General features: G+C 65.5%; 109 protein-coding genes and 1 other RNA gene (2 of these 110 running past the window's edge). 64 read left to right on the top strand and 46 right to left on the bottom strand.

All coding sequences use genetic code 11. From position 1 onward, the window contains the following. On the bottom strand, positions 1 to 472 hold the 5' portion of the coding sequence (locus JQ617_RS12275) for an ABC transporter substrate-binding protein (RefSeq protein WP_212026520.1). Its footprint begins 737 nt before the window's first position; the window shows 472 of its 1,209 coding nt (coding positions 1–472); the start codon lies at positions 470 to 472; its stop codon lies beyond the left edge, outside the window. Between the two features lie 201 nt (positions 473 to 673). Between JQ617_RS12275 and JQ617_RS12270 the strand changes: the two genes are divergently transcribed. After that, positions 674 to 1,060, top strand: coding sequence for a MarR family winged helix-turn-helix transcriptional regulator (locus JQ617_RS12270; RefSeq protein WP_249156965.1), 387 nt, complete (start codon positions 674 to 676; stop codon positions 1,058 to 1,060). A gap of 54 nt (positions 1,061 to 1,114) precedes the next feature. Here JQ617_RS12270 and JQ617_RS12265 read toward each other — a convergent pair whose 3' ends face one another. Continuing rightward, positions 1,115 to 1,966 (bottom strand): alpha/beta fold hydrolase, encoded by an 852-nt coding sequence (locus JQ617_RS12265; RefSeq protein WP_212026518.1) that lies wholly within the window; start codon positions 1,964 to 1,966, stop codon positions 1,115 to 1,117. A 127-nt stretch (positions 1,967 to 2,093) separates the two neighbouring features. On the opposite strand from JQ617_RS12265, the gene JQ617_RS12260 reads away from it, so the two are divergent. Then, positions 2,094 to 2,714, top strand: a complete 621-nt coding sequence (locus tag JQ617_RS12260) for a CGNR zinc finger domain-containing protein (protein ID WP_212026517.1) — start codon at positions 2,094 to 2,096, stop codon at positions 2,712 to 2,714. 58 nt (positions 2,715 to 2,772) lie between these two features. Here the strand turns inward: JQ617_RS12260 and JQ617_RS12255 are convergent, their stop codons facing one another. From JQ617_RS12255 to JQ617_RS12240, 4 genes are all read right to left on the bottom strand, one after another. Continuing rightward, a complete protein-coding gene (locus JQ617_RS12255; RefSeq protein WP_212026516.1) occupies positions 2,773 to 3,879 on the bottom strand; it encodes an alkene reductase in 1,107 nt (368 codons plus the stop codon). Positions 3,880 to 3,973: 94 nt separating this feature from the next. Then, positions 3,974 to 4,735 (bottom strand): alpha/beta fold hydrolase, encoded by a 762-nt coding sequence (locus JQ617_RS12250; protein WP_502754880.1) that lies wholly within the window; start codon positions 4,733 to 4,735, stop codon positions 3,974 to 3,976. 75 nt (positions 4,736 to 4,810) lie between these two features. After that, positions 4,811 to 5,530: a hypothetical protein gene (locus JQ617_RS12245; RefSeq protein WP_212026514.1), complete on the bottom strand. Its 720-nt coding sequence runs from the start codon at positions 5,528 to 5,530 to the stop codon at positions 4,811 to 4,813. A 138-nt stretch (positions 5,531 to 5,668) separates the two neighbouring features. Continuing rightward, on the bottom strand, positions 5,669 to 6,577 hold the full coding sequence (locus JQ617_RS12240) for a LysR family transcriptional regulator (RefSeq protein ID WP_212026513.1): 909 nt from the start codon (positions 6,575 to 6,577) through the stop codon (positions 5,669 to 5,671). Positions 6,578 to 6,954: 377 nt separating this feature from the next. Here JQ617_RS12240 and JQ617_RS12235 point away from each other — a divergent pair, with 377 nt between their 5' ends. Together JQ617_RS12235 and JQ617_RS12230 are read left to right on the top strand one after the other, a co-directional pair. Continuing rightward, positions 6,955 to 7,764, top strand: a complete 810-nt coding sequence (locus tag JQ617_RS12235) for an outer membrane protein (protein ID WP_212026512.1) — start codon at positions 6,955 to 6,957, stop codon at positions 7,762 to 7,764. Between the two features lie 128 nt (positions 7,765 to 7,892). Next, the gene (locus JQ617_RS12230) at positions 7,893 to 8,831 is read left to right on the top strand and encodes a LysM peptidoglycan-binding domain-containing protein (RefSeq protein WP_212026511.1); all 939 of its coding nucleotides are present in this window, start codon (positions 7,893 to 7,895) and stop codon (positions 8,829 to 8,831) included. 55 nt (positions 8,832 to 8,886) lie between these two features. On the opposite strand, the gene JQ617_RS12225 is transcribed toward JQ617_RS12230, so the two are convergent. Beyond that, positions 8,887 to 13,569, bottom strand: a complete 4,683-nt coding sequence (locus JQ617_RS12225) for a VCBS domain-containing protein (protein WP_212026510.1) — start codon at positions 13,567 to 13,569, stop codon at positions 8,887 to 8,889. Between the two features lie 578 nt (positions 13,570 to 14,147). On the opposite strand from JQ617_RS12225, the gene JQ617_RS12220 reads away from it, so the two are divergent. Both JQ617_RS12220 and JQ617_RS12215 read left to right on the top strand, forming a co-directional pair. Continuing rightward, positions 14,148 to 14,777 carry a FecR family protein gene (locus tag JQ617_RS12220; RefSeq protein WP_249156964.1) on the top strand — a complete coding sequence of 210 codons (630 nt, stop codon included), beginning with the start codon at positions 14,148 to 14,150 and terminating at the stop codon, positions 14,775 to 14,777. Positions 14,778 to 14,789: 12 nt separating this feature from the next. After that, a complete protein-coding gene (locus tag JQ617_RS12215; protein WP_212026509.1) occupies positions 14,790 to 15,644 on the top strand; it encodes a tetratricopeptide repeat protein in 855 nt (284 codons plus the stop codon). A 30-nt stretch (positions 15,645 to 15,674) separates the two neighbouring features. Here the strand turns inward: JQ617_RS12215 and JQ617_RS12210 are convergent, their stop codons facing one another. Beyond that, a complete protein-coding gene (locus JQ617_RS12210) occupies positions 15,675 to 16,748 on the bottom strand; it encodes a tartrate dehydrogenase (RefSeq protein WP_212026508.1) in 1,074 nt (357 codons plus the stop codon). A gap of 21 nt (positions 16,749 to 16,769) precedes the next feature. Next, complete coding sequence (locus tag JQ617_RS12205) at positions 16,770 to 18,068, bottom strand: MFS transporter (protein WP_212026507.1); 1,299 nt, start codon at positions 18,066 to 18,068, stop codon at positions 16,770 to 16,772. Positions 18,069 to 18,356: 288 nt separating this feature from the next. On the opposite strand from JQ617_RS12205, the gene JQ617_RS12200 reads away from it, so the two are divergent. Together JQ617_RS12200 and JQ617_RS12195 are read left to right on the top strand one after the other, a co-directional pair. Beyond that, positions 18,357 to 19,274: a LysR family transcriptional regulator gene (locus tag JQ617_RS12200; protein WP_212026506.1), complete on the top strand. Its 918-nt coding sequence runs from the start codon at positions 18,357 to 18,359 to the stop codon at positions 19,272 to 19,274. A gap of 37 nt (positions 19,275 to 19,311) precedes the next feature. Further along, complete coding sequence (locus JQ617_RS12195) at positions 19,312 to 20,127, top strand: aspartate dehydrogenase (RefSeq protein ID WP_212026505.1); 816 nt, start codon at positions 19,312 to 19,314, stop codon at positions 20,125 to 20,127. A 200-nt stretch (positions 20,128 to 20,327) separates the two neighbouring features. On the opposite strand, the gene JQ617_RS12190 is transcribed toward JQ617_RS12195, so the two are convergent. The 8 genes from JQ617_RS12190 to JQ617_RS12155 form a co-directional block, all read right to left on the bottom strand. After that, entirely contained in the window at positions 20,328 to 21,632 is a 1,305-nt protein-coding gene (locus JQ617_RS12190) for a PQQ-dependent sugar dehydrogenase (protein WP_063689219.1), read from the bottom strand. Between the two features lie 120 nt (positions 21,633 to 21,752). Further along, positions 21,753 to 21,962 carry a hypothetical protein gene (locus tag JQ617_RS12185; protein ID WP_212026504.1) on the bottom strand — a complete coding sequence of 70 codons (210 nt, stop codon included), beginning with the start codon at positions 21,960 to 21,962 and terminating at the stop codon, positions 21,753 to 21,755. Between the two features lie 291 nt (positions 21,963 to 22,253). Further along, positions 22,254 to 22,880 (bottom strand): methyltransferase family protein, encoded by a 627-nt coding sequence (locus tag JQ617_RS12180; protein WP_212026503.1) that lies wholly within the window; start codon positions 22,878 to 22,880, stop codon positions 22,254 to 22,256. A 27-nt stretch (positions 22,881 to 22,907) separates the two neighbouring features. Beyond that, positions 22,908 to 23,939 carry an NAD-dependent epimerase/dehydratase family protein gene (locus JQ617_RS12175; RefSeq protein ID WP_212026502.1) on the bottom strand — a complete coding sequence of 344 codons (1,032 nt, stop codon included), beginning with the start codon at positions 23,937 to 23,939 and terminating at the stop codon, positions 22,908 to 22,910. Positions 23,940 to 23,968: 29 nt separating this feature from the next. Then, the gene (locus JQ617_RS12170; RefSeq protein ID WP_212026501.1) at positions 23,969 to 24,487 is read right to left on the bottom strand and encodes an Mpo1 family 2-hydroxy fatty acid dioxygenase; all 519 of its coding nucleotides are present in this window, start codon (positions 24,485 to 24,487) and stop codon (positions 23,969 to 23,971) included. A 174-nt stretch (positions 24,488 to 24,661) separates the two neighbouring features. Beyond that, positions 24,662 to 25,330 (bottom strand): OmpA family protein, encoded by a 669-nt coding sequence (locus JQ617_RS12165; protein WP_212026500.1) that lies wholly within the window; start codon positions 25,328 to 25,330, stop codon positions 24,662 to 24,664. Continuing rightward, positions 25,330 to 25,746, bottom strand: a complete 417-nt coding sequence (locus JQ617_RS12160) for a hypothetical protein (protein ID WP_063689208.1) — start codon at positions 25,744 to 25,746, stop codon at positions 25,330 to 25,332. Before JQ617_RS12160 ends, JQ617_RS12165 begins: the two co-directional genes overlap by 1 nt. Positions 25,747 to 25,834: 88 nt before the next feature. Beyond that, positions 25,835 to 26,125 (bottom strand): type II toxin-antitoxin system HicB family antitoxin, encoded by a 291-nt coding sequence (locus JQ617_RS12155; RefSeq protein ID WP_063689205.1) that lies wholly within the window; start codon positions 26,123 to 26,125, stop codon positions 25,835 to 25,837. A 76-nt stretch (positions 26,126 to 26,201) separates the two neighbouring features. Between JQ617_RS12155 and JQ617_RS12150 the strand changes: the two genes are divergently transcribed. Beyond that, positions 26,202 to 27,029, top strand: coding sequence for a hypothetical protein (locus JQ617_RS12150; protein WP_212026499.1), 828 nt, complete (start codon positions 26,202 to 26,204; stop codon positions 27,027 to 27,029). A 44-nt stretch (positions 27,030 to 27,073) separates the two neighbouring features. Here the strand turns inward: JQ617_RS12150 and JQ617_RS12145 are convergent, their stop codons facing one another. Beyond that, positions 27,074 to 29,638 (bottom strand): ATP-dependent helicase, encoded by a 2,565-nt coding sequence (locus JQ617_RS12145; RefSeq protein ID WP_212026498.1) that lies wholly within the window; start codon positions 29,636 to 29,638, stop codon positions 27,074 to 27,076. A gap of 232 nt (positions 29,639 to 29,870) precedes the next feature. Here JQ617_RS12145 and JQ617_RS12140 point away from each other — a divergent pair, with 232 nt between their 5' ends. Continuing rightward, positions 29,871 to 30,041 carry a DUF1328 domain-containing protein gene (locus JQ617_RS12140; RefSeq protein WP_014493008.1) on the top strand — a complete coding sequence of 57 codons (171 nt, stop codon included), beginning with the start codon at positions 29,871 to 29,873 and terminating at the stop codon, positions 30,039 to 30,041. 5 nt (positions 30,042 to 30,046) lie between these two features. Here the strand turns inward: JQ617_RS12140 and JQ617_RS12135 are convergent, their stop codons facing one another. Further along, positions 30,047 to 30,541, bottom strand: a complete 495-nt coding sequence (locus tag JQ617_RS12135) for a thioesterase family protein (protein WP_063689197.1) — start codon at positions 30,539 to 30,541, stop codon at positions 30,047 to 30,049. Between the two features lie 89 nt (positions 30,542 to 30,630). On the opposite strand from JQ617_RS12135, the gene JQ617_RS12130 reads away from it, so the two are divergent. From JQ617_RS12130 to JQ617_RS12120, 3 genes are all read left to right on the top strand, one after another. Beyond that, positions 30,631 to 32,055, top strand: a complete 1,425-nt coding sequence (locus tag JQ617_RS12130) for an FAD-binding oxidoreductase (protein ID WP_212026497.1) — start codon at positions 30,631 to 30,633, stop codon at positions 32,053 to 32,055. A 184-nt stretch (positions 32,056 to 32,239) separates the two neighbouring features. Then, entirely contained in the window at positions 32,240 to 33,562 is a 1,323-nt protein-coding gene (locus JQ617_RS12125) for a Spy/CpxP family protein refolding chaperone (protein ID WP_212026496.1), read from the top strand. A gap of 121 nt (positions 33,563 to 33,683) precedes the next feature. Beyond that, the gene (locus JQ617_RS12120) at positions 33,684 to 34,046 is read left to right on the top strand and encodes a hypothetical protein (RefSeq protein ID WP_212026495.1); all 363 of its coding nucleotides are present in this window, start codon (positions 33,684 to 33,686) and stop codon (positions 34,044 to 34,046) included. A 192-nt stretch (positions 34,047 to 34,238) separates the two neighbouring features. Here the strand turns inward: JQ617_RS12120 and JQ617_RS12115 are convergent, their stop codons facing one another. Further along, positions 34,239 to 35,924, bottom strand: coding sequence for a SulP family inorganic anion transporter (locus tag JQ617_RS12115; protein WP_212026494.1), 1,686 nt, complete (start codon positions 35,922 to 35,924; stop codon positions 34,239 to 34,241). 414 nt (positions 35,925 to 36,338) lie between these two features. Beyond that, complete coding sequence (locus tag JQ617_RS12110) at positions 36,339 to 37,826, bottom strand: caspase family protein (RefSeq protein ID WP_212026493.1); 1,488 nt, start codon at positions 37,824 to 37,826, stop codon at positions 36,339 to 36,341. A 420-nt stretch (positions 37,827 to 38,246) separates the two neighbouring features. Here JQ617_RS12110 and JQ617_RS12105 point away from each other — a divergent pair, with 420 nt between their 5' ends. From JQ617_RS12105 to JQ617_RS40230, 5 genes are all read left to right on the top strand, one after another. Continuing rightward, positions 38,247 to 39,278 (top strand): TRAP transporter substrate-binding protein, encoded by a 1,032-nt coding sequence (locus JQ617_RS12105; RefSeq protein WP_063689175.1) that lies wholly within the window; start codon positions 38,247 to 38,249, stop codon positions 39,276 to 39,278. Between the two features lie 7 nt (positions 39,279 to 39,285). Further along, entirely contained in the window at positions 39,286 to 41,139 is a 1,854-nt protein-coding gene (locus JQ617_RS12100) for a TRAP transporter large permease (protein ID WP_212026816.1), read from the top strand. Positions 41,140 to 41,151: 12 nt separating this feature from the next. Beyond that, positions 41,152 to 42,129, top strand: coding sequence for a hydroxyacid dehydrogenase (locus JQ617_RS12095; RefSeq protein ID WP_212026492.1), 978 nt, complete (start codon positions 41,152 to 41,154; stop codon positions 42,127 to 42,129). 187 nt (positions 42,130 to 42,316) lie between these two features. After that, positions 42,317 to 42,604: a hypothetical protein gene (locus tag JQ617_RS12090; RefSeq protein WP_212026491.1), complete on the top strand. Its 288-nt coding sequence runs from the start codon at positions 42,317 to 42,319 to the stop codon at positions 42,602 to 42,604. Positions 42,605 to 42,847: 243 nt separating this feature from the next. Then, positions 42,848 to 42,973 (top strand): hypothetical protein, encoded by a 126-nt coding sequence (locus JQ617_RS40230; protein WP_283842059.1) that lies wholly within the window; start codon positions 42,848 to 42,850, stop codon positions 42,971 to 42,973. Positions 42,974 to 42,999: 26 nt separating this feature from the next. On the opposite strand, the gene JQ617_RS12085 is transcribed toward JQ617_RS40230, so the two are convergent. After that, positions 43,000 to 44,166 carry an ABC transporter substrate-binding protein gene (locus tag JQ617_RS12085; RefSeq protein ID WP_212026490.1) on the bottom strand — a complete coding sequence of 389 codons (1,167 nt, stop codon included), beginning with the start codon at positions 44,164 to 44,166 and terminating at the stop codon, positions 43,000 to 43,002. Positions 44,167 to 44,454: 288 nt separating this feature from the next. On the opposite strand from JQ617_RS12085, the gene JQ617_RS12080 reads away from it, so the two are divergent. The 3 genes from JQ617_RS12080 to JQ617_RS12070 all read left to right on the top strand — a co-directional run bounded on the left by JQ617_RS12080 (position 44,455) and on the right by JQ617_RS12070 (position 51,141). Continuing rightward, the gene (locus tag JQ617_RS12080) at positions 44,455 to 46,884 is read left to right on the top strand and encodes a bifunctional diguanylate cyclase/phosphodiesterase (RefSeq protein ID WP_212026815.1); all 2,430 of its coding nucleotides are present in this window, start codon (positions 44,455 to 44,457) and stop codon (positions 46,882 to 46,884) included. A gap of 222 nt (positions 46,885 to 47,106) precedes the next feature. After that, entirely contained in the window at positions 47,107 to 48,405 is a 1,299-nt protein-coding gene (locus JQ617_RS12075) for an MFS transporter (protein WP_212026489.1), read from the top strand. A 150-nt stretch (positions 48,406 to 48,555) separates the two neighbouring features. Then, positions 48,556 to 51,141, top strand: coding sequence for an EAL domain-containing protein (locus tag JQ617_RS12070; protein WP_212026488.1), 2,586 nt, complete (start codon positions 48,556 to 48,558; stop codon positions 51,139 to 51,141). Between the two features lie 53 nt (positions 51,142 to 51,194). On the opposite strand, the gene JQ617_RS12065 is transcribed toward JQ617_RS12070, so the two are convergent. From JQ617_RS12065 to JQ617_RS12050, 4 genes are all read right to left on the bottom strand, one after another. Continuing rightward, entirely contained in the window at positions 51,195 to 51,830 is a 636-nt protein-coding gene (locus JQ617_RS12065; protein ID WP_212026487.1) for a response regulator transcription factor, read from the bottom strand. Between the two features lie 358 nt (positions 51,831 to 52,188). Next, the gene (locus JQ617_RS12060) at positions 52,189 to 53,868 is read right to left on the bottom strand and encodes a peptidoglycan-binding protein (protein ID WP_212026486.1); all 1,680 of its coding nucleotides are present in this window, start codon (positions 53,866 to 53,868) and stop codon (positions 52,189 to 52,191) included. Between the two features lie 152 nt (positions 53,869 to 54,020). Continuing rightward, positions 54,021 to 54,434 carry a hypothetical protein gene (locus tag JQ617_RS12055; RefSeq protein WP_212026485.1) on the bottom strand — a complete coding sequence of 138 codons (414 nt, stop codon included), beginning with the start codon at positions 54,432 to 54,434 and terminating at the stop codon, positions 54,021 to 54,023. Positions 54,435 to 54,699: 265 nt separating this feature from the next. Next, a complete protein-coding gene (locus tag JQ617_RS12050; protein ID WP_212026484.1) occupies positions 54,700 to 55,317 on the bottom strand; it encodes a TetR/AcrR family transcriptional regulator in 618 nt (205 codons plus the stop codon). A gap of 141 nt (positions 55,318 to 55,458) precedes the next feature. Between JQ617_RS12050 and JQ617_RS12045 the strand changes: the two genes are divergently transcribed. The 5 genes from JQ617_RS12045 to JQ617_RS12025 all read left to right on the top strand — a co-directional run bounded on the left by JQ617_RS12045 (position 55,459) and on the right by JQ617_RS12025 (position 63,995). Next, positions 55,459 to 56,691: a cytochrome P450 gene (locus JQ617_RS12045; RefSeq protein ID WP_063690733.1), complete on the top strand. Its 1,233-nt coding sequence runs from the start codon at positions 55,459 to 55,461 to the stop codon at positions 56,689 to 56,691. A gap of 262 nt (positions 56,692 to 56,953) precedes the next feature. Continuing rightward, a complete protein-coding gene (locus JQ617_RS12040) occupies positions 56,954 to 60,598 on the top strand; it encodes an AsmA family protein (protein ID WP_212026483.1) in 3,645 nt (1,214 codons plus the stop codon). Between the two features lie 341 nt (positions 60,599 to 60,939). Beyond that, entirely contained in the window at positions 60,940 to 62,064 is a 1,125-nt protein-coding gene (locus JQ617_RS12035) for a DUF2336 domain-containing protein (RefSeq protein ID WP_063689142.1), read from the top strand. A gap of 28 nt (positions 62,065 to 62,092) precedes the next feature. Then, positions 62,093 to 62,335, top strand: a complete 243-nt coding sequence (locus JQ617_RS12030; protein ID WP_063689140.1) for a hypothetical protein — start codon at positions 62,093 to 62,095, stop codon at positions 62,333 to 62,335. 469 nt (positions 62,336 to 62,804) lie between these two features. Continuing rightward, on the top strand, positions 62,805 to 63,995 hold the full coding sequence (locus JQ617_RS12025) for an MEDS domain-containing protein (RefSeq protein ID WP_212026482.1): 1,191 nt from the start codon (positions 62,805 to 62,807) through the stop codon (positions 63,993 to 63,995). An 82-nt stretch (positions 63,996 to 64,077) separates the two neighbouring features. On the opposite strand, the gene JQ617_RS12020 is transcribed toward JQ617_RS12025, so the two are convergent. Further along, the gene (locus JQ617_RS12020) at positions 64,078 to 64,311 is read right to left on the bottom strand and encodes a hypothetical protein (RefSeq protein ID WP_212026481.1); all 234 of its coding nucleotides are present in this window, start codon (positions 64,309 to 64,311) and stop codon (positions 64,078 to 64,080) included. A gap of 200 nt (positions 64,312 to 64,511) precedes the next feature. Next, positions 64,512 to 65,249 carry an SDR family oxidoreductase gene (locus tag JQ617_RS12015; RefSeq protein ID WP_212026480.1) on the bottom strand — a complete coding sequence of 246 codons (738 nt, stop codon included), beginning with the start codon at positions 65,247 to 65,249 and terminating at the stop codon, positions 64,512 to 64,514. A gap of 97 nt (positions 65,250 to 65,346) precedes the next feature. Between JQ617_RS12015 and JQ617_RS12010 the strand changes: the two genes are divergently transcribed. Both JQ617_RS12010 and JQ617_RS12005 read left to right on the top strand, forming a co-directional pair. Beyond that, positions 65,347 to 65,961, top strand: coding sequence for a TetR/AcrR family transcriptional regulator (locus JQ617_RS12010; protein ID WP_249156959.1), 615 nt, complete (start codon positions 65,347 to 65,349; stop codon positions 65,959 to 65,961). Between the two features lie 65 nt (positions 65,962 to 66,026). Continuing rightward, complete coding sequence (locus JQ617_RS12005; RefSeq protein ID WP_212026479.1) at positions 66,027 to 66,398, top strand: cupin domain-containing protein; 372 nt, start codon at positions 66,027 to 66,029, stop codon at positions 66,396 to 66,398. Between the two features lie 13 nt (positions 66,399 to 66,411). Here JQ617_RS12005 and JQ617_RS12000 read toward each other — a convergent pair whose 3' ends face one another. Both JQ617_RS12000 and JQ617_RS11995 read right to left on the bottom strand, forming a co-directional pair. After that, positions 66,412 to 66,909 (bottom strand): GNAT family N-acetyltransferase, encoded by a 498-nt coding sequence (locus tag JQ617_RS12000; protein ID WP_212026478.1) that lies wholly within the window; start codon positions 66,907 to 66,909, stop codon positions 66,412 to 66,414. Positions 66,910 to 66,989: 80 nt separating this feature from the next. Next, positions 66,990 to 67,925: an AraC family transcriptional regulator gene (locus JQ617_RS11995; RefSeq protein ID WP_212026477.1), complete on the bottom strand. Its 936-nt coding sequence runs from the start codon at positions 67,923 to 67,925 to the stop codon at positions 66,990 to 66,992. A 96-nt stretch (positions 67,926 to 68,021) separates the two neighbouring features. On the opposite strand from JQ617_RS11995, the gene JQ617_RS11990 reads away from it, so the two are divergent. The 6 genes from JQ617_RS11990 to JQ617_RS11965 all read left to right on the top strand — a co-directional run bounded on the left by JQ617_RS11990 (position 68,022) and on the right by JQ617_RS11965 (position 71,762). Then, positions 68,022 to 68,360 carry a carboxymuconolactone decarboxylase family protein gene (locus tag JQ617_RS11990; RefSeq protein ID WP_212026476.1) on the top strand — a complete coding sequence of 113 codons (339 nt, stop codon included), beginning with the start codon at positions 68,022 to 68,024 and terminating at the stop codon, positions 68,358 to 68,360. Positions 68,361 to 68,498: 138 nt separating this feature from the next. After that, positions 68,499 to 69,767 carry a sulfite dehydrogenase gene (gene soxC, locus JQ617_RS11985; protein ID WP_212026475.1) on the top strand — a complete coding sequence of 423 codons (1,269 nt, stop codon included), beginning with the start codon at positions 68,499 to 68,501 and terminating at the stop codon, positions 69,765 to 69,767. Next, complete coding sequence (locus tag JQ617_RS11980) at positions 69,754 to 70,302, top strand: c-type cytochrome (RefSeq protein ID WP_212026474.1); 549 nt, start codon at positions 69,754 to 69,756, stop codon at positions 70,300 to 70,302. Before soxC ends, JQ617_RS11980 begins: the two co-directional genes overlap by 14 nt. Positions 70,303 to 70,309: 7 nt before the next feature. Next, positions 70,310 to 70,780, top strand: a complete 471-nt coding sequence (locus tag JQ617_RS11975; protein ID WP_212026473.1) for a DUF302 domain-containing protein — start codon at positions 70,310 to 70,312, stop codon at positions 70,778 to 70,780. Between the two features lie 24 nt (positions 70,781 to 70,804). Then, positions 70,805 to 71,122 (top strand): hypothetical protein, encoded by a 318-nt coding sequence (locus tag JQ617_RS11970; protein WP_212026472.1) that lies wholly within the window; start codon positions 70,805 to 70,807, stop codon positions 71,120 to 71,122. A gap of 154 nt (positions 71,123 to 71,276) precedes the next feature. Continuing rightward, positions 71,277 to 71,762, top strand: a complete 486-nt coding sequence (locus JQ617_RS11965; protein WP_212026471.1) for a YkgB family protein — start codon at positions 71,277 to 71,279, stop codon at positions 71,760 to 71,762. A 137-nt stretch (positions 71,763 to 71,899) separates the two neighbouring features. Here the strand turns inward: JQ617_RS11965 and JQ617_RS11960 are convergent, their stop codons facing one another. Further along, entirely contained in the window at positions 71,900 to 72,187 is a 288-nt protein-coding gene (locus JQ617_RS11960) for a hypothetical protein (protein WP_212026470.1), read from the bottom strand. Positions 72,188 to 72,256: 69 nt separating this feature from the next. Between JQ617_RS11960 and JQ617_RS40455 the strand changes: the two genes are divergently transcribed. Further along, positions 72,257 to 72,718: a hypothetical protein gene (locus JQ617_RS40455; RefSeq protein WP_502754874.1), complete on the top strand. Its 462-nt coding sequence runs from the start codon at positions 72,257 to 72,259 to the stop codon at positions 72,716 to 72,718. Positions 72,719 to 72,878: 160 nt separating this feature from the next. Next, complete coding sequence (locus JQ617_RS11950) at positions 72,879 to 73,637, top strand: outer membrane protein (RefSeq protein WP_212026469.1); 759 nt, start codon at positions 72,879 to 72,881, stop codon at positions 73,635 to 73,637. Positions 73,638 to 73,735: 98 nt separating this feature from the next. Here the strand turns inward: JQ617_RS11950 and JQ617_RS11945 are convergent, their stop codons facing one another. Together JQ617_RS11945 and JQ617_RS11940 are read right to left on the bottom strand one after the other, a co-directional pair. After that, positions 73,736 to 74,419 carry a helix-turn-helix domain-containing protein gene (locus tag JQ617_RS11945; RefSeq protein WP_212026468.1) on the bottom strand — a complete coding sequence of 228 codons (684 nt, stop codon included), beginning with the start codon at positions 74,417 to 74,419 and terminating at the stop codon, positions 73,736 to 73,738. 184 nt (positions 74,420 to 74,603) lie between these two features. Further along, positions 74,604 to 75,284, bottom strand: a complete 681-nt coding sequence (locus JQ617_RS11940; RefSeq protein ID WP_249156958.1) for a potassium channel family protein — start codon at positions 75,282 to 75,284, stop codon at positions 74,604 to 74,606. Between the two features lie 218 nt (positions 75,285 to 75,502). Between JQ617_RS11940 and JQ617_RS11935 the strand changes: the two genes are divergently transcribed. Continuing rightward, positions 75,503 to 75,775 (top strand): hypothetical protein, encoded by a 273-nt coding sequence (locus tag JQ617_RS11935; protein WP_249156957.1) that lies wholly within the window; start codon positions 75,503 to 75,505, stop codon positions 75,773 to 75,775. A gap of 494 nt (positions 75,776 to 76,269) precedes the next feature. Here JQ617_RS11935 and JQ617_RS11930 read toward each other — a convergent pair whose 3' ends face one another. The 3 genes from JQ617_RS11930 to JQ617_RS11920 form a co-directional block, all read right to left on the bottom strand. Then, on the bottom strand, positions 76,270 to 76,716 hold the full coding sequence (locus JQ617_RS11930; protein ID WP_212026465.1) for a hypothetical protein: 447 nt from the start codon (positions 76,714 to 76,716) through the stop codon (positions 76,270 to 76,272). A gap of 289 nt (positions 76,717 to 77,005) precedes the next feature. Beyond that, the gene (locus tag JQ617_RS11925; protein ID WP_212026464.1) at positions 77,006 to 77,269 is read right to left on the bottom strand and encodes a hypothetical protein; all 264 of its coding nucleotides are present in this window, start codon (positions 77,267 to 77,269) and stop codon (positions 77,006 to 77,008) included. Positions 77,270 to 77,433: 164 nt separating this feature from the next. Then, positions 77,434 to 77,781, bottom strand: a complete 348-nt coding sequence (locus tag JQ617_RS11920) for a hypothetical protein (protein ID WP_212026463.1) — start codon at positions 77,779 to 77,781, stop codon at positions 77,434 to 77,436. Between the two features lie 164 nt (positions 77,782 to 77,945). On the opposite strand from JQ617_RS11920, the gene JQ617_RS11915 reads away from it, so the two are divergent. Together JQ617_RS11915 and JQ617_RS11910 are read left to right on the top strand one after the other, a co-directional pair. Continuing rightward, positions 77,946 to 78,884, top strand: coding sequence for a transporter (locus JQ617_RS11915; RefSeq protein WP_249156956.1), 939 nt, complete (start codon positions 77,946 to 77,948; stop codon positions 78,882 to 78,884). 91 nt (positions 78,885 to 78,975) lie between these two features. Beyond that, positions 78,976 to 79,263, top strand: a complete 288-nt coding sequence (locus tag JQ617_RS11910) for a DUF3551 domain-containing protein (protein WP_212026461.1) — start codon at positions 78,976 to 78,978, stop codon at positions 79,261 to 79,263. A gap of 39 nt (positions 79,264 to 79,302) precedes the next feature. Here JQ617_RS11910 and JQ617_RS11905 read toward each other — a convergent pair whose 3' ends face one another. Continuing rightward, a complete protein-coding gene (locus JQ617_RS11905; protein WP_212026460.1) occupies positions 79,303 to 79,692 on the bottom strand; it encodes a DoxX family protein in 390 nt (129 codons plus the stop codon). Positions 79,693 to 79,842: 150 nt separating this feature from the next. Here JQ617_RS11905 and JQ617_RS11900 point away from each other — a divergent pair, with 150 nt between their 5' ends. Further along, complete coding sequence (locus JQ617_RS11900) at positions 79,843 to 80,223, top strand: winged helix-turn-helix transcriptional regulator (protein ID WP_212026459.1); 381 nt, start codon at positions 79,843 to 79,845, stop codon at positions 80,221 to 80,223. A gap of 255 nt (positions 80,224 to 80,478) precedes the next feature. Here the strand turns inward: JQ617_RS11900 and feoB are convergent, their stop codons facing one another. The 7 genes from feoB to ssrA form a co-directional block, all read right to left on the bottom strand. Next, complete coding sequence (gene feoB / locus JQ617_RS11895) at positions 80,479 to 82,350, bottom strand: ferrous iron transporter B (RefSeq protein WP_212026458.1); 1,872 nt, start codon at positions 82,348 to 82,350, stop codon at positions 80,479 to 80,481. A gap of 36 nt (positions 82,351 to 82,386) precedes the next feature. Beyond that, entirely contained in the window at positions 82,387 to 82,662 is a 276-nt protein-coding gene (locus JQ617_RS11890) for a FeoA family protein (protein ID WP_145664354.1), read from the bottom strand. A gap of 115 nt (positions 82,663 to 82,777) precedes the next feature. Beyond that, positions 82,778 to 83,029 (bottom strand): ribbon-helix-helix domain-containing protein, encoded by a 252-nt coding sequence (locus JQ617_RS11885; protein ID WP_063689095.1) that lies wholly within the window; start codon positions 83,027 to 83,029, stop codon positions 82,778 to 82,780. Continuing rightward, positions 83,026 to 83,214 carry a DUF4169 family protein gene (locus JQ617_RS11880; protein ID WP_063689093.1) on the bottom strand — a complete coding sequence of 63 codons (189 nt, stop codon included), beginning with the start codon at positions 83,212 to 83,214 and terminating at the stop codon, positions 83,026 to 83,028. Before JQ617_RS11880 ends, JQ617_RS11885 begins: the two co-directional genes overlap by 4 nt. A gap of 277 nt (positions 83,215 to 83,491) precedes the next feature. Then, a complete protein-coding gene (gene fumC, locus JQ617_RS11875) occupies positions 83,492 to 84,940 on the bottom strand; it encodes a class II fumarate hydratase (protein ID WP_212026812.1) in 1,449 nt (482 codons plus the stop codon). 89 nt (positions 84,941 to 85,029) lie between these two features. Beyond that, positions 85,030 to 85,548 (bottom strand): SspB family protein, encoded by a 519-nt coding sequence (locus JQ617_RS11870; RefSeq protein WP_212026457.1) that lies wholly within the window; start codon positions 85,546 to 85,548, stop codon positions 85,030 to 85,032. A 115-nt stretch (positions 85,549 to 85,663) separates the two neighbouring features. Further along, positions 85,664 to 86,031: a transfer-messenger RNA gene (gene ssrA / locus JQ617_RS11865) on the bottom strand. A 95-nt stretch (positions 86,032 to 86,126) separates the two neighbouring features. Here ssrA and JQ617_RS11860 point away from each other — a divergent pair. From JQ617_RS11860 to JQ617_RS11805, 12 genes are all read left to right on the top strand, one after another. Then, a complete protein-coding gene (locus JQ617_RS11860; protein ID WP_212026456.1) occupies positions 86,127 to 86,732 on the top strand; it encodes a chromate transporter in 606 nt (201 codons plus the stop codon). Then, positions 86,729 to 87,259, top strand: a complete 531-nt coding sequence (locus JQ617_RS11855; RefSeq protein ID WP_212026455.1) for a chromate transporter — start codon at positions 86,729 to 86,731, stop codon at positions 87,257 to 87,259. The genes JQ617_RS11860 and JQ617_RS11855 overlap by 4 nt, the downstream gene beginning before the upstream one ends. A 96-nt stretch (positions 87,260 to 87,355) precedes the next feature. Further along, positions 87,356 to 88,117, top strand: a complete 762-nt coding sequence (locus tag JQ617_RS11850; RefSeq protein WP_212026454.1) for a tripartite tricarboxylate transporter TctB family protein — start codon at positions 87,356 to 87,358, stop codon at positions 88,115 to 88,117. Positions 88,118 to 88,124: 7 nt separating this feature from the next. Beyond that, positions 88,125 to 89,639: a tripartite tricarboxylate transporter permease gene (locus JQ617_RS11845; protein WP_063689081.1), complete on the top strand. Its 1,515-nt coding sequence runs from the start codon at positions 88,125 to 88,127 to the stop codon at positions 89,637 to 89,639. Positions 89,640 to 89,796: 157 nt separating this feature from the next. Further along, a complete protein-coding gene (locus tag JQ617_RS11840) occupies positions 89,797 to 90,780 on the top strand; it encodes a tripartite tricarboxylate transporter substrate binding protein BugD (protein WP_063689080.1) in 984 nt (327 codons plus the stop codon). 170 nt (positions 90,781 to 90,950) lie between these two features. Next, the gene (locus JQ617_RS11835) at positions 90,951 to 91,745 is read left to right on the top strand and encodes a thymidylate synthase (RefSeq protein ID WP_063689078.1); all 795 of its coding nucleotides are present in this window, start codon (positions 90,951 to 90,953) and stop codon (positions 91,743 to 91,745) included. 5 nt (positions 91,746 to 91,750) lie between these two features. After that, the gene (locus JQ617_RS11830; RefSeq protein WP_212026453.1) at positions 91,751 to 92,236 is read left to right on the top strand and encodes a GNAT family N-acetyltransferase; all 486 of its coding nucleotides are present in this window, start codon (positions 91,751 to 91,753) and stop codon (positions 92,234 to 92,236) included. Beyond that, on the top strand, positions 92,236 to 92,745 hold the full coding sequence (locus JQ617_RS11825) for a dihydrofolate reductase (RefSeq protein ID WP_212026452.1): 510 nt from the start codon (positions 92,236 to 92,238) through the stop codon (positions 92,743 to 92,745). Before JQ617_RS11830 ends, JQ617_RS11825 begins: the two co-directional genes overlap by 1 nt. Before the next feature lie 153 nt (positions 92,746 to 92,898). Continuing rightward, a complete protein-coding gene (hflK, locus tag JQ617_RS11820) occupies positions 92,899 to 94,041 on the top strand; it encodes an FtsH protease activity modulator HflK (protein ID WP_063689070.1) in 1,143 nt (380 codons plus the stop codon). Beyond that, complete coding sequence (gene hflC, locus JQ617_RS11815; protein ID WP_063689068.1) at positions 94,038 to 94,934, top strand: protease modulator HflC; 897 nt, start codon at positions 94,038 to 94,040, stop codon at positions 94,932 to 94,934. The genes hflK and hflC overlap by 4 nt, the downstream gene beginning before the upstream one ends. A gap of 70 nt (positions 94,935 to 95,004) precedes the next feature. Continuing rightward, the gene (locus JQ617_RS11810; protein WP_063689066.1) at positions 95,005 to 95,211 is read left to right on the top strand and encodes a DUF2065 domain-containing protein; all 207 of its coding nucleotides are present in this window, start codon (positions 95,005 to 95,007) and stop codon (positions 95,209 to 95,211) included. A gap of 143 nt (positions 95,212 to 95,354) precedes the next feature. Next, positions 95,355 to 96,863, top strand: coding sequence for a Do family serine endopeptidase (locus tag JQ617_RS11805; protein ID WP_212026451.1), 1,509 nt, complete (start codon positions 95,355 to 95,357; stop codon positions 96,861 to 96,863). Positions 96,864 to 97,012: 149 nt separating this feature from the next. Here the strand turns inward: JQ617_RS11805 and serB are convergent, their stop codons facing one another. Continuing rightward, the gene (gene serB / locus JQ617_RS11800) at positions 97,013 to 97,918 is read right to left on the bottom strand and encodes a phosphoserine phosphatase SerB (protein WP_212026450.1); all 906 of its coding nucleotides are present in this window, start codon (positions 97,916 to 97,918) and stop codon (positions 97,013 to 97,015) included. 11 nt (positions 97,919 to 97,929) lie between these two features. Here serB and miaA point away from each other — a divergent pair, with 11 nt between their 5' ends. The 9 genes from miaA to JQ617_RS11755 all read left to right on the top strand — a co-directional run bounded on the left by miaA (position 97,930) and on the right by JQ617_RS11755 (position 107,341). Next, positions 97,930 to 98,871: a tRNA (adenosine(37)-N6)-dimethylallyltransferase MiaA gene (miaA, locus tag JQ617_RS11795; protein ID WP_212026449.1), complete on the top strand. Its 942-nt coding sequence runs from the start codon at positions 97,930 to 97,932 to the stop codon at positions 98,869 to 98,871. 329 nt (positions 98,872 to 99,200) lie between these two features. Then, positions 99,201 to 100,976, top strand: a complete 1,776-nt coding sequence (locus tag JQ617_RS11790) for an acetolactate synthase 3 large subunit (RefSeq protein WP_063689055.1) — start codon at positions 99,201 to 99,203, stop codon at positions 100,974 to 100,976. Positions 100,977 to 100,980: 4 nt separating this feature from the next. Continuing rightward, the gene (locus tag JQ617_RS11785; protein WP_145664334.1) at positions 100,981 to 101,952 is read left to right on the top strand and encodes a threonine dehydratase; all 972 of its coding nucleotides are present in this window, start codon (positions 100,981 to 100,983) and stop codon (positions 101,950 to 101,952) included. A 23-nt stretch (positions 101,953 to 101,975) separates the two neighbouring features. After that, positions 101,976 to 102,518, top strand: coding sequence for an acetolactate synthase small subunit (gene ilvN / locus JQ617_RS11780; protein ID WP_063689049.1), 543 nt, complete (start codon positions 101,976 to 101,978; stop codon positions 102,516 to 102,518). A 3-nt stretch (positions 102,519 to 102,521) separates the two neighbouring features. Beyond that, complete coding sequence (locus JQ617_RS11775; RefSeq protein ID WP_063689046.1) at positions 102,522 to 103,211, top strand: class I SAM-dependent methyltransferase; 690 nt, start codon at positions 102,522 to 102,524, stop codon at positions 103,209 to 103,211. A 68-nt stretch (positions 103,212 to 103,279) separates the two neighbouring features. Further along, positions 103,280 to 104,155, top strand: coding sequence for an EamA family transporter (locus JQ617_RS11770; RefSeq protein ID WP_212026448.1), 876 nt, complete (start codon positions 103,280 to 103,282; stop codon positions 104,153 to 104,155). Between the two features lie 7 nt (positions 104,156 to 104,162). Continuing rightward, positions 104,163 to 104,765: a LysE family translocator gene (locus tag JQ617_RS11765; protein WP_212026447.1), complete on the top strand. Its 603-nt coding sequence runs from the start codon at positions 104,163 to 104,165 to the stop codon at positions 104,763 to 104,765. 133 nt (positions 104,766 to 104,898) lie between these two features. Then, positions 104,899 to 105,918, top strand: a complete 1,020-nt coding sequence (gene ilvC, locus JQ617_RS11760) for a ketol-acid reductoisomerase (RefSeq protein ID WP_014493068.1) — start codon at positions 104,899 to 104,901, stop codon at positions 105,916 to 105,918. Positions 105,919 to 106,489: 571 nt separating this feature from the next. Further along, positions 106,490 to 107,341: an SDR family oxidoreductase gene (locus JQ617_RS11755; RefSeq protein WP_212026446.1), complete on the top strand. Its 852-nt coding sequence runs from the start codon at positions 106,490 to 106,492 to the stop codon at positions 107,339 to 107,341. Between the two features lie 7 nt (positions 107,342 to 107,348). Here the strand turns inward: JQ617_RS11755 and JQ617_RS11750 are convergent, their stop codons facing one another. Continuing rightward, positions 107,349 to 107,969 (bottom strand): hypothetical protein, encoded by a 621-nt coding sequence (locus JQ617_RS11750; RefSeq protein WP_212026445.1) that lies wholly within the window; start codon positions 107,967 to 107,969, stop codon positions 107,349 to 107,351. Between the two features lie 106 nt (positions 107,970 to 108,075). Here JQ617_RS11750 and JQ617_RS11745 point away from each other — a divergent pair, with 106 nt between their 5' ends. From JQ617_RS11745 to JQ617_RS11735, 3 genes are all read left to right on the top strand, one after another. Further along, complete coding sequence (locus JQ617_RS11745; RefSeq protein WP_249156955.1) at positions 108,076 to 108,726, top strand: TetR/AcrR family transcriptional regulator; 651 nt, start codon at positions 108,076 to 108,078, stop codon at positions 108,724 to 108,726. A gap of 314 nt (positions 108,727 to 109,040) precedes the next feature. Further along, positions 109,041 to 110,753: a sulfatase-like hydrolase/transferase gene (locus tag JQ617_RS11740; RefSeq protein ID WP_212026443.1), complete on the top strand. Its 1,713-nt coding sequence runs from the start codon at positions 109,041 to 109,043 to the stop codon at positions 110,751 to 110,753. 137 nt (positions 110,754 to 110,890) lie between these two features. Continuing rightward, positions 110,891 to 111,087 carry the 5' portion of a rhodanese-like domain-containing protein gene (locus tag JQ617_RS11735; RefSeq protein WP_212026442.1) on the top strand. The gene runs 181 nt beyond the window's last position, so only the first 197 of its 378 coding nucleotides appear in the window; its start codon is at positions 110,891 to 110,893; its stop codon lies beyond the right edge, outside the window.

The raw sequence follows: 111,087 nt of genomic DNA, 5'->3' as shown, positions 1-111,087 counted from the left end.
CGATCGCCTTGCCGAGACCGCGACCGTAGGCATAGGTGTCGTAGGTCCAGTGCACCGTGTTCGGCGTGCACTTCTCGCCGGTCAGCAGCACCGTGCCGGCGCCCGATCCGACGAAGACCTTGTTCTTCTCGGCGCTCATGCCGGCCACCGCGAGCGCGATCGACGAGTTCGGAATGTCGAAGATCGCATCGACGTTCTCGTTCTCGTACCAGCGCCGGGCGATGCCGATCCCGATGTCGGTCTTGTTCTGGTGGTCTGCGGCGACGACCTCGACCGGCTTGCCGGCGGCCTTCCCGCCGTAATCCTCGACCGCCATCTTGGCGGCGACCACCGAGCCGATGCCCTGATAGCTCGCGAACGGGCCGGACTGGTCGTTGAGGATGCCGATCTTCACGACGTCCTGGGCGAATGCCGGCGCTGCGGCCAGCGTCGCGGCCAGAATGCATAATTTATGCAGGAATTTGCTGTTCATTGTGTCCCTCCCATGGGCGGTCTTGGTGCCGCTGAATAATAGTTATATTTTATAGCTATTTTTGAGAGTGTCAATTCGGCCGATTTCGGCCGCGCGCGGATGAGGATGATGAGCCCAAGACGAGTAAGTCCCGGAACAAAGTCCGCATCCCAGCCGGAAAGCTCGCTGGACCTGCGCGCACTGCAACGCACGCCCGGCTTCATGCTGCGCCTCGCGCAGCTCAAGTTCTTCGAAGGCTTTTACGAGGAGTTCGCCGCCCTGGGGCTAACCCCGGCGACCTATGCGATCTTCGTCGTCATTCGCGACAATCCCGGCGTGCCGCCGAGCAGCCTCGCCAGCCTGCTACGGCTGCGCCTGCCGAACCTGATCAAGATCCTCAACGAGCTCGAATCGTCGGGCTTCATCAAGCGCAGCCGTTCGAAGGCCGATCGCCGCGCGGTCGAACTCATGCTCACTCCGAAGGGCGCAAAGGTCATTGCCGAGGGAGCGCGGCTGACAGAGCCCTATAACCAGAAGATGCTGGCCCCGCTGAGCGAGGCCGAGCAGCGCACGCTGCTCGATCTCTTGAACCGGATGCTACCGTTTTAGAGCAAAGCTGCTTAGGCAAGGCTGCGGTGTGACCGCGCCTCTCGCCGCAGCCGGTCACTTCAGGAACGCGCGGATGCTGTCCGCGATCTCGGCCGCATGCGTCTCGAGCGCGAAATGGCCGGTGTCGAAGAACTGCACCACCGCGTTGGGATTGTCGCGCTTGAATGCTTCGGCGCCCGGCGGAATGAAGAACGGATCGTTCTTGCCCCAGACCGCCAGGAACGGCGGCTTGCGCGTGCGGAAGTAGCTCTGGAATAACGGATAGAGCGCGACATTGCTCTTGTAGTCGCCGAACAGGTCGAGCTGTATGTCGTCGGAGCCCGGGCGCGCGAGATAGAAATTGTCGAGGTTCTGTCCGTCGGGCGACACCATGGTCGGATCGGGGACGCCATGGGTGTATTGCCAGCGCGTCGCGTCCGGCGTGAGGAAGGCACGCAGCGCCTCGCGGTTGGCCGGCGAAGGATCCTGCCAATAGGCCTTGATCGGGGTCCAGCCATCGCTGAGGCCGTCCTCATAGGCATTGCCGTTCTGCGAGATGATGGCTGTGATCCGTTCGGGATGGCTGAGCGCTAGCCGAAAGCCCGTCGGCGCGCCGTAGTCGAACACATAAATCGCGAAGCGGTCGAACCCGATCACTTCGGTGAAGCGCTCGATCACATGCGCGATGTTTTCGAAATTGTAGATGAAGTCTTCGCGTGAGGGCATATCGGACTGGCCGAAGCCCGGCAGGTCGGGCGCGACGATGTGAAACTTGTCGGCAAGCAGCGGGATGAGGTCGCGGAACATGTGACCCGCGCTCGGGAAGCCGTGCAGCAGCAGCAGCTTCGGCGCGCCCTTGGGCCCGGCCTCGCGATAGAACACCTTGAAGCCATCGACGTCGGCGCTGCGGTAGGTGGTCCTGGACATGACCGTCTCCAATGCGTGTAACCTGTTATTGTAGTATAATCAGGTTACGTACGACATAAGTAACTTGTCAATAGCTATTTTACTGGTTACGCAGGGATGGCTCTTCTGCGCAGGCCAAGGACCGCTCATGGACAGACCGCCCGCCATGTTCATCGCCGACTCGCTCGGCCTCGATTTTCTCAACTCGGTGGCGACGCCGGTCGATACGCCCGTGGATTGGCTGGGGGATGGCGACGGTCTGATCGACTGGCTGGCGCAGGCCAGGCTCGTGCCCGTGGAGGAGCTGGACGCGCTGAAGGCGCGCGCCCGGCCGGGCGAGCTCGACGAGGTCGCTGGCGAGGCGCGCGCGTTGCGCGAATGGTTCAGGGGCTTTGTACGCGAGCATGCGGGCCAGCCGCTTGGTCCGGCCGCATTGCAGGAGCTCGGACCACTGAACAGCCTACTGGCGAAGGACGAGATGTTCAGCCGGATCGAGCCGCGGCCCGGCGATAGCCATCATGGCCTCGCGCTGCGGAAGACGCGGCGCTGGCAATCATCCCGATCCCTGCTGCTGCCGATCGGCGAAGCCATGGCAAAATTCGTCTGCGAGGAAGACTTCTCCGACGTGAAGGCATGCGAGGGCCATCACTGCACGATGCTGTTTGCCGACCACACGCGCAGGCGCGCGCGGCGATGGTGCATCATGGCGGTCTGCGGCAATCGCGCCAAGCAGGCCGCGCATCGCAGCCGGCTCAAGAGCAGGCAATGACTTGCGAAGCCTTGATGGCGCAGGCGAGACCCGGGCCGTAGCCCGGGTCTCCACGTCACTAGGCAACATCAGCCGGTTCGTCGTGGCGGGGATAGTCGACATAGCCCCGCTCGTCGCCGCCGTAGAACGTGTCGCGATCGTGCGGGCTGAGCGGCAGGTCGCGGCGCAGGCGCTCGACCAGATCCGGATTGGCGGCAAAGTGCCGGCCGAAGGCGACGAGGTCGGCATCGCCGCTCTCCACGATCGCTGCGGCGCTGTCGCGCTCGAAGCCGCCCGCCGCGATGATCGGGCCGTTGAAGACCCGGCGCAGCTGACGGGCCGCGACCGGTGGCAGGCCATCGGCGCGCAGCTTCGAGCCGTCGATCCTGGGTTCGATCAGGTGCAGGTAGGCGAGACCAAAGCGGTTGAGCTGCTGCGCGGCATAGCCGAACAGTGCATCCGGATTGCTGTCGGACATCGAGCCGAACGTGCCGCTCGGCCCCAGCCGGACGCCGACACGATCGCCGCCCCAGACCGCGGTGACGGCCTCCGTCACCTCCAGCAGGAAGCGCGCGCGGTTCTCGATCGAGCCGCCATAGATGTCGGTGCGCTTGTTCGAGCCGTCCTGGAGGAACTGGTCGATCAAATAGCCGTTGGCGCCGTGAATCTCGACGCCGTCGAAGCCGGCCGCCTTGGCGCGGATCGCGCCTTCACGGAATTGCTCGACGATCTCCTTGATCTCGGCGATATCGAGCGCACGGTTCGGCGACGTCTTGATCCAGCCGTCTTTGGTATAGACGAGATCATCGACCTGAACGGCTGACGGCGCGAGCGGCGCGTCGCCGCCGGTCAGCGAGACGTGGCTCTGCCGGCCGACATGCCAGAGCTGGAGGAAGATCACGCCGCCCTTGGCATGCACGGCATCGACCACCTTGCGCCAGCCTTCGACCTGCGCGTCATTGTAGATGCCGGGCGCACCGAGATAGCCGCGGCCCTGGACGGAGACCGGCGTGGCCTCGGCGATTTGCAGGCCGCCCTTCGAGGCGCGCTGCGCATAATACTTCACCATCATGGCGCTCGGGACGTCGCCGGGCTGGTCGGAGCGCAGACGCGTCAACGGCGCCTGCACGATGCGATGATCGAGGCGGACGGCGCCGATCTGGACGGGTTGATAGAGCTTGGACATGGAAGACTCCTGTTTGTTGCTGTGATGGAGGCGAGCGCCGTCATCCGGCGCCGGCCGGTCCGCTTGGGCGGAATGGGTGTTGCGGAAGGGGTGGTTAGTGGTTCGCGGAAGCGGCGGCGGCCTGCTCGATCACCTTCGCGACCGCCTGCGGCTGCGAGATGTAGACGGCATGGCTCGCGGCGATTTCCTTGGTCACGGCGTTCGAGCGCGCATACATCTGGCGTTCGAGATCGGGGTTGATGGCGCGGTCCTGCGTTGCGACGATCGCGTAGCTTGGCTTGGTCTTCCAGGCCGGCGTCGTCACCGGCGTCGAGATCGCCTTGCCGGAGGTTGCGACCTGCGATGCGGCCATGAAGGCGACTTCGGCTTCCGGCAGGTCCAGCGCAAAGGCATCGCGGAAATGCTCGGGCTGGATGGTCAGGAAGCCATCCTTGGAGGGCACGATGTAGTTGGTCGCTGCCGGCTTGCTGCCCAGCAATTGGCCCGCGCTTTCGCCGGCGTCGGGCTGCAGCGCCGCGACATAGACGAGGTTCTTCACGTGCGGATTGTTGCCGGCTTCGGTGATGATCACGCCGCCATAGCTATGGCCGACCAGCACGGCAGGGCCGTCGAGCGCGTCGAGCACGCGGTTGGTCGCCGCGACGTCGTCTTCGAGCGAGGTCTCCGGCGGCTGCGCGATAACGACGTTGTAGCCGCGCTTGCGCAGGATGTCGGCGACCGGCTTCCATCCGCTGCCGTCGACGAAGGCGCCGTGCACGAGCACGATGTTCTTCGTGGCGCCGGCGGGAGCGGCCTGGGCTGAGGTGAGACCGACGGCGGCGGTCAGGGCGGTGGTGGCGGCGAAGAGCTTGTTGATGAGCGTAGACATGGGAAGAGTCCTTTCAGGTTTGACGTTCGGTTGAGATCGGGGGTGGAGGCGAGAGAGGCGCGCTCAGCTGAAGCTGAGCTTGCCGAAGTCGAGGGAGACGAGCAGCGGATCGGGCACCTTCCGCATGGCGTCGTCGTAGGCGTAGATGCGGCGCTTGGTCGGCATCTTGATGCCCTGGAAGCTGCGGTAGTCGCTGCTGTAGTTGGCGCCGGTCGCGCCGCCGAGAATGTCGACGGTGTAGTCGTGGCGGCGCATCAGGCCGTCGGGGCCGAAATGCGTGACCTGCGTGCGCGAGTGGCTTTTGATGTAGTCGGGGAAGGTCACCTTGAGCCGGCGCCAGGTCTCACCGTTCTCCTGCCACGGCGCGATCTCTTCGCTGGTAAAGCCGGGATAGGTGTAGAGGAACGGCGAGGTGAGATAGGTCCAGAGCGCTTCGCTGGCGAAATAGGCGACGTGGAATTTGTCCCAGGGCGTCTCGCGGACGTGTCCTTCGAACGCCGTATCGGGATCGCTCCGCATCTCGCACACGTTGCCGTCGAGCGTTTCCAGCGTCAGGCGGTCCGCCACGAAGACGCTGCGATGCCGCGGCGTTGCGAACGGAGCGATCGAGAGCCGCTCGGCATGGGTGTCGATCTCGAAAATCTTGTCGGTGAGCAGGCCGGGCTGCTGCTTGAGGTGCCAGATGGCCCCGTCAACCGAGACCTCGGCGCGCAGCCTGGAAAATGCATTCCAGCGGGCGAGGCCGCCATGGGCTTCAACGGCGAAGGCGAGAAGGTCGTTCATCCTCATTCTCCTTGTCGGGGGCGGTTCGAAGCCCGTCGTCGATGGAGAATGGGTATCCGGCGTCAGGGACGGCCTGTAGCCATCCGTTTCCGCTAGGATTTATGTACGGTCCGCATAAGCGGACGGCCGGGGCGGGCCTCAGCCCGCTTTTGCGTCGGCTTCTTCCTGGCTGCGAAACTCGGCGGCGAGAAAATCGGTCAAGGCGCGGGCGGCGGCGCGGGTGGCGCGGCCGGCGGGGAAATAGGCATGCACGGGAATGTCGCGTGTCTTCCATTCCGGCAGCAGCCGGACCAGGGAGCCGTCGCGCAATTCGCGGCGGCACGCCCATTGCTGGGTCGAGGTGACGCCCATGCCTGCGGCGGCTGCCGCCACGGTCGCCTCATTGTCGTTGGTCGAGAGCTGCGGCGCGAGTTCGAGACTTTCCGTCTTGCCGTCGCGCTCGAACACCCAGGCATTGGGCACCGCCGTCGCCGGACCGCCGATGATGCGATGCTGCGCGAGGTCGGCAGGCGAAGCGGGCGTGCCCGCGTCCGTGAGATAAGAGGGCGCTGCGACGACCACCCGGTTGATCTTGGCGATCAGCCTTGCGGTGGCGCTGGAATCGGTGAGACGGCCGATGCGGATCGCGACATCCACGGCCTCGCGCACGAGATCCTGCTTCTTGTCGTCGAGCAGGATCTGGATGTTGAGCTTGGGATAACGCGCGGCGAAGGGTGTGAGGCGCGGGATGACCTCGCGGATCGCCATGCTGGAGGGCAGGCCGAGCCGCAAGCTGCCGCGCAGTTCGCCGCCCTCGCGGACGCTCTGCTCGGCCTCGTCCAGCGCATCGAGGATCGGCTCCATCCGGGCGAGGAATTCGGCGCCGGCTTCGGTCGGCACCACCGCGCGCGTGGTCCGGGAGAGCAGGCGGGCGCCTAGGGAGTCCTCGAGATCGGCGACGATCCGGGACGCCTGCGACTGCGAGAGGTTGCACTCCCGCGCCGCGGCCGAAAAGCTGCCGAGGCGGGCGACGCGCGTATAGAGCTTCAGGGCGAAGATATCTTTCATGGCAGGCCGATCATTCATGCTGAAAGCGGGCAATTGACCGCTCAGCTGCCCGTATTGATGTAGATCGTGCATAGACATAGCGGGAAACGGCGGCTGCTGGCCAGTCCTGGTGCCGGCGAAATCTCTCCTGACCCAACTCAAGACGATTTGCCGTGTCAGCAAGCTATCCAGATTCGGCAATGCCCTCCGTGATCTGGAGTGCGCAGCCCGGCGTCGCGACGCGCTTAACATCGTCGGAATTGTCCAAGCCAACCCGCCAAGGTTGTGTCTTGGCGGTGACAGCCAAATGCGACCAGACCGCCTAGGATTTCCTCAGTCTTGAAGACATTTGGAATCTCGCGTCCCTGCATGTCGGGCGCGATGGACTGGGAATGAACATGAAGAAATTCGTCGCGGCCGCCCTGTTCCTCACCCTCGGACCCGTGGCGGCGTCCGCCGCCGACCTCGCCTACAAGGCGCGTCCTGCGGCTGTCGATCCCGGCTACAATTGGAGCGGCTTCTACATCGGCGTGAACGGCGGCTATGCCTGGAATAACTCCAGCGACGTTGCCGTTTCCGGCAGTCCCTTGATCACGGTCTCGCAGCCGGGCGCCGTTCCCTTCGCCGTCGGCGGCTTGCGGCCGGAAGGCTATCTCGTCGGCGGACAGGTCGGCTGGAATTACCAGTTCGGGGCCGGACTGGTCGGCATCGAGGCGGATTTCGACTTCGCCGACATCAACGATTCCCGCAATGTCGATCTGCCGGCAATCGGTCCCGCCGTCCGAACCAGCGCGAGCGAGAAGATCGATTTCTTCGGGACCGTACGCGGGCGTCTCGGCGGAATCGTGTCGCAGCGTCTGCTGCTGTTCGTGACGGGCGGTCTCGCCTACGCCAACGTCAAGGACACTGCCAACATCAACGAATTCTTCGCGGTGCCCGGGCTCGGACGCCAGTTTATCGCCAGCGCATCGGACATGCGGTTCGGATGGACGGTCGGTGCCGGCGCGGAATGGGCTTTCGCCCGCAACTGGAGCGTCAAGGGCGAATACCTCTATTACGATCTCGGCAGCCGCACGATCACCGGCCCGCAGACCAATCCCGTCGGGGCCGATTTCGGGACCTACAATTTCTCGACCCGCGGCAACATCGTGAAGGCCGGCCTCAACTACAAGTTCGACTGGGGTACGCCGGTCGTCGCAAAGTACTAGAGTCCGGTTAGAGCCGGGCCGCCGGGCGGGGCCGAACGGCCCTCCGTGCCCCAAAATCCGCCAAATCGGTGGTCACTAAGCCCCCGTGGGAGAGGCATTTTGCCTCTCGTGGTGGGACTACCGGACTGATGATCGATTTGAGGCGGCTAGTCGTGCTGGCAGCGGTTGCGCTGCTGGCCCTCGGTACCGGCCCGGCCGTTGCCTCACCGGCCAAGTCCAAGGCCAAGGCCACCGCGGCGGTGCCTGCCGCGCCGCCGCCTCCGCCGTTCGAGCCGTTGCCGCCGCCAAAGATCTACCTGTTCCGCGGCGCCATGGGCCCGATCTTCTCGACCGGCATGGACCGGCTCAGCGAGAAGCTGACGCAGGCCGGCTTCTCGGCGGATGTCTACGAATTCACCATCTGTCGGCTGATCGGCAACCGCGCCATCGCCAGCTACAAAGACAGCCCGGCGCCGATCGTGCTGATCGGCCATTCCATGGGCGGGCTTTGCTCCGTCGTCATCTCCGAGATGGCGGCCAAGGAGAACGTCCCGATCAGCCTCGTCATCGCCATCGATCCCGCGCATGCGACCGGCGACGTGCCGCTCAATGTCGAGCGCTTCATCAACATCTTCCTGTCCGACAGCGTGCTCGGCGGCGGCGACGTGGTGGCCGTGCCCGGCTTTCGTGGCCATTACGCGAGCTACGACCTGAAGGAAAACGCGCGCGTCTCGCATATCAACATCGAGAAGTCCGACGATATCCATCGCCAGATCGTCGAGATGGTGACGCAGCTGCCGCGCATTCCGCCGCAGACCCAGGCCGACGCAGTGCCGCTGCGCTATCTCGTGCCCGGCGATACGCTGGTCGAATTATGGGATAGCGGCGTGCGCGTGCCGGTACGCCGCGGCGACACCCTGGAGAGCATTGCCGCAGCCAACCGCGTGCCGCTGTGGACGCTCGCACAGAGCAACTCGCTGGCGGAGAACGCGCAGCTGACGCCGGGCCAGACCATCATCGTCCCGCGCCATCTGACGCCGCCGGAGCCTGCGGCCGCGATGGCCGCGCCGCCGCCGGGACGGAAGTAGACTCGCAGGGCGGCCTCGCGCGATACAAGCTCGACATGCGCATGCCTGGCAGATGTCACACCAGGAAATCGTGCTGCACATGAGAGGCGGCCATGCCGCCCGGGATGTGAGTGTGGTCAACCGGGTGCGCCGCGTCGCCGGCTAGCGCGACGTCATCATGTCCGTTGCCATGTGCCGCGGCTCCATGAGGATCGTGCGGCGCCGGGTGATCGTCAATGAAGGCGACGCCCGGCGTCTCCACCGCCGGAGTCGCGAAGTTGAAGGAATCCCCGCGTCCCGGCGGATGGGCCTGCGAATTTCCGTGCTGGCTCGGAGGCCCGTCCGCCGCAGAATGCCCCTGGTTCTTGGGCGCATCGGGCGCCTCCATCGAAGCATGGCCGTGCTCATCTGCCTGTGACGAATTCGAATGAACGTTGCCGCCCTTCACGTGGTCGTTCGCGTGATCGTTCGCCTGGCCGTTCAAATGGCCGTTCACATGGCCGTTCTCGGGAGCCGCATCGAGCGCGCTGCCGGTATCGGTAGGGTTGCCTCGGTCATGAGCCTCTGCGGACTTGCCGTCGCCGGGATGCGGGTCGATGGCAGCGAGCGCATCCGGCACGCTGAAAGCGGCGGCGTGATTTTGCTCCGGCATGCCGGTGGCGCCGATTCCGTTCAGATGGGTGCCGTCGTCGGTCTGGGAGGGTTCGAAGACGAATTTGAAGTGCTCGATCGAGAGCGAATAGATGGCGGGTTCCGGGGTGACCGAGGGTGTCGCGATCTCGTCCGCGGCGGAAGAAGTGACTTCGTGGCTCCGCGTGCCGTGATCCCGATCGGCCTCGAACAGAAAGCTCGCATCGGTTGCGGTCCAACCACTGTCCAGCGATACGGCGCCGTCGCTGTTCGTCGCCGCCGTGGAGACGTCGGAGGTGCTGAGCGTCGTGACCAGCGCGTCGCTTTGCACGGCTGCGGCGGGATCGAGCGTGTCGCTCACCGCCATGACCGGTGCTGCGGCCTGATCCACGATGAAGTCCGCGGAATCGATGGTCGCGACACCCTGCAGATGAACTTCCAGCAGGCCTGAATCGCCGATCTGGAGGGTCTGATCGGTCGGATTGACATACACGATGGTTTCGTTGGCCGAGCTGTCGTAGAGCCAGGCGATGGTGTGGGGCGGCACGGACGAGCTTGTCGAGCTCAATGCCAGGATCACGAAGCCGAGCGCGCCGAGAGCGGTCAAATCGATCTTGTCGGTGCCCGATCTGAAATCCTCGATCGTATCGAACCGGCCGGCTTTGGAGTCCAGCACAGATAGATAAGTGAAGACGTCGGCGCCATTGCCGCCCTGGAGCTTGTCCGCGCCGAACCCGCCGATGATGGTGTCGTTGCCGTTGCTGCCGTCGATCGTGTCCTGCCCGGAGCCGCCGTAAATGACGTCGTCGCCGTTGTTGCCCTTGATCGTATCGTCGCCGGATCCGCCATAGATGGTGTCGTTCACGCCGGTCCCGTTCAGGGTGTCGTCGCCGGCGCCCCCGTAGATGATCTGGGAAATGCTGCCGCCGCCGGCGACGCTGTCGCCGCCAGGCGTGCCGTAGACGAACGGGGGATCGGACACGACGGTCGATCCCAACGCCAGATTGTCGAAGTCGTTGGGGTCCGCATCGCTGGCGCCATGGATGGTGATCGCCACCTCCTGCGTGGTGCCGTCGATGCTCGTCACCGTGAAATGGTCGGTGAGCGTATCGCCGGGGCCGAGCGCGTCCACCACGCTGTTGTTGTTGTCCAGCGTATAGGTCCACAGCCCGGACGCGGTCATCGTGAAGGTGCCGTAGCCGCCGTCGCTTGCCGTGGGCGAGGTCACCGCGGTGAAGGTGTTGGCAAGGTTGTCGACGTCGGTATCGGTGAGCGTGCCGGTGGCGACCGGCGTGCCGGGGGCGATGCCGCCGGCTTCGAGCACCGAGCCTGTCGTGGTTCCCGAAATGATGGCGGCGTCGTTGCTGCCGTTGATCGTGACCGTCACCAGTTTCGCCGTTCCGTCGACCGTGGTCACGGTGAACTGGTCGGTCAGCGTATCGCCGGCATTGAGGGCCTGCACGGCGGCGTTGCCATTGTCGAGCGTGTAGGCCCAGGTGCCCAGCGCGGTCATCGTGAACGTGCCGAAGCCGCCTGCGCTCGGCCTTGGCGTGATGACCGGCGTGAAGGTATTGGCCGTGTTGTCGGGATCGGTATCGGTCAATGTCCCGGTCGTCGTCGGAGTGCCGGGCGTGGCATTGGCCACCCCGCCGGCCTCGGTCACCGCGCCGGATGCCGTTCCCGAGATGACCGCGCTGTCGTTGCTGCCGTTGATGGTGATCGTCACCGTCTGCGGCGTGCCGTCGGCCGCGGTCACCGTGAAGCTGTCCGTCAGCGTGCTCCCGTTGTTGAGCGCCTGGACCGCGTTGTTGGTGTTGTCGAGCGTATAGGTCCACTGCCCGGACGCGGTCATCGTGAACGTGCCGTAGCCGCCGTTGCTGGACGTGGGCGAGATCACCGCCGTGAAGGTGTCGGCCGGATTGTCGACGTCGGTATCGGTGAGCGTGCCGGTCGCGACCGGCGTGCCGGATGTGATGACGCCGGCTTCGAGCACCGTGCCCGCTGCCGTTCCGGAGATGATGGCCGCGTCATTCGCGCCGTGGATCGTGATCGTCACCGTCTGCGTCGTGCCGTCGACCGTGGTCACAGTGAACTGGTCGATCAGCGTATCGCCGACATTGAGCGCCTGCACCGTGGCGTTGCCATCGTCCAGCGTGTAGGTCCAGGTGCCGAGCGCGGTGATCGTGAAAGTGCCGAAGCCGCCTGCGCTCGGCTTTGGCGTGATGACCGGCGTAAAGGTATTGGCCGTGTTGTCGGGATCGATATCGGTCAATGTCCCGTTCGCAGTCGGCGTGCCGGGCGTCCCGTTGGCCACACCTCCGGCCTCGGTCACCGCGCCGTTCTTCGCTCCGGAGACGACCGCTCCATCGTTGCTGCCATTGATCGTGATCGTCACGATCTGCGTCGTGCCGTCGATCGTTGTCACCGTGAAGCTGTCCGTCAGCGTGTCGCCGCTGTTGAGCGCCTGCACCGCAGCGTTGGTGTTGTCGAGCGTGTAGGTCCACACGCCGGCCGCGGTGACGGTGAAGCTGCCATAGTCTTGCGCGCTTGCGGCCGGTGCGTTGATCTCCACGAAAGTGTCGGCCGGGTTGTCCACGTCCCTGGCGAGGAGCGTGCCCGTCGCAACGGGTGTGCCGGGCGAGGTGACGCCCGCCTCGAGGACCGAACCGGCCGTGATCCCGGAGACGATGGCGGCGTCGTTGCTGCCCTGGATCGCAATCGTCACGACCTGGGGAGTGCCGTCGATGCTGGTCACGGTGAACCGGTCGATCAGCGTGTCGCCGGCATTCAGGGACTGTACTGCGGTGTTGCTATCGTCGAGCGTGTAGGTCCACACGCCACCTGCCGTCATCGTAAAAGTGCCGTAACCGCCCGTGCTCCTGGCGGGGGAGCTCACCGTCGTGAACGTGTTGGGCGGATTGTCGACATCCGTGTCTGTCAGCAGGCCGGTTGCGCTCGGTATTCCCGGTACCGCATTGGCGACGCCGCCGGCCTCCACCACCGTACCTTCGGCGTTGCCCGAGATGATGGCGGTGTCGTTGACGCCGTTGATGGTGACGACGAAGCTCTGGCTCGTCGAGACGAAGCCGTCCGAGACCGTGATGACGAAGCTCGTGGTCGTCGGCGACAACAGGGCGTTGATGGCATCCGCATTCGGAACGAAAGTGTAGGCGCCGGATGCACTGTTGAGATAGAGCGTGCCATAAGGACTGTTCTGCGAAAGGTCGTAGGTCTCTCCGTTCAGAACCGTGGTGCCGGCCGCTCCGCCGGCGAGACCGTAGGTGAGGGTGTTGTTGAACGGGTTGCTGGCGGTGAAGGTGCCTGATGTCGTGGCGAACTTGTCGTCGAACCTGAAGGTGTCGATTTCGACGGGGCCGGCCGGCAGCTTCAGCGTGGGGAGCGGCACCTCGATCGGGGGGAACACGACCGGCGGCGCGGTCGGGAGCAGGTTGGGTGCCGCAGTCGTATTTTCCGACGTGAAGTTGATGTGCTGCAGCGACAGCGTCTCGACAAAAGGCGGCGTGCTGGAGCCCGTCGGGCCCCGCGTGAGATTGGCAAGCACGTCCTGTTGGGCGGCGTGCAGTTCATCCATGCGCGCGGCGCTGTTGGCAACCTGATTCACGCTGATCGAGGAGCCGACCCTGTTCAGGACAACGGTTTCGCCGGGATCATCGACAATGATGTGCCGCGGCACGCGCTCCTTGGTGATGAGCTCGAACACGCCGTGCTGAAGGTCCTTGTAGGTGAGGGTGTCGTTGTCCAGCGACGAACCGTCAGGGTCCGCACCTCGCGCCTGGTCCACCATTGCGAAGGTCAACGCCGCCATCGTCAGAATGCCGAAGCCGGTCGCCTGGGAGCGGCTGCGAACGCTGCCGAGAGGCGTGTCGATCGTCAGAGTGCCGCCGTCCGCCCGCCGGCCGGCGGCGAACGCAAAGCTTCCGCTGGTGATCGCAACGATGGTCGAGCGCGACGCGGCGTCGGAATCGGAAGCGAACTCGCGCAGCTCGACCCGAGCCCCGCTGGCGATGTTGAATACGGTGTCGTCGAGAAGGCGAATTCCGACCTGCGCATCCGCAGCCGTTTCGATGACGTCCCTGCGGCAGACAAGGTCGCCAATGCTGACCTGCATGGCCGGGCCGTCGTCGCGCGTGAGGGTTACGCACCCCAACGTGCTTTGGACGATGCCGATGATCTGGAAAGGGAAAGATCTAAAGCCCCAATTCTGGGGTCCAACGCCAAAAGCAACTGACATGACTGCGGCCTCGCGTACCGAATAATTCGGGCTCGGCGCGTGCCGCGTCTTGTTGTCGGTTTTGCTACGCCACTGGCGAAATATGCAATTTTTGGCGCTAGCAACCCCAGGCCTGCACGCCGAAGACTTTCTGTAAAAAATCGAGCTCTATTGGTATGGCCAAGACGATGGCCGGTTCAGCGGAGATATCTCTCCGCAATTGCAATTTGCGCTCTCAAGAAGTTGACGATCGAGCAGCGTTAAATTTAGCTTACTTTCTCTGGTCAGGCAAACGGCTTGGGCCTAACATCAGTTTCGGAAAAATACTTTGTCTGGAAGGCAGGTCCGTTAGGACCAATTCAGGTTGTAGTTATTGGCAATGCACGAATTGCGAGCCTCGCCCAGGGCTCATACAGCTCCATCGAGCGGCTCGCAAACCAGATCCTTCTCGGAAAGGGCGGGTCATGTGCAGACATATGATTGCGGTTCTGGCGACTGGTTTCATTCTGGCATCTGCGAGCGGTCTTGCTGCGCAAGCGCAGGCTCCAGTCAATCCCGTGATACGTGGCGCCGATGATGCTGTGCCGAAACCGATCGGCAAGGTCGTAGCCGTCACAGGTTCGGTCTCGATCGAGCACAAGGGTGCTGCCGTCGTCCAGGCGAACCTCGGTGATGCCGCTCAGGCAAAGACCGGCGATGCCGTGTATCTGCTTGACGTGGTGCGAACCGGTGCGGACAGCCGGGTCAGCATCAATTTCAGCGATGGCTCCTCGTTCAATCTGTCGAGCAACGCGCGCATGACCCTGGATGAGTACGTTTACGATCCCGACGGCAAGTCCAACGCGACATTTTTCAACCTGGCCAAAGGCACAGCGACATTCGTCGCCGGCCAGATCGCGAAGACCGGCGACATGAAGGTCGACACGCCCGTTGCGACGATGGGAATCCGGGGCACCACGCCGCACATCGAAATTGCGGATGACGGCACGGTCAAGTTTTCGACGCTCATCGAAGAGGGCAAGAGCAAGCTTGCAAAGAAGCACGCGACTGCTGTCATGCCCGAGCAGGGGAGCGGTCCCAGGTCGAACATCTGCAGAGGATGCTGAAGCGACAGGGGCATGACCATCAGGGCCGCCATCACCGACAGCGTCGCGACTGTACTCGTGATGCTGTCGCTTGGGTTGCCGGCGGCCGCGCAGCAGCCGCAGAAGAACAGCCACCTCAAGAACATCGAGCAGTGCAACGGCACGGACCGCATTCCGACCCAGGTCCGGGTCGCCGGCTGCACGGCGCTGATCAATTCGGGTGATACTAAGCCCGCCGCGCTGGCTCTGGCTTACAACAATCGCGGCAACGCGTTTGCCGCGGCGGCGGAGTACGACCGTGCGATCAGCGATTTCGATCGGGCGATCGAGCTCGCCCCAAACTATGTCAAGCCGGTGAACAATCGCGGCGTCGCCTATCTGCGGAAGGGCGCCTATGAGGACGCGGTCAAGTCCTTCGACGAGGCGATCAGGCTCGACCCGGCCTATGGCGGCGCCTTCGCCAATCGCGCGGAAGCCTACCTGAAGCTGAACCGATATGACCGGGCCGTGCAGGACTTCGACGAGGCCATCCGTCTCGATCCGAATTTGACATGGGCAAGGAGCGGACGCTGCTGGACCCGAGCGATCATCGGCGAACTGCAGGCCGGGCTGGACGACTGCGACAAGGTCATTCAATCGGGGTCGAATGACGCCGCGACCTACGATTCACGTGCGCTGATCCGTCTGAAGATGGGGCAGTTCGCCGCGGCCGTCGACGACTACAGTTCCGCGCTGCGCTTGGCGCCAAACCTGGCAAGCGCGCTCTATGGACGCGGACTTGCCAGGTTGAGGCAGGGCGACAACGCCGGCGGCGACCGCGACGTCGCGGCGGCCAAGCTGATCGACCTCAAGGTCGCCGACGCGTTCGCCCGCTATGGCGTGCAGTGACGGCAGGATCGGCCCGACGACATCGGTCTGCTAGACGTTCGAGCCGTGGATCGCGTCGATCACCGCATCCGTCACGTCCTTGGTCGTGGCCTTGCCGCCGACGTCAGGCGTCAGCACGCCGGCCGCGCAGACGCGCTCGACGGCCGCCATCAGCCGCGACGCCGCGTCCTTCTCACCGAGATGCTCGAGCATCTGCGCGCCGGTCCAGAACGTCGCGACCGGGTTGGCGATGCCCTTGCCGGTGATGTCGAAGGCCGAGCCGTGGATCGGCTCGAACATCGAGGGGAAGCGGCGCTGCGGATCGATGTTGCCGGTCGGCGCCACGCCGAGGCTGCCCGCCAGTGCGCCGGCAAGATCGGAGAGGATGTCGGCGTGCAAATTGGTCGCGACGATGGTGTCGAGGCTCTTCGGGTGCAGCGTCATGCGCACCGTCATGGCGTCGACCAGCATCTTGTCCCAGGTCACGTCGGGGAATTCGGTCGCGACTTCCGCGGCGATCTCGTCCCACATCACCATGCCGTGGCGCTGCGCGTTCGACTTCGTCACGACGGTCAGGAACTTGCGCGGCCGCGACTGTGCGAGCTGGAACGCGTAGCGCATGATCCTGCTAACGCCGACGCGGGTGAACACCGCCACTTCCGTGCCGACCTCTTCCGGCAGGCCCTTGTGGGCGCGGCCGCCCATGCCGGCATATTCGCCTTCCGAATTCTCGCGCACGATCACCCAGTCGAGATCGCCGACGCCGACATTGCGCAGCGGCGAGGCGACGCCGGGCAGGATTTTTGTCGGTCGCACATTGGCGTATTGGTCAAAGCCCTGGCAGATCGGCAGGCGCAGGCCCCACAGCGTGATGTGGTCGGGCACATCAGGCGCGCCGACCGCGCCGAAATAGATCGCGTCGAACTTCTTGAGCTCGGCAAGGCCGTCCGCCGGCATCATCACGCCGTGCTTCTTGTAATATTCCGAGCCCCAGTCGAACGTCTTGACGTTGAAGGCAAGGTCGCCGCTGCGTTTTGCGAGAGCCTCCAGCACGCGGACGCCCGCAGAGATCACCTCGGGGCCGATGCCGTCGGCGGGAATGGCTGCGATGGAATGGGTGCGCATGGATGTGCTCCGTTTGAGATATCAGTGGGATTGCGGGACAGGTTCGACGGGCGCGGTCTTCGCGCGCGACAATAGCAAGGTGAGGACCGCGGAGAGAACGAGCAGGCCGCTGACGAAGTAGAGCCCGCCGACGAAACTGCCGGTTTGGTCCTTGATCCAGCCGATCATGGCGGGTCCGACGAAGCCGCCGAGATTGCCGATCGAGTTGATGGTGGCGATGCCGGCCGCGGCCGCGGGGCCGGACAGGAACAGCGTCGGCATGCTCCATAGCGGCGGCTTTGCCGAGGAGATGCCGATATTGACCAGCGTCAGTGCGAGCAGCACGGCGACGACGCCGGCCGCGAGCCCGGCATAGGCGAGCCCGGCTGCGGCGATCAGGCAGGCCCATACGACGTGCCAGGTGCGCTCGCCGGTGCGATCTGAATGCCGCGCCCACAGGATCATGGCGACGACGGCGGCGGTCGCCGGCAGCGCATTGAGGAAGCCGACCTGGAGCGTGGAGAGGCCGAACTGCCTGATGATCTGCGGCGCCCAGACGCCGAGCGTGTAGAGGCCCGCGGAGGTGCCGAAATAGATCAGCGACAGCGCCAGCACCCGCGGATCGGCAAGCCCCCGCCAGATGCTGTGGCTCGCGGTCGCGGCTTTGCTGGTGGTCTCGACGTTCATGGTCTCGACCAGCCAGCGCCGCTCGTCGTCGGCGAGCCACTTGGCCTTTTCGGGCCGGTCGGTGAGGAAGCCGAGCACGACGAAACCAAGCAGCACGGCCGGCAGCGCCTCCAGCACGAACAGCCATTGCCAGCCCTTGAAGCCGAACAGGCCGTCCATCTCCAGCAGCGCGCCCGAGATCGGCGAGCCCAGCACGGTCGAGAGCGGCGCGGCCGCCATGAACAGTGCGGTGACTGCCGCGCGCTGACGCGCCGGGAACCAATAGGAGAGGTAGAGGATGATGCCGGGGAAGAAGCCGGCCTCGGCAACCCCGAGCAGGAAGCGCAGGATGTAGAAGCTGGTCGGCCCCTGCACGAACGCCATCGCAGCCGAGACTAGGCCCCAGGTGATCATCACCCGCGCGATCCAGATCCGCGCGCCGATCTTGTGCAGGATGATGTTGGAGGGCACCTCGAACAGGAAATAGCCCCAGAAGAAGATCCCGGCGCCGAAGCCGTAGACGGCGGGCGACAGGCCGATGTCCTTGTTCATCGTCAGCGAGGCAAAGCCGATGTTGACGCGGTCGATGAAGGCCACGAAGTACAGCAGCATGATGAAGGGAACGATGCGCCAGGTGATCTTGCGCAGCACGCGCGTCTGAATCTCGCTCGCCACCCTGGCCTCCCTCAAGTTCTGGTTTGTTGTGAGGCGGCAAGCCTAGTCGGGGGCAGGAGGCATACTCAATTGGCGCTGGTTTATACAAAAAAATGATATAATCCTCGGGAGGCGATCACGTGTGAGGTCAGCGTTGGACGCACTGAAGCTTCCACAGCGTCATGCCCGGGCTTGTCCCGGGCATCCACGTTCTTCGCGCCGCGGGGAAAGGCGTGGATGGCCGGGACAAGCCCGGCCATGACGACCTCATACAATGCGGTTGCCTGAGGCGAGACGAGAGGACGTTTGATGGAATTGCATCAGCTCAGATGCTTCGTGGCGGCGGCCGAGCAGCTGCATTTCGGCCGCGCGGCGCAGCAGCTGCAGATGCTGCCCTCGGCGCTCGGCCGCCAGATCAGGCTGCTGGAGGAGGACCTCGGCACGCGCCTGTTCGCGCGGACCACGCGCGCGGTCTCGCTGACCGAAGACGGCACCACGCTGCTGCGCGATGCTCGTGCCATCCTCGCCAGGGTCGAGGCGGTCGAGAGCAATTTGCGCAACCGATCGCGTGCGGGGGCTGCGCGGCGGCTGCGGGTCGGCGCCATCGACAGCGCGGCGGCGGGATTGCTGCCGCCGCTGCTGCGCGATTTCCGTGACGGGCATCCGGAGATCGCGGTGCAGCTGCTGGAGGACAAGACCGTCCGGCTGCTCCCGAAGATCCTGACCGGCGCGCTCGATCTCGCCTTCGTCCGCCCGCCCGATCGTGCCGACAAGCGGCTCGAATTCCGCGACCTGCTGCAGGAGACCGCCATCGTCGCGTTCCCGCAGCGGCACGCCCTGGCCGCGCGCAAATCGATCACGCTGGCCGACATCGCCGACGAGGCGATGCTGGTGCCGGACCGCCGTTCGCGGCCGCACAGCCACGACCTCACGGTCAAGCTGTTCGAGCAGGCCGGGCTGACGCCGCGCATCGTGCAGGTCGCCGACGAGAAGCAGACCATCATCAACCTCGTCGCAACCAGGCTCGGTGTCGCCATCGTGCCGCGCTGGACCACGCGGATGGCGGTCTCGGGCGTGCGCTTCGTGCCGCTCCGGCCGAGGCAGAACGGCCCCGTCGGCCGCCTGCCGCTCGCCGCCGCCTGGCTGCGCGGCTCGCGCGATCCGGCCCGCGATGCCATGCTGGCAGTGCTGGAGACGCGCCTGCGCAGCTATGCGCGGGAGGCGTGAGCGGCTATGACTGGGTGCGGACAGAAGGTGTGATGCAATGACGGATCGGAACGAATTGCGGGTGGCCATTGCGGGGCTGGGCTCGATCGGCACCAAGATCGCAACCGCGCTCGACCAGGGCATCGAAGGCCTGTCGCTCGCGGCCGTCGCCGTGCGCGACCCCGCCAAGCATCAGGCCTTCATCGGCGGCCTGCGCCGTCCGCCGCAAATCCTGGCGCTCGATCAGCTCGGTGAGGCCGCCGACATCGTGGTGGAATGCGTGCCGAGCAGCCAGCTCCGCGCGATCGTCGAGCCCGCGGTGAGGCGGGGCAGGGCCGCGGTCGTCGTCAGCGTCGGTGGATTGCTCGACAATTTCGATCTTGTCGATCTCGCCCGCGCCAATGGCGGCCGCATCCTCGTCCCGACCGGCGCGCTGATCGGCCTCGATGCTGTCAACGCCGCCGCGGTCGGTACCATCCATTCGGTGAAAATGGTGACGCGCAAGCCGGTCGACGGGCTGAAGGGCGCGCCGTTCATCGTCCAGAACAACATCGACATCGACAATCTGCGCGAGCCGCTGAAACTGTTCGAGGGCAGCGCGCGCGAGGCGGCGAAGGGTTTTCCGGCGAACGTCAATGTTGCCGTGGCGCTGTCGCTGGCAGGCATCGGGCCCGATCGCACCCAGATGCAGGTCTGGGCCGATCCCACCGTGACGCGCAACGTTCACCGCATCGAGGTCGAGGCGGATTCGGCGCGGTTCTCGATGGGCATCGAGAACGTCCCGTCCGAGAATCCCAAGACGGGCATGATCACCGCACTCTCCGTGATCGCGCTGCTCCGCAAGCAGCGCGCGACTTTGTGCGTGGGAACATGATGGGTTGAGGCGCTCCATCACCGTCCCCCTGAGGTGCTCGCCTCTTCGGCGAGCCTCGAAGGGCGACGGCTCGGCTGCATCGTGCCCATTCATCTCCTTCGAGGCTCCCGGCACGATGCTTTGCATCGCGCCACTCGCATCTCAGGATGATGGAACGCCGAGACGCTCGCTCTTGGCGCTGACCTCAGCGCATTTCTTTTCTACGCCCCCGTCACGCGCCAGATCACGTTGCCGACGTCGTCGGCCATCAGCAGCGACTTCTTGTCGGGGCCGATCACGACGCCGACCGGGCGGCCGTAGGATTCCTTCTCGTCGGGGGACAGGAAGCCCGACAGGATGTCGCGGCCGGGGCCGGACGGCTTGCCGTTCTCGAACGGGATGAACACCAGCTTGTAGCCGGACAGCGTGCTGCGATTCCACGAGCCGTGCTGGCCGATCACCATGCCGTCGCCGAAGCCGGGCAGGGTCCCTGCGGGCATCCAGCACAGGCCGAGCGAAGCGGTGTGGCCGCCGAGCGCGTAGTCCGGTTGCAGCGCCTTGGCGACCATCGCCGCATCCTGCGGCACGCGATCGTCCACCGTCTTGCCCCAGTAGCAATAGGGCCAGCCGTAGAAGCCGCCGTCGCGCACCGAGGTCAGATAGTCGGGCGGCGTCTCGTCGCCGAGGCCGTCGCGCTCGTTGACGACGGTCCAGAGCACATTCGTGTTCGGCTCCCAGGCAAGTCCCACGGGATTGCGCAGTCCGGCGCCGAAGATGCGGTGCGTGCCGGCGGCGAGATCGAGCTCGTAGACCGCGGCGCGGCCTTCCTCGACCTCCATGCCCATCTCGGCGATGTTGCTGAGCGAGCCGACACCGGCATAGAGCTTCTTGCCGTCGGGGCTTGCGAGCAGGCTGCGCGTCCAGTGGCCGCTCGGCTTGAACGTCGTGAGCCGCTTGCCCGGCGCGGTGATGCGGTCGGCATTGGCGACGTAGGGAAACGCCATCACGCCGTCGGTGTTGCCGACATAGAAGGTGTCGCCGACCAGCGCCATGCCGAACGGCTGGTTGAGGTTTTCCATGAAGGCGCCGCGATGTTCGGCGACGCCGTCGCCGTCCTTGTCGCGCAGCAGAGTGATGCGGTTGGCGGAGACGCCGAGCGCCGCGGCGCGGCGCATCGTCGCCTGCATCGCATAGTGAAACACGCTGCGCGGGGCACCTGCGATCTGCGTCGCTTCCGCGATCAGCACGTCGCCGTTGGGCAGCACCTCGATCCAGCGCGGATGGTCGAGCCCGCCAGCGAACGCGTTGACCTTGAGGCCGGGCGCGACGGTCGGCTTCTCGCCATCACGCCAGCCGCGTGCGGTCGGCATCTTCAGCGTCGGGATCGCGCCTTGCGGCTTCGCTTCGGGAATGGCGGGCGTCTGGCCCCAGGCGGGCGCGGGCACGGTGCCCGAGAGCTTGCGCCATTGCAGCGCGATGCCGCCGAGCAGAGCGACGAACTGCGCGAAGATGCTGGAAAATGTCATGAGGAGCCCCTGTTTGCGCGCGCATCCAACTGGCTGACGGGGCACACGTCAACCTGTGCGGCATGCCGGCGGGATCAATTCCTGCGGAATGGCAGCCGACCAAATTTGCATGGAGAGAGATCAGCGGCCGATCTGCCGCTCCAGCCGCCGCGCCATGCGAAAATCCTCGAGGTGATGGACGTTCGGCGCGAGCGCGGCTTCCTTGGATAGCAGGTGATAGACCCGCGCCACCGTGCGCTGCTTCTGCTTCGGCCGCCCCGGCGGCAGCGCCCGCGCCTTGCGGACGGCGGCGATCGCATGCGCGCGGAAATAATCGTAGGCGTCCGACATGGCTCGATGCTCTGCGATTGGTGCAGGTGTCGAGGGGGTAACGGGTGAGCGGAGGGGCGGTTCCTGGAAGATGGTTCCGCGCTTACCAATCTATCCCGTCATCCTGAGGTGCGAGCCATGGGGCGCAGCGCGCCACATGGGGAGCCTCGAAGGATGGACAGCCCGGCTGCATCTCGGCCGTACCATCCTTCGAGGCTCGGCTCGCGATGCATCCGCATCGCGAACCTCGCACCTCAGGATGACGGATTTGGTGTCAGCGCAATGCCGGTAGTCAGCGCTGGCGCGTGAACCTCACCGCGGCGACGTGAACGGGATGATCATCGGCACGCGGCGGCAATAGGCGCCGTAGGCGTCCTCGCCGAGCTCCTTCGACAGGAACACCTCTTCCATCCGGCCCTTCTGCCACATGCCGAGCGAGATCAGGATCGCGCCGAGGATCGTCGTGACGAGGCCGATCGCAACGCCGGTCACCAGCATGCCGAAGATCAGTCCCGTGTAGATCGGGTGGCGCACGATGCCATAGGGGCCGGTGTCGATGACCCGGTGGTCTTCCTTGTGGGTGATGGTGTTGGACCAGAATTTTCCAAGATGCAGCCGACCCCACCATGCGAAGGCGATGCCGGCGATTGAGAGAACCGCGGCGATGGCGACGCCGGTGTTGCCGGGCACCCAGAGCGGCTTCCAGCCCAGGAGCTCCGCAACAAAGGGCGTGTACAGGATGCCGCCGACCAGGATCGGCAGGCTGTAGCGCTGCGACTCCAGCGTCATGACCTGCTTCTTGGTCCGGCCCTGCCAGAACGAGGCGCCGACCCAGCTGAGGAGAAAGGCGAGCCAGATCAAGGCCAGGAGTTCGGTCGGCCAGGCCGTGGTCCAGCCACCCCAGGCCACGGAGAGAAGCTTGCTGAAATCGAAGGACATGAAGGTTCTTTGCGTTGGGCGGCGGCGTCAGCCCGCGCGCGAGGAGAGCGCGTGATGCTCGATGGCGCCGGAGGGCAGCTGGCCGTTGCGGGCGAGCAGATGGGTGATGGTTTCGCGCAGGACCGGCTCGATCGGGCGCGGCGAATAGCCTAGCTCGGTGCGCGCCTTGCCGATCGAGAGATCGTTCGCGGCCAGCGCAATGCGCACGCCCTCGGCGGTGCCGTTGGGCGGCCGGCGCGTGTAATTGTCGGCGAGATATTCGAGCATGACGCCGGACAGCTCGGCGATCTTGCCGGGCACGACGACCGGGAACTGGCGGCGGCCGCTCATCACCGACATCATCCGCAGGATCCGCCCGAGCGGCACGCAGTCGCCGCCGAGGATGTAGCGCTGGCCGATGCGGCCGCGCTCCATGGTCAGCACGAGGCCCATGGCGACATCGCGGACGTCGACGAGATTGACCAGGAAGTTGAGATGCGGCTGCACCTTCTTCTGCAGGAAGTACCAGAGCATCGCGGTCGGCGGCGTCAGATTGTGGTCGGCAGCGCCGATCGGCATGGTCGGTGTGCCGATCACCAGCGGAAAGCCGGCGGCCGCGGCCTTGGCCGCGTGATGCTCGGCGAGCGACTTCGACCGCGTATAGGCGCCTGGCATCGCGTCGGCCGGCTGCAGCGCCTCTTCGGCGGGAACGCCGTTGAGGTCGGTATAGGGGAACAGGATCGATTCCGTCGAGCAGTGCAGGAAACGCGACACGCCACGCTTCATCGCCGCCGCGAGCACGATCTCGGTGCCGCGGAAATTGACGTCGTGGAAGTCCTGCTTGTTGGCGACCCACATGCCGGGCAGGCCGGCGAGATGATACACTTGGTCGACGCCGGCCAGCGCGGTGTCCACCGCGGCGTCATCCAGCACGGAGCCATGAACATAGTCGATTTCGGCGTTGGCGGCGGCCGGCGGACGAACATCGAGCACGCGCACCCGCTGCCCACGGGCGCGGAGCGCTTCTACGAGATGATGTCCGATGAAACCGCTGCCACCGGTAACCAGTACGAGAGCCATGAAGAAGGTTTGCTGTTTCGCTTCTGGAGCTATCGGGTTGAAAGGGAATTGGCCGGAAGAGGCGCCAGAATCGCGGCAAGGTCGCGACGGAAGCCCAATGCAATAAATAATTTTGCCATGACAAACATCGGTCCGAGCAAAAGATGCGAGGGAAACGTGAACAGCGAGGCCTCGCGCCCCTCAAAAACCTTATGGCCGATGGCCTGCGCGGCGAAGCCGAGCCCGACCAGGACGGCGAAAATCGCCCACATCGCGACGGTGCTGACCCCGGTCGCGATGGCTGTCGCGATCGAGAACAGCACGATGGAGACGGCCAGAATGCCGGCCCCGAGCGCCACGTCGAGCAGCAGCCAGTAAACCAGGACCGGCAGGGCCAGGATCACGGCCAGGCTGAACTCGTGTCCGAACAGGGGGACCTTCACCAGCGTCAGCGGCATGACCGCGCCCGTGAACAGCAGGAGAATGCCGACCACATGCATCGCCGTGTTCCGGGGATCGCGATGGTACTCGACGTAAACGGCAAGTTGGCGTTGGAAAAAGCCACCCATCTTGGTCTCATGCTGCACGTGGTCGGGGGAAGGACGAAAAAAGCCTATAGCACCGGATAGGGCGGTGCACAAACCGGCGCTATTGTCGCGCAAAACCATACCGTCGCGCTGTGGGACAGATCACAAAACCGGCAAGACTTCAAAGGGTTCCGCCGGACGCCAGGCCGCGTCTGCTCACCGTTTCTTGGCGGGCTTTTTCGCCGCAGGCGCAGGTGCCGCAGCCGGATGCGCGGGCGCGTCCTCCGGTATCTTGGCATAGGTCAGTATCTGCAGCTGACCGTTGACCGCCGACGTCGGCTTGGCACGGTCGAGGAACTGCTCCTCGCCGAGGCCGATCGGATGCAGCCGCTTGGTCGAGATCTTGAACGTGTTCACCAGCACGTCGCGGATCGCGTCGGCGCGGCGCTGGCTCAGGATCGCGTTGGCCTCGCGCGTCTTCGTATTGGACTCGACGTGGCCGACGATCAGGAAGGTGTAGGGCAGCAGCGAGGAGTGAACCAGCGCATCCGCGATGCGGCCGACGGTCTGGTAGGACGCCGGCTGGATGATCGGCGTGTCGGCGTCGAACTGGATCTGCGCGTTGAAGGTAGGCAGCTTGGCGAGGTCGGGCGCGATCGGCGGCCGGTTCACCGGACCCGGGTCGTTCTTGATCCTGGCCTTGGCGCGTTCCATCACCTGCGTCTTCAGCGCGGGAAGATCGACCTCGCCGGCCTCTTCGAAGTGGCTCAGCTTGCCGACGATGTCGTCGCGGGTCGGCGCCGCCGTCTGCGCACGCGCGATGCCCGCAAGCAGTGCAAAGCCAAAAGTCATACCAAGCGCGAGGGCGATCCTGGACGCGCGCATCAGCGATACCCCGCGTCGTCGACGGCCTTCAGGCAGTTGTTGCTGATGCCCTTGGGCGTCGAGACCAGGCAGGGGATCGACTTGCTGGTCTCCTTGGTCGAGCCGCCGCAGACCTTGACGATCTCGCGCTGGCAGGCATTCGCCACCGTGACGCGCGCGGCAACCCGCTTCTGGATGGCGTCGAAGACGCCGAAATAGTCGCTCGCGCATTGCGGCGAGAGCACGTCGCGGTTGCGCGACAGGCATTCCTTCAGCCGGGTCGAATCCGGGTTGACGCCGCGGCAATTGGCGACGATTTCCGCGCCGCAGCTCGCCGCCAGCTTCCCGATCGAATCGCCAAAGCTCATGGTCTCCGCCGCCGCAAGCGACGGCATAACCAATGCCAGCACGATCAATGTGATGGAGCCCCGGACCATGGGTTTATCTGATACGGGGAAGTTCGCGATGGTCAAGGGCTGTTCAGCGGAGAACTGTCGAAGGTCCGGCGAGTGCGGCGAACAGTCCTCACTCGTCGGCGTCGGGGCGGGGCGGCCATTCGACCAGGACGGCCGTGTGGTTCCTGAGGTCGTCGGCCATGGCAGGGTCGGCCTCCAGCTCGGCCAGCGTCCGCGGCGGGGGAAGCTGCCGGCCGTCCGCGATCAGGTCCTGCGCATAAAGCGCGAGCGCCTCGGATGCGTTCTCCAGGGCCTCGTCGGCGTCGTCGCCGCCGGACATGCAGCCCGGCAGATCGGGAAACCACAGGCTGACGCCGTCGTCCGGGTCGGCTTCATCGATGATGGCGACGTAGTGGGGCATGGCAGATCGGTGGCCGTGAAGGTTGTGCCGCTGGCTTTGCGTCACTTATGACGACCTGATCCGAGGAGGCAAGCAATTGAGCAAATTAACTCTGGCCGAGGGGGCCGGCTCGTTCGTGTTCCGCGACGATGGCGCCGTGCCGTCGCCACGTTCGATGCGGGTCTTCTCGTTTTGCCCGCGAGCGAGCGACCGGCGCACGCGCATCGTCGTCGCGATGCACGGCGTCGACCGGGCTGCGGCGGAGTTTCGCGATCTGCTCGCGCCGCAAGCCGAACGCAACGGGCAGATCGTGCTGGTACCGGAGTTCGATCCGGACCAGTTTCCGGGCGTCCATGCGTACAATTTCGGCGGCGTGCGGCGGCCGCCGCCCGACAATGCGGTCCTGCCGCGCGATCATTGGAATTTCGAGACGGTCGACCGGCTGTTTCACCATGTTCGAGACGCGATCGGGTCCAGCCGGGAGACCTTCGGCCTGTTCGGCAACTCCGCGGGCGCGCAATTCGTGCTGCGCTATCTCGCGCTGAACGAGGCCCCATCCGTTGATCTCGCCGTGGCCGCCAATTGCGGCTGCTACATGCTGCCTGATCTCGCCAAGGACTATCCGGACGGGATGGGAGGGATTGGCCTCGATCCCGGCCATTTGCGAAATTATCTGGAGCGCCCCTTGGTCATCCTGCTGGGCGATGCCGACAACGACCCTGATGACCCGCATCTGCCGCGCTGGGACGAGGCGATGGCACAGGGACCTCATCGCCTCGCGCGCGGCCTCTGGCATTTCGAACATTGCAGGCAGCTGGCCAGGAGCCTCGGCGTGGAGCTGGGCTGGCGCCTCGACATTGCACGGGGCGCCGGGCACGTCGACCAGATGATCTACGACCGGGGCGCCGACATCCTGAAGGGCTGAGTTGAAGGGGGGCTATTGAGGGAAGTCTTGCGCGCGAGGCGGGCTCACGCCCGCTGCACGAAGCTGTCCACGACCTTCTTCTCGCCGGCCTTGTCGAAGGCGATGGTGAGCTTGTTGCCGTCGATCTTGGTGACGCGGCCGTAGCCGAATTTCTGGTGGAACACGCGGTCGTCGAGCGCGAATTCGGAAGTCGTGCCGGTGGACTTGGCGACCAGCTCGCCCTCGATGGTCAGGGGACCGCGCCGGCGCGAGGAGAAGCTGCCGAAATCAGGGCCCGATGACGCGGAGGAGAACGTCTCGGCTTTTTCCTCGAAGCCGCCACTACGGCCACCGCCACGATTGCGGTTGGCTTGCGCCCGCTGCCAGCCGGGCGTCGAATAGCTGGAGCCGAACGCCTCCATGTCGTCGAAGCGCGAGGCACCATAGCCGCCGGTGCCGCCCCAGGCCGAGCCGCCTTTGGACTCCGTGATCTCGACATTGGCTGCCGGCAATTCGTCGAGGAAGCGCGAGGGGATCGTGGTCGACCAGGTGCCATGGATGCGCCGGTTGGTCGCGAAATAGATCATGGCGCGGCGGCGCGCGCGGGTGATGCCGACATGGCCGAGCCGGCGCTCCTCTTCGAGACCCGCGCGGCCCTGCTCGTCCAGCGTGCGCTGGCTCGGGAACAGGCCTTCCTCCCAGCCGGGCAGGAATACGTTGTCGAATTCGAGACCCTTGGCCGAATGCAGCGTCATCAGCGACACCGCGTCGTCCTCGGCGCCGCCGTCGCGGTCCATCACCAGCGAGATGTGCTCCAAAAACCCTTGCAGGTTCTCGAACTCCTCCATCGAGCGCACGAGCTCTTTGAGGTTTTCGAGCCGACCCGCGGCGTCGGCCGAGCGGTCCTTCTGCCACATCTCGGTATAGCCGCTCTCGTCGAGCACGATCTGGGCGAGATCGGTGTGCGCGGTGACCTCGCGCTGGGCGCGCCAGCGGTCGAACTGGGCGACGACCTCGCGCAAGGATCCGCGCGCCTTCGGCTTCAGCTCGTCGGTCTCGACCACGGCGCGCGCCGCCTCGAACAAGGGAATGCGGCGCTTGCGGGCGTGGTCGTGCAGCATCTGCACGGTGGCATCGCCGAGCCCGCGCTTGGGCACGTTGACGATGCGCTCGAAGGCGAGGTCGTCGGCCGGCGAATTGATCACGCGCAAATAGGCCAGCGCATCGCGGATCTCGGCGCGCTCGTAGAAGCGCGGGCCGCCGATGACGCGATAGGGAAGGCCGAGCGTGACGAAGCGGTCTTCGAACTCGCGCATCTGGTAGGAGGCGCGCACGAGAATGGCGATCTCGTTGAGCTTCTCGCCCTTGCGCTGGATCTGCTCGATCTCCTCGCCGATGCCGCGGGCTTCCTCTTCCGAATCCCAGGAGCCGGTGACGGTGACCTTCTCGCCGTCATGGTCCTCGGTGCGCAGCGTCTTGCCGAGCCGGCCTTCGTTGTGCGCGATCAGATGCGAGGCGGCGGCGAGGATGTGGCCGGTCGAGCGGTAATTGCGCTCGAGGCGGATGACCTTCGCGCCGGGGAAATCATGGTCGAAGCGCAGGATGTTGTCGACCTCGGCACCGCGCCAGCCATAGATCGACTGGTCGTCGTCGCCGACGCAGCAGATGTTCTTGGTGGGACCGGTGGGAGCAACCGTCATTCCGGGATGCGCCGACGGCGCAGACCCGGAATCTCGATCGTCGGACTCATCTCCGGATTCCGGGTTCGCGTCTTCGACGCGCCCCGGAATGACGGTAGGCGTGGTCGGCTTCGACGGCGCCTGCGACAGCAGCCGCAGCCACAGATATTGCGCGACGTTCGTATCCTGGTACTCGTCGACCAGGATGAACTTGAAGCGCTGCTGGTACTGCCTGAGAATATCCGGGTGCTCGCGGAAGATCCGGATGTTCTCCAGCAGCAGATCGCCGAAATCGGCGGCGTTCAAGATCTTCAGCCGCTCCTGATAGCTCGCATAGAGCTTGCCGCCCTTGCCGTTGGCGAACACAGCGGCTTCGCCGGAGGGCACCTGCGACGGCATCAGGCCGCGGTTCTTCCAGCCGTCGATCAGGCCCGCGAGCATGCGCGCCGGCCAGCGCTTGTCGTCGATGTTCTCGGCCTGCAGCAGCTGCTTGAGCAGCCGCACCTGGTCGTCGACGTCGAGCACGGTGAAGTTCGACTTGAGCTGTGCGAGCTCGGCATGGAAACGCAGGATGCGGCCGCCGATGGAGTGGAAGGTGCCGAGCCACGGCATGCCCTCGACGGCGTGGCCGAGCATCTGGCCGAGCCGGTGCTTCATCTCGCGCGCGGCCTTGTTGGTGAAGGTCACCGACAGGATCTCGGCGGGGCGGGCGCGGCCCTGGCTGAGGATATGGGCGATGCGCGTGGTCAGCACGCGCGTCTTGCCGGTGCCGGCGCCGGCCAGCACCAGGACCGGGCCGTCCAGCGTCTCCACCGCCTCGCGCTGCTCGGGATTGAGCCCGGTGAGATATTTCGGGCCCACGGAGGCGCGCGCACGCGCGGCGATGCCGCCGGCTGCGGGCTGGTGGTCGGGTACGCTGGTGATCTTGCTCGGCTCGGTCATGCGAATCATTCGGCCCCACGATGGCACCGCGGGGTGGCGGAAGGGAGCCTTCTTAACAGGGATTGGTGCCTATATGGGGCGTCCGCGCGGGGTTTTCCACGTGCGCAGCCGGCCAAATTGTTCCAGCGAAGGCAGCGAATTTCGCCGCTTTACGTGCCGGAACCATCGTTCCCGCGTCGAGATTGTCTGGACAGGTGGCGCGGCCAACCGTGCCGAGAGACATCAAGACGAGGGTTTGACCATGCTAGGCTGGGTTGTGACGTTTCTGGTTATCGCACTGATCGCCGGCATCCTGGGCTTCGGCGGCATCGCCGGCGCCTCGATCGAGATCGCCAAGATCATCTTCTTCATCGCGGTCGTCCTGTTCCTGGTCTCGGCCGTGGTCGGCCTCGCCCGCGGCCGCAGGATATAGCGGGCCTACCGCTTCGAGGGCATCGCCACGTTCCGGCCGATGCCCTCGGGCCGCGGCACGGCGCCGTGGGCCTTGACCACGGTCGCAATGCGCTCGCGGATGTCGGGCGGGAAGGCCGCCACCTTGCGCGACCCCATGTCGATATGCAGCGACATGTTCTCCGAGGTGGCCGACAGCCAGCCCTCGGTCGCGTGTCGCAGCTCCTGGAATGTGTGCAGCCGCTTGTCGTCGGCCTCCAGCAGCCAGACCGAGACCTGCACGGGATCGCCGAGATGGATCTCGCGCAGATACCGCACATGGCATTCGGCGGTGAAGGTCGAGCCGTTGCGCTCCTTCATGTATCCAGGCCCGATCCCGAGCTGCAGCCACATCTGGTCGATCGCGCGGTCGAACATCACGTTGTAATAGGCCATGTTGAGGTGGCCGTTATAGTCGATCCATTGCGGCTCGATCTGCATGATCGACGAGCGGAACGGCTCGGCGGTGGCTGTCTCCGGCATGTATCCTTCCCAAGCTATGCGTCCGGTCCCTTGACTTGACCGGTTATATGTCCTTTGCCACGGTCTCTTCTCGTCGGGAGGAAATTTCCGTGGGTACGACCATCACCAATAATCCGCCGCGGCCGGAGCCGAAAGCCCTCGCGAGCGCGCTGGAGCAGCTTGCCGCACGCTTCGGCAACCGTCTCATCACTTCTCAGGCCGTCCGCGAGCAGCACGGCCATACCACCACGTGGATCGTCAACCAGCCGCCGGATGGCGTCGTGATGGCGCAGGAGACCGCCGACATCCAGGACGTGGTGCGGATCTGCGCGAAGCACCGCGTGCCGGTCATTCCCTTCGGCACCGGCACCTCGCTCGAGGGCCAGATCAATGCGCCCGCCGGCGGCATCTCGATCGATTTGCGCGACATGAACAAGGTGCTCGCGGTCCATGCCGAGGACCTCGACTGCGTGATCCAGCCCGGCGTCACCCGCAAGGCGCTCAACGAGCACCTGCGCGACCAGGGCCTGTTCTTCCCGATCGACCCCGGCGCCGACGCCTCGCTTGGCGGCATGGCCTCGACCCGCGCCTCCGGCACCAATGCGGTGCGCTACGGCACCATGCGCGACAGCGTGCTGGCGCTGAAGGTGGTGCGCGGCGACGGCGAGATCATCACGACGGGGACGCGCGCCAAGAAGTCGTCCGCGGGCTACGATTTGACGCATCTGTTCGTCGGCGCCGAAGGCACGCTCGGCATCATCTCGGAGCTGACCATCCGCCTGCGCGGCATCCCCGACACGATCGCGGCCGGCGCGGTGTCGTTCGAGACCGTGCACGGGGCGTGTCAGGCCGTGATCCTGGCGATCCAGACCGGCATTCCCGTCGCGCGCATCGAGCTGCTCAATGCCGCCCAGGTGAAGGCCTGCAACGCGTATTCGAAGCTGACGCTGCCGGAGACGCCGCTGCTGCTGATGGAATTCCACGGCAGCGAGATCGAGGTCGCCGAGCAGTCCAAGGCGTTCGGCGAGATCGCTAGGGATTGCGGCGGCGGCGATTTCTCCTGGACCACCAAGCCGGAGGATCGCACCAAGCTGTGGCAGGCGCGGCACGACGCCTATTGGTCCGTGAAGGCGCTGCGTCCCGGCGACAGCATCGGCGTGGTCGCAACCGACGTCTGCGTGCCGATCTCGCGGCTTGCCGATTGCGTCAGCGAGACCGAAGAGGATCTCAAGCGCCTCAATCTCCTGTCGCCGATCGTCGGCCATGTCGGTGACGGCAATTTCCACTGCTCGCTCGTGTGTGACACCAACGACGCGGCCGAGATGGCGCGCGGCGAGGAATTCATGCATCGGCTGGTCGAGCGCGCCCAGTCGATGGACGGCACCTGCACCGGCGAGCACGGCATCGGCCAGGGCAAGCAGAAATACCTCAAGGCCGAGCTCGGCCCCGAGGCGCTGGACGCGATGCGGGCGCTGAAGAAGGCGCTCGATCCGCTCAACATCTTCAATCCCGGAAAGATCGTGCCGGAGGCCTAGGGCACGATCCGGGCTTTAAGGGCTCAAGCAACAACCTGAAGCGCGATGACGGTTTATCGCAACCTCGTCGCGTGCTTTGGCGCAGTCCGCTGCGCTGCGGTCAGCGGAACTTTCGACGGTCCGGTTGGTTCCAATTCCCGACAATTTCCGATGCCTCAATGGCGCGGCTTCTCGGGAGGATGCGATGTTGCGACCCGTCATTGGAATTGCCGCGATGGCGATTGCCTGCCTGCTGGCAGGGACGGCCCTGGGCAAGGGCGGCGGCGGCCACGGCGGCGGTCATGGTGGTGGTCACGGCGGCGGGCACGGTGGCGGCCATCACGGTGGTGGTCATCACGGCGGCGGCCATTTCCGCGGCCACGGCTTCGGGCATGCGCATGGCGGCGGTCATCATGGCGCGATGCGGTTTGCGACCGGTCGCCACGGTTCGAATTTCGGTCAGATCCGCAATGCGTCGGTGCGGCCTGCGAATTTCCGCAACGCTCTCAACCTGCATTCCAGCGCTTTCCGCAACGGTCGCCTGATCGGCAATCCGGCGGCGCGGGCCCAGATCACGGCGGCGGCCGCGCTCGCCGGCTGGCATGGCGCGAGCAGCGGATGGTGGCAGCATGCGGGCGGCGGCTATGGCTGGGTCGGCCCGCTGTTCTGGCCGTTCGCCTACAACGATCTCTACGACTACACGATCTGGGGCGACGGTCTCGGCTTCTGGGGCTACGGCTATCCGGACATCTATGCCGGCCTGTTCGGCCCCTACGGCTATGACGGCCTGTCGGCCTATCTGCCGCCGCCGCCGCAGGGGCGGCGCCGGGCGGCGCGCGGCGTTGCGCTGGATCAACTGTGCGGCAGCGACCGCCGCGAGATCGTCGGTCTGCCGATCGACCAGATCGCCGCTTCGGTGCAGCCGACCGAGGCGCAAGGCGCCAATCTGGATGCGCTCGGCAATGCCTCGATCGACGCTGCGGCGCTGATCCGCACCTCCTGTCCGACGCAGGTCGCGGCAACGGCGCCCGGCCGGCTGGCGGCGATGCAGCAGCGGGTCGAGGCGATGGTGAAAGCCGTCGATCTCGTCCAGCCCGCCCTCGACAGCTTCTATGGCTCGCTCACCGACGAGCAGAAAGCGCGCTTCAATGCGCTGGCAGAGGATCAGCGCCGTGTAGCGGCGTCCGGCAGCAGCGGGGGATCGCTGGTCCAGACGTGCGCTGCGCCCGCTGCGCTCGAATGGCCCGGTACCGACATCGAGACCCGGCTTCGCCCCAACGACACGCAGCGCGCCGCGCTGCAGGTGCTCCAGGATGCCAGTGCCAAGGCCAGCGCGTCGCTCAAGGCGGCCTGCCAGCCAAGCGAGGTGATGACGCCGCCGGCGCGAATGGCGGCGGTCCGCAAGCGGCTCGATACGATGCTCGAGGGCGTCAAGTCGGTGCGCGCGGCGCTCGAGGATTTCTACGCCACGCTGAACGACGAGCAGAAGGCGCAGTTCGAGGCCATCGGACCGCGCCGGACGTCCTGAATGCGCATCAGGCCGGAATGTGACGGGAAAATCGTCTCGCCGATCCCGGCAGGCTTCTCTATGCTGGAGAGAGGCTGAAGCGCGGCAGCAGGGCGGCTCGAAGATCGCAGATGGTGAGGCGATGAAGTGGTTCGCGCGCAAGACGCGTCATGACATCTGGGACGAACCGATCGAGGGGCCGCTCGGCGACATCGAGGCGGCCGCGCGCATCCGCGCGATCTGCGAGGCAGCGGCCGCAAGCGCGGCGCGGGCCGCGCAGGGCGACAAGCGCGAGAGCGCGCGCTACGAGCGCGCGGGCAAGGTCGCGATGGAGATCGCGATGAAGATCTCGGACGGGCTGATGCGCGACGACGCGGTGCATCGCATCGTCGATCTCTGCATGAAGGCGAACGACCTCAAGACCGCGCAGATCCTGTTCCGCGCGATCCACGCCAGCTGGATCCGCGAGACGGTGCAGCAGGATCATCCGACACTCGTGGAGTGAGGTTCGACTATTGCGGCAATGCCGGTGCGCTCCCTCCCCCGCCTGCGGGGGAGGGTCGGGGAGAGGGTATCTCCGCAACGGGACAATCCCCTAGAGGAGAAAGCCCTCACCCGCCACGCTCTTCGAGCGTGTCGACCTCTCCCGCAAGCGGGAGAGGTGCACCGAGCCCGCGGCTCGGCCGGCGTACCGCACCTATTCCGCCTTCGCCAGCTTGCGCACGGCCTCGTCCACGCTGTGGAAGACGTGTTCGCGCGGCAGGGTGTCGAACAATCTGAACCGCTCGAACGCCGCCTGCGCGCGCACCGATTCCAGCCGTGCCAGCGCCACCGTGACGCCCTGCTCGTCGCAGGCCTTGAACACGTCCAGCAGGATCTGCGCGGCGGTGAAGTCGATCTCGACCATGCCGCTCGCCTCCAGCACCAGCAATCGGGGCGTTGCCGTGCCGAGCACGTTCGCCACGTCGTTGCGGAACCCCGGCGCGTTGAGGAAGGACAGCGGCGCCTGCAGTCCGATCACGGCGACGCCGTCGACGCGCTCGCCGCTGATATGCGGATGCGCCGGCCACCAGATCGTCGTGCCGGGCACGCGCTCGAACTCGACCAGGCGTGCCCGTGTCGTGCTCCAGATGCCGTGCAGCAGCGACAGCGTGATGCCGAGGAAGGCACCCTGCTGGATCGGCAGCACGATGATCAGCGCGGCGGTGGCGAGGATCAGCAGGAACTCGCTCGGCGACTGGCGGTAGATCGTCACGATCTGCTTCACGCGGATGATGCGCAGCGCCACGAACAGCAGGATGCCGCCGAGCGCCGCGTCGGGAACGTGCTGCAGCAGCCCCGTGCCGAATGCGAGCAGCGCCAGCACGATTGCCGCGGCCGCGAGCCCCGCGAGCTGCGACTGTCCGCCGGTCTCCGCGACGATCCCCGTGCGCGGCGGGCTGGCGTTGACCGGAAACGCCCCGAACAGCCCGGACAGCACGCTGCCGGCGCCCGCACCGAGGAAATCGCGGTCGACATCGGCGGGCTTGTCGGGATCGGACGGAAAGGATCGCGTGGTCGCGGCGGTCTGCACCATCACCACGACCGTGATGACGAAGGCGAGCGGGACGAGGCGAACCCACAGCTCCGGTGCGAGCTCGGGGAAGGTCGGCCGCGGCAGCGTGCCCGGCACGCTGCCGACGACACTGACGCCCTTGCCTTCGAGGCCGAGCGCGATCGTGGCCAGCGTTGCGCCGACGAGGCCAATCAGCGCGCCCGGGATTTTCGCGCTGACCCTCTCGGAGATGAAGACGGCCGCAAGCACGCCGAAGCCGATACACAGCGTGAAAGGGTTGCTGCGGCCAAGCTCGCCCGCGAGCACGCCGATGCGATCGAGCGTCGGCCCGCTCGGCGATGGCAATCCCAGCACGCCCGGCAATTGCGAGACGATGATGTGGACGGAGATGCCGGCGAGGAAGCCGACCATGACAGGCACTGACAAAAGGTTGGCGATGCCGCCGAGACGGAAAGCGCCGCCGGCGAGCATCATCGCGCCGACCATCAGCGCCAGCGCGATCGCAAGGCCCTGGTATTCGGGCGTGCCGGTGGCCGCGAGCGCCGCGAGCCCGCCGGCGAAGATCGGCGTGATCGTGGAGTCTGCGCCGCAGGACAAAAAGCGGTTGCCGCCGAGCAGCGCAAAGCCGAGCGAGCCGGCCATGAAAGCGAAGAAGCCGATCTGCGGCGCAAACCCGCCGAGCCGCGCGGTCGCCATCTGCTCGGGGATCGCAATCGCCGCCAATGTCAGCCCCGCCATCAGGTCGCCCGGCAGGGAATAGGAGGCGAGCGAACGGAACAGCGGCCATGGGTGCCCGTTTGAGCCCTTGGCGTGAGCGTCGTGCGGCATCGATGAGCAATCCCCGGAATGACTGGCGTCGGTGGAACAGACTACAGCATTTCCGGCCGTGGAGGCGGCAGATGATCGACATCCGCAACTCCCGTGTCCCGGACGCGCTGCAGCGCTCCCGGCGATGCGAAGCATCGTCCGGTGCGCTGCTGCGCAGAGCCGGGACCCATGCAGCGACGTACCGAGCGGCACGATGGGTCCCGGCTCTGCGGAGTGGCACTTCGTGCCGCACCGCGTCCGGGACACGAGAGGTCAGGGACGCGATGCGTCCCGTGCCTCGCACCTCAGGATGACGGAGGTAGCAGTGTCGTCGTTGCGAGGAGCGCAGCGACGACAGAATCTCTCAGCGGCAGCCTGGATTGCTTCGCTCGCAATGACGGAGGACCAATCGGTCCTCCGCATCAGGCGTCAGCCTCAGTACCGGCCGCGGTCGTTGTGGTAATCGCCGCCGCGACCGCCGCCACCCATGCCCATGCCGATGCCGATCCCGATGCCGATGCCTTGCATCACGGCGCCGGGCGGCGGGCCGCGATCCGGCGGCGGTGCGCGCTCGTAGACCACTTCTTCGGGCGGCGGACGGCGCGGCTTCGGCGGGGTCTCGACCACCTTGCGCTTCGGCGGCGTGTCGTCGACGCGCTTCTTGATCACGGGCGCGACAGCCGGGTTGAGCGGCGAAGCCGGAGGCGTGGGCGTCGAGCAAGGGCAGGTCGGCGCCATCGCGACGGCGACCGGAGCGGGGATGGCCGCGCCGGCAACCGGCAAGGCATAGTTGCGGTTCTGCACGCGGAGCAGCAGCCGGCGCGCGGTTGCCGCGAGGTCGCTGTTGTCCCAATTGGCAAGATAGGCCTCGAACGAGGCGCGGGTGTTGATGGCGACCGCGCGCTCCCAGGCCAGCATCTGGCGCCGGCGTTCCACCACCGTGCGCAGGCGCGGGGTGCGGGCGTCCTGGGTGTAGAGCTCGATATAGGCCTGATACGCCTCGACGGTGTCGTCGGTGAGCACGAGCTCGTAGGCGACCTTGGCCTCCTTGCCCTGCAGATCCTTACGCCACTCCGCGACGCTGCGCGTGCCGCTGGCGAGCGCCATGGCGGATGCGCCCGGGAGAGTGGGCTGACCGCTGCTCTCGCCGCCGAAGAACCTGAAATCGGTCGTCAGCGACGAGCTTTCCCAGGGGATCTGCCGTCCGTCGGTCGATTGCGCCACCGCGACGCGGATGCGCTTGAACACCTCCTCGATCGGCAGGTTGGGCTGCTTGGCGACGGTCAGCGCGGCGGTGGTGTAGGGGCTGTCGAGGCCGTTGCCGTCCTCGGCTTCGGCGCCGGGCGAGGTCGAATAGGAAATGAAGGAGCCGGGCGCGCCGGCCTTGGTGTCGACGATCGCAAGCCCGTGGCCGGCGCCGCTGAGCGCCGGGAACGGATTGTTGCGGCAGGCGTCCAGCATGAAGATGCGCGCCCGCGTCGGCAGCGCGCCGAGCGTGTTGAGCATGTCGTTCAGCCGCACGCCCTGGAGCGGAATGTCGGCCTCGCGCTTGGGATCGAGGTCGACGGGCACGAGATAGTTCTCGCCGTCGATCTGCAGGCCGTGGCCGGCATAGAACACCAGCGCGACGGTGTCGGCGCCGCTGGCGCTGACCTTGCCGGCGAAGTCCGAGATCGCCGCGCGCATCTCGTTCTGACCGAGATTGGCAGCGGACGTGACGCTGAAGCCGGCATTGCCGAGCAGCTCGGTCATGCCCTTGGCGTCGTTGGCGGCGTTGGGCAGCTCCGGTACGGTGCGATAGGCGGATTGGCCGATCACGAGCGCGAGCCGCGCTTCGGCGGCGGCGTCGGTCGGTGTCATCAATTGCGTGAAAGCAAGCAGGCCGGACGCAAGCAGGAAATTGGAAAGGACTGGACGGCGCATGGTGTCACCTCCATCGGCAATGCGCGCGAGGATGTCACCTTTTCTATGGGCCCGCCATGACACTGTCTGTGCGCTGGATCACTCTGCTTGTGCGGCAAAATGGGGCAGGGTGTCTGCCGGAGCATCGTTTCGGCACGATCCATGTGAATTGCGCATTGATCCATGCGCCAATTGGATTGATCGCCGCGCGCGCGAAAGGGCGCCCGTTCGCACATTGCGCCACAGGCCGAACTCGCCGAAATTCCCGAGACAACATGGCGGTTTTCGCGCGTCGCTCGTGCGCGCGCTGTTCACCGCACCGCGCGCGGCGGCGGGATGCGCGTCCCTTGCCTGTGCCGTCGCTTTGGCCATACAGTCCGCACAACAGGCCGTGACAACGATCACGGCCGTAAACAAGAATGCTTGGGGAGAGACCGCACCATGACCATCGTGCCCGTGAACCGTCGCGCGTTCATCAAGTCATCGGCGGCGGTCACCGCCGGCCTCGTGCTCTCTCCCGCCATCATCGGCCGCGCCGAAGCGGCGACGCTGAAGCTGAAATGCTCCTCCTCGCTGCCGAACGATCCCAAATACGCCAACGGCCGCGTCTACTACGACAACCTCGTCAAGAACCTGAAGGGCAACGGGCTCGGCGAGCAGGTCGAGGTCGCCTTCTTCCCCGACAACCAGCTCGGCCAGGAAATCGACGTCATCAACTCGGTCAAGCTCGGCGTCATCGACCTCATGGTGTCGGGCTCGTCGATCTCGGCCAATCTGGTGCCGCTGGTCGGCACCTTCGATCTCGGCTTCCTGTTCTCGAGCTTCCCGCAGCAGACCAAGGCGTTCGACGCCGGCGCCGCCAAGCCGATCGAGGACGCCCTGCTCAAGGGCGGCAACATCCGCATCATCGCCTGGGCCTACAATTTCGGCTCGCGCAGCGTGCTGGCGAAGAAGCCTGTGAAGACGCCGGAGGATCTCGCCGGCCTCAAGATCCGCACCCTGCCCAATCCCGTCATCACCGAATGTCTGCGCCTGATGGGCGCGGCCGCGACGCCGCTGGCTTTCGGCGAGATCTACACCGCCCTGCAGGCCGGCGTGCTCGACGGCCTCGAGCACGATCCGCCGACGATCCTCGCCAGCAAGTTCTTCGAAACCTCGAAATTCTACGCGCTGACGCAGCACAATTTCTCGCCGCTCGCGATCTATTTCAGCGACATGACCTACAACCGCATGGACCCGAAGCTGCGCGAGGGCTTCCTCGATGCTGCGAAGAAAGCGGCGGCCGACACCCGCGCCCACGGGCTCGCGGTCGAGAAGGAGGCGCTGGCGGCGCTCGGCGAGAAGGGCGTGACGGTCGCCGAATGCGACCGCGAGGCGTTCAAGAAGCGCGTCGCTCCGCAGATCGAGAACTTCATCAAGGCGCGGCCGGACTCCAAGGCCGTCATCGACATCGTCCGCGCGACGCAAGCCTGACATGGCGATGACAGGCGCCATGTCGCTCCCGGGCGCTCGCCACGGGAGCATCACCCTGCTGCTTCGCCTCAGTGACGCGATCGCGGCCATCCTGCTGGCCGCCGATCTCGTCGTGGTGTGCGCTTCCGTGCTGCTGCGCTTCTTCTTCAATGCGCCGGTCGAATGGTCCGACGATGTCGCCCGCGGCCTGATGGTCGGTTCGGCCTTCTTCGGTGCGGCCAGCGCGCTCGCGCGCGGCGAGAATGTCGGCGTGTCCTTTTTCCGCGATCTGTTGCCGCTGCGGCTGCGCACGCTGGTGGATGCGGCCAGCGCGCTCCTGATCGTGCTGATCTCCGGCTATGTCGCCTACAACGCCATCAAGCTTGGCTCGCTGACGGCCGGCCAGACCACCGGATCCGGCTTGCCGCTGGAGTTGACGTTCTATCCGATGGGCGTCGGCGCGCTGTTCATGACGGTGTTCGCGATCGACCATCTCTGCGCAAGGCCGCTGCCCGACATCGTCAGGGGGCTCGTTGCGATCCTCGTTGTCACCGGCCTCTATCTCGCCTGGGACTACCTGTCGCCGTCCTCGGTGCCGTCCGCGGGCACGCTGATGCTGATCGGCTTCTTCGCGACCCTGTTCGGCGGCCTGCCGATCGGTTTCGCGCTGGCGCTGGCCGCGCTGCTCTTCATCTGGGTCGAGGGCGCGCTGCCGGGCGTGATCTTTGCCCAGCAGATGGCGCGCGGCATCGACAATTTCGTGCTGCTCGCGATCCCGTTCTTCATCCTCGTCGGCTACCTCATGGAAGCCAACGGCATGTCGGTGCGCCTGATCGAGCTGTTGCAGCGCGCGGTCGGGCGCATGCGCGGCGGTCTCAACGTCGTGATGGTGGCCTCGATGGTGCTGTTCTCGGGCATCTCAGGCTCGAAGATGGCCGACGTTGCTGCGGTCGGCTCCGTGCTGATCCCCGCCGCGCGGCGCTCGAAGCAGAATCCGGGCGGCGCGGTGGCGCTGCTCGCGGCGTCCGCGGTGATGGCGGAGACCATTCCGCCCTGCATCAATTTGATCATCCTCGGCTTCGTCGCGAACCTGTCGATCGGCGGCCTGTTCATGGCGGGGCTGCTGCCGGCCGCGCTGATGGCGCTGGTCCTGATCGCGGTCTCCATCATCTTCGGTAAGCCGCCGGCGGCGGACGAAGATGTCGCGCCGCAGGCGCCGGTGTCCGGGCTCTGGAGCGGCGCCATCGCCGCGTTCGGCCTGATCTTCATGATCTTCTTCGGCTTCAAGAGCGGCTTTGCCACCGCCACGGAGATCTCGGCCTTCGCGGTCGCCTATGCGCTCGTCGTCGGCAGCCTCGTGTTCCGCGAGCTCACCTTCAAGACAGCCGCGCACAGCTTTGTGCAGGCGGCCACGCGTGCGGGCCTCGTGCTGTTCATCGTTGCCGCCGCGCAGTCGCTGGCCTTCACGCTCACCCTGCAGCAGGTGCCGCATGCGGTCGGCGATTTCATGCTGGGACTGTCGAAGACCTCGGGCGTCTGGCTGTTCATCCTGCTTGCGATCGTCGTGCTGATCGTGATGGGCTCGGTGCTGGAGGGCGCGGCAGCGCTGATCATCTTCGGGCCGCTGCTGCTGCCGGTCGCCGTGCAGCTCGGCGTCGATCCCCTGCATTTCGGCGTCGTGCTCGTCATCGCGATGGGCATCGGCTTGTTCGCGCCGCCGCTCGGGCTCGGGCTCTACGGCGCCTGCCTGATCGGCAACGTGCCGATCGAGCAGACGGTGAAACCGATCATGGGCTATCTCGGCTTGCTGTTCCTCTGCCTGCTCGTCATCGCCTTCGTGCCATGGCTCTCGACCGCGCTGCCGCGGGCATTCGGCTACTGAAGGAGACTTGCCGTGAAGGTCCTGCTCGCGCACACGCCGGAGATGCGGCGCAATTATTACGGCGACCGCAGCCTGAACGGGCTGCGCGCGGCGGCCGAGGTGATCCTCCACGAGAGCGACGAGACGCTCGACGCCGGTGGCCTCGTGCGCGCAGCAAAAGATGCCGACATCATCGTCGCCGATCGCATGACTGAAGGGCGCGGTGAGATTTTCGCGCAGCTGCCGCGCTTGCGGGCCTTCGTCCGCTGCGCCGTCGATATCCGCAACGTCAATGTGGAAGAGGCCTCGAAGGCCGGCGTGCTCGTGACCCGGGCCGGTCCGGGCTTCGTGCAGGCCGTGGCGGAGCTCGCGGTCGGCTTCATGGTCGATCTCTCCCGCGGCGTGTCGCGGGCGACCGCGGACTACCAGGCCGGCCGCAAGGCGGAGGCGCGGATGGGCCGCCAGCTCGCCGGCAGCAGGATCGGCATCATCGGCTATGGCAGCATCGGGCGCTATCTCGCCGAGATCGCGAAAGTGATGCGCATGGAGGTGCTGGTCGCAGATCCCTTCGCTGAGATCAGCGACAGCGCCATCCGGCACGTCAGCCTCGATGAGTTGCTTGCTGCGTCCGACTATGTCGTCTGCCTCGCCATCGCCAACGAGCAGACCGAGAATCTGATCGGCGACGCCGCGCTGGCGCGCATGCAGAAGCACGCGGTGTTCGTCAATCTCTCCCGCGGCAATCTCGTCGACGAGGCCGCGCTCGCGAAGGCGCTGCGCGAGAACCGCATCGCCGGCGCCGCGATGGATGTCGGCCGCGCGCCCGACCAGATGCCGAGCCCGGAGCTCGCGAAGCTGCCGAACGTCATCGCGACGCCGCATGTCGGCGGGCTGACGCCGCAGGCGATCGAATACCAATCGCTGGAGACCGTGCGGCAGGTCGAAGCGATCGTGCGAGGCGAGGTGCCTCCGGGCGCCGTGAACGCCGACCGCTGGACGCGCCGTCCGTGAAGGGCGCCTGAACCGGGGCGTGTGCCCCCAATACCGGCACCGCGATCATTCCTGCAATTGAACCAAGATCAAATCCGGCCACACCAACACCGGTAGCGCCCAAGACGCACCTGGCCCTTAACCCTGTCGATTGACGAGTAAACACGACCTGGTCATCAAATCGGTTACTTGATGAACGGATGTTTGAATGCAGTTCTTTCTTTATGAAATCGTCGCTCGCATCGTCGCAGCTTATCTTTGCGTCGATTGCTTCCGCAACGTGCGGTCCGGCTTTGTCGAGAGAAAAATCACGTCTTTCCCCCATTCTACCGGAATTCTGGACTTGCTTGTAGACAGTCTTGCAGGCTTGTCGAAGCGGATTGTTCATAGAGACACCGCGCCGGTCCAGTACTGGCTGGAAATGGGCCTGCAGATGTTCGGCTTGGTCGGATGCGCCGGCGTTGCGATATTCGGCTGGTTTCACCCAACCACCTGAGCAACGGTTGATGGCCCAACCCGGATTTCTGATGAGGTCGGCCGTTATCTGAGACGCAGCAATCGTAGGGTGGGCAAAGGCGCGTTAGCGCCGTGCCCACCATCGGGCCGGCAATTGCGACAGAAGTGGTGGACACGCTCCGCTTTGCCCACCCTACGAGGCCATTGCCTTGAACCTCATCCCGAGCTGCGACGTCAAAATTCCGTGCCTGTTGGGAAATGGTTCATTGAGCGGGTTGAGCAGATGAAATTTCTGACCGCCGCGGCGCTGGCGATCCTGATCGGCGTGTCACTGAGCGCCTGTCTCACATTTGATCCCGACAACAAGCCTCCCTACGGCCAGTCGAACGGCAAGAAATCCGACCGCTAGGGATGTCGCAACAAAGGCGGTGTGTTCTACAGCCGATCCACCGCCCTGAACGTGCCGTCTTTCTGAATCACCGTGAGAAATACTTTCGGCGGCGTGTCGATCATGCGCAGGCCGACGGTGACGGTGCTGCCGCTGATGTCGAAGCGGCCGACGTCGTTGATGGCGCGCAGCAGGCTCGCGCGCGTCGGTTGCGGGCCGGCCTTGACCAGGGCGGCTGCGGCGAGGCGGCCGGAGAGGTAGCCTTCGAGCGAGACGAAATCAGGCGGCAGCGTCGGGTCGATCGCCTTCTGCGCCGCCTGGTAGTCGGCGACGAGCTGCAGCGAGCGATCCCAGGGAAACGGCACCACTTGCGAGACGATGACGCCATCACCGTCGGGGCCGAGCTCCTTGGCGAGTGCGTTTGCGCCGACGAAGGAGATGTTGACGAAGGTCGGATAGGAGCCGCTGCGGTGCGCGAGCTTGATGAACTCGGCGCAGGGACCGTAGGTCCCGACCATGACGATGGCCTCGGGCTCGGCGCGCTTGATCGTGCGCCAAGCCGAGCCGACCGCGCGCGTGTTGCGCTCGAAGGTGCCTTCGGCGGCAAGCTCGAGGCCGCGCTTGGCGAGCGCGCGCTTGACGCCGAGCAGACCGTCGCGGCCGAAGGCATCGTCCTGGTAGAAGATGCCGATGCGGGTGAACCGGCGATCCTCGGTGAGGTGCTTGACCCACGCCTCGGCTTCCGCGCCATAGCTCGCGCGGATGTTGACCACGTTGGGAAGCTCGGGGTCGCGCAAGAACTCGGCGCCGGTGAACGGGCCGATGAAGGGGACGTTCCTCGCGCTGGTGATCGGGATCGTCGCCATCGCGGTCGGCGTTCCCACCGCGCCGATCAGCGCAAACACCTTGTCGTCCTCGATCAGCCGCAGCGTCTGCGCCACCGAGCGGTCGGGGTCGTAACCGTCGTCGCGGCTGATCAGCTCGAGCCTGCGGCCGTAGACGCCGCCCTTCTCGTTGATCTCGTTGAACGCTGCGACGATGCCCTGGCGCATGCGCTGTCCAAGCGCGGAGGAGGGGCCCTCGAGCGCGGCGGCCTGGCCGAACAGGATCGCATCGTCGCTGACGCCGGCCTCGCCGCTCCGTGCCGGCAGCACGGCGGCGGCCAGCAAGGCGATGGTCAAGGCGAGGCATGTCGCGGAGCGCGATCGTGTCATGAGAGGTCTTGCCGATGCAGGATGGGTCTTTGCGGAAACAATAGTTCTGCGGGCTGAACAGGTCGCTAATCCGGCGTCGCACAACCGATCCGTAAAAGTCCGGGTAAAACCGGCAGGATATGTCCAGTCTGCAGCGACTTGCAGGGCGCTCGTTAACTAAGCCGCGCAATGCGGCACGCCCGGATTCCGAAATTGTTCAGTTCTTAACCGCGATCCTTGTCCGATAGCGGTTCCGGTGGCTCAACCAGAAGTTCAGGCCGCCGTGCCGAGGGGGACGTGCGGATCAAGATGGGCGGTCGGGGTCAGAACGATCAGGATCGGGAGCGAAGGACCGGATGGTGGCGTGCCGCGCCGCTGCTCGGGCTCTATCGCCCTGCGCTGGTCGCGGTCGCCGTCGGGCTGCTGTTCTCGGCGGTGGGCGCTGCCGCCGTCGCGCGATGGGAAAACCGCGTCAACAAGATCGAGTTCGAGAACGCGGCCGAAACCGAAGCGATCGTCATGCAGAACGGCATGGGCGAGTACATCTCCAGGCTGGTCGCGCTGCGCACGCTGTTCGAATCGACCAACGAGGAAATCACCCGCAGCGAGTTCGAGACCTTCAGCGCCCGCCTGTTCGAGCGTCATCCCGGCATGCTGCGCATCGCCTGGCTGCCGCGCGTCAATCGCAAGGAGCGCGCCGAATACGAGGCCGCGGCGATCGCCGACGGCGTGTCCGGCTACCGCATCAAGTCGCTTCAGGGCGAGGTCTTCGCGGCCGCGCCGCAGCACGACGAATATTTTCCCGTGTTCTACTCGACCCAGCCGAAGACGTCGCCGGTCTACGGCATGGACTATGCGAGCATCTCGGAACGCCTTGCGGCGCTGGAGCGTGCCCGCGACAACGATCGGGTCGCAGCCATCCGCACCCGTCTCTACGAGCCGAGGGAGGGCGGCCGGGTGCCCGACGTCCTCGTCGCCATTCCCGTCTACGCCAAGGGCACGTCGCGTGAGACGGTCGCGGACCGGCGCCGCAATCTGGCCGGCTTCGTGGTCGGCGTCTTCGATCTGCCGCTGCTGATCCAGTCCATCCGCGTGACCACCGGCGCGAGCCCCGCGGTCAGCGTCAACGTCTATCCGCCTTTCACCGGGAAGATCGTCAGTCTCGAGGACATGCGGCCGGACTATTCGTCCGCCGCTACCGCGCCGCAGTCGATGCGGGATGTCGCGCGGGCCCTGCACTGGTCGGGCAGTCTCAAGATCGGCGACACCGAATGGCAGGTGCGCGCCATGCCGACCGCGGGCGGCGCGCTGGAGACCGGCTATGATCGCGCCGTCGCGGTCCTCATCGTCGGCATGCTGCTGACGCTGTCGCTGTCGACCTATCTCATGCTCGCGAGCCGTAATTCGCGGCGGCTGTCGCTGGCGAACCGGCGGGTGCTCGAGCTCGCCCAGACCGACATCCTGACCGGCCTGCCCAACCGCGCCTTCTTCCTCGCCCGGCTCGACGAGCTCAACCGCCAACTCGACGACGGCGGTGCGACCTTCTCGATCCTGATGCTCGACCTCGACCGTTTCAAGAACGTCAACGACTCCCTCGGTCACGGCGCCGGCGACGTGCTGCTGCGTCAGGTGGCGCAGCGGCTGAAATCCGCGTTGCGTGCCGGCGACGTGCTGGCGCGGCTCGGCGGCGACGAGTTCGCCATCATCCAGGAAGCCCGCGAGGACCAGCGCGCCTGCGCGACCGAGCTCGCGTCGCGGATCGCCAAGCTCGTGGCGCAGCCGTTCCTGCTTCCCGGCCATCGCGTGGAAATCGGCACCAGTATCGGCATCGCGATCGCGCCGGATCACGGCAGCGACCAGGAGCAGCTGCTCAAGAAGGCCGACCTTGCGCTCTATCGGTCGAAATCGGCGGGCCGCAATTGCTTCACCGTGTACGACGAGGCCATGTCCGCCGAGCTCGAGGCGCGCAACACGCTGGAGGGCGATTTGCGCGATGCCATCGCGCGCTGCCAGCTCGAGGTGCATTACCAGCCGTTCGTCGATGCCGTGAGCGGCGAACGGCGCGGCTTCGAAGCGCTGGTGCGCTGGCGGCATCCGAGCCGCGGCCTGATCCCGCCGGATCAGTTCATTCCGCTGGCCGAGGAGACCGGGCTGATCGTGCCGCTCGGCGAATTCGTGCTGCGGCGCGCCTGCGCGGACGCGGCCGGCTGGCCGTCGGGCCTTACGGTCGCCGTCAATCTGTCGCCGATCCAGTTCAAGGAAGCCGAGCTGTTCGAGATGATCTGCGCGGCGCTCGCCGATTCCGGCCTGCCGCCGCAGCGGCTGGAGATCGAGATCACGGAATCGGTTCTGCTGGAGCGCGGCGTCGAGAACCTCGCCTTCATGGAGCGGCTGAAGAGCATCGGCATCGAGCTCGCGCTCGACGATTTCGGCACCGGCTATTCCTCGCTCAGCTATCTCACCGCATTCCCGTTCGACAAGATCAAGATCGACAAGTCGTTCATCCGCAACCTCACGCACCAGCCGCGCTCTTCCGCCATCATCGCCTCGATCCTGACGCTGGCGCGCGGGCTCGACATGTCGGTCACCGCCGAGGGCGTCGAGACGGTGGAGGAGTTCGAACGGCTGAGGGCGATCGGCGTCAACTTTGCGCAAGGCTATCTGTTCGGCCGTCCGCAGCCGGTCGACGAGATCGCATTCGACGAGGCCGCTCCGCCATCGCAGCGCGACGCCGCCTGAGCGTGTTGCTCTTCGGCATTGAATATCGACGGGAGTTCGTCATGCCCGGGCTTGTCCCGGGCATCCACGTTCTTCGTTCCGCGTAGGCTGGACGTGGATGGCCGGGACAAGCCCGGCCATGACGCTGCGGAGGCTTTGGGTCATCAGAACGCAAGCGCGAAAATCGCTTGACCCGGGCAGCCCCGGATGGTCGGTAAGAACCATCTAGGGGTGAAATGTACAATGCGGCTTCCGTTCTTCTACGGCTGGGTCGTGGTCGCCGTGACCTTCGTCACCATGGCCATCGGCGTCAACGCGCGCACCGCCTTCTCTCTGTTCTTTCCACCGATCATCTCCGAGTTCGGCTGGGAGCGCGGCATCACCGCGGGCGCGTTCTCGTTCGGCTTCGTGGCCTCCGGCGTGGCGAGCCCGCTGATCGGCGGTCTGATGGATCGCGCCGGCCCCCGCGCGGTGATGGAGCTCGGCGTCGTGCTGATGGGCGGCGGGCTGCTGCTGGCTCCGCTCACCAGCCAGCCCTGGCATCTCTACGTCACCATCGGCGTCATGGTCGGCGCCGGCAGCGTCTGTCTCGGTTACTCGGGCCAATCGCTGTTCCTGCCGAACTGGTTCATCCGCAAGCGCGGCTTCGCGATCGGCATCGCCTTCGCGGGCGTCGGCATCGGCTCGGTGACGCTGCTGCCCTGGGTGCAGCACATGATCGAACAGACCGGCTGGCGCACCGCCTGCACCGCGATGGGCCTGCTCGTCCTGATCGCGCTGGCGCCGATCAACCTGCTGCTGCACAAGCGCCCCGAGGATCTCGGCCTGCGGCCGGACGGCGATGCCGCGCCCGCCGCAGGCGCGGCCAAAGCCGTCTCGAACGTCGTCGATGCCGACTGGGTCAACACCGAGTGGACACTGAAGCGCGCCGTCGCGACCGCGCGGTTCTGGTGGATCGCAATCGGATATTTCTCCGGCCTGTACATCTGGTACGCCGTGCAGGTGCATCAGACCAAGTTCCTGCTCGACATCGGCTTCAGTCCGTACGTCGCGGTGTGGGCGCTCGGCATCGTCAGCCTGCTCGGCATTCCCGGCCAGATCCTGCTCGGCTATGTCTCGGACCGCATCGGGCGCGAAGCGGTGTGGGCGATCAGCTGCGCCGGCTTTGCGATCTGTTTCGCGGCGCTGATCGCGCTGAAGTTCCAGCCGTCGCTGTGGCTGGTCTACGTCATGGTGTTCACGCAAGGCGCGCTCGGCTACGGCCTCACCTCGATCATGGGCGCGGTGGTGTTCGAGATCTTCCAGGGCAGGCACCAGGGCAGCATCTTCGGCACCATCATGCTGGCGGCCTTGGCGGGCGGCGCGGCGGGTCCCTGGGTGACCGGCCTGCTCTATGATCGCACCGGCGACTACACGCTTGCCTTTGCCATCGCGATAGTCGTGAGCGGCTTGTCGGCGCTGGCGATCTGGCAGGCATCGCCGGGCAAGGTGCGGGCCGTGGCGGGGCGGCTGCACAAGCTGCACGAGGGAACCGCGAGTTAGGTTCCGGACGCACCGAATTACCTTTGCGTATTTTGCAGAACGTTAAGCATGTCGCGTCTTGGCCGCACGCGGCATGATTGCAAAAACGTCTTGAACACCATCGGAGCGTTAGCCTCGGACAGATTGCCGCTTTTGCTGCTGGGTTAGACGATGTCCGCCTCCGATTGTGTTGTGACGGAAATTCCGGACGTGCTGCGCACAGCGCTCGCGCGCGCGGACGACGGCGTCGTCATCGTCGATGACGCGCATCGCATCACGCATTTCAACGCCGCCGCGGAGCGGATCTGGAAGCTCTCGTCCGGCGAGGTCATCGGCCGCGATGCCGCCGTTCTCACGCTCAAATGTCTTGAGGACGATGCGGGTGCCGATGTCCGCGAGGAGATCAGCCTCGTGCGCAGCGACGGCAGCCGCATCAGGGCGCAGGTCGTGATGTCGTCGGTCACCGTCGGCGGCGCAACCCATCGCATCGTGTTCGCGCGCGACGTGACGTCCGATGCGGAACGCCGCGTCAGGATCGGGCTGCTCCACGCCGTGTCCGACCAGACCAACCGCGCGGTGATCGTCACCGACGTCGAGCAGAACATCCTCTACGTCAACTCGGCGTTCACGGCGCTGTTCGGCTATACCAGCGAGGAGGCGGAGGGGCGCCGCGCGGGCGAGCTCATCGCCGGCTGCCACACCGATCGCAACGCCGTCGCAAAGCTCGTCAAGCGCCTGCTGACCGGCGGCCGGCGCAGCGAGATCGAGACGCTCGTCTACGACAAGGACGGCGAGGAGATCTGGGTCTGCGCCCGGATCGACGCGTTCCGCGACAAGAAGGGCCGGGTCAAGCACATCTTCGCGCTGATCGAGGACATCACCGAGACCAAGCAGTTGCGCTCGCTGCAGCAGCTCATCATGAGCTCGCTCGCCGACGAGGTCCCGATCACCGACATCGCCGACAGGCTGTGCCGCCGGGTCGAGGAGATCGCGCCCGACGTGGTCTGCTCGCTGCTTCACGTTGATGCCGCAGGCCTGATCCATCCGCTCGGCGGCCCGAGCCTGCCGGAAGATTATTCCCGCGCGCTGGACGGCGTCGCGATCGGTCCCAATGTCGGCTCGTGCGGAACCGCGGCCTTCTACGGCGAGCCGGTTCTGGCCGAGGATCTCGACACCGACCCGCGCTGGCAGCCTTACAAGGCCATGCCGCTTGCGATCGGCCTGCGCGCCTGCTGGTCGACGCCGGTCAAGGCCAAGGACGGCCGCGTCATCGCGACCTTCGCCTTTTATTATCACGAGCCGCGCGCGCCGAGCAGCTGGCACCGCCGCATCGTCGAGGCCTGCGTCAATCTTGGCGCCTTCGCGATCGAGCGCAAGGAGGCGCGCGCCGAGATCGCGCGGCTCGCCTATCACGACATCCTCACCGGCCTGCCGAACCGTGCGCAGCTGCGCCACCTGATCACCACGGCGATCGATGCCTGCCCGACCGGCAGCCATGTCGCGCTCGCCTTCCTCGACGTCGATCATTTCAAGGACGTCAACGACACGCTCGGCCATGCCGCCGGCGACGAACTCTTGATCCAGCTCGCGCAGCGCCTGCGCGAGCATATCGGTCCCGAGGACATGCTGGGGCGGCTCGGCGGCGACGAATTCGTCATCCTGCTGCCGCAGCGCAACGCCGAAGCCGCCGAGCGCGTCGCGGCCGGCATCGCCGAAGCGCTGTCCGCGCCCTTAAGGCTCGGATCCAGGCCGATGCAGATGTCGGCGAGCATCGGCATCAGCCTCTATCCTGACCATGCGACGGACATCGATACGCTGATGCAGCAGGCCGATGCCGCCATGTACATGGCCAAGCAGGCCGGCCGCTCCACGCACCGCCTGTTCAGCGCGGAGATGAACGGGCTCGCCGAGCAGCGGCTGGCGCTGATCGCGGCGCTGCGCCGCGCCATCGCCGAAGGCGCGCTGACCCTCAGCTATCAGCCGCAGATCCGCAGCTGCGACGGCGCCATCCACGGCGTCGAGGCGCTGGCGCGCTGGCACGATGCCGAGCTCGGCGACGTCTCGCCGGCAAAGTTCATTCCGCTCGCCGAGGAGTGCGGCCTGATCGAGCAGATCGGCCTCTGGTCGGTGCGCGATGCCTGCCGGCAGATGGCGAGCTGGCGCCGGGCCGGGCTCAACATTCCCTGTGTCTCGGTGAACCTGTCGCCGATCAATTTCCGCAACGTCACGCTGGCCGCGCGCCTCAAGGGCATCCTCGCCGAATACGATCTGCCGCCGGATGCCCTGATGCTCGAGATCACGGAGGGCGCGTTCATGCAGGACAGCGTCGCCGCGCTCGAGACCATGAACGCGATCCGCGAGCTCGGCGTCGGGCTCTCGGTCGACGATTTCGGCACCGGCTATTCCAGCCTCAGCCGTCTCGCCCATCTGCCGATCCGCGAGCTCAAGATCGACCGCAGTTTCATGCGCGATATCGAGAGGGACGCGGGCGCGCTCGCCATCGCCACCGCCGTGGTGCGCGTCGGCCAGGGTCTCGGCATGACCGTCGTCGCCGAAGGCGTCGAGACCGAAGGCCAGCGCCGGACGCTGGCCGAGCTCGGCTGCGACGTCGTGCAAGGCTTCCTCTACGCCCCGGCGCTCGCGCCCGTCGCCTTCGAGCGCTGGCTGATCGAGCATTGCGCCGAGCAGGCGAGGGCGATGTTGGGGCGGCTGGATGTTGCGCCGGTGGGACGCGACGCGGTGAAGCGGTCGGCTTAGTGGCTTCCGAGTTCTCTGGTTCGTCGCTCTGCTTTAGCGTCCGCGCGTCGGGCTCATACGGCGGCTCCCGGCTCGTCCTTTGCGCCGAGCACGCCGAGTCTTTCCGCGATCCTGACCAGGTCGACCACCGACTGCACCTGAAGCTTCTCCATGATCGCGCTCCGATGCGCCTTGATGGTCCGCTCGGTGCTGCCGAGCTCGCGCGCGGCATGCTTGTTGGTCTTGCCCTGGACGATGATCTCGAAGACCTGCCGCTGACGCGTGGTCAGGGTCGATAGCCGGCCCCGAAGCGTTTCCAGCTCGCCGTCGAGCGCGCGCTCGTTCTTGTGCCGGGCGATCGCGCGTGCGATCGCCCCAAGAAGATCTTGGGAAGCAACAGGCTTGATGAGGAAGTCGTCTGCTCCCGCCTTGATCGCCTTCACGGTGATGCCGACATCCTGATAGGCGGTCAGGAAGATAATCGGCAGCGTCGAGCCACGCTCGGTCAAGCGGCTCTGCAGCTCGAGCCCGCTCATGCCAGGCATCCGCACATCCAGGAGAATGCAGCCCTTGCGTTTGTCCGGCTGCTGATCCAGCAATTGCTGCGCCGATGCATAGGTGGCGACGCGGTATCCGCTTGCCTCTAGAACTTGTTGGATGGCCGATAGGTACGATGCGTCGTCATCCACGACATGGATGATGCCGGGCAATGATGTCTCCTGAACGAAAAGTAGCTGCAGTGCTGGCTTTTCTTGCTTGTTGGTGCAGCGCCTTCTCGTCCGGACATCGCCGGATCACGTCGCTCTTGGTTCGCAGTTACGTCCTGAAATCGCGACGCGCAAATTAATTCTGAGTCAGTTTTCCGCACCAAACGTCGACTGTGTCCTTTTGATCTCAATGCGTGTCGATGCGAGACAGGGCCGAATGATGAGGCATCGTCTTTCGCATTTCTGCCATTGCATTTCGACATCGCTTCATTCGCTTTGCTGCTCGGCATCGCCATCAATGCAGTCGGCAATGAGAGAGCCCCGCCGGAAGGCGGGGCTCGGAAGCGCATGGTCAGCTCTTCTACCTCTGGGCCGGCTGGCTCGACGTCGAAGGCGGCGGCGCAGCGTTCTGGTTGGTCGGTCCAGTCTGCGTGTTGCTGGTGCCGGGCTGACTGGTGGACGGTGTGCTGCTCTGTGCCGGAGCCTGGCCGGTGGTCTGGCCCGACGGCGGTTGCGTGCCGGCCTGGTTCGAGGTCGCCGGCTGGTTCTGCTGAGCCTGGCCGGTCGTGGACGGCGGGTTCTGCGGAGCCTGACCGGTGGTCTGGTTCGGCTGCGCCGGCGCGTTGCTTTGGCCGGTGGTCTGTCCGGTCGTGTTCTGCGGCGCCGGCTGGCCGTTCTGGCCCTGGCCAACAGTCGTCGACTGACCCCGCGTGGCGCTGATCTGGTTGGACACGCCGAGCGCGGCGACCGTGTGGGTATCGATCGAGCCGGTGGCCTGGAAGCCTTCCTGCCGCTGGAAGGTGATCAGGGCCCGGCGTGTATCCTCCCCGAGCACGCCGTCGGCTTCGCCTGAGAGCATGTGGCGTTCGATCAGGACCCGCTGAACGACGCGGATCTCGTCGGGGCTGAGATCCAGCGCGGCGACGCTGCCGCTGCCACTATGGCTCATGCCGCCGCTCCTGGCATAGTGCGTCCGCGGCCCGGCGGGAATGACGTCGACGATCCTGCGGCTGCGATCGGTGACGACGATCTCGTCGTCGACGACGAAGAAGCTGTCGTCGCGATAGTCGGGATAGACATCGATCAGCGCCGGATAGGCCGAGACCGAGACCACGGAGATGTTCCGTGGCACCACCACGCCGGTACTGACGCCGAAGTTGATGGAGTTGGTGTTGACCCGCACGCGCTCCACGTTGCGTGAGCTCAGCACCGATTGCTGCAGCCGCGTCTGCTGCTGCGCGTTCACCTGCACGCGGCCGGACATGCTCTGGGTCGCCGCGCCCTGGGTCTGGGCCTGAGCGTTGGCCTGTCCTTGCGGGTTGGTCGTGTTGGCGCCGGTCGTCGTGCCCTGCTGGGCCGCGTTGCCGCTGGTGTTCGCGCCGGTCGTTGTCGCATTCGGATTCTGCGCGTTCTTATCCTGGGCACTGCTCTTGGTGTTTGCGCCGGTCGTCGTCGTGCTCTGACCCTGCGCGTTCTTGCCTTGCGCATTGTCCTTGGTGTTGGCGCCCGTCGTCGTGCTCTTGTTCTGCTCCGCGCCTTGCGACTGGTGCGTACGATCGCGGTCGCTGCGGCTCTGTCCAACGGTCTGGCTCTTCTGTCCGCTCTTGTCGCTCTCGGACTTGGACTCGGACTTGGACTGGCGCGCCTGGTCCCGGTCGCTGCGGCTCTGACCGATCGCCTGGTCCTTGCCTTGCTTGCCGCGCTCCGATTGCGACTGACGCGAATCTTCGCGGCCCTGACCGACGGTCTGCCTGTCGCCCTTGTCCGCGGACCGGCCGCTCTGTTGCGCCGCCGAGGAACCTTCGGCCCGGCCGCCCGCGCGGCCCTGCGTCATTCCTTCGCTGTGCGATGCTGCGCCGCCGCCGCGCGACTCTGCGCCGCCGGACCGGCCGTGTTCCGAAGCGCCTCCGCCGGTGCTCATGCCGGCTCCGCCGCTCGCCGCGCCGCTCGCCCCTTCACGCATGCCTTGCGCGGATGCCAGGCTGACGCCGGCGAGCAGGATCGCCGTGGTCAGCAAAAATTTGTTCTTCCTCGTGTTCATGTGAGACTCCTTGATTTACTTGGGCTGCGATTGCTCAGGCTCCGTCTCTGACGCGACCGCACGCGTTGAACTCTCCGGTTCGAAGCCAACGGCTCGATCCGATCATCATTCAAAAAGGGCTCAGCGTTCCGTGCCGGCCCTGTCCCTTCACGTCACCAGCGGTGGTGCCATCGATGGTGATAGAAGTGCCGCCGCGGGAACGGTGCGCCGTAATAGGCGTAGGCCGGCCGCACGACGCGGCGATAGCGGTAGCCGGAATAGACGGGAGCATAGCCGCCGCCGTAGTAGGTCGTGGTGTAGCCGCCCCACGGATAGGGTTCGTAGCCGCCGTAATACGCCGGCGCGTAGCCGCCGCCGTAATAGCCGTAGCCCGGACCATAGTAGCCGTAACCCGGGCCATACGCGTAAGCGGAAGAGGCCAAGCCGCCGAACACGGCGCCCGCGATCAATCCACCTGCCAGCGCCGGACCGAAGCCACCACGCCAGTGGGCTTCCGCGGGCGTTGGTGCTGCCACGGCGCTCGCGCCGAGCGTCCCGATGGTTGCCAGAACTAGCGCGGTCTTCATCTGCTTTCCTCCTCGTTGGTGTTGTGATGCCGGGCCAACATCAACGACGGGCAAAAGTTGCAAGTGCTTGTTCAGGGGAGTGAAGAGTCATGAAGATAAACGCGCGTTCATCTCGGCGATCCCGCGTCTCCTGATGGCAACCGTCCCATGACTGGTCGCCAGGGTTGCAGGGGTCTGCAAGCCGCGTTGTTCCGCGTCCGCTCTGTTGATCGCGTTGCGTCGCACGTTCCAGCGATTGCGACGGTTTGGCGCATGCATCGCGCCGTTAGTCCGGCGTCGACGCCAACCCCGTCCTGCGCCGCAGATCCGTAATTGCACGCAGAAAGCTGTCCGCCGGCGTCGTTTCGGGATCGATCAGCCGGTGCAGGCGGAAGCCGTCTTCCAGCGCGAGCACGACGGAGGCCATCCAGGGCGGATTCACCGCGCTGTTCCTGCCGTTGCCCTTCAATGTTGCCTCGATGATGTCGGCGACCAGCTTGCGCCGCGCGCGCAGGCGCTTTGCGAGTTCGGGGCGGCGCTTCTCGGCGCGCGCGACGTAGAGGATCATCTCCATGTGGAGCAGGGGCGCGCGGCCGAGCGGGTCCTGCCTGCTGCGGTCCATCGACTTCAGTGCCGCAATGAAATCGTCGAGATTGTCGTGCTGGGCGAGGATGTCCATGTTGCGGCGGATCGACTGCTCGACATGGTCCTCGAGCATGGCGATGATCAGCTCGTCCTTGCTCTTGAAGTTCGAATAGAACGCGCCGCGGGTGAAGCCGGCGGCCGCCGCGATCGCCTCGATGCTGGCGCCGCCGATGCCGTCCTCCTCGAACACGCGCGCGGCCGCCTCGAACAGCTTGTCGCGCGTATCGTCCCTGGTCGGCCTGGTTCTCACCCTTGACATCGGCGCAGGTTAGGGCAAAATGCAACTCGATACAACAATGTATCGAGTTGACGACAGTTCAACGGTTTTGGGGATGGCTACGCCGGGCAGTGGGGCTGCGATCGGCGTATTCGTGTCATGCGGCAACCGATCGAGGTCACCATGAACGAGCAAGTGCAACCCACCGGCAGCGATCCGCTGTTCAATCCGCTGTCGCCGGACTTCATCCGCGATCCCTATCCGCACTATGACCGGCTGCGTGCGATCGATCCGATCCACGTGACTCCGTTCGGCCAGTTCGTCACCAGCCGCCATGCGGATGTCAGCCTCGTGATGCGCGACAAGCGCTTCGGCAAGGATTTCGTCGAGCGCTCCAAGCGCCGCTACAGCGAAAAGATCATGGACGAGCCGGTGTTCCGCAGCATGAGCCACTGGATGCTGCAGTCCGATCCGCCCGATCACACCCGCCTGCGCGGCCTCGTGGTGAAGGCCTTCACCGCCCGCCGCGTCGAGGACATGCGGCCGCGCATCCAGGAGATCGTCGACCAGGCCATCGACGCCGTGATCGCGCGCGGCCACATGGACCTGATCGAGGATTTCGCCTTCCGTCTGCCCGTCACCATCATCTGCGACATGCTCGGCATCCCCGAGGATCATCGCGAGGTCTTCTACAAGAGCTCGCGCGACGGCGGCCGTCTGCTCGACCCCGTGCCGCTCTCGCCGGAGGAGATCGCCAAGGGCAACGCCGGCAACATGATGGCGCAGATGTATTTCCAGCAGCTGTTCGAGCTGCGCCGCAAGAATCCCGGCGACGACCTCATCACCCAGCTGGTGCAGGCCGAGGAGGACGGCAACAAGCTCACCAATGAGGAGCTGACCGCCAACATCATCCTGCTGTTCGGCGCCGGCCACGAGACCACCGTCAACCTGATCGGCAACGGCCTGCTGGCGCTCCACCGCAATCCGGACCAGCTCGCGCTGCTGAAGGCGCGGCCGGAGCTGATGACGAACGCGATCGAGGAATTCCTGCGCTACGATTCCTCCGTGCAGATGACGGGGCGTGTCGCGCTGGAGGACATCGACGATCTCGGCGGAAGGCAGATCCCCAAGGGCGAGACGGTGCTCTGCTTGCTCGGCTCGGCCAACCGCGATCCCGCCGTTTACCCCGATCACCCCGACCGGCTCGACGTCACCCGGCCGAACGTCAGGCCGCTGTCGTTCGGGGGCGGCATCCATTTCTGCCTCGGGGCCCAGTTGGCGCGTATCGAGGCCGAGATCGCCATCGCGACGCTGCTCCGGCGGCTGCCCGATTTGCGCATCGACGACGTCGAGAACCCGAAATGGCGGCCGACCTTCGTGCTGCGCGGCCTGACGCAGCTCCCTGCGAGCTGGTGACGACCTCGGCCTGGTTCTGCGAACCGGCTCCTCATCCTGAAGAGCCCGCAAAGCGGGCGTCTCGAAGGATGACGGGCCCCGCTTCTGCGGCCTCCTCAGAGTGAGGCTCTCCCGCCGCGTTAACCTCCGCGCGCAACAGTCGCTGTGACTTCGCCACACTTCCCTCTATATAAGGGACTGTTCCGGCGCGCCTGAAGCCTCAAGGCCAAGGTTTGCAGGGTCAAGGTTTGACCCGGGTGCCGGTTTGGCCGAGGGGAGACCCGTGCAGACGACGCTGCTCGGATTGGCGATTGCCTTCATTCTAGCGCTGCTGGCCGCGCTGATCGGGCCTTACTTCATCGACTGGAACCAGTTCAGGCCCCAGTTCGAGGCGGAGGCTGCCCGGATCATCGGCGTACCGGTGCGCGTGGCCGGCGAGCTCGACGCGCGGCTCCTGCCGGCGCCGACCCTGCGGCTGCGCTCGGTGACCTTCGGCGGCAACAACGATCTCGGCCGCCTGCGCGCCGACAAGCTCGACGTTGAGTTCAGCCTGGGCTCCCTGATGCGCGGCGAGTGGCGCGCCACCGAGCTCACGGTCGGCGGCATGGCGGTGGATCTCGGCCTCGACGCGCGCGGGCGGGTCGACCTGCCGTCCACCGCAAGCGGCAGCTTCAACCTGGCCTCGCTCGCCATCGAGCGGGTGAACCTCACCGGCCGCATCGCCCTGCACGATGCCGCCAGCCGCTCGACGCTGGAGCTGAACGACATCGCCTTCTCCGGTGACGTCCGCTCGCTCGCGGGCTCGGTGCGCGGCGACGGCAGCTTCAAGGTCTCGGGCACGCGCTACCCGTTCCGCATCTCCTCCGGCCCGAGCGCCGACGGCAGCGCGACCCGTCTGCATCTCAACATCGATCCCGGCGAGCGCGCGATCCTCGCCGATCTCGAAGGCGTGCTCGCCTTCGACAACCGCCTGCCGAAATTCGACGGCGCACTGACGCTCGCGGTGCCCGCAGCGAAGAAGCCGGGAGAGGCGGGGCCGACGCCCTGGAAGCTCACCGCGAAGCTCAAGGCCGATCCTGTTGGTGCCAAATTCGACCAGATCGACGCGAGCTTCGGCACCGACGACAACGCATTGAAGGCCGGCGGTGTCGGCGACCTCAAATTCGGCGCCTCGCCGCTGCTGCGCGCGGTGCTGTCGGCGCGCCAGATCGATGCCGACAAGCTGGCCGGCAAGGATGATGCCGAGCCGCTACGGATCCTGCCCGCGCTACGCGCAGGCCTTGCGGCGATTCCGCAGGCGCCGATCCCGGCGCAGATCGAGTTCAACTCCGACCAGATCATGCTCGGCGGCCGGCCGCTACAGAACATCGCCGCCGAGCTCAGGACCGACGGCCGGTCGTGGACGTTCCAGCGGCTCGACCTGCGCGCGCCGGGCATGACGCAGCTCTCGCTCAACGGCGCAACCCCCGGCGCGGACAGTTTCAGCGGCCGCCTCAACGTCGAATCGTCCGACCCCGATACGTTGGTGGCCTGGCTCCAGGGCCGCAGCGAGATCAACCGCCGCAGCACGCGGCCGCTGCGCCTCGCCGGCGACGTGACCATCGCCGCCAACCATCTCGCCATCGACAAGCTGAAGGCGGATATCGAAGGCGGCGCCATCGAGGGACGGATCGCCTTCGTCCAGACCGGTGCGAGCAAGGGTTCGCGGATCGACGCCGAGCTCAGGGCCGACCGGCTCGATCTCGATGCCGCCGCGAGTTTCGTCCGCGCGCTGGCGGGGCCGCAAGGCGAATGGCCGGAGGAAGCCAAGCTGTCGCTCGATGTCGGCCGCGCCGTCTCCGCGGGCCAGGAGCTGCGGCCGTTCGCGGCGAAGCTCGGCTACGGGCCGAACTCGCTGTCGCTGGAGCAGCTGCGGTTCGGCCAGACCAGCGGCGTGACCACGGAAGCGAGCGGCAGTTTCGATCGCGCCAAGGCCACCGGCAAGCTTGCCCTCAAATCCTCGGCCAATGCGCTCCGCGAGCTCACCGCGCTGCTCGAGCCGTTCGCGCCGTCGCTGCGTGCACGCTTCGATGCGCTGCCGCCGCTGCCGGGCGCGACGCGCCTGAAGCTCGATCTCAGCCTCGACAGGAACGCCGAGCATGCCGATCGCAGCGATGCCCGCGCCGTGCTCGATCTCGACGCGCCGCAGCTCAAGGCGACGGCGACGCTCGCCGCGCAGACCCAGCTCGCGGCGATCAACGGCATCGACCTCGACAAGCTGCGCAACAGCGACTTCACGCTGGACTCGAAGGTCTCGGCCCCTGAGGCCCGTTCATTGGTGGCCCTGCTCGGCCTCGACCGCGTGGTGGCCGCGGGCGAGGGTGCCGCGCAGTTCGAAGGCAAGCTCAACGGCGCCTGGCGGCGGCCGCTGCAACTAAACGCAAAGCTTGGTGGCGGCGGGCTGGATGCGGATGCGCAAGGCAGCGTCGAATTGTCGGAGCCGAAGGCCAACGTGAATCTGCGCGTGCGCAACGTCAACCTCGCGCCGCTGTTCGGCATCGGCCTGGCGGACAAATCGGCGCAACGCGTCAGCCTGTCCTCGCGCCTCACGCTCGCCGGCAACCGCCTGACCTTCAACGATCTCGACAGCAGCGCCGGCGGCTCGCATCTGCGCGGCCATCTGGCGGTCACGCTCGAGCAGGAGAAAGGCATCGACGGCGAGATCGGCCTCGATACGCTCGACCTTGGGCCTGCGCTGGCGATGGCGATCGGGGCCGTGGGACATGATGCAGGCGAGCCGCTCAGCGCCGGGCTACTCGGCGGCTGGCGCGGTCGCATCACCTTCCAGGCGTTGCACGGCACGATGCCCGGCGGCATCGAGCTGCGGCCGTTCGGCGGGACGATTCGCAGTGACGGCCAGTCGCTCGCGCTCGATGGTCTCAAAGGTGGCGTCGGCGGCGGCGAAATGTCGGCGAGCCTCGACGCCCGCAACGGTCCGGGCGGCCTTGCGCTGAATGCGCGGATCGAGCTCAGCAATGTCGATGCGACCGTGCTGCGCTACCGCGACCTCGCGCTACCCAAGGGGCGCGCCTCGGTGCAGATGGCGCTGACCAGCCAGGGCCGCAGCATCGCGGCGCTGACCGGTGCGCTCGCCGGCAACGGCACGGTGACGCTGGATTCCGCCGAGATCGGCGGTCTCAATCCGCGTGCCTTCGAGATCGCCATTCACGCCAGCGACGGCGGCCAGGTCAGCGACGACAACCGCTTGCGGCAACTGGTCGAGCCCGCGCTGTCGGCCGGCCCCATCGCGGTCGCCTCGGCGCAGATCCCGTTCACGATCCGCGACGGACGGTTGCGTGTCGGCGCGACGCCGCTGGAGGCGAAGAATGCCCGCGCCATCGTGTCCGGCGGCTACGACATTCCCGCCGACCAGGCCGACATCCGCGCCAGCCTGACGCCGATCATGACCGGGCTCTCCGGCGCGCCGCCCGAGATCCAGCTGTTCGCGGCGGGCCCGCCCGACAGGCTCAATCGTACCGTCGACCTCGCGCCGCTGTCGTCGTGGCTTGCGGTGCGCACGATCGACCGCGAGACGCGGCGGCTCGACGCGATCGAGCGCGGCGAGCCGCCGCCGGCGACCGCGGCGCTGCCGACGCTGGTCTCGCCCGATCCCGCTCCGGAGCCGGCGCCCGTGAATGTGCCGCTGCCCGGCCAGGATCCTCGCCGCGCGCCGCCGCCCAAGGCCAAGGCTGAGCCCAGGGCCGCGCCGATTCCGAAGGCGCCGCAGGCCGCTCCTGCCGCACCAAACCCGCCACTGGCGAGCCCGCCGCTCGCGAGCCAGCAGGTCGCGCCATTGCCGCCGCCGATCGAGGTGCGGCCGGCCCCGGGACCCGCGCCCGCAAAGCCCAAGCCCAAGCCGCCGCTGGTGCTGACGCCGCAGAATCCGTGAGGCCGGCGCGAGTTGGATCGAGGACCCGCAATTGGTCGTCATGCCCGGGCTTGTCCCGGGCATCCACGTTCTTTCTTCTACTTGGCGAGGCGTGGATGGCCGGGACAAGCACGACCATGACGCAAGAGCGGCATCAATGCCTCACGCCTCCACGGCGCAGCCTTTGCGCCCCGGTTAACCCATTCCCTCGCATTTGAATGAATTTTAGTCGGCAAAACTGATCTGCCGGTTTTACCGGATTTGCGCGTTTCATCTCTAGCGTTGGTTCCCAGAGGAATTCGGCGTCGCGCCCGCTCGGGCGGGACGGCCCGCCAAAGACGACCAAGAACTGGGGTATCGAGATGAACGGGGCGAAATCGCTTCTGCAGGATCTGGACGACGCGATCGCGCGCGGCACCGACGAAAGCCGCGCCAAGGCGTTGTGGCACGCGACCGACATTCTGATCACGGGCCGCTACAGCGACGACGAGATCAGCATGTTCGGCGAGGTCATCGGCCGGCTCGCCGACGAGATCGAGGTGGCTGCCCGGGCGCAGCTCTCGGATCTGATGGCGGCGTGCGATCATGCCCCGCTCAACGTCATCGAGAAACTCGCCCTCGACGACGAGATCGAGGTCGCCGGTCCCGTGCTGCGCGAGTCCAATCGCATCGACGAGAAGATGCTGGTCCAGAGCGCCCTGACCAAGGGCCAGGCGCACCTGCTCGCGATCTCGCAGCGCGATCAGATCGGCGAGGCCGTGACCGACGTGCTGGTCAAGCGCGGCAACCAGGAGGTCGTGACCTCGGTTGCGAAGAACGAGGGCGCGCGCTTCTCCGGCTCGGGCCTGTTGCACATGGTCCGCCGCGCCGAGGGCGATTCGATCCTCGCCGAGCAGCTCGGCCTGCGCAAGGACGTGCCGCGTCACATCTTCCAGCAGCTGATCTCCAAGGCGTCGGAAGACGTCCGCCGCCGCCTCGAGACCGAGCGTCCCGAGATGATGGCGCAGATCCAGAGCTCGGTGACCGAGGTCACCGGCGACCTGCAATCCAAGTTCGGCCCGTCCTCGCGCAGCTATTTCGTCGCCAAGCGCGTGGTGACGACGCAGTACCGCCAGGGAAACCTCAACCAGGATTCGATCTCGAACTACGCGCGCCAGCATCGCTTCGACGAGGTGCAGATCGGCCTGTCGCTGCTGTCGGCGCTGCCGGTCGACGTGATCGAGCGCGCGCTGATGGACCGCAACCGCGAGATGCTGCTGGTGCTGTGCAAGGCGCTCGACTTCTCCTGGGACACGACGATGTCGCTGCTGTTCCTCGGCGCCAAGGATCATCTGATCACGGCGCGCGAGCTTCAGGACAATGAACGCGAGTTCGGCCGGCTCAAGATCGAGACGTCGCGCAGCATTCTCAAATTCTACCAGTCGCGCAAGAACAGCGCGGGTGCCGATTCCACCTCGGGCCGTCAGCCCGAGCTTCAGGTTCACTGAGCAGGAATTCGAGAGGGGAGTATTTGCAATGTTGCCTCAATTCGGCACCGCCGTTCGCAAGAAGAGCCTCAACAAGCCTGTTGCCGTCGATCCCGACGGCGGAGCGCCCGACAAGGCCTCGGTCGACGCCGCCTGGCTCGTGCTCGAAGCCGCCAACGACCTTGGTGACCACGCCGCGATCGAAGCCTGCCGCCGCGTCATCGATGCCGAGCTGAACGGCACGGTGGCCCGTAGCGCGGACGTCGATCTCGTGCTCGGCTATTTCAGGTAAGAAGCGTCGCGGCCAGGATCGCCTTGCGCGCCATCCGGGCTGCGTTGTTGCCTTCCCATCGTCATTGCGAGGAGCCCTTGCGACGAAGCAATCCAGACGGTTTCCACGAGAAAGTCTGGATCGCTTCGCTTCGTTCGCAATGACGGAATACCGAGCGCCGTCCTCGCTCCGCAGGTTGGCGCACTCACCCCGAATTCTTCCGCGCTCGAACCAGGCGACGACTTCATCCGGCGCACATCGTCGCGGATGAACGTCAGCCCAACGCGGCTCGTGTTCCCTGCAAGCCTGACATGATGTGTCTGAACGCCGCAACGTTCAGAAGTGAACATACGGAACCGCGAAAGCCCGCCAAACCACGGGGATAGCCTCTGCGCTCCGCGCGGACCAGTGACGCAGACGCGGCCGCTCCCAGAGATTGGATTCAACCTGGATTCCGCGTCGATGCGATCGGGAATCCGGGAGAGAGACGATGTCTGATCATGCGCCTACCGGCCTTGCGGGGATCGACCAGCTGCCCTGGGGCACGCATCTGTGCCAGTTCTTCGGCAGCGGCGACCAATTGCGCGAGACGCTCGTGCCGTACTTCAAGGCCGGGCTGGAGAATGGCGAGCGTTGCCTGCTCGTCGCGATGGACCCGTTTGGCGCCGATGATGCCCGCAGCGCGCTGCGGTCGGCGGTCGGCGATTTCGACCGGCGCGAGCTGTTAAAGCAGATCGAGATTCACGACGTGCGCACCTGGTACGCGGCGGGAAGCCGCATCGACGGCGTGCAGATCGTCGAAGGACTTCTCCGCAGCGAAGCGCAGGCCCGCGCCGACGGCTACAGCGGCTTTCGGACCAACGGCAATATCGGCTGGGTCGAACCCGGCCAATGGGCGGATTTCCAGGACTACGAGGCGCGTGTCACACGCGGGCTCAAGGGCCGCCGGATGATCTCGATGTGCAGCTATTGTCTCGACCGTTGCGGGCCGCAGGAGGTGCTCGACGTGGTTTGCCGCCACGACTTCACGGTTGCTTGCGAGGGCAATGGCTGGTCCGCCCAGGCGACCGGTCGCGACGAGACCGCAAGACTCAATGAGAGCGAGCGGCATCTGTCCGTTCTGGTCCGCGAACTCGAGCACCGCATCAAGAACAATCTCGCGACCGTTCAGGCGCTGGCGGGCTTCACGGTCAGGCGCGCCGGCACGCTTGAGGAGTTCGAGAAATCCTTCACCGGCCGTATCGCCGCGTTGTCCAGGACGCATTCCCTCCTTACCGACGGCGCGCAGGGCCAGGTGCCGTTGCGCCAGCTCGTCGAGAACGAATTGTCGATCTACGCCGACCGCGACGATGGCCGTCTTCTGGTTGCAGGCCCGGACGTCGATCTGCCGGCGCAGGTGGCGGTGTCGTTCGGCATGGCGATCCACGAACTGACCACCAATGCGGTGAAGCACGGCGCGCTGTCCGCGCGTGGCGGACGACTGGAGGTCGACTGGTATCGCACCGGTGGCGACCTCCAGTTCGAGTGGAGCGAGCGCGATCTGCGCTTCATCGTCGAGCCCGCCCGGACGGGCTTCGGCACGCAGCTGCTGAAGCGGCTGCTTCCGCATCAACTCGATGCCCGCGTCGAGCTGAATTTCGAGCCCGACGGACTGAAGGCACGGATCCGGCTGCCGCTGTAGCGGTTGCCCAGCGCTTCGACACGAAAGACGGCAAAAGGCCCCGCCGAAGCGGGGCCTCGCCTGTTCGACCGTGCTGCTCGCACTAATCGTCCCAATGGTGATAGCGGCGGATCACGACGCCACGGTCGTAGTCGCGGTCGTGATGGTACCAGCCACGATGCCAGCCGCGGTCATGCTCGTAGATCCGCGCGCGCGGGCCGTCATAATAGTCTCTGTCGCCGCCGACATAGACACCGAAGCCGGCCGCGTTGGCGATGGTGGGGGCACCGATTGCGAGCGTCGCTGCCGCCGCAAGAGCGTAAGTGAGCTTCCTCATCTGTTCCTCCTTGGTTTGCATCGTCGCGGGGTCAACGGCCGCCGCCACGACCCGTTGCAGGAACAGGGACGAAACTTTCTTGAATGTCTGTTCAGGTTCGCTGCAGGAAACCGTGGATCCCCGCAATCGACAACGCCGCGTCCCGGGACGGGGCGTTGTCGATGCGCGCATTGCCGCCGGGCACGGCGCGTCACGCATGCTTACGCGTTGGCGCCGCCATCCACGGTCAATGTCGTGCCCGTGATGTATTTGGCCTTTGCGCTCGCCAGGAACGCAACTGCGCTCGCGATGTCGTCCGTCGCGCCGTATCGGCCGAGCGCCATGAACTGCTTCAACGTCTCCGCGGTCGGTCCGTGCGCCGGGTTCATGTCGGTGTCGATCGAGCCCGGCTGCACCAGATTGACGGTGACGTCCCTGGGGCCGAGCTCGCGGGCCAGGGCCTTGGTAAAAGCTGTCAGCGCCGATTTCGATGCCGCATACATGCCGAGCACCGGCGAAGGCACGCGGTCGGCGAAATAGCTGCCGACGGTGATGATGCGGCCGCCCATGCCGAGATGCGGCAGCGCGGCCTTGCTCGCGACGATCGGGGATCGGACGTTGACGTTCAGCAGCGCGTCGATGTCGGCGAGCGCGATGTCGTTGAGGCCGCCCAGGCGGAGAATTCCGGCGTTGTTGACCAGGATGTCGAGTCCGCCCAGCTCCGCGACGGTCTTGGCGACCGAGGCCTGAACGGCGGCGACATCGGCGCTGTCGGCCTGGATCGCCACGGCCTTGCGTCCGCCGGCCCTGATGGCGTCGACGACCTTCGCAGCGCTGTCTGCCGACTTCTCGTAAGTGATCGCGACATCGGCGCCTTCCGCGGCCAGCGCCTTCGCGATGGCTGCGCCGATACCTCTGCTGGCGCCCGTCACCAGGGCCCGTTTTCCTTGCAGTGTCATTTGCTCTCTCCAATTCTGTAACGATCGACACAGAATATGTGTGGCCTTGAAGGGAACGGTCAAGTCAATTATGTGTTGATCATTACAGAAGTGCACGATGGGGCAACACGCGATGGCAGGCCGGCCGCGGGAATTTGACCGGGACGCAGCACTCGAAGCCGCCATGTTCCTGTTCTGGCGCAAGGGCTTCGAGGCAGCGTCGATGCACGACCTCTGCGATGCCATGGGCGTCCGCTCGCCCAGCCTCTATGCCGCCTTCGAGAGCAAGGAGGCGCTTTATCTCGCCGCTTTCGAGCATTACGTCGCGACCGAGGGGCAGGCGGTCTGGGACAAGCTCGGGGACGGTGCCACCGCACGCGCCGGCGTGGAGAATCTGCTGATCGGCATGGCCGAGGCGCTGCCGAAGTCACGCACGTCGCCTGCGGGCTGCATGGTGGCGCTGGGGGCCGTCAGTGACGAATGGCCGGCCGCCATCACGCGGGCGGTCAGAAAGGTGAGGCTCGACCTGCTGGACAGCTTGCGAGCACGGCTGGACGCCGCGATCGCCAATGGCGAATTGTCCAACGCAGTCGACGTCGAGGCGCTGGGCCGGTTCTATCTCAGCGTCATCCAGGGCATGGCCATCCAGGCCAAGGACGGTGCGACGGCGGCGGAGTTGAGAGGCGCGGCGAAAGCGGCCATGGCGGCGTGGCCGGGCGGGGCCAAAAAATAGCCAAGTCTGCAGGTCAAGTCTGCGGGTCAGGTCTGCAGGTCAGGTCCCGACGAGACAGGTGCCCCATGAATCAATCGAATGACGGCCGGGTTGGCGCCCAGCGGGCCGGGTTTGCCGGCGTCACGCGCAAGGTTCTCGAACGGCTGCCATTGCCCGGTGGTGACAAGGAGCTCATGGTCGTCGAGGTCACCTATCCCCCGGGCGGCACGGCTCCACTTCACCTTCATCCCGTCGCCGGCGCGATCTACATCGTGGAAGGCGTTGCCGAATCCGCCTATGGCAGCGACGAACCGCGGCGATACCGGGCCGGCGAGACTTTGCAGGACCGGGCGGATGTTCCGCACACCCTGTTTCGCAATTGCGACCCGGAGCATCCGCTCCGCTTCCTGACCATCTACGTGCTCGAACCCGGGCGCGCCTACACGCTGGAGCCGTGAGGTTGCCGGGCTCTCACCGGCGGATGCGGTAGATCACGGCGTCATGGCCGTGGCGGACCATGCTCCGCTCGAGCAGGTAGTCCGACTTCTCCAGCACGCGGCGCGATGCAATGTTCTCGGCAAACACCAGGCCGATCAGCGAGGGCAGTTGGAGGTGCGAAAGCCCGATCTCGGTCATCGCGGTGGCGATCTCGCTTGCAAATCCCAGGCCCCAGGCGCCGCGCCTGAACGCGTAGGCGATCTCGACCTCGTCGACGTCGTCCACCAGGATGTGGCGAAGGCCCGCGCGTCCGGCGAACGCGCCGTCTTTCGTTCGCAGCGCCCACAGCCCGAAGCCGTGTCGGTCCCAATGGGCCATGTTGACGTCGAGATAGGTCTTGGTCACGTCCGCCGAGCGCACGCCGCCGAGATAGCGCGACACCTCGGCATCGAGATGCAGCGCGACGAGGTCGGCGAGGTGACTTTCGTGCAGCCTTTCGGCGCTCAGTCGATCTGTGCTGAAGTGCTCCATAACGTCAGATAGCCTCTTTCGAAGCCGCGCGTCACCATGCCGGGACGACTTTTCGTGCGGCGCCGCAGCTCGGGCCGCTGCTATGGCCCGTTCTCCGCCATCCTCAGCGCGCCGGGCCGTACGCCGTATTTGCGCATGATGGCCTTGCTCAAGGCTCCCTCGGACGCATAGCCGACCTCACTCGCGATCTTCGCGATGGAATCGGATGTGCCGGCCAGCCGTTTGCGCGCAGTCGTCAACCGCAGATCGGACAGAAATGTCATCGGCGCGGTCCCCGCGACCTTGCGAAAGGCGCGCACCAGGCTCGCGCGGGAGCAGATTGCGACAGCCGCCATCTCGTCGAGCGTCCAGTCGCGGGAGAGATCGTCGAGCAATGCCAGCACGACCCGCGCCGTGGTGCGGTCCTGCAACAGCGACACCGTGCCGTCGGTGGGGGCCGCCTCGGTCAGATGGTCCCGGAGCATCATGACGAACAGCGCGCGTGCAAGGTCGGCCGCCACCATCTCGGATCCGGCCCGTCCTGCGTCCAGCTCGTCGCGAATGTCGATCAGCAGGCGCCGAAATCTCTCCAGCACCGGCTGTCCTTCCGTGTGAAGAACGACCTCATCGGGAAGCACCGCGATCAGCGGGTTCTCCTCCGCGGTCTCGAACAGGAAGCGGCCGCAGAGAAGTTCGGTGTCGACGCGGGCATCGACCGTGCTGCGCTGCCGCACGCCGTTTCGCACCTCGCTCGAGATCTGCGCGAGGCCGCCGCCGGTCCGGCTGCGCAGCAGATGGCTGTCGCCATGCGGCAGGAGCAGGATGTCGCCGGCCTCGAGGCGCTGCGAGCCCAGGCCGGGCCTCTCGACCACGCAGGAGCCGCGCGTGACCATGTGGAATTGCGCCCATCCGCGGCCGTTCGGCGCGTGGAGCGACTGCCAGCTGCCGCCGAATTTGCAGGAATCCTCGATCACCGGCCGGATTCTCAGCAGCGGCACGATCGCCTTCAACAATTCCCCGGCTTCCACCCCCGACATTCCCTTGATCCGCCCGGACATGATTGCGAGCCGCCCGGCCATACCAAGCAACCGCAAGCGCTTCTAGATCAATCTCATCAAGACAAGGAGAGTGCCATGTCAATGCTCGACTGGAACAACTACCGCCGCCAGGTTGTCGCCGGCGTCGGCGCAATCGGAAAGCTGGCGCCGGAGACGGTGAAGGGCTACGCGACTCTCAGTGGTGCAGGCGCGAAGACCGGCCACCTCGATGCCAAGACGCGCGAGTTGATCGCGCTGGGAGCTGCCATCAGCTTGCGGTGCGACGGCTGTATCACGGTCCATGCCGCCGAAGCGAAGAAGCACGGCGCGACCGAAGCCGAGGTCGCCGAGGCGCTCGGCGCCGCGATCTCGGTCAATGCAGGGGCTGCGCTGGTTTACGCGACCCGTGCGCACGAGGCGTTCAAGGAAGCTTGAAGCGGTCTCGGGAGTGAGCGCGCCGGTGCTCATTCCTTCTAACACAACCTAACAAGCAATCTGCGCGGCGTTCGATCAATGTCGCGGCATGGACGTTGCCGCGATTTTTCAAAAGGCACGATATCGACGGGAGATGATATGACGACCAAGGCACCAATCGATCTATTGCCAAGGCCTGAGAAATTATCGCGCCGGGGCTTCGTGGGAGGCCTCTCGGCCGGAATTCTGGGTGCGGCCGCGACCGAGGCCAGTGCCGAAACGCTGGCCGACGTCCCCGATCGTGGACCCGGCGCCGATCTCAGCGCGCACAGCGAACGCTCGCGCTTCGCCAAGCTCGATCGCATCCCCGAGGCGACGCCGGGCAAGCGCAATGTCGATCCCGGCGTTGCCATCAACTCCAAGACGCCGCATCAGAAGCTGGTCGGCAACATCACGCCGACCGATTTGCATTACGAGCGCAGCCATTCCGGCGTGCCCGATATCGATCCGGCGCAGCACCGGCTGCTGATCCACGGCATGGTCTCGAAGCCGCTGGTGTTCAGCGTCGAGGACCTCAAGCGGATGCCATCGGTCACGCGCGTGGTGTTCATCGAATGCACCGGCAATGGCTGGGAGAACTGGAAGAAGGCCGATCCCGATGTGACCGTGCAGAACACGCACGGCCTCGTCAGCACGAATGAGTGGACCGGCGTGCCGCTGAAATTCCTGATCGACCTCGTCGCCAGGGACAAGGGCGCGAACTGGATGCTGGCCGAGGGCGGCGACGGCGCCGGTGTCGATCGCAGCATTCCGCTCACCGACGAGATCGTGAACGAAGCCTTCGTCGCCTACGGACAGAACGGCGAGCCGCTGCGGCCCGCGCACGGCTTTCCGATGCGGCTGCTGATGCCGGGCTTCGAGGGCAACCTCAACATCAAGTGGCTCCGCCGCCTCAAGTTCGGCAACGCGCCCTGGATGACGCGCTGGGAGACGGCGCGTTACACGCAGCTGCTGGCGGACGGCAAGGCGCGGCAATTCCAGCTCCGAATGGAAACCAACTCCGTCATCACCCAGCCCTCGGGCATGATGCAGATCCAGCCCGGCTACAATCGCATCTCCGGCCTTGCCTGGAGCGGCCATGGCAAGATCGCGAAAGTCGAAATCTCCACCGACGGCGCGAAGTCGTGGAAGCAGGCGCAATTGAGCCTTCCCGTGCTGTCGAAGGCGCAGGTTCGCTTCCAGATGGATTGGGTCTGGGACGGCAAGCCCACCAAGATCGTGAGCCGCTCGACCGACGAGAAGGGCAACATTCAGCCGGACCGGCAGTCCTTCATCGCCGCGATGGGGACCAACGCGCTGTTTCACTACAACGCCCAGCAGACCTGGAGCATCGACGAGGCCGGGAGGGTTCGCAATGTCCTCGCATGACAAGCTGCTTTTGGCAGGAGTGCTCGCTCTCGGCCTGCTCGCCGCGCCGGCGCTGGCGCTCGATTTCGGACGTCCGGCGACGCCGCAGGACATCAAGCTATGGGACATCGACGTCGGTCCCGACGGCAAGGGCCTGCCTGACGGCAGCGGCACGGCCGTGCAAGGCAAGCAGATCTTCGCCGACAATTGCGCGGCCTGCCACGGCGACAACGGCGTCGGCGGCATCAAGGATCGTCTCGCCGGCGGACAGGGCACGCTTGCGTCGAACATGCCGGTCAAGACCGTCGGCAGCTTCTGGCCCTATGCGACGACCCTGTTCGACTATATCCGTCGCGCGATGCCATACCCGACGCCGGGCTCGCTCAGCACCGACGAGACCTATGCCTTGACCGCCTACATCCTCAGTCTCAACGGCATCGTTCCCGCCGACGGCAAGGTCGACCGGGACAGCTTGCCGAAGATCAGGATGCCCAACCGCGACGGGTTCATTCCGGAGGCGGAATTCGATCCGGCAAAACTGTTCCGCAAGAAGTGAGCGGGCGATGAGGTTCTCGGCACTGATCAAGACCCTCGCTCTGATCGTGGCGATATGCGCATGGGAGACACAGGCAATGGCCACAGACGGACTCATCACCATCAAGAGCAGCTTCGGGCCCGAAGACACAATGAAGCGGCTCGAGGCCGAAGTGAAGGCCAAGGGTCTCACCGTGTTCGCTCATGTCGATCATGCCGCGGGCGCCGCGGCCGTCGGCATGAATTTGCGGCCGACGGATCTCATCATCTTCGGCAATGCCAAGGGCGGCACGCCGCTGATGCAGCAGGTGCAGACCATCGGCATCGACCTGCCGCTGAAAGCTCTGGTGTGGCAGGACGAGGCGGGGATGACCTGGCTGTCCTACAACGATCCGGCCTATCTTGCCGGGCGTCATGGTGTTGGCGAGCCGGGCAAGGCCGTCGTCGCCGCCCTGAGCGGTGCCCTGCATGCGATCGCGGCCAAGGCCACGGCACCGTAAGCGTGACGATTGCAGGGGCTCCCCATGAACAGCACTGACGACCAATCGGTCTCGACCCCGCCGCAGGACGGCAAGCTCGCCAGATGGCTGGTGATCGCGGTGCTGTGCGCGATGCTCGCCGGTGCCGTCGCGCTCGGCTATCTCGGTTGGTTCAGCACGGATCACGACGTGCCGGAGTCCGGCTATGTCGCGCTGGTGCTCGGTGTCGTGTTCTCGCTGATCGTCGGCATCGGCCTGATGGCGCTGGTCTTCTACAGCAGTCGCGCAGGCTATGACGAACCCGCGGTGCTGATCCGGGAGCCGGAGGGCGAGACGAAAGAAGGGCAGGGCGGTCCGCGCTGAAAGCGGCGCCCGTTACGGAGCCGCGCATCGCACGCATCCGTGATCGGCGGAACTCCGGCCGCAGGTAACGAGGCAAGTCGTCCCGGCGTACAGCCTCGTAGCGAACGTCTCGTTCGCACAACAACGAACGCGCAAGCCGGGGAGACATCGTCACATGCAGGGGTTCAACGTCGCGGAGAGCGGCGGCGGTTCATATCGGCCGCTCGCCATTCTCCGCTGGGTCATGGTGATCATATTCGTGTCGTTCGGGATGCAGAAGTTCACGCTGCAATCGGCGCAGGGAATCGCGCAGTTCATCACCAACAGTCCGTTCATCTCCTGGCTGTCGGCGTTCGGTCTACGGGGCGAGGCCTATTTCCTCGGCATCGCCGAATTCGTGATTGCGGCGTTGCTCGCGGCCGGAGCGTTCAGTCCGATCTTGTCGGCGCTCGGTTCGCTCATGGGTATTGTGACTTTCGCGATCACGTGGTCGTTCTTCTTCACGACGCCCGGCGTCGTCACATGGAGCCTTTCATCCGATCCGATGGCGTGGAATCTGGCCGGCGAGTTCCTGTTCAAGGACGTCGTCCTGCTGTGTGTTTGCACCGTGTTGTTTCTCGCCTCGCTGCCTCGATCGGTTGTCCGGCTGCGCACCGGCTGAGTGCCGGACCGTGCTCCGCTCGAGCACGAGGCGTTGAAGGCCGACGGTGCCGTCATACCCACGCGTGCCGATGCGGGAGGCGGCTCAGGCCGCCTCCCGCCCGATTTGGCTCGATCGTCGATGCGGTCGCGTGCGTCTCAATAGCAGGGCGGATAGGGGGCGTATCCGCAGGCCCGGCGATAGCCGTAGCCGTAAGCTCCATAGGCCGCAGCTCCCGCCGCTGCTGCGCCGTAATACGCCCGCCGATGCACCCGGCGGTTGACGCCCGCGACGCTCATCGGCGTCAGGGGCCGCCCGACGCGAGCCTCGGCGGTGTCGACGGATACGGCGAGCCCCTCCACCGGCGAGGTGCGGAGCGACAGGGGCGCTGCCGTGAACAGCGCGGCGGTGACGAACAATCCGATCAGCTTGGCATGTCCAGTCATGTGCTCTCTCCGTTTGCAGGACGATCAGCAAGCTGTCAGGCCGACGGGCTCGACCCTTGACCAAAATCAATGCAGTCGAATCTTTGCGTGGAGTGCGATCAGCGCGCGATGCCCCCGCTCCGTGTTCCACCGCTGCCTGTCCGCATCCCCACGACCCTCGCGCGCCAATCCGACGAGGTGTTCGATTTGATCTGGGTCAAGCGCGGCGGTCTCGGTGGCGTCACAACGGCAAATCGGCCGGATGGCGATGTGTTGGCGCGAGCAATGATCCCGACTTGGTACGTCACCTTTGAAGTTCGAAAACGGGGCCTGCTTCTGAGGGCGCGCAGCCCGCGCGAGACCAGGACGTTCGCGACCGAGCATGAAGCCAAGCTGTTTGCGCGCGCCAAGCTCGACGAGGGGCTCGCAGTCTTTGCCGGTACGATCAATCCCCACCTGCCCAGGCGGCTCATCCCGTCCACCGGCATCCATGCCTGGCTTGCCGACGAACCAGACGGAACCTCACCGTCCGGAGCCGTGGACAACGAGTAAGCACGTTACCGTGCGCAGCGATGACGCTTGGGTGTTGCCATTTTGGTACGGGCCGAAAGTCCCCTCGCGCGTAAACTCCAGGATGTTCGCAGCACTTATGCACGCCAGCCAGCATAAGGCTCAGGTTATGAAAAGAGATTTGAGAAAAGGGGACGAGACAATGAGAAAGCTTTCAATAGCTGCGATCGGCTTCGCGGCACTCAGCATGGCGGCTCCGGCCATGGCTGCCGATATGGCTGTCAAGGCAGCGCCGCCACCCATTCCGGTGGCAGCGGTCTACAACTGGACCGGATTCTACATCGGCGCCAACGGCGGCTGGGGGCAGAGCCATGGCTGCGTGGATTTCATAACCCCCGCCGGGGCACTCGCGGCCGGGTGCGCCGATCGCTCTGGAGGCATGGTCGGTGGACAGATCGGGTATCGCTGGCAGACCAATCAATTCGTGTTCGGTCTGGAAGGCCAGGGCGACTGGGCCGAGATCAAGAGGACGCGCGTCAGCCTGATCGATCCGGCGATCTCGACCACGGGCAAGATCGACGGCATCGGACTGCTCACGGCCCAGCTTGGCTGGGCGTGGAACGCTTCGCTGTTCTACGTGAAGGGCGGCGCCGCAGTGACGCGCAATCGCTTCGACATCTTCAACAACATCACCGGCGTCGGCCTCGCCTCTGCGGGGCACACGCGCTGGGGCGGCGCGCTGGGCGTGGGCTGGGAATACGGCTTCACGCCGAACTGGTCGTTCGGCGTCGAGTATGACCATCTCTGGATGGGCCGCGACAGTTCCGGCTTCGCAGGCGTGGTCACGCCCGGTGGCTTCACGCTCACCGGCAGCGGCGTCACCCAGGACGTGGACATGGTCACGCTTCGGTTGAACTACCGCTTTGGCGGTTACGGTGCGCCGGTCACGGCCCGCTACTGACCTGAAGTCTTTCCGAAGAAGTCAGGCCCCGGCATCGCCCGGGGCCTTTTTCGTGGGACGCCGCCGAACAAGCGAGAGGATCTCCGGCGTCGTTGATGTCAATTCTGCCGGTCGAATGCGGCGAGTTGCTGCCTGTCCGTGATGACGATGTGGCGCTGGTTGTTGTCGATGAAGCGGAGGATGCCGAGCTCGCGGAGAGAGGACAGCGACCGCGAGACCGTCTCGATCGTGAGGCCGAGATAATCGGCGATGTCGCGGCGGGTCATCGGCAATGCGAGGATGCTTGTAGCGGTGAGCCGCTTGTCCATCTCGATCAGGAAAGCGGCAACCCGCTCCATCGACGTCTTGCGCCCGAGCAGGAGCATGTGGTCTTCCGCATGCCGAAGATTCGTCGTCGCCATGCAGAGCAAACTCCTGATCAAGGTACCGTCGGCCTCGGCGGCGGTGTCGAGGGTCTCCCGCCTGATGAGACGCACGGTCGTGTCCACGACGGCTTCCGTCGTGAAGCGGTGGAGGCTGCCGTTCTCCAGCCCGAAGATGTCGCCGGGGACGTGAAACGCGCCGATCTGCCGGCGTCCGTCGGACAAAAGCTTGTAGCTTCGTACCGTGCCCGACTTGACCTGGTAGACATATTCGACGGGCTCTTTCTCGCCGTAGATCTCGCTGCCGCGCCTGTAGGTGAACTCGCTCAGGCTGATCATCGGATTCGAGGCCGCGACCATTCCGAATTCTTCGAGCGAATGGGGACGGGGAAGCGACGCCGAGGTCTGGTGCATCAGCATGGGACCAACTCCTCAACCAGTTGACGATCGGGTATGTCAGCCACAGCGCATGTGACACCGGGGGCGGTGTCGCGCCGCTCGAAATCCTTTGCGGGTGTCGAGCTTGTTCCTGCGCAGAACCGGTGACTATCGTCCTATGGTTCATTGTACCATCGGACAGGACAATGCTGCCTTTGGCAGCGCGTCATCCGTCGACGTGCCGCTTCTGCTCGCCGAGCTCGAGCGTCACGAGTCTTGCAAGAAGCGTCGCGGGATAGAGCTGTCCGATCACGGCTTCTGCGTTGCAGAGACTTCTCGCCCAGGGATGGACCGGTACGATGTCGCCATAGCCGGTGGTCGTGAGCGTGGCGAAGCTCAGGTAGAAGACCTTGCTGGCAAGCGAGCGGTCATCCTCGAACTCGATGCCCTTGAACGCGCCGTCGATCGATAGTCCCAGGAACGTGAATATGCAGGCAAATCCGACAGCGATCAGCAGGTACACCAGCACGGCACCGACGATCCGGTGGTAGGTGACGTAGCCCGGGCCGAACACTGCTCTCGTGACCACGACACCAAGGGTTGCCGCGATCACCAGCCAGGCCGCGGCCAGCAGGTGCAGATTGTAGGGCCACGAATAGTAATAGCGTTCCAGGAAGACGCCGATGTTGACGAGGAGCGACAGCGTCATCATGAGGATCGCGGTTTTGCTCTTCGAGATCATCGCCATGCCTGCCATGACCGCCAGCAGGATGGTGATCGCGCCCGCGTGAAGAACGAACAGTCCGCCGGCCTGCAGGGGCGCTAGGACGAATACGATTAGAATGAGAAGGATCGTCAACAACGTGAGTAGCCAATCGTTGAGACTCAATCGGAGCTGTTCCTTCATCGCCATCTGCCCCCTATGTGTCGGGTCGTCGCCCCGCTCGCGTGCGGCGCGATGCAACGGATGTGGCGGCGAGAGGACGCGCCTCGGCTTGATCTAGCGCAACACGGCCGTTCGAGCGCTTCCGATGCTCGGGTGCTGGATTTCACCAGCTTACGGAGGCGAATATGAACGCAAAACGACTTACTGTGGCAGCTGCCGCGTTCGCGTGCGCAGCCTCGATGTCATTGGGTTGGTCCGAGCAGGGCCAACTGTCGCTTTCGATCAGCGGCGCCGAAGCCAGGGATCGCATCTATGTCGGGCCGCTCTATCGCGGTGGTTACATCGCAGACCAGACCGGCCTGCCCTGGTACGCGGTGCGTGCCTATTACTACGGTGGCCCGTGGACGTACGGCTATAGCGGCTGGACCGACTACGCCGTGCGCAACGGTATCGCCTGCACGCCGGGCACGCTCGTCAAGGGCGGCGACGGCATCATGTACGTTTGCCAATAAGGGTGCGAGACCGGAGGCGGCTTCGCGCCGCCTCCCTTCGGCTGTCGCCTTTTCCGCCGTACGCGCACTCACGCTTCGGTGCAGACCGGGCCGGGGCGGGCGTTCGGCAGGGCTTGCCGACAGTCAGTTGTTCCTTCGACAAAGGGAGGTGCACGATGATGAGGTGGCTTGCTGTTGTGATTTTCGCTCTGTTGGTCGGAACGCCGGCGCAAGGCATGACGCCCGCGCCGCTCGTTCAGCCCGACGGCATGATCACCCCGGTCGCCGCGGCGTGCGGACCGGGACGAACACGGATCAACGGCGTATGCGTCGCCAGGACCACGGTCCGCCAGACCCGTCGGGCCGTGCGTCGATGCCTGCGCTGGCAGGGAGGCGTTTGCGCCTTGTACGAATAGATGCCGTGCGGATCGGCGTCCGGATCATTGCAGGACGCCGGCATCGCCGGGCGTGACCGAACGCTGCTTGAGCTGCCTCGTGATCCCATGGACCTGCGATCACCAGTACCGGTAACCGAACCACCCGAACTGCGGTTGCCGTGCCGCCAGGAGCATCTGCGGGGTCGTGTGCCGTCTTGATCGCGCCGCAACGTGTTGCGACTTCCGAGGCCGCTTGTGCTCGACGGCGTCGCGCGGCGGTGACTCAGGGCGCGCCATCGCAAGTGCATTGGCAAGCGCGGGGGGCGTCGCCGGGACGACCGGTGCCTCTGCGGGGGCGAGAGGAGCAGGCGCCGTCATCGACGGCGCAGATGCGGCCACGATCACCGGCAAGGTGGTGTCGAGGACCACGCGCTCGGGCCATTTTCGATCGGAGTGAATGCGTATGGCCGGCCGCTCCGCGGTCATCCTCTCGGTGACGACCGCCTTGGGCAGACAAAAGTCCGCAGCGAAGAGGATCGTCAGCAACGCTGCGCCGACCTTCCAGAAATATGCCAACAGCGGCATCTCGGTCGCTCCGTGCCCCCCACAATGGGCCCAGTTTGCGACGACGTTGCGCCAGTCTGCGATGTGCTGCGCGAGACAGCTTGATTCAAATCAAGCGCGCGAAGAGATCGCGATCGCCGGTCCCGACAATTCTTCGCAGGTGGCATGGTGCATCTGTTTTGCCCGACGGTGCAGCGGCACGCTGGGGCCGGTCAGAAGCCACGTGCACGCTGGCGCGCAGCTTCCGAGCAGGACTACAACACAGGTCACGCCGGGTGACGGCAAGGCGCGTCACCCGCGAGCCGGGGTTTCAGCGTCCCGCACCAATGCGATTGACGCCGCCGTTGGCGTTGCCGCCGGCATTGTGGCGCACCGCGGCGCGGGCGACGGGACGGGGCCTCAGCACGACGCCCGCTCTTGCAACGCAGCCGGTGGGATAGTCGACGTACTGGCAATACACGACCGCGCCGGCCGGTGCCGGGCTGAGCGTGACGCCCGCAAGTCCCAGCAGGGCGCTGGCGGCAATTCCCGAAACAGTCAGGGACTTGATCGAAAAGTGCTTCTTCGGATTCATGATGATCCTCCCGGTTTTTTGCGTCTGCCGGATGAAGCCGGCAAGAGCGGCCCCATCTGCGCGATCGCAACCTGTTCTCCGAGGGTTCGCTTGCGTTGATGTAGATCAACTCGGGCAGGACACGGCGGCCGATCCGAAGACGTTGCGACGCAGTACCGCTTGGCCTAGCCGCACCCGGTCACGCGCGCGACCGCCTTCATGTATTTGAGATGAAGCAGGCCGCTGCTTCCGTCCGAAGGCGCGTTGCGCGCGGTGATGCGATCCGAGTTCAGGCAGGTCTCGAGATCGAACCTGACGCGTGAACACCACCCCAGTGCCTTGTTCTCCGCCTCTTCCCTGGAGGGACCAAATCCCACGAAGGTCTGAACATGCCCGGCTTCGCCGTCAGCGGTCGATACGAGGGTGATCTCCGATATGTAGTAGGACGCGCATGGCACGGTCTGGGGCTGGGCCCGTATTGCGGGGATCGTCCCAAGAACGAGAATGGTCGTCACGAGTGCGGCTCGTTTCATTTTCCCCTCCCGCGCTGCGGCCGCGACAATTGATCTCACGACAACTTCGCTGCCCGATCGATGAAGCCAGCTCACGGCGCCGGCCGTTCCGGAGCTTGAGATAGATCAAGTCCTGCGCGACGGCGGGACACAGGCTTTATCGGGTTGCCTCGATGGCGGAAAAAATGAGTGACCGGATCCGCAATCGCATCTGCATTGGGCTTGCCGTCGCGGCCACCATGATCGCTGCGGAGGCGAACGGGCAGGACGCGGAGCCGCGGCTGTACAGCAACACGCCGGTCGGGCTCAATTTCCTGCTTGCAGGTTACCTTTATTCGCAGGGCAAGCTGGCATTCGATCCATCGCTTGCGGTCGTCGATACCCGGTTCCAATCCCATGCGGGCGCGATGGCCTATGTGCGCTCGTTCGAGCTGTTCGGCCAGTCCGCCAAATTCGATGTGATCGTTCCGTATGCGGCGTTTTCCGCGCACGGCCTCGTCGCCGACGTGCCGCGCGAACGGCAAATGAATGGCTTGGGCGACCCGCGCTTTCGTGTCTCCATGAACCTCTTTGGCGCGCCGGCAATGCCGCTGAAGGAGTTCGCGAACTACAGGCAGGACCTTTTGGTCGGCGTCAGCCTTCAGGTGTCCGCTCCGCTGGGGCAATATGACGACAACAAGCTGCTCAATCTCGGTGCCAACCGCTGGTCGTTCAGACCGGAGCTTGGCATCTCCAAGGCATGGGGCCCCTGGACCGTCGAGGTCGCGCCGAGTGTCACGTTCTTCACGGATAATTCGGATTTCTTCATTGGCAACCGGCTCGCGCAGGCACCACTCTACCTCGTCCGGGGAGCCGTCATTCGCAATCTCGATTCAGGCGCATGGTTTTCGCTGGACGGCCTTTACCTGAAGGGTGCGCGCACCACCCTGAACGGCTTGCCCGGCGACAACGAGCAAGAGAACGTGCGAGCGGGCTTCACGATATCCGTTCCGGTCGACCGGCAAAATTCGATCAAGTTCAATGCCGGTACGGGCGTCTACAGCCGCACCGGGAGCGGATTCGGTCTGGTCGGGCTGGCGTGGCAATACCGATGGGGTGAGGGATACCCGCCGTTACCAAGATGACCATGGCCGTGGGCGGCGCGTTGAGGCTGGATGCCGCTGACCGCGAGCATTAGTTCCTTAGCATAAGCACCGACATAACAGGAGAACGAAGATGACCCGCATGCTTCTCGCAATCGTATCGGTTGGCTCGATCCTGGCGTCGATGATCTCGGTCTCGTCCGCGGCTGAGCGTCACTATCGCTACGGCAACATCGCCCCGGGTATTGCCGATAGCTACTGCTTGCAGGGACGGATCTGGGGATACCCGGGCAATTGCCAATTCGCGACCTACGAGCAGTGCATGGCAACGGCCTCGGGCACCAACGCCTATTGCGGCGTCAATCCGGCCTATGCCTTCGCGCAGCAGCGTGGCTACCAGCGAGAATGGTATCCGCGCTAGGGCGCTGCGCCGGCCCGTCGGCACCATCCGGACCAGGGATTACAACGCCGCGGTTTGCGCGTAAGGCGAGGGAATGTGACGCGCCGCGTTCTGCGTGGCGAACGAGGCGGCCAGCAGGACGAGGCCTACCAGTGCAGGCACTGCGCCGCCGGGCTTGCGGACGCCGAGATAGGCAAGGCCCGCCAGCAGCAGGTGAAACAAGATCCCGGCATAGGCGAGGTCGCTGAGCGCGACGCTGACGCGCAGCAGGATCGCCATCGGGCCCAGCACTTTCACGGCGATCATGAATGGGACCAGATAGGCGGGGTAGCCGAGCTCGCCGAGAGCCTGCCGGACCCAATCCCCTCTGGTGAGGTAGGTGAAAGCGGAGATCAGATACAGCAGGCACAGCAGCGCCGTGCTGATCCAGTAGGTGTAGATCGCAGCCATGAGGTCTCGTCGATCGCCGTCGTGGCGATCTCTCCTTGCGTGTTTGTTTCGTGTGGATGCGCGCGGCGTTCGCCAGCCTGTCTGCATCACATATCGAAAATGCTGACCAAGGCCGGATTTCGCAAGTAGGATGAAATATCCGCAGCAAGTATGGAAAACCAGACCGTGGCCGATAGCGCGATCAACATGCACGAGGAGATGCGGCGCGCCTTCGCCTTGCTCTCCGGCAAGTGGAAGCTGGAGATCATGTGGCTGCTCAACCAGCGGATTTATCGCTTCGGCGAGCTGCGCAAGGCCATTCCCGGCGTCACGCAGCACATGCTGACGGCGCAGCTCCGCGAGCTCGAGGCGGACGGCCTGGTCTCGCGCACCGTGTTCGCGGAAGTGCCGCTGCGGGTCGAATACGAGATCACCGAAAAGGCGCGCGGGCTCGGCCCGACGATGGAAGCCCTGACGGCGTGGTGGACGAAGTATGGAAAGAGCGTGCCGGCGAAACAGAGCACGCGCGGCCGTAAAGCCAAACGTAGTTGAATGGTGCAGAGCCCGCTTTTCGATGCGGGCCGACGATGCCATCATGCCCCTGTTTTGCCCGACGGCGCAACCGGCACGCAGTGCGTAGCCCGGATGGAGCGAAGCGCAATCCGGGACCTGGCGGTGCTTGACGCGAAGAATCCCGGATTTCGCTGCGCTCCATCCGGGCTACGGAGTAGCTCAGCCCTAAGCGATTGATTTCACGATCCCCGCCTACTGTGCATGGGGTTGTTTTCGCAGTTTTGGTTTGGAGGACTATCCCGCCCCCAGCGCCACCGCGACATTGTACGTCACGAAGCTTGCCGCATAGGCCAGCACCAGCATGTAGAAGAACGTCACCGCCATCCAGCCCCAGCTTCCGGTCTCGCGCCGGATCACGGCCAGCGTGGAGGCGCATTGCGGGGCGAAGACGTACCAGGCCAGCATCGACAGCGCAGTGGCGAGCGACCATTTGGTCGCGAGCACCTGACCGATCTGCTCGGCGGCTTCCTTGCCGCCTTCGATCGCGTAGACGGTGCCGAGCGCTGCGACCGCGACCTCGCGCGCCGCCATGCCCGGGATCAGCGCCACCGCGATCTGCCAGTTGAAGCCGACCGGAGCGAGCAGCGGCTCGAGCGCCTTGCCGATCATCGCGGCGAGGCTGAAGTCGATGGCGGGCTCGGTGCTGCCTGCCGGCGGCTGCGGGAACGAGGCTAGGAACCAGATCAGCACCATCATCGAGAAGATCGTGGTGCCGGCACGCACCAGGAACATCTTGGCGCGGGTGTAGATGCCGATCGCGATCGATTGCAGCCTGGGCACCTTGTAGTCCGGCAGCTCCAGCATGAACGGGGCAGGCGCATAGTCGCGGATCATGAAGAACTTGATCACGAACGAGACGGCCAGCGCGCTGGTGATTCCGGTGGCGTAGAGGCCGAACATCACGAGACCCTGGAGGTTGATGAAGCCCCAGACGTCCTTCGCGGGGATGAACGCGGAGATGATCAGCGTATAGACCGGAATGCGCGCCGAGCAGGTCATCAGCGGCGCGATCAGGATCGTGGTCAGCCGGTCGCGCTTGTTGTCGATCACGCGCGTCGACATGATGCCGGGAATGGCGCAGGCAAAGCTCGACAGCAGCGGGATGAAGGCGCGGCCGTGCAGCCCGGCGCCGCCCATGATGCGGTCCATCAGGAACGCGGCGCGCGCCATGTAGCCGAAATCTTCCAGCAGCAGGATGAACAGGAAGATGATGATGATCTGCGGCAGGAACACGATGACGCTGCCGACGCCGGAGATCACGCCGTCCTGCAGGAAGCTCTGCAGGAGGCCCTCGGGCAGGGTGGCATGCACGAGCTCGCCGAGCCCGTCGAAGCCGGACTTGAGGAGGTCCATCAGCGGCTGCGCCCAGGCGAACACCGCCTGGAACATGAAGAACAGGATCAGCGCGAGCACGATCAGGCCGCCGACCGGATGCAGCACCACGGCGTCGATCCGCGCGGTCCAGGTGTCGGGCCTGGCAGGCAGGCTGACGCAGTCGGCGATGATGCGGTCGGCCTCGCGCTGGGTGGCGCGCAATTCCGCGACGCTGAGCGCGCGCCAGCTGTTCTCCTGCTGTTCGGCGGCGAGCTTGGCCGAAATCTCGTCGGTCAGCGCCAGCAGGTCGGCGGTGCCGCCCTTGCGCACCGCGATCGAGGTGACCACGGGCACGCCGAGTTCCTTGGCGAGGCGTGCCACGTCGACTGTGATGCCGCGGCGGCTCGCGATGTCGAACATGTTGAGCACCAGGATCATCGGCCGTCCGGTGCGCTTCAGCTCGAGCAGCAGGCGGATGGTCAGGCGCAGATTGGTGGAGTCGGCCACGCACAGCACGAGATCGGGCACGGTCTCGCCGGAGGCCTTGCCGAGCACGAAGTCGCGGGTGATCTCCTCGTCCGGGCTGCGGCCGCGCAGCGAATAGGTGCCGGGCAGGTCGACCACGGAGACCTGGCGCCCCAGGGGAGTGACGAAGAAGCCTTCCTTGCGCTCGACGGTGACGCCCGGATAGTTCGCGACCTTCTGGCGGCTGCCGGTCAGGGCGTTGAACAGCGAGGTCTTGCCGCTGTTGGGCGTGCCGACCAGGGCGAGATGCAGCAGGGGTAATTCCATGGGATCACAGGCCTGGGGCGGATATCCGGTCGCTGGCTAGGCGACGATGACGGCCATGGCTTCGCGCCGGCGGACCGCAATCGTGATGTTGTCGACCCTGACGGCGATCGGGTCGCGCCCGACCAGCCCCTCGTGCAGGACCTCGACCCGGGCTCCCTCGACGAAGCCAAGCTCGATCAGGCGGCTCTCGAGCTCGATGTCCGAGAGCGCCGAACCCGTGTCCTTGGTTGAAAGGTGCTGGATGACGCCGGTATAGCCGCGCAGGGCCAGACCCAGCGGCATGTGGGCGCGCGTATCATCATGGTCGGTCATGCCCTGTATTTTCAACGCAGGGCATTGAGGTCAAGCGCGCACGGCGGCTGAAACTGCACCTTAGAGTGATTTTAAAGTGCAGGCGCCGGGATGCGGTGGAAAGACGCCCCGGCGGTTACTGCGCCGGGACCTTGTCCGGCTGGACGGCCATGGCCCGGCTCTTGAAGTAGTCGAGCACGAACAGGCGGATCGCCGAGGACAGATTGCCCTGCTGGCGGGCGCCGTCGATCTCGCCGACGAGCTCGGACAGCGTCATGTTGCGCAGGCCCGAGATCTCCTTCATGCCGTTCCAGAACGCCTCTTCCAGGCTGACGCTGGTCTTGTGGCCGGCAACCACGATCGACCGTTTCACCACGGGCGACTTCATGACTGATCCTCGTGATCGATCTGATGCTGGTCCAGGTGCGCCTTCGCCTTGTCCGCGCGCGTCTCCTCCGCCGACCGCTCCGCCTTGCTGCGGCCGAACTTCGCCCGGTTGGCGTCCGCCAGCTTCGCCGAGGCTTCCCGCTCGGCGCGCTTCCTGAAACGATTCAGGTTGATGACGTTCCCCATGCCGCGTCTCCATCACCCGACCCTCTGCAGACAGGATGAAACATTCAGAAACTGGTTGGCGCATTGCGCCCTGCAAGACTTGATCGTCATTCGCTCGTCCTCGTCAATCGGCCCTTGGGCCATCAAACGATGAATTTCGCCCCGTCAAGGGCAGCAGGGGGACGTAACACGCCGCCCCGCCGCAACATTGACGGTAATCAAATCCCGCCCCCAAAACTGCATTTTTCTGAGCGTCAGGCGTCCGTATCATTACGGATGAATATCGGAATTCGGAAATCTAGCCCGGGCTGGTCATCTTCTCCGGGCGCACCAGGCGGTCGAACTCGTCGGCCGAGACGAAGCCGAGCCGGAGCGCCTCCTCCTTCAGCGTGGTGCCGTTGGCATGCGCCGTCTTGGCCACCTTGGCGGCGTTGTCGTAGCCGATCTTGGGCGCAAGCGCCGTCACCAGCATCAGCGAGCGCTGCATCAGCTCATTGATGCGTTTTTCGTCGGCGCGGATGCCGTCGACGCAATGCTCGGTGAAGGAACGCGCCGCGTCCGCCATCAGGCGGATCGAGTGCAGCATGTTGTAGGCCAGCACCGGCTTGTAGACGTTGAGCTCGAAATGGCCCTGGCTGCCGGCGACCGTGATCGCGGTGTGATTGCCGAACACCTGGCAGCACACCATGGTCATCGCCTCGCACTGCGTCGGATTGACCTTGCCCGGCATGATCGAGGAGCCGGGCTCGTTCTCCGGCAGGATCAGCTCGCCCAGCCCCGAGCGCGGGCCCGATCCGAGCAGGCGGATGTCGTTGGCGATCTTGAACAGGCCGGTCGCGACGGAGTTGATGGCGCCGTGCGCGAGCACATAGGCGTCGTTGGAGGCCAGCGCCTCGAATTTGTTGGCGGCGCTGGTGAAGGGGAGCTTCGTAATCCCGGCAACGTGCTTAGCGAACAGCTTTGCAAAGCGCGGCTTCGAATTGAGGCCGGTGCCGACGGCGGTGCCGCCCTGCGCCAGCGGATAGAGGTCCTTCACCGCGACCTTGAGGCGGGCGATGCCGCTCTCGACCTGCGCCGCATAGCCGGAGAATTCCTGGCCGAGCGTCAGCGGCGTCGCATCCTGGGTATGGGTGCGGCCGATCTTCACGATCTTCGAGAATTCCTTCTCCTTCTTGCGCAGCGCACGCAGCAGCTCGCCGAGGCCTGGGACGAGATCGGCATTGATGCGGCTGGCGGCCGCGATGTGCATCGCGGTCGGGAAGCTATCGTTCGACGACTGGCTCATGTTGACGTGGTCGTTGGGATGCACCGGCTTCTTGGCGCCGAGCTCGCCGCCCAGCAGCTCGTTGGCGCGGTTGGCGATCACCTCGTTGAGGTTCATGTTGCTCTGGGTGCCCGATCCGGTCTGCCACACCACGAGCGGGAAATGGTCGTCCAGCTTGCCCTCGATCACCTCGCGCGCGGCGCGGATGATGGCATTGGCACGGCGTTGGTCGAGCAGGCCAAGTTCGAGGTTGGATTGCGCCGCGGCAAGCTTGACCATGCCGAGCGCATGCACCAGCGCGATCGGCATGCGGTCGGTGCCGATGCGGAAGTTCTGGCGCGAACGCTCGGTCTGTGCGCCCCAATAGCGATCGGCGGGGACCTCGATCGGGCCGAAACTGTCGGTCTCGATGCGGGTCGCGGGGCGGGCGGTCTTTGCGTTAGCGGGCTTGGAGCGGGCAGCTTTGGCCATGAGCACATCCATTCTGCCACGCGAGATGCCGCGCGGCTTCTTCATGCGCTCTTCTATATAGGGAGTTTGGCCAAGCGCGACGGGCGCGGGCCCAACCTAGATCATTTCTTGCGGAAACGATCGAGCCGCACGACCTCGGCGCCGCCCTGGCTCGGCGGGCTCGGCTCGTCGCTGGCTTCCGCCTTTTCGGGGGCAGGCGCGGGCACGGACACCGCCGAAGGCGCGGGGGCCGCCGGCAGATTCTCCGGCGCGACCTCGGCGACATCGGAGGTGTCGAACTGGAGGCCGAATTTCACGGAGGGATCGAGGAAGCTCTTGATGGCGCTGAACGGCACGATCAGGCGCTCCGGAATGCCGCCGAAGGACAGGCCGACCTCGAAGCGATCCTCGAGCACGGTCAGGTCCCAGAACTGGTGCTGCAGGATGATCGTCATCTCTTCCGGATATTGCGCCAGCAGCCGCGACGACAGCTTCACGCCCTCGGCCTTCGAGACGAAGGTGATGAAGAAATGATGCTCGCCGGGCAGGCCATGGGACGCGGCGTCGGTCAGCACCTTCCGCAGCACGCCGCGCAGCGCGTCGCGGGCCAGCACATCGTATCGGATATGATCGGTCGCCATGGTGGTCCTGTTGCATCCCCCGAAGCCGGACCCTGCCGGCCCGACTCGCCAAGCCGCAATAGTACCCCGCCTGACGGGTCAGCAGGAGTCCCCGCCGGGGAAGAAGTGAAATGTAAGTGGAGGCTTCTGTTGCCAGGTGCCTCCGAACCCCGCCTAACGGAGCTTAACCCGTTAGGACTTTAAAGTGGTCTTTCAAACTGCGTTACGCAGCCTGAGCAACCGGAGCAAAGTTGTCGTTGGCAACTATTGCAGTAGCCCGATAACGGCGGAACAATACCGGGAAAAAGTACGCCCTTTACGCCCTCGTCGATCCTATTTCGCCCCCGCCAAAGCCCGCTTTCAGGGCCTGCCCAATGGTGGGCTTTGGTGGAGGCGCCGGGTACCGCCCCCGGGTCCGAATGGTTTATTGCGACGACCGTTTATTTCCATAGCCGGCGAACCGGCACCCCCAATATAGGGGGCAAAGGTTTCAAAAAACAGAGGTTTCGCGCGGCGATGTGCGGTTCCCTTTGGATAGATCCGCCATGGTCCTGCGCCTGACCTTGGCCGCACCGCAGGCTCCGTTCTAAGCTCCTGACATGTCCCCGGATTCCGCACCGGCCGCTCAAGAGCCGGATATCCCCGCCGCCCGTGTCCAGCCGCCCGGATTGCTGGCGCTGTTCCTGGCCTTCGCGCGGATGTCGCTGGCCGGTTTCGGCGGGGTCCTGGTGTTTGCCCGGCGGGCGATCGTCGAGCAGCACCGCTGGATGACGGCGGACGAGTTCAACGAAACCTTCGCGCTCTGCCATTTCCTGCCCGGCCCCAACATCGTCAATCTGTCCATGGTGTTCGGCGCGCGGCTGCGCGGGATCGCGGGCGGCATCGCCGCCTTTGCCGGGCTGCTGCTGCCGCCGACCCTGATCATGACCGTGCTCGCAATCATCTATGCGCGGTTCGGCGATGTTGAGGTGCTGAGCCGCATCCTCGCAGGCATCTCCTGCGCCGCGGTCGGCCTGCTGATTGCGGTGGTGTTCCGCATGATGACGCCGCTTCTCAAGCGGATGGAGCCCATCGCGCTGCTGCTGATGCTCGGCGTTTTCCTCGCCATCGGCGTCGTCCGCCTGCCGCTTCAGGCCGTGCTGCTGGTCGCGATTCCCGTGAGCATCGGCGCCACCTTCCTCCTGCGGCGGAAGGTAGCAGCGTGAACAACGAGAACCCGTTCTGGGCGCTGATCTCGACCTTCGGCCTGATGTCGCTGTTCGCGGTCGGCGGCGCCGCCGCGGCGGTGCCGGAGATGCACCGCATCGCGGTCGACGTGCATCACTGGATGACCGACAAGCAGTTCGCCGACGCCTACGCGATCGCGCAGCTCTCGCCAGGTCCGAACGTGCTTATCGTGACGTTAATCGGCTACGCCGTCGCCGGCATTCCCGGCGCGCTCGCAGCGACGCTGGCCATGTGCCTGCCGACCGCGCTGGTTGCCTATTATGTCAGCCGCCTGTTGAACCGGCCCAGCCAATCGCGCTGGCCGGCCCTGATCCAGGCTGCACTGGTTCCGCTTTCGATCGGACTGATGGCGGCGAGTGCCCTGATCCTGGCCCAGTCGACCGACCGCACGATTGCTGCAGTGCTTCTGACCGCGATGGTTGCGGTGATCGCATCGATCTCGCGCATCAATCCACTCTGGCTGCTGCTGGCCGGGGGCCTGCTCGGTTTTGCTGGCATTGTGTGATGAAAATCGCTAGGCAGTGCTGCGGCCCGGGGGATACCTTTCAAGCCGATTTAGAACAACAGTGCTCGTGACTTACGGGTCGCGGAGGAGACATGCATGGCCGAGACGATGGGCCACTCAGCGACAGCCACCCGAAACACCTCGGTGGCGATCGGCTTCTGCCTGCTGGCGATTGCGCCGCAGATTTTCGAATTCATCTGGTCGATCGGGACCATCTTCGGCTGGGGCGCGGGGCGCGGTCCGGCCACCGTCCTGATCAGCCACGCGACCGCACTGGTCGCGGGCGCTCCCGCAGCCCTGATCGGAGCGGCCGGCGGTGAGACCAAGAAGGCGTCCTCCGAGGTGCTGCTGGCGCTGATCTATTCCTATCCGATCCTCGCGGTGGCGATCGTCTCGCTGTTCATGACCATCCGGTCGGCGCAGGATTATGTCGGCGGCGTCATTCTGATGGCAGTCGCCTTGTTCGCGCTGTGGGCTTCGAGCGATCTGCAGGGCATGCGCGGCTTCTCCTTCGGCGCGGGCACCGCGCCGCGGATGTTCGGCGGGCTCCTGGTTGCCTTGTCCGCCGGCATCGCCCTGACCGGCCTTCTCACCGACGGGCCGGGGATGTCCCATTATTCCTGGCGCGGGCCGCTGTTCGTGATGGCCGGGATCGTGTTCTTCGCACTGGCGATCCGGCCGCTCGGCCTCGTGGTCACGGCCTTCGCGAGCTTCATGATTGCAGCGACAGGGTCGAATGAAACACGCTGGCTGGAAGCCGCCATCGTCGGCGCCTGCCTGACGCTCGGCTGCGCCATTCTGTTCCCATACGTGCTCGGGCTGCCGATGCCGATGTTCCCGCGTTTCCTGGTCCAGTGAGGGCGTGATGGATATTTTTGCCAACCTCGCTCACGGCTTCGCCGTCGCGCTTTCTCCGATCAACCTCTTGATGTGTCTGATCGGTGCCCTCGTCGGCACGCTGGTCGGCGTTCTCCCGGGCATCGGCACCATCGCGACGGTCGCGATGCTGCTGCCGATCACCTTCGGCCTGCCGCCGGTCGGCGCGCTGATCATGCTCGCCGGCATCTATTACGGCGCGCAATATGGCGGCTCGACCACGTCGATCCTGGTCAACATTCCAGGCGAGGCGACATCGGTCGTCACCGCCATCGACGGTCACCAGATGGCCAAGCAGGGCCGCGCCGGTCCGGCGCTGGCGATCGCGGCGATCGGCTCGTTCTTCGCGGGCTGCGTTGCGACGGTCTTGATCGCCGTGCTCGGCGCGCCGCTCACGAAACTGGCGCTGGCGTTCGGTCCGGCCGAATATTTCTCGCTGATGGTGCTCGGCCTGATCTTCGCGGTCGTGCTGGCCAAGGGCTCGGTGCTGAAGGCGATCGCGATGATCGTGTTCGGCCTCCTGCTCTCGATGGTCGGCTCGGACATCGAGACCGGCGCCTCGCGCATGGCGTTCAACATTCCTGAGCTCGCCGACGGTCTCGGCTTTGCGACGGTGGCGATGGGTGTGTTCGGCTTTGCCGAGATCATCCGCAATCTCGACGCGGGCGCCGAGATGAACCGCGACCTCGTGCAGCAGAAGATCACAGGCCTGATGCCGACCAAAAAGGATCTGATCGACTCGACGCCGCCGATCCTGCGCGGCACCGTGCTCGGCTCGATCCTCGGCATTCTGCCGGGCGGCGGCGCTGTGATCGCCTCGTTCGCGGCCTACACGCTCGAGAAGAAGCTTGCGAAGGATCCGAAGCGGTTCGGCCGCGGCGCGATCGAGGGCGTGGCGGCGCCGGAAAGCGCCAACAACGCCGCGGCGCAGACCTCCTTCATCCCGCTGCTCACCCTCGGCATCCCGCCGAACGCGGTGATGGCGCTGATGGTCGGCGCGATGACCATTCATGGCATCGTGCCGGGTCCGCAGGTGATGCAGAAGCAGCCGGATCTGGTCTGGGGCATGATCGCCTCGATGTGGATCGGCAATCTCATGCTGATCATCATCAACCTGCCGCTGGTCGGCATCTGGGTCCGCCTGCTGCGCGTGCCTTACCGGCTGATGTTCCCCTCGATCGTGATCTTCTGCGCGATCGGCATCTACTCGGTGAACAACGCACCGGTCGACGTCATCCTCGCAGGTGTGTTCGGCCTCGTCGGCTACTGGCTGATCAAGCACGATTTCGAGCCGGCCCCGCTGTTGCTCGGCATGGTGCTGGGACCGCTGATGGAAGAGAACCTGCGCCGTGCGCTGCTGATCTCGCGCGGCGACTGGAGCGTGTTCCTGACGCGGCCGCTGTCGGCGGTGCTGCTGGCGATCTCGTTCGGCCTTCTGCTGCTCACGGTGCTGCCCGCGTTGCGTGCCAAGCGCGACGAGGTGTTCACCGAGTCCGAGAACTAGCCGAGGTACCTGTATCCGCGCGGCGCCCTGTGTCCGCGCGGCGCCCTGCGTCCGCGCGCCGCATTCGGAAGTCGAATCGACGTCTGTGATGTCTTCGTGACATGAAAATGCCGGCCCTTGTGGCCGGCATTTTTGTTCGTGTCCCCGAGGAAACGATATGACTTCCATTCGCGCGCTCGCTACGGGCGCCTGTGCTGCCGCCATCGCTTCGCTGTGCGCCTTTGTCGCACCGTCGGAGGCGCAGACCTATCCGACACGCGGCATCACCATGATCGTGCCGTTCGCGGCGGGCGGGCCGACCGACGTGATCTCGCGCATCGTCACCTCGCACATGGCGCAGACGCTCGGCCAGAGCATCATCATCGAGAACGTGGTCGGTGCCGGCGGCACCACCGCGACCACGCGCGCGGCGCGTGCCGCCAATGACGGCTATACGCTCATCACCGGGCATATGGGCACGCATGCGGCGTCCGTGCCGCTCTATCCGAAGCTCGCCTATCATCCCGAGAAGGATTTCGAACCCGTCGCGCTGCTCGCGGGCACGCCGATCCTGATCCTCGCGCGCAAGGACTTTCCGCCGAAGGACCTCAAGGAGTTCGTCGCTTACGTGAAGGCGAACGCCGAGAAGGTGAACGCGGCGCATGCCGGCGTCGGCTCGGTCTCGCACGTCTCCTGCGAGCTGCTGCACTCCATCCTCGACATCAAGCCGGTCGGCGTGCCCTTCAACGGCACCGGCCCCGCGATGAACGCGCTGGTGGCGGGACAGGTCGACTACATGTGCGACCAGATCGTCAACGCCGTGCCGCAGATCAACGCCGGCACCATCAAGGCCTATGCGATCGCAACGCCGGAGCGCAATCCGTCGCTGCCGAACGTGCCGACCACGATTGAAGCCGGCCTGCCGAATTTCCAGGCCCAGGCCTGGAACGCGATGTTCGCGCCGAAGGGAACTTCGCCGGCGATCATTGCCAGCCTGAACGCCGCCGTCATCAAGGCGCTCGACGACGAGACCGTGAAGAAGCGCCTGCTCGAGCTCGGCAGCGTCATCCCGGCGCCCAAGGACCGGACGCCGGAGGCCCTGGCGACCCTCGTCAAGAACGAGATCGCGAAGTGGAGCCCGGTGCTCAAGCCGGCAACTTAACCAGCACTTTCAAGTCGATAGGCGAGGGGCGGGACACAGGTTCCGCCCCTTGTCGTTTGCCCGGGGAACGCTCACCTTTTCCGGGTATAATCTGTGGGAGCAGCGAATCGCCGCTGTCGCAGCGCGGAAGCGGCCGGTAAGTTCGCCGCCTCCCCAAAGGCCTATCGCACATGCACCAATATCAGGACCTGCTCGAGCGGATTCTTTCAGACGGCGCCGAGAAGACCGACCGGACCGGCACCGGCACGCTGTCGGTTTTCGGCCATCAGATGCGCTTCAACCTGTCGGCCGGCTTTCCGATGCTGACCACCAAGCGGCTGCCGCTGAAGGCGATCGTGCATGAGCTGCTCTGGTTCCTGAAGGGCGACACCAACATCAAGTATTTGAAGGACAACGGCGTCACCATCTGGGACGAGTGGGCCGACGCCAATGGCGATCTCGGCCCGGTCTACGGCCATCAATGGCGCTCCTGGCCCACGCCGGACGGCGGCAGCATCGACCAGATCGCCAAGGTCATCGACATGATCAAGCGCACGCCGGATTCACGCCGGCTGATCGTCACCGCCTGGAATCCGGCCGACGTCGACAAGATGGCGCTGCCGCCCTGCCACCTGCTGTTCCAGTTCTATGTGGCGAACGGCAAGCTGTCCTGCCAGCTCTATCAGCGCTCGGCCGACGTCTTCCTCGGCGTGCCCTTCAACATCGCGTCCTACGCGCTGCTCACCATGATGGTCGCGCAGGTCACCGGCCTGAAGCCCGGCGACTTCGTGCACTCGCTCGGCGATACCCATCTTTACTCAAACCATCTGGAGCAGGCCCGGCTTCAGCTTACGCGCGCGCCGCGGGCGCTGCCGGTGATGCGGATCAATCCTGACGTGAAGGACATCTTCTCCTTCCGCTACGAGGACTTTGAACTCGTCGGTTACGATCCGCATCCTCACATCAAGGCGGAAGTCGCGGTCTAGCGCCGATGGCTTTGAACGTCCGCCGCGCGCGCCCGGGCGAAGCCGGACTAGTTCTCGATTTCGTCCGCGAGCTCGCCGATTACGAAAAGCTCTCGCACGAGGTCGAGGCAACCGAGGCCGACATCGCGGAGGCGCTGTTTGGCAGCAATCCGCGGCTTTATTGCGCGATCGCCGAGTGGGACGGCGAAGCGGTCGGCTTCGCGGTTTGGTTTGCCAACTTCTCCACCTTCAGCGGCCGCCACGGCATCTATCTCGAAGATCTCTATGTGCGGCCGTCGCATCGGGGCAAAGGCCTCGGCAAGGCGCTGCTGGTCTATCTCGCGAAGGAGTGCGTCGACAACGGCTGGTCGCGCCTGCAATGGGCGGTGCTCGACTGGAACGCGCCGTCGATCGCGTTCTACAAGTCGCTCGGTGCCGTGATGATGGACGACTGGACGCTGTGCCGCGTCACCGGTCCTGCGCTGCAACGGCTTGCCGGGAGCTCTGCCTGATGGAAATCGTCTTCGTCGTCGCGATCGCGGAGAACGGCGTCATCGGCGCGGGCAACGGGATGCCGTGGCGCATGAAATCCGACATGGCGCGCTTCAAGGCGCTCACGATCGGCAAGCCCGTGATCATGGGCCGCAAGACCTTCGAAACCCTGCGGCGGCCGCTGCCGAACCGCACCAACATCGTGATCACGCGCGATGCGGCCTATCGCGCCAATGGTGCCGTGGTCACGACATCGTCCGCGGCCGCGGGCGATGTCGCGCTCGGCGATGCCCTGCGGCGTTCGGTCACCGAGATCGCGGTGATCGGCGGCGCCGAGATCTATCGGCAATGGCTCGATCGCGCCGATCGCCTCGAGATCACGGAAGTGCATGCGCGCCCCGACGGCGACACCCATTTCGACATCGACAAGGCGGAATGGGACGAGATAGCGCGTGTCCGCCATCCCGCCGGAGCCGACGACAGCGCCGACTACTCCTATGTGACATATCGTCGGCGGCGCGGCCATTAACCGCTTTCGTCAATGTTTACATTGACTTTTTCGTGCCCGAGCATAGCTCGAAAGGCGGCCAAGGCCGCGTTGTAAGGGACCTGCCTGTCCCCTATAAAGCCGGACCGGACAAAGCGGGCGGGGGCCATCGAACCCTGCCGAGGAGAGCGTCGAATGCCGTGGAAGAATCAGGGCGGTGGCCCATGGGGCTCGGGTCCAAAGGGACCATGGGGCTCAGGCCCGCAACCGGTTGGGCCGAGGCCGCCGGATCTGGAAGATCTTCTCCGGCGCGGCCAGGACCGCCTTCAGCAGATCATGCCGGGCGGCTATTTCTCCGGCGTCGGCATCACGCTGATCATCCTGCTCATCATCGCGTTCTGGCTGCTGTCGGGCTTCTTCCGCGTGCAGTCGGAAGAGCGCGGCGTCGTGCTGCGGTTCGGCAAGCATGTCCGCACCGTGGACCCCGGCCTGAATTATCATCTGCCCTATCCGATCGAGACCGTGCTGCTGCCGAAGGCGCTGCGCGTCAACACCACCTCCATCGGCATGACCCTGATCGACGATCCGGCGCGGCGCGGCCGCTCCATCCGTGACGTGCCGGAAGAGAGCCTGATGCTCACCGGCGACGAGAACATCGTCGACGTCGACTTCACCGTGCTGTGGCGCATCAAGCCCGATGCCGGCGGCGTCGGCGACTTCCTGTTCAACATCCAGAACCCCGAAGGCACCGTGAAGGCGGTCGCCGAGAGCGCGATGCGCGAGGTGATCGGCCGCTCGCAGATCCAGCCGATCCTGACCGGCGCCCGCAACACGATCGAGCAGGGCGTGCAGGAGCTGATCCAGCGGACGCTCGACAGCTACGGCGCCGGCATTCTCATCACCCAGGTGCAGATGCAGAAGGTCGACCCGCCCGCCCAGGTGATCGACGCGTTCCGCGACGTCCAGGCGGCGCGCGCCAATCTCGAGCAGCTGCAGAACGAAGCGCAGACCTATGCCAACCAGGTGGTGCCGCAGGCGCGCGGACGTGCCGCGCAGATCCAGCAGGCTGCCGAAGGCTACAGGGAGCAGGCGATCGCCGAGGCCAAGGGCCAGAGCGCGCGCTTCCTGAAGGTTTACGAGGAATACAAGAAGGCACCCGACGTGACGCGTGAACGGATCTATCTCGAGACGATGGAGCGCGTGCTCGGTGGCGCGGACAAGCTCGTCTATGACGGCGGCCCCTCGGGCCAGGGCGTCGTGCCCTTCCTGCCTCTCAACGAATTGACGACCAAGCGGCCGCCTGCCGCCGGCCAGCAGCCGAGCGGAGGCAACCGATGAGGTCTCCGGTCACAGGTATCGTCACGCTGCTCGGGCTCCTGCTCGTCGTGATCGTCGGCTACATGTCGCTGTTCACGGTGCAGCAGACCGAGCAGACCATCGTGCTGCAGTTCGGCAAGCCCGTCGACGTCGTCACCGCCCCGGGCCTGCACTTCAAGGCGCCGTGGAATTCGGTGATCAACATCGACAAGCGGATTCTCGACCTGGAGAACCCGTCGCAGGAAGCGATCGCGTCCGACCAGAAGCGGCTCGTGGTCGACGCCTTCGCGCGCTATCGCATCAAGGACGCGCTGCGCTTCTATCAGAGCGTCGGCTCGATCCAGGCTGCCAACATCCAGCTCACCACGCTCCTGAACGCGGCGCTGCGTCGCGTGCTCGGCGAGGTCACCTTCATCAACGTGGTGCGCGACGATCGCGAGAAGCTGATGCAGCGCATCCGCGACCAGCTCGATCGCGAGGCCGACGGTTACGGCATCCAGGTGGTGGACGTCCGGATCCGGCGCGCCGACCTGCCGGAGCAGAACAGCCAGGCGGTCTATCTGCGCATGAAGACCGAGCGCGAGCGCGAGGCCGCCGAGTTCCGCGCGCAGGGCGGTCAGAAGGCGCAGGAGATCCGCTCCAAGGCCGACCGCGAGGCAACCGTGATCATCGCGGAAGCCAATTCGCAGGCCGACCAGACCCGCGGCGCCGGCGATGCCGAACGCAACCGTCTGTTCGCCGAAGCCTACAGCAAGGATGCCGACTTCTTCTACTTCTACCGGTCGATGACGGCATACGAGAACGGGCTGCGTGCGAACGACACCCGCTTCCTGCTGCGGCCGGAGTCGGATTTCTTCCGGTATTTCGGTAACCCGACCGGCAAGAAGGCAGCCGAGACGCCGGCGAAGCCTTAAGCTAGACAGGGGCGGCGTTCTGCCGCCCCTTTGTCCAGACAAGAACAGCACCACGGGAGGTTCCAGGCCGATGAGGTCCATTGCGTTCACCGATTTCCTCATCGGCTTAGGCATCCTGTTCGTGCTCGAAGGCTTGATGTTTGCGGCAAGTCCAAACTGGATGCGCAAGGCCATGAAGAGTGCGATGGCCACTCCCGACCACATTCTGCGAGCGGTCGGGATCGGTTCGGCCGTCGTCGGCCTGATCCTGATCTGGGTGATGCGGCGTCCGATTTAACTGCAGGGCCAACGCCAAAGTGAAGGCGAGACGCCGGTTTTCGCCATATTATCGGGGTCTTGAGGCCCGTTAACGTCCGCGCTTGCGCCGTGCCCCCGTTCGAGCGCAGTCTGGCGCCGAATCCTTGTTCTCTGGAGATTACAATGACCGCTGCCATCATTGCCCCGACCCGCTTGCGCCATGGTGTGCGAATTGGGCTGGCCGCGCTCGCCATCAGTGCCTTCACTGCGCTTGGCAACCCGGCTCAGGCGCGCGGACCGGAGGGCATCGCCGACGTCGCCGAGAAAGTGATCGACGCGGTGGTCAACATCTCGACCTCGCAGACCGTCGAGGCCAAGGGCGGCAGCAACTCCATGCCGCAACTGCCGCCCGGCTCGCCCTTCGAGGAGTTCTTCGACGACTTCTTCAAGAACCGCCGCGGCCCCGGTGGCGGCAGCAAGGGCGGCGACAACAACAGCGGCCCGCCGCGCAAGACCAACTCGCTCGGAAGCGGCTTCATCATCGACACGTCGGGCGTCGTCGTCACCAACAACCACGTCATTGCGGATGCCGACGAGATCAACGTCATCCTCAACGACGGCACCAAGATCAAGGCCGAGCTGGTCGGCGTCGACAAGAAGACCGACCTTGCGGTGCTCAAGTTCAAGCCGACCAAGCCGCTGGTCTCGGTGAAGTTCGGCGACAGCGACAAGCTGCGCCTCGGCGACTGGGTGGTCGCGATCGGCAACCCGTTCAGCCTGGGCGGCACGGTGACGGCCGGCATCGTCTCGGCCAAGAACCGCGACATCTCCTCCGGACCCTATGACAGCTACATCCAGACCGACGCGGCCATCAACCGCGGCAATTCCGGCGGCCCGCTGTTCAACCTCGAAGGCGACGTCATCGGCGTCAACACGTTGATCATCTCGCCCTCCGGCGGCTCGATCGGCATCGGCTTCGCCGTGCCGTCGAAGACGGTCGCCGGCGTCGTCGACCAGCTGCGCCAGTTCGGCGAGCTGCGCCGCGGCTGGCTGGGCGTGCGCATCCAGAGCGTCACCGACGAGATCGCCGAGAGCCTCAGCATCAAGCCCGCGCGCGGCGCGCTGGTCGCCGGCGTCGACGACAAGGGCCCGGCCAAGCCCGCCGGCATCGAGCCCGGCGACGTCGTCGTCAAGTTCGACGGCAAGGACGTCAAGGACCCCAAGGATCTGTCCCGCGTCGTCGCCGACACCGCGGTCGGCAAGGAGGTCGACGTCGTCGTCATCCGCAAGGGCCAGGAGCAGACCAAGAAGGTCACGCTCGGGCGCCTGCAGGATCCCGAGAAGGTGCAGGCCACGGTGAAGACCGACGAGCCCGCGCCGGAGAAGCCGGTGACCCAGAAGGCGCTCGGCCTCGACCTCGCGGCGCTGAACAAGGACCTGCGCACGCGCTACAAGATCAAGGAGAGCGTCAAGGGCGTGGTCGTCACCAATGTCGACGCCAATTCCGATGCCGCCGAGAAGCGCCTCTCTGCCGGCGACGTCATCGTCGAGGTGGCGCAGGAAGCCGTCTCCAGCGGCGCCGACATCCAGAAGCGGGTCGACCAGCTCAAGAAGGACGGCAAGAAGTCGGTGCTGCTGCTGGTGTCGAATGCCGACGGCGAGCTGCGGTTCGTCGCGCTGAGCGTGCAGTAAGGGACGCGCGGTCTCCTGGCGCTGCACGGACTTGCAGGGTGGGCAAAGCGAAGCGTGCCCACGCCTTTGCGTCGACGCAACAAAGAGTGGTGGGCACGGCGCTAACGCGCCTTTGCCCACCCTACGGCTGCTGAGTATGCAGCTAGAGACTAGGCCTCGACGAACTCGTCCCGCCGATATCCCTGCGCATACAGCAGTGCGGTGAGATCGCCGTGATCGATCCGCGCGGCGGCCGCAGCGGCCACCGCCGGCTTGGCGTGATAGGCCACGCCCAGCCCCGCCGCCTGGATCATCGCGAGATCGTTGGCGCCGTCGCCGACCACGACGGAGTCGATGTCGTCGAGATCGAACGATTCCATGAGATCCACGAGCGTCGCGAGCTTGGCGGCGCGGCCCAGGATCGGCTCCTTCACTTCGCCGGTGAACTTGCCGTCGCGCACGATCAGCTCGTTGGCGCGGTTTTCCTGGAAGCCGATCTTGGCGGCGACAGCGCGCGTGAACAGCGTGAAGCCGCCGGAGACGAGGCAGGTATAGGCGCCGTGCGCGCGCATGGTGGCGACCAGCGCGCGGCCGCCCGGGGTCAGCGTGATACGCTTGTCCAGCACCTCGTCGACGACGCCCGCGGGAAGGCCCTTCAGCAGCGCGACGCGCTCGCGCAGCGCCGGCTCGAACTCGATCTCGCCGCGCATCGCCCGTTCGGTGATGGCGGCGACATGGGCCTTCATCCCGACGAGGTCGGCGAGCTCGTCGATGCATTCCTGGCCGATCATGGTGGAATCCATGTCGGCGAGAAAAAGCTTCTTGCGCCGGAAGCCGACAGGCTGCACGACGATGTCGATCGGCAGGTCGCCGCGAAGCTCGCGCAACCGCTGCTCGATGGCGCGCCGGTCGGCTTCGAGGTTACTGTCGGCGCCGAAGGGAATGTCGACTGCAACGCCGTCGAACAGCCAGTGCGCGGGAGCTGCCTGAGGCAGCACGGCGCGGGCGCCGTCGACGATGGTGGAGTCGAGCGCGGGGTTGTCAGGGTTGCAGACCAGCGTGGCGACGAGGGACATTTGAGGTTTTCGTGAGCGAGGAGCGTTCGAGCAAGGCCGTGCTTATCGCAGGCCCGACCGCCAGCGGCAAGTCGGCGCTGGCGCTCGAGCTTGCCCTCAGCGCCGGCGGCACCGTCATCAATGCCGATTCCATGCAGGTCTATCGCGACTTGCGCATCATCACGGCGCGGCCCACGCGCGGCGAGGAGGCGCGGGCGCCGCACCGTCTCTACGGTCATGTCGATGCGGCCGTGAATTTTTCGGCCGGCGCCTGGGTCGCGGACGCTGCGAAGGCGCTGGAAGAGGCTCGTGCCGAAGGCCGCCTCCCGATCTTCATCGGCGGGACCGGGCTCTATTTCAAGGCGCTGACGGCGGGCCTCTCCGTGGTGCCGCCGATCCCCGCCGAGGTGCGCGAAGACGTGCGCGCGCGGCTGGAGCGGAACGGCGTCGAGGCGCTGCATGCGGAACTCGCCGCCCGCGATCCGCGCGCGGCCGAGCGCCTGAACCTGCGCGACCGCACCCGGATCGCGCGCGCGCTCGAGGTTGTCGAGGCGACCGGGCGCTCGCTGCTCGACTGGCACCAGGAGGGCCAGCCGCCACTGCTGGCCAAGGACAGTTTTCGAGCGGTATTCCTCGCTCCCGAGCGCGACGACCTCTACGCCCGCATCGACGCCCGCTTCGATGCCATGCTTGGCGGCGGCGCCCTGCGGGAGGTCGAGCGGCTCGCGGCGCGGCACCTCGATCCGCTGCTGCCGGCCATGAAGGCCCATGGCGTGCCGGCCCTGATCCGGCATCTGCGCGGCGAGCTCAGCCTGGAGGAGGCCGCCACGATCGGCCGTGCCGACACCCGCCACTATGCCAAGCGCCAGTTCACCTGGTTCCGGCACCAATTGCCGGAATTCGAATGGGTAAAGCCGGAGGAGGCGAGGGGCTGGCTCGCCGCGATCGTGAGCGCGGCGGAAGACCCCCGTTGACGCGCTTTTGTGCCAGGGTTCCCTAATTTACCTCTCGCCGAACCCAGGGAACACCGCTACACTGCCAAAATCGCGCGGGAACGGCCGCATTGCCTTGACATCCGGGCTTTGGTCGTTATGTTTCGCGCAACCTTTGGGAAGCCGAGCGTCTACTATGCGCAACATTATTACCAAACTCCTTATCGCCGTCGTACCCAGGCACACCGCCGGGGGTGGCTAGCTGCCATCCACATGACAGGCGGTGTGCAGGGTCCCTCTTCGGGGCCTTTTTTATTTCCCGAAACCAACACGAACGAAGCCGCTGACAACAGCGCATCCGGAGCAAGCCAATGACCGACAAGAGCCACGATCCGAACCAGATGACCGGCGCTGCGATGATCGTCCGCGCGCTCATCGATCACGGCGTGACCGACATTTTCGGCTATCCCGGCGGCGCGGTGCTTCCGATCTACGACGAGATCTTCCAGCAGAGCGAGGTTCAGCACATCCTGGTCCGCCACGAGCAGGGCGCAGGCCATGCCGCCGAGGGCTATGCGCGCTCGACCGGCAAGCCCGGCGTCGCGCTGGTGACCAGCGGCCCCGGTGCCACCAACATGGTGACGCCGCTCACCGACGCGCTGATGGATTCGATCCCGCTGGTCTGCATCTCCGGCCAGGTGCCGACGCATCTGATCGGCAACGACGCCTTCCAGGAATGCGACACCGTCGGCATCACGCGGCCCTGCACCAAGCACAACTGGCTGGTGCGCGACGTCAACGATCTCGCGAAGGTGCTGCACGAAGCCTTCTACGTTGCCACCACGGGCCGCCCGGGCCCGGTGCTGGTCGACGTGCCCAAGGACGTGCAGTTCGCGACCGGCACCTACCATCCGCCGCGCAAGTCCGACGTGCACCGCTCCTACGCGCCGCGCGTGAAGGGCGATGCGACGCAAATCCGCAAGGCCGTGTCGCTGCTCGCGAACGCCAAGCGGCCCGTGATCTACAGCGGCGGCGGCGTCATCAATTCCGGCCCCGAGGCCACCAAGCTGTTGCGCGAGCTGGTCGAGGTCACCGGTTTCCCGATCACCTCCACGCTGATGGGCCTCGGTGCATATCCGGCGTCGGGCAAGAACTGGCTCGGCATGCTCGGCATGCACGGCACCTACGAGGCCAACATGACGATGCATGACTGCGACGTCATGCTGTGCGTCGGCGCGCGCTTCGACGACCGCATCACCGGCCGCGTCGATGCGTTCTCGCCGAACTCGAAGAAGATCCACATCGACATCGACCCGTCCTCGATCAACAAGAACATCCGCGTCGACGTGCCGATCATCGGCGATTGCGGCAACATCCTCGGCGACATCCTGCAGGTGTTCAAGGCGGAGGCGAAGAAGCCGGACATCAAGTCGTGGTGGCAGCAGATCGCGCAGTGGCGTGCGCGCAACTCGCTCTATTACAAGAAGAGCAACGACGTGATCCTGCCGCAGCACGCGATCCAGAGCCTGTTCGAGGCGACCCGCGGCCGCGACACCTACATCACGACCGAGGTCGGCCAACACCAGATGTGGGCGGCGCAGTTCTACGGCTTCGAGGAGCCGCATCGCTGGATGACCTCGGGCGGTCTCGGCACGATGGGCTACGGCCTGCCGGCCGCGATCGGCGTGCAGGTCGCTCATCCCGACAGCCTCGTCATCGACATCGCGGGCGATGCCTCGGTGCAGATGACGATGCAGGAGATGTCGACGGCAGTGCAGTACGAGCTGCCGATCAAGATCTTCATCCTGAACAACCAGTACATGGGCATGGTCCGGCAGTGGCAGCAGCTGCTGCACGGCAACCGGCTGTCGCATTCCTATTCGGAGGCGCTGCCGGATTTCGTCAAGCTCGCGGAAGCCTATGGCGGCGTCGGCCTGCAGGTGCACAAGCCGTCCGATCTCGACGGCGCCATCAAGGAGATGATCTCGGTCAAGCGTCCGGTGCTGTTCGACTGCCGCGTCGCCGCACTGGAAAACTGCTTCCCGATGATCCCCTCCGGCAAGGCGCACAACGAGATGCTGTTGCCGGAGCAGGCGAACGACGAGGCGACCGCCAAAGCGTTCGCCGGCGGCAAGGCCCTGGTGTGAGACCATGTTCGACCTGACGGAGCTCGAGCGCGCACATGCGATCGTGGGGCAGGCGGTGCCGGCAACGCCGGCACGCGGCTGGCCGCTGCTCGCTGAGCGCCTCGGCACCGAGGTCGTCGTCAAGCACGAGAACCACACGCCGATCGGCGCCTTCAAGGTGCGCGGCGGCCTCGTCTATCTCGACCGGCTCAAGCGCGAACGGCCGAACACGCCGGGCATCATCTCGGCGACGCGCGGCAATCACGGCCAGAGCCTGGCCTTCGCCGCGAGCCGCCATGGCGTGCCGGCCGTGATCTACGTGCCGTCAGGCAACTCGGTCGAGAAGAACCGGGCGATGAAGGCGTTCGGCGCCGAGCTGGTCGAGCATGGCGCGGATTTTCAGGCCGCGCGCGAGGAAGCCGAGCGCCGTGCGCAGTTCGCCGGGCTCCATATGGTGCCGTCGTTCCATCCGGACCTCGTGCTGGGTGTCGCGACCTACGCGCTCGAGCTGTTTCGGTTCGCGCCCGACCTCGACGTCCTCTACGTGCCGATCGGACAGGGCTCCGGGATCTGCGGCTGCATCATGGCGCGCGACCTCTTGGGCCTGAAGACCGAGATCGTCGGCGTGCAATCGACCGAGGCGCCGTCCTACGCGCTGTCGTTTGCGGCCGGCAAGATCGTGACGACCGAGACCAGCAACACGCGCGCCGACGGCATGGCGACTCGCATCCCCGACGAGGATGCGTTCGCGCTGATCCGAAAAGGGGCCGCGCGCATCGTGCAGGTCACTGACGACGAGGTCGCCGCCGCGATCCGCGCCTACTGGACCGATACGCACAATCTCGCCGAAGGCGCCGGCGCAGCCGCGCTCGCCGCGGCGCTGCAAGAGAAGAGCAAGCTGAAGGGCAAGCGCGTCGGTCTCGTGCTGTCCGGCGGCAATATCGATTTCGATCTGTTCCGCCGTTGGGTCGGGACGGACGCGCCGGCGACGGCGTGACGGAGAGACAAGAGGGGACGACAATGAACCAGCCCGCATCCGCCTACTTCATCGAAGACCGCCACGATCCCAACGAGACGCACACGCTCGCGGTGCTCGTGCAGAACGAGCCGGGCGTGCTCGCCCGCGTCATCGGCCTGTTCTCGGGGCGCGGCTACAACATCGAGAGCCTCACGGTCTCGGAGACCGAGGCCCAGAAGCATCTGTCGCGTATCACCATCGTCACCACGGGTACGCCGATGGTGATCACGCAGATCAAGAACCAGCTCGACCGCATGATCCCGGTCTACCAGGTCGTCGACATGACCCAGACCAAGCGCTCGATCGAGCGCGAGCTCGCGATGGTCAAGGTGCGCGGGCAGGGCGAGCATCGCGTCGAGGCCCTGCGGCTGGCGGATGCGTTCCGCGCCCGCGTGATCGACGCGACCACCGAGAGCTTTGTGTTCGAGATCACAGGCAATACGGACAAGATCAATCAGTTTATCGACTTGATGCGCCCGCTCGGCCTTGTCGAGGTGTCGCGCACGGGTGTTGCCGCGATCGGTCGCGGGCCTGAAGGGATGTGAACCATGCTGGCGCGCGACTGGTATTACAACGAGCGGAACCGGATGGGGATCGAGCCCGCTGTGGCCTCGATCTACGACAACCATGACGATGCCGACCTGCGGGCGCGCGCCGCGTTGAAAATGCTCGGGGTACAGCGCGGCTGGCGCATCGCCGATATCGGTTGCGGCAACGGCGTGCTCGCCACCGAAGCAGCCCTGATGGGCGCGGAGGTCGACGCCATCGACATCTCGCCTGCGATGCTGGCGCTCGCCGAGATCTACGCCCGCGACCGCAAGGCGCCGGTGCGCACCCAGTCGGCGGGCCTGCTCTCCTTCGCCTACCGCCCGGAATCCTATGACCTGATCGTCAGCGAGTTCACGCTGCATCATCTGCCGGATTTCTGGAAGGCGGTGGCGATGTCGCGGATCTATCGGGCGCTCAAGCCCGGTGCGAGCTTCTACTTGCGCGACATCGTCTACGCCTCGATGCCCGACGCGATCGAACGGGACGTCGAGCAATGGGCCGACTTCCAGATCAAGAACCACGATTTCTCCCGCGAGGGCGTGGTGACGCATATGCGCGACGAATATTCCACCTTCGGCTGGGTCATGGAGCGGATGCTGACCGACGTCGGCTTCACGCTGGTCTCGGCCGACTACCACGCGCCGATGCACGGAACCTATCTGCTGCGAAAACCCAATTCGTCCACGTAAAGGCCGGCGAGCAAGGCTAGACCAGAACAACAACAGGGCTGCACGACAGGGCAGAACCGGAAACAACAATGAAGCCGGCCGATATCCTCATTGCCGTCATGGTGGCGATCATCTGGGGGCTTGCCTTCGTGGCGAGCCGGATCGCGCTCGACGAGCTTTCGCCGGAGCTGATGACCGCGTTGCGCTTCACGATCGCTGCGGTGCCGTGCCTGTTCATCCGCAAACCGAAGGTCGCCTGGTCGCTGTTGATCGCGATCAGCTTCACGCTGTTTCTCGGGCAGTTCCTGTCCCAGGCCTACGGCATCGCCCATGGCGTGCCGGTGGGGCTGACCAGCGTCGTCGTGCAGAGCCAGGCGCTGTTCACCATCGGCTTCGCCGCGCTCGCGTTCGGTGAGCGGCCGACGCCGGTGCAGACGCTCGGCATCGTGATTGCCGCGATCGGCCTGCTGATGATCTGCGGCACGGTCGGCTACGATTTCAGCGTCAGTGCCTTCGCGGTGCTGATGATCTCGCCGCTGAGCTTTGCCATCGGCAATCTGCTGCTGCGCGGCGCCCGCGGCGTGCCGATGTTCGACCTGTTCGCCTGGTTGTGCCTCGCCTCGGCCGTGCCGCTGTTCGTGCTGGCGCTGATCGCCAACGGGCCGGCGCCGACCTTGACGTCGCTGACGCACATATCGCTCGCATCGGCGCTCTGCATGCTGATGCTCGGCGGCATCTCCACCAGCATTGCCTATTGGCTGTGGGGCCGCCTCCTGCGCGACTATCCGGCAGCACAGGTGGTGCCGTTCGCGCTGCTGGTGCCGTTCGTCGGCTCCGCCGCATCCAGCATCGTGTTCGGCGAACGGTTCGGACCGCTTCGCCTCGCCGGCATGCTGACCGTGATCGGCGGGATCGCCGTGATGGTGCTGGCGAAGCGTCCGCAAGTCCTGCCGAAGACCGCGTGAGGTGAACATGACCTATTCGCTGTTCTATGCCTTCCTCGTGTTCATGGTGGTGATGTATTTCACCCCTGGGCCGAACAACATCATGCTGTTGTCATCCGGTCTGACCTACGGCTTCCGTCGCACGATCCCGCACATCGTCGGCATCGTCCTCGGCTTTGCCTTCATGGTCGCCGCTATCGGCCTCGGGCTCGGCACCGTGTTCCTTGCCTATCCGATCCTCCAGACCATCCTGAAATATGCCGGTGCGGCCTACCTGATCTATCTTGCCGCCGCGATCGCCATGTCCGGTCCCGCCAAGCCGGGCGGGGAAGACGGCCGCGGCCCGATGACCTTCTGGGGCGCGGCCATGTTCCAGTGGATCAACGCCAAGGGCTGGGTGATCGTGATCGGCACCATCACCGCCTACGCGGCGATTGCCCAGTTTCCCGTCAACATCGCGATCCAGACCCTGATCAGCCTGCTCGTTGGCACGGTCTCGACCGTGGTCTGGGCCCTGTTCGGCACCGCGTTGCGGCCCGTCCTGACCTCCGAGCGGCTGGTCCGCGCCTTCAATATCCTGATGGCGATCCTGCTGCTGGCCTCCCTCTACCCCGTTCTCGTGGATGCATGATGTCGCGGATTTCCATGCAGAAACGGGTTTCCCTCAGGGCTGAAAATGCTCTAGACAGCCCCCGAAATCCGCAAATTTCACCCTTCGGACACTGACCATCGGCCGATTTTCGGCCCTCAACGAGGAAACGACCATGCGTGTTTATTACGATCGCGACGCCGACCTGAACCTGATCAAGGGGAAGAAGGTCGCCATCGTCGGCTATGGCAGCCAGGGCCACGCCCATGCGCTCAACCTGAAGGACTCCGGCGTCAAGGAAGTCGCCATTGCGCTGCGCAAGGATTCGGGCTCGGTGAAGAAGGCGGAAGCCGCCGGCTTCAAGGTGATGGAAGTCGCCGAAGCCGCCAAATGGGCCGACCTCGTCATGATGCTGACCCCGGACGAGCTCCAGGGCGACATCTATCGCGAGCACCTGCACGACAACATGAAGAAGGGCGCTGCCCTCGTGTTCGCGCACGGCCTCAACGTTCACTTCAACCTGCTCGACCCGCGCGCCGACCTCGACGTGCTGATGATCGCGCCGAAGGGCCCCGGCCACACCGTGCGCTCCGAGTATCAGCGCGGCGGCGGCGTGCCCTGCCTGATCGCGATCGCCAAGGACGTCTCGGGCAACGCCCATGACCTCGGCCTGTCCTATGCGTCGGCCGTCGGCGGCGGCCGCGCCGGCATCATCGAGACCACCTTCAAGGAAGAGTGCGAGACCGACCTGTTCGGCGAGCAGGTCGTTCTCTGCGGCGGTCTGGTTGAGCTGATCAAGGGCGGCTACGAGACCCTGGTCGAAGCCGGCTACGCGCCCGAGATGGCCTATTTCGAGTGCCTGCACGAAGTGAAGCTGATCGTCGACCTGATCTATGAAGGCGGCATCGCCAACATGAACTACTCGATCTCCAACACCGCGGAGTACGGCGAGTACGTCACCGGCCCGCGCATCGTCACCGCCGAGACCAAGGCCGAGATGAAGCGCGTTCTCGCCGACATCCAGGGCGGCAAGTTCGCCCGCGACTGGATGCTCGAGAACAAGGTCAACCAGACCTCGTTCAAGGCGACCCGCGCCAAGCTCGCTGCGCATCCGATCGAGGAAGTCGGCGCCAAGCTGCGCGACATGATGCCTTGGATCAAGAAGGGCGCGCTGGTCGACAAGAGCAAGAACTAAGTCGCGTTCCCCGGACGCAGCGCAGCGCGCGAGCGGTGCGCTGCTGATCCGGGGTCCACGGCGGCTTCTGGATCCCGGCTCTGCGCTCCGCTTGTCCGGGACACGACAGCGAAACACAAGCTTCGCCCGTCAAACCAAATCTTAAACCTTCGCGGCTAGATTGGAGCGAGATCGCAGACAGCGGTCTCGCTCTTTTCATCTCGCCCGAAGCATTGCTGCTTCATTCAAATTCTTCGCGAGCTGATGTGTCTCCTGAGCTCGAAGAACTGACGCTTAAACCACATTCTTGATCCGGCGTCGTTTTCGCGACTTTCCTGCGCGCTGTCGAACCCCAAAACATCAACGTCGTCAGAGTCAAAGATTCGGCTCTTCATCCGTGGTCTCATCGTGCGGCCCGTCTCGCCTCACGAGTTCGCGTGCCCATTCACCTTAAGAACCCACATCTGCCGCGGCTTCTTGCGGTGCGTCGCGTGCGCAGAAAATGCTGTTGCTGCGTAGCCTGAGAACCGCGGTCCATTGCGCTGGCACATCCTTCTCCTACATGATCGCGGGAACTCTCGGGGGAAGGACCATGCGATCTGTCGTCGTCACCGGCGCGTCCACGGGCATTGGCTGGGCCGTTGCAAAATATCTGGTCGGGCGCGGCTATCGCGTCTTCGGCAGTGTTCGCAAACAGGCCGACGCCGACCGGCTGAAGGGTGAATTCGGCGCGAACTTCACAGCCCTCTTGTTCGACGTCACCGACGAGGCCGCAGTTCTTGCTGCGGCGCGAAGCGTTCGCGAGGCGCTGGGCGGGGAGACGCTCCATGGGCTCGTCAACAATGCCGGCATCGCGGTTGCCGGTCCCGTGCTCGAATTGTCGGCCGACGAATTCCGCCGCCAGATGGACATCAACGTCATCGGCCCCGTGATCGCGACGCAGGCGTTCGGGCCGCTGCTCGGCGCGGATCCCTCGCTGAAGGGGCCGAAGGGGCGGATCGTGATGATCAGCTCGGTCGCGGGCAAGAACGGCAACCCGCTGTCGGCGCCGTACTGCACCTCCAAGCATGCGGTCGAGGGGCTGTCGGAAAGCCTGCGCCGCGAGCTGATGCTGTTCGGCATCGACGTCATCATCGTCGCCCCCGGTGCGGTGAAGACGCCGATCTGGAGCAAGGCCGAAGAGATCGACCTCTCCGTCTACCAGAACTCGCCCTATCTGCCGGCGCTCAACAAGGTCATGGCGTTCATGATGGAGCTCGGCGCCAAGGGCCTGCCGGCCGAGCGCATCGCCGAAATCGTGTTCGAGGCGCTGACCGCGCCAAGCCCCAAGGTGCGCTACCAGATCACGCCGGATCCGCTGCGCCATCTGATCGGCTCCGTGCTGCCGAAACGGACGGTCGACCGCATCATCGCCAAGCGCCTCGGGTTATTGCCGCAGGTCTGACCGTCGTTCAGCGCGCCTCGGCCGTCCGTCCGCGCGGGTCGGCGGCCATCGCGATCAGCCGCAGCGCCAGCACGACAAGCAGCGGCAGGAGAAAGACGGCATAGGCCGGCATCGCGGGCACGCGCTTGCCGAACGACACCATGAACTGGAGCCAGAGGTAATAGCCGCCCACGAGGTGCAGCGCGCGAAAGGCGCGCGGTCCGATCAGCGCGGCCATGCGGTCGAACGAAGTCGCGCTCATGGCGATGATCAGGGCATAGCCGATGCCGCCGAAGATGTAGGAGGCCGGCGAGGTGGCCGCCGCAAAGCCGGCCGGGTCCATGTAGGCGAACGCGATGATCGCGATGGCGTGGATCGCGTGGGAGGTCGCAAAGCTGAGCCCCAGATAGCGACGGTTGCGCCGCTGCCAGCGCGTCCAGGCGTTGGGCCGCAATCGCACCAGTGCCGCGGCGCTGAAGGCCAGGCAGAACAGCAGCAGCGAGCTTCGCGCCGTGAAGCGGATCACCATCCGCACGCCCTCGACCTCGAACTGTCGCATCGAGGCGATCCACAGGCTGAGCGCGATCAGGCTGAGGGCGAGCACGGCCAGCAGCCGCCAGCCCTCGAACCAGCTTTGACGTGACGACATGGCGATCTCCTCCGCTATGTAATCATCGATTACATTTCGTCGGCCCGGAGCGGTCAATGGTGTAATCGCTGCTTACATTCACGTTCGGGTGATGCTAGGAAAGGCCATGCCCGCCCGACCGCCGCCCAAGCCGCGCGCCCGCCAGAGATCGCAAGCCCGGCCCTATCACCACGGCGACCTCCGCCGCGTGCTGATCGATGCTGCGCTGCAATTGGCGGAAGAGGGAGCCGAGGTCTCCGTGCGTGAGGCCGCGCGCCGCGCCGCGGTGTCACCGGGCGCGCCGTTCCGGCACTTCCCCAACCGCGATGCCCTGATGGCGGCGGTGGCCGAGGAGGCGCAGCGGCGCTTCCGTGCGGAGATCGAGGTGGCGCTGGGCCAAGTCACCGCTACCGATCCGCTCGGCCGCTTCCGCGCCTTCGGCCTTGCTTATCTGCGCTGGGCGATGCGCAACCCCGCGCATTTCGAGATCATCTCGACAGGGCGCTATTTCGCCCATGGCAGCTCGCCGGAGCTGACCCGGGACAATGCCGAGCTGATCGCCCTGACCGAGCAGATGCTGGCTGACGCGGCCGCCCAGGGACTGCTGCGGCCGGCCGACCTCAAGCCCATCCAGATTGCCGGCCGCGCCCTGGTCTACGGTTTCGCCCGGATGAATCTCGACGGCCATTTTCCGCGCTGGGGCGTGGCGGAGACCGAGATCGAGCGGATGGCGGAAGCGGTGATCGACCTGTTCATCAAGGGGATCGCGAAGTCCTGACGCCGCGGGCAGCCCGGCCCCACCCTCATGGTCGCATCGCCGCGAGAACCATGAGGCGCCAGTCCGGGCCTCGCCCTTCGAGACGCCTGCTTCGCAGGCTCATCAGGGTGAGGAGAGAGACTGCGCATGCGGCGCCTCGCTGCTCGGCAAGATTAAGCGAAGGTCGGATCACGGCGCGCGTTGCCTGTCCTTGACTGTTCCGTTACAGTTTTGTGACACGGTGCAGGCTTCCGGCTGCCCCGGACGCCCTAGCCGCCGTCGGGCTGGCCAGACGGCTAGGTATCATTGCGCCGGACCAGAGTTGCGTGTCGTCGATGGCGTCCGCGCCCAATCCAGGTCCTTCTGCCACGACCGCCGTGCTGGCGAGCGTCGCCGCGCTCGGCATCTGGCGGCTGCTCGCCGTTGCGGCGCCGCATCTGGCCGCGCTCGCGCTGATGTACGAGACCGAGACCGATTTCGGCTCGCGCCTGTCCTTCGCGCTGGCCTGGGGCATCCTCAACTTCTTCTGGATCACGCTGCTGCGGCGGCCGGCGCTGTCGGGGGCGCTGTCGCTGACCATGGTCGTGGTCTTGGTGCTGCTGTCGCGGCTCAAGCACGACGTCGTGCAGATGACGGTCAACTTCATCGACCTGATGATGATCGACCGCGACACCGTGGCGTTCCTGTTCACGATCTTCCCGAACCTGCGCTGGTCGGTGATCCTGGCCGGTCTCGTCACGCTGCCGCTGATGTATGCGCTGTGGTGGCTCGACCCGTTCCGCATCCGCCGCCTGCCGGCACTGGCCTGCAAGCTCGCCTGTCTTGCCGCTCTGGTCGGCTATTCGCTCTATCATCCGGACGAGGCCTGGCGCGGCTATTACGACGACGGCTATCTCTCGAAGTTCTTCCGCTCCGGCGTCAGCTCGGTCTCCGACTTCGTCCAGTACGGCTTCATGGAGTCCGCGGCTTCGACCAACGAGCGGCTCAACATGCCGCTGGTCGACGCCTGCCATCCCGCCGGCCGCCGGCCGAACATCATCATGATCCATGATGAATCGAGCTTCGACATCCGCGCCGCGCAGGGCATCAAGGTGCCGCCGCGCTATGGCGATCATTTCAAGTCCTGGGACGGCAGGCAGCGCACGTTCCTCGCCGAGAGCAATGGCGGGCCGAGCTGGTTCACCGAATACAACGTGCTTGCAGGGCTCTCCTCGCGCTCGTTCGGCCGCTTCGCCTATTTCGTGACGCGCATCGCCTCGAACCGGGTCGAGCGCGGCCTGCCGCTGGCGCTGCGTCGCTGCGGCTACGACACGCTGTCGCTCTATCCCGCCTATGGCGGCTTCATGGGCGCGCGCAGCTTCCAGATGACGACCGGCATCGAGCGCTTCCTCGACTCCCATGATCTCGGCGCCAAGGATGTCGAGCCCGACAGCTTCTTCTACGACAAGGCGCTGCAGCTGATGGGCCAGCAGCCGCCGAACAAGCCGCTGTTCACCTTCATCTATCTCGGTGCCAATCACTTCCCCTGGGAGACGCGCTTCCGTCCCGACCTGCTGCCGAACTGGCGCGCGCCGGGCAACGTGCCGTCCATTGACGAATATCTGCGCCGGCAGGCGATGAGCGCCGAGCAGTACAAGGCGTTCGTCGCGGGGCTGAAGAAGAGCTTTCCGAACGAGCCCTTCCTGATTGTGCGCTACGGCGATCACCAGCCGGAATTCGCGCCGAACCTGTTGGAGCCCGGGCTCGACGAGGGCGCCATCGGCAAGAAGCTCGATGCCTACGATCCCAGGCTCTACGCGACCTATTACGCGATCGACGCCGTCAATTTCGAGCCGGTGAAGAGCGAGGCCGTGATGGACACGGTCGACGGCCCCTATCTGCCGCTGGTGATCCAGGAAGCCGCCGGCATCCCGCTCGACCCGTCCTTTGCCGAGCAGAAGCAGATCATGCTCCGCTGCAAGGGCCTGTTCTACGGCTGCAAGGACGGCGCCGAGGCACGGCGGCTGAACCGGCTGCTGATCAATGCAGGGATCATCCGCGGGCTGTAGCTTACAGCGCGGCCATTCATTCGCCACCGCGGCCGTGGATATTTCGGCCCTGGCGTCGTCGTCCGATCGAGGGACGCGATGACGGACGATGCCGGCTAATGGGGGCCCGAACAACCGCGAACCCAAAGGAGACGTCATTGGCCATTTCCGTGAAACAGATGCTCGAGGCCGCCAACGCGGCCGTGCCGAAGATCTCGCCGGCCCAGGCGAAGGAGATGATCGGGAAGGGCGCGCTCGTGCTCGACGTGCGCGATGCAACCGAAGTCGAGAAGAGCGGAAAAATCCCGGGCGCGCTGAATATCTCCCGCGGCATGCTGGAATTCCGCGCCGATCC

This window comes from Bradyrhizobium sp. KB893862 SZCCT0404, from assembly GCF_018130885.1.
Classification (GTDB): Bacteria; Pseudomonadota; Alphaproteobacteria; order Rhizobiales; family Xanthobacteraceae; genus Bradyrhizobium; species Bradyrhizobium stylosanthis.
Note: the sequence above shows the minus strand (reverse complement) of the source record. Positions and strands in the feature narration are given on the sequence as shown.

Excerpts from the sequence above, each read along its gene's own strand:
- JQ617_RS12235 (WP_212026512.1), top strand. The coding sequence starts at position 6,955 with ATGAAGAAATTCGTCGCGGCCGCCCTGTTCCTCACCCTCGGACCCGTG.
- JQ617_RS11980 (WP_212026474.1), top strand. The coding sequence starts at position 69,754 with ATGTCCTCGCATGACAAGCTGCTTTTGGCAGGAGTGCTCGCTCTCGGC.
- JQ617_RS11995 (WP_212026477.1), bottom strand. The coding sequence starts at position 67,925 with ATGTCGGGGGTGGAAGCCGGGGAATTGTTGAAGGCGATCGTGCCGCTG.
- JQ617_RS12010 (WP_249156959.1), top strand. The coding sequence starts at position 65,347 with ATGGGGCAACACGCGATGGCAGGCCGGCCGCGGGAATTTGACCGGGAC.
- JQ617_RS12260 (WP_212026517.1), top strand. The coding sequence starts at position 2,094 with ATGGACAGACCGCCCGCCATGTTCATCGCCGACTCGCTCGGCCTCGAT.
- JQ617_RS40230 (WP_283842059.1), top strand. The coding sequence starts at position 42,848 with ATGAAATTTCTGACCGCCGCGGCGCTGGCGATCCTGATCGGCGTGTCA.
- JQ617_RS12210 (WP_212026508.1), bottom strand. The coding sequence starts at position 16,748 with ATGCGCACCCATTCCATCGCAGCCATTCCCGCCGACGGCATCGGCCCC.
- JQ617_RS12195 (WP_212026505.1), top strand. The coding sequence starts at position 19,312 with ATGACGGATCGGAACGAATTGCGGGTGGCCATTGCGGGGCTGGGCTCG.
- JQ617_RS12120 (WP_212026495.1), top strand. The coding sequence starts at position 33,684 with ATGAAGTGGTTCGCGCGCAAGACGCGTCATGACATCTGGGACGAACCG.
- JQ617_RS12180 (WP_212026503.1), bottom strand. The coding sequence starts at position 22,880 with ATGTCCTTCGATTTCAGCAAGCTTCTCTCCGTGGCCTGGGGTGGCTGG.
- JQ617_RS11750 (WP_212026445.1), bottom strand. The coding sequence starts at position 107,969 with ATGTCGTCACGTCAAAGCTGGTTCGAGGGCTGGCGGCTGCTGGCCGTG.
- JQ617_RS12030 (WP_063689140.1), top strand. The coding sequence starts at position 62,093 with ATGTTGCCTCAATTCGGCACCGCCGTTCGCAAGAAGAGCCTCAACAAG.
- JQ617_RS11975 (WP_212026473.1), top strand. The coding sequence starts at position 70,310 with ATGAGGTTCTCGGCACTGATCAAGACCCTCGCTCTGATCGTGGCGATA.
- JQ617_RS11840 (WP_063689080.1), top strand. The coding sequence starts at position 89,797 with ATGACTTCCATTCGCGCGCTCGCTACGGGCGCCTGTGCTGCCGCCATC.
- JQ617_RS11935 (WP_249156957.1), top strand. The coding sequence starts at position 75,503 with ATGTCATTGGGTTGGTCCGAGCAGGGCCAACTGTCGCTTTCGATCAGC.
- JQ617_RS12185 (WP_212026504.1), bottom strand. The coding sequence starts at position 21,962 with ATGTCGGACGCCTACGATTATTTCCGCGCGCATGCGATCGCCGCCGTC.
- JQ617_RS12035 (WP_063689142.1), top strand. The coding sequence starts at position 60,940 with ATGAACGGGGCGAAATCGCTTCTGCAGGATCTGGACGACGCGATCGCG.
- JQ617_RS11765 (WP_212026447.1), top strand. The coding sequence starts at position 104,163 with ATGACCTATTCGCTGTTCTATGCCTTCCTCGTGTTCATGGTGGTGATG.
- JQ617_RS12080 (WP_212026815.1), top strand. The coding sequence starts at position 44,455 with ATGGGCGGTCGGGGTCAGAACGATCAGGATCGGGAGCGAAGGACCGGA.
- JQ617_RS12100 (WP_212026816.1), top strand. The coding sequence starts at position 39,286 with ATGACAGGCGCCATGTCGCTCCCGGGCGCTCGCCACGGGAGCATCACC.
- JQ617_RS12135 (WP_063689197.1), bottom strand. The coding sequence starts at position 30,541 with ATGCCGGAGACAGCCACCGCCGAGCCGTTCCGCTCGTCGATCATGCAG.
- JQ617_RS12140 (WP_014493008.1), top strand. The coding sequence starts at position 29,871 with ATGCTAGGCTGGGTTGTGACGTTTCTGGTTATCGCACTGATCGCCGGC.
- JQ617_RS12240 (WP_212026513.1), bottom strand. The coding sequence starts at position 6,577 with ATGAAAGATATCTTCGCCCTGAAGCTCTATACGCGCGTCGCCCGCCTC.
- JQ617_RS12110 (WP_212026493.1), bottom strand. The coding sequence starts at position 37,826 with ATGCGCCGTCCAGTCCTTTCCAATTTCCTGCTTGCGTCCGGCCTGCTT.
- JQ617_RS12125 (WP_212026496.1), top strand. The coding sequence starts at position 32,240 with ATGTTGCGACCCGTCATTGGAATTGCCGCGATGGCGATTGCCTGCCTG.
- JQ617_RS11810 (WP_063689066.1), top strand. The coding sequence starts at position 95,005 with ATGAGGTCCATTGCGTTCACCGATTTCCTCATCGGCTTAGGCATCCTG.
- JQ617_RS12090 (WP_212026491.1), top strand. The coding sequence starts at position 42,317 with ATGCAGTTCTTTCTTTATGAAATCGTCGCTCGCATCGTCGCAGCTTAT.
- JQ617_RS11885 (WP_063689095.1), bottom strand. The coding sequence starts at position 83,029 with ATGAAGTCGCCCGTGGTGAAACGGTCGATCGTGGTTGCCGGCCACAAG.
- JQ617_RS12025 (WP_212026482.1), top strand. The coding sequence starts at position 62,805 with ATGTCTGATCATGCGCCTACCGGCCTTGCGGGGATCGACCAGCTGCCC.
- JQ617_RS11940 (WP_249156958.1), bottom strand. The coding sequence starts at position 75,284 with ATGAAGGAACAGCTCCGATTGAGTCTCAACGATTGGCTACTCACGTTG.
- JQ617_RS12005 (WP_212026479.1), top strand. The coding sequence starts at position 66,027 with ATGAATCAATCGAATGACGGCCGGGTTGGCGCCCAGCGGGCCGGGTTT.
- JQ617_RS12245 (WP_212026514.1), bottom strand. The coding sequence starts at position 5,530 with ATGAACGACCTTCTCGCCTTCGCCGTTGAAGCCCATGGCGGCCTCGCC.
- JQ617_RS11945 (WP_212026468.1), bottom strand. The coding sequence starts at position 74,419 with ATGCTGATGCACCAGACCTCGGCGTCGCTTCCCCGTCCCCATTCGCTC.
- JQ617_RS12050 (WP_212026484.1), bottom strand. The coding sequence starts at position 55,317 with ATGTCAAGGGTGAGAACCAGGCCGACCAGGGACGATACGCGCGACAAG.
- fumC (WP_212026812.1), bottom strand. The coding sequence starts at position 84,940 with ATGGATGTGCTCATGGCCAAAGCTGCCCGCTCCAAGCCCGCTAACGCA.
- JQ617_RS11905 (WP_212026460.1), bottom strand. The coding sequence starts at position 79,692 with ATGGCTGCGATCTACACCTACTGGATCAGCACGGCGCTGCTGTGCCTG.
- JQ617_RS11920 (WP_212026463.1), bottom strand. The coding sequence starts at position 77,781 with ATGAAACGAGCCGCACTCGTGACGACCATTCTCGTTCTTGGGACGATC.
- JQ617_RS11740 (WP_212026443.1), top strand. The coding sequence starts at position 109,041 with ATGGCGTCCGCGCCCAATCCAGGTCCTTCTGCCACGACCGCCGTGCTG.
- JQ617_RS12105 (WP_063689175.1), top strand. The coding sequence starts at position 38,247 with ATGACCATCGTGCCCGTGAACCGTCGCGCGTTCATCAAGTCATCGGCG.
- JQ617_RS11910 (WP_212026461.1), top strand. The coding sequence starts at position 78,976 with ATGACCCGCATGCTTCTCGCAATCGTATCGGTTGGCTCGATCCTGGCG.
- JQ617_RS12160 (WP_063689208.1), bottom strand. The coding sequence starts at position 25,746 with ATGGTCCGGGGCTCCATCACATTGATCGTGCTGGCATTGGTTATGCCG.
- JQ617_RS12155 (WP_063689205.1), bottom strand. The coding sequence starts at position 26,125 with ATGCCCCACTACGTCGCCATCATCGATGAAGCCGACCCGGACGACGGC.
- JQ617_RS12190 (WP_063689219.1), bottom strand. The coding sequence starts at position 21,632 with ATGACATTTTCCAGCATCTTCGCGCAGTTCGTCGCTCTGCTCGGCGGC.
- JQ617_RS12165 (WP_212026500.1), bottom strand. The coding sequence starts at position 25,330 with ATGCGCGCGTCCAGGATCGCCCTCGCGCTTGGTATGACTTTTGGCTTT.
- JQ617_RS12060 (WP_212026486.1), bottom strand. The coding sequence starts at position 53,868 with ATGAACACGAGGAAGAACAAATTTTTGCTGACCACGGCGATCCTGCTC.
- JQ617_RS11915 (WP_249156956.1), top strand. The coding sequence starts at position 77,946 with ATGAGTGACCGGATCCGCAATCGCATCTGCATTGGGCTTGCCGTCGCG.
- JQ617_RS12200 (WP_212026506.1), top strand. The coding sequence starts at position 18,357 with ATGGAATTGCATCAGCTCAGATGCTTCGTGGCGGCGGCCGAGCAGCTG.
- JQ617_RS12115 (WP_212026494.1), bottom strand. The coding sequence starts at position 35,924 with ATGCCGCACGACGCTCACGCCAAGGGCTCAAACGGGCACCCATGGCCG.
- JQ617_RS11970 (WP_212026472.1), top strand. The coding sequence starts at position 70,805 with ATGAACAGCACTGACGACCAATCGGTCTCGACCCCGCCGCAGGACGGC.
- JQ617_RS11930 (WP_212026465.1), bottom strand. The coding sequence starts at position 76,716 with ATGCCGCTGTTGGCATATTTCTGGAAGGTCGGCGCAGCGTTGCTGACG.
- JQ617_RS11950 (WP_212026469.1), top strand. The coding sequence starts at position 72,879 with ATGAGAAAGCTTTCAATAGCTGCGATCGGCTTCGCGGCACTCAGCATG.
- JQ617_RS12220 (WP_249156964.1), top strand. The coding sequence starts at position 14,148 with ATGATTGCGGTTCTGGCGACTGGTTTCATTCTGGCATCTGCGAGCGGT.
- JQ617_RS12145 (WP_212026498.1), bottom strand. The coding sequence starts at position 29,638 with ATGATTCGCATGACCGAGCCGAGCAAGATCACCAGCGTACCCGACCAC.
- JQ617_RS11870 (WP_212026457.1), bottom strand. The coding sequence starts at position 85,548 with ATGGCGACCGATCATATCCGATACGATGTGCTGGCCCGCGACGCGCTG.
- JQ617_RS12225 (WP_212026510.1), bottom strand. The coding sequence starts at position 13,569 with ATGCAGGTCAGCATTGGCGACCTTGTCTGCCGCAGGGACGTCATCGAA.
- JQ617_RS12000 (WP_212026478.1), bottom strand. The coding sequence starts at position 66,909 with ATGGAGCACTTCAGCACAGATCGACTGAGCGCCGAAAGGCTGCACGAA.
- JQ617_RS11745 (WP_249156955.1), top strand. The coding sequence starts at position 108,076 with ATGCCCGCCCGACCGCCGCCCAAGCCGCGCGCCCGCCAGAGATCGCAA.
- JQ617_RS11825 (WP_212026452.1), top strand. The coding sequence starts at position 92,236 with ATGGAAATCGTCTTCGTCGTCGCGATCGCGGAGAACGGCGTCATCGGC.
- JQ617_RS11785 (WP_145664334.1), top strand. The coding sequence starts at position 100,981 with ATGTTCGACCTGACGGAGCTCGAGCGCGCACATGCGATCGTGGGGCAG.
- JQ617_RS11770 (WP_212026448.1), top strand. The coding sequence starts at position 103,280 with ATGAAGCCGGCCGATATCCTCATTGCCGTCATGGTGGCGATCATCTGG.
- JQ617_RS11850 (WP_212026454.1), top strand. The coding sequence starts at position 87,356 with ATGGCCGAGACGATGGGCCACTCAGCGACAGCCACCCGAAACACCTCG.
- JQ617_RS12085 (WP_212026490.1), bottom strand. The coding sequence starts at position 44,166 with ATGACACGATCGCGCTCCGCGACATGCCTCGCCTTGACCATCGCCTTG.
- JQ617_RS12230 (WP_212026511.1), top strand. The coding sequence starts at position 7,893 with ATGATCGATTTGAGGCGGCTAGTCGTGCTGGCAGCGGTTGCGCTGCTG.
- feoB (WP_212026458.1), bottom strand. The coding sequence starts at position 82,350 with ATGGAATTACCCCTGCTGCATCTCGCCCTGGTCGGCACGCCCAACAGC.
- JQ617_RS12045 (WP_063690733.1), top strand. The coding sequence starts at position 55,459 with ATGAACGAGCAAGTGCAACCCACCGGCAGCGATCCGCTGTTCAATCCG.
- JQ617_RS11925 (WP_212026464.1), bottom strand. The coding sequence starts at position 77,269 with ATGAATCCGAAGAAGCACTTTTCGATCAAGTCCCTGACTGTTTCGGGA.
- JQ617_RS11790 (WP_063689055.1), top strand. The coding sequence starts at position 99,201 with ATGACCGACAAGAGCCACGATCCGAACCAGATGACCGGCGCTGCGATG.
- JQ617_RS11755 (WP_212026446.1), top strand. The coding sequence starts at position 106,490 with ATGCGATCTGTCGTCGTCACCGGCGCGTCCACGGGCATTGGCTGGGCC.
- JQ617_RS11890 (WP_145664354.1), bottom strand. The coding sequence starts at position 82,662 with ATGACCGACCATGATGATACGCGCGCCCACATGCCGCTGGGTCTGGCC.
- JQ617_RS12265 (WP_212026518.1), bottom strand. The coding sequence starts at position 1,966 with ATGTCCAGGACCACCTACCGCAGCGCCGACGTCGATGGCTTCAAGGTG.
- JQ617_RS12255 (WP_212026516.1), bottom strand. The coding sequence starts at position 3,879 with ATGTCCAAGCTCTATCAACCCGTCCAGATCGGCGCCGTCCGCCTCGAT.
- JQ617_RS11830 (WP_212026453.1), top strand. The coding sequence starts at position 91,751 with ATGGCTTTGAACGTCCGCCGCGCGCGCCCGGGCGAAGCCGGACTAGTT.
- JQ617_RS12075 (WP_212026489.1), top strand. The coding sequence starts at position 47,107 with ATGCGGCTTCCGTTCTTCTACGGCTGGGTCGTGGTCGCCGTGACCTTC.
- JQ617_RS11845 (WP_063689081.1), top strand. The coding sequence starts at position 88,125 with ATGGATATTTTTGCCAACCTCGCTCACGGCTTCGCCGTCGCGCTTTCT.
- soxC (WP_212026475.1), top strand. The coding sequence starts at position 68,499 with ATGACGACCAAGGCACCAATCGATCTATTGCCAAGGCCTGAGAAATTA.
- JQ617_RS12170 (WP_212026501.1), bottom strand. The coding sequence starts at position 24,487 with ATGGGTGGCTTTTTCCAACGCCAACTTGCCGTTTACGTCGAGTACCAT.
- JQ617_RS11805 (WP_212026451.1), top strand. The coding sequence starts at position 95,355 with ATGACCGCTGCCATCATTGCCCCGACCCGCTTGCGCCATGGTGTGCGA.
- ilvC (WP_014493068.1), top strand. The coding sequence starts at position 104,899 with ATGCGTGTTTATTACGATCGCGACGCCGACCTGAACCTGATCAAGGGG.
- JQ617_RS11880 (WP_063689093.1), bottom strand. The coding sequence starts at position 83,214 with ATGGGGAACGTCATCAACCTGAATCGTTTCAGGAAGCGCGCCGAGCGG.
- JQ617_RS40455 (WP_502754874.1), top strand. The coding sequence starts at position 72,257 with ATGCAGTCGAATCTTTGCGTGGAGTGCGATCAGCGCGCGATGCCCCCG.
- JQ617_RS11900 (WP_212026459.1), top strand. The coding sequence starts at position 79,843 with ATGGAAAACCAGACCGTGGCCGATAGCGCGATCAACATGCACGAGGAG.
- JQ617_RS11990 (WP_212026476.1), top strand. The coding sequence starts at position 68,022 with ATGTCAATGCTCGACTGGAACAACTACCGCCGCCAGGTTGTCGCCGGC.
- serB (WP_212026450.1), bottom strand. The coding sequence starts at position 97,918 with ATGTCCCTCGTCGCCACGCTGGTCTGCAACCCTGACAACCCCGCGCTC.
- hflK (WP_063689070.1), top strand. The coding sequence starts at position 92,899 with ATGCCGTGGAAGAATCAGGGCGGTGGCCCATGGGGCTCGGGTCCAAAG.
- hflC (WP_063689068.1), top strand. The coding sequence starts at position 94,038 with ATGAGGTCTCCGGTCACAGGTATCGTCACGCTGCTCGGGCTCCTGCTC.
- JQ617_RS12270 (WP_249156965.1), top strand. The coding sequence starts at position 674 with ATGCTGCGCCTCGCGCAGCTCAAGTTCTTCGAAGGCTTTTACGAGGAG.
- JQ617_RS12215 (WP_212026509.1), top strand. The coding sequence starts at position 14,790 with ATGACCATCAGGGCCGCCATCACCGACAGCGTCGCGACTGTACTCGTG.
- JQ617_RS12020 (WP_212026481.1), bottom strand. The coding sequence starts at position 64,311 with ATGAGGAAGCTCACTTACGCTCTTGCGGCGGCAGCGACGCTCGCAATC.
- JQ617_RS11775 (WP_063689046.1), top strand. The coding sequence starts at position 102,522 with ATGCTGGCGCGCGACTGGTATTACAACGAGCGGAACCGGATGGGGATC.
- JQ617_RS11965 (WP_212026471.1), top strand. The coding sequence starts at position 71,277 with ATGCAGGGGTTCAACGTCGCGGAGAGCGGCGGCGGTTCATATCGGCCG.
- JQ617_RS11960 (WP_212026470.1), bottom strand. The coding sequence starts at position 72,187 with ATGACTGGACATGCCAAGCTGATCGGATTGTTCGTCACCGCCGCGCTG.
- JQ617_RS11860 (WP_212026456.1), top strand. The coding sequence starts at position 86,127 with ATGTCCCCGGATTCCGCACCGGCCGCTCAAGAGCCGGATATCCCCGCC.
- JQ617_RS12015 (WP_212026480.1), bottom strand. The coding sequence starts at position 65,249 with ATGACACTGCAAGGAAAACGGGCCCTGGTGACGGGCGCCAGCAGAGGT.
- JQ617_RS12175 (WP_212026502.1), bottom strand. The coding sequence starts at position 23,939 with ATGGCTCTCGTACTGGTTACCGGTGGCAGCGGTTTCATCGGACATCAT.
- ilvN (WP_063689049.1), top strand. The coding sequence starts at position 101,976 with ATGAACCAGCCCGCATCCGCCTACTTCATCGAAGACCGCCACGATCCC.
- JQ617_RS12055 (WP_212026485.1), bottom strand. The coding sequence starts at position 54,434 with ATGAAGACCGCGCTAGTTCTGGCAACCATCGGGACGCTCGGCGCGAGC.
- JQ617_RS12070 (WP_212026488.1), top strand. The coding sequence starts at position 48,556 with ATGTCCGCCTCCGATTGTGTTGTGACGGAAATTCCGGACGTGCTGCGC.
- JQ617_RS11835 (WP_063689078.1), top strand. The coding sequence starts at position 90,951 with ATGCACCAATATCAGGACCTGCTCGAGCGGATTCTTTCAGACGGCGCC.